The 110,164-nt window shown below is 61.9% G+C and carries 103 protein-coding genes, 2 tRNA genes and 1 pseudogene (1 of these 106 running past the window's edge); 56 read left to right on the top strand and 50 right to left on the bottom strand.

Annotated features, from left to right (window positions below; translation table 11 throughout):
• The 5 genes from OKC41_RS03670 to proX form a co-directional block, all read left to right on the top strand.
• Positions 1 to 8: the 3' portion of a threonine/serine exporter family protein gene (locus tag OKC41_RS03670; protein ID WP_010675437.1), read on the top strand. The gene continues 460 nt to the left of window position 1, outside the view; 8 of the gene's 468 nt are visible here — the last part of the coding sequence; its start codon lies off the left edge, out of view; the stop codon is at positions 6 to 8.
• Positions 9 to 31: 23 nt separating this feature from the next.
• Complete coding sequence (folA, locus tag OKC41_RS03675) at positions 32 to 523, top strand: type 3 dihydrofolate reductase (protein ID WP_201894384.1); 492 nt, start codon at positions 32 to 34, stop codon at positions 521 to 523.
• Between the two features lie 473 nt (positions 524 to 996).
• Complete coding sequence (gene proV / locus OKC41_RS03680) at positions 997 to 2,193, top strand: glycine betaine/L-proline ABC transporter ATP-binding protein ProV (RefSeq protein ID WP_041212476.1); 1,197 nt, start codon at positions 997 to 999, stop codon at positions 2,191 to 2,193.
• On the top strand, positions 2,190 to 3,338 hold the full coding sequence (gene proW, locus OKC41_RS03685; protein ID WP_201894383.1) for a glycine betaine/L-proline ABC transporter permease ProW: 1,149 nt from the start codon (positions 2,190 to 2,192) through the stop codon (positions 3,336 to 3,338). The genes proV and proW overlap by 4 nt, the downstream gene beginning before the upstream one ends.
• Positions 3,335 to 4,336 (top strand): glycine betaine/L-proline ABC transporter substrate-binding protein ProX, encoded by a 1,002-nt coding sequence (proX, locus tag OKC41_RS03690; protein ID WP_201894382.1) that lies wholly within the window; start codon positions 3,335 to 3,337, stop codon positions 4,334 to 4,336. Before proW ends, proX begins: the two co-directional genes overlap by 4 nt.
• A gap of 95 nt (positions 4,337 to 4,431) precedes the next feature.
• On the opposite strand, the gene OKC41_RS03695 is transcribed toward proX, so the two are convergent.
• Genes OKC41_RS03695 through OKC41_RS03705 form a run of 3 tightly spaced genes read right to left on the bottom strand, consistent with a single transcriptional unit; the run spans position 4,432 to position 8,727 of the window.
• The gene (locus OKC41_RS03695; protein WP_045525747.1) at positions 4,432 to 5,238 is read right to left on the bottom strand and encodes a phosphoadenylyl-sulfate reductase; all 807 of its coding nucleotides are present in this window, start codon (positions 5,236 to 5,238) and stop codon (positions 4,432 to 4,434) included.
• Positions 5,228 to 6,940, bottom strand: a complete 1,713-nt coding sequence (gene cysI / locus OKC41_RS03700; protein WP_048207036.1) for an assimilatory sulfite reductase (NADPH) hemoprotein subunit — start codon at positions 6,938 to 6,940, stop codon at positions 5,228 to 5,230. Before cysI ends, OKC41_RS03695 begins: the two co-directional genes overlap by 11 nt.
• A complete protein-coding gene (locus tag OKC41_RS03705; RefSeq protein ID WP_201894414.1) occupies positions 6,940 to 8,727 on the bottom strand; it encodes an assimilatory sulfite reductase (NADPH) flavoprotein subunit in 1,788 nt (595 codons plus the stop codon). Before OKC41_RS03705 ends, cysI begins: the two co-directional genes overlap by 1 nt.
• Before the next feature lie 198 nt (positions 8,728 to 8,925).
• Here OKC41_RS03705 and OKC41_RS03710 point away from each other — a divergent pair, with 198 nt between their 5' ends.
• A complete protein-coding gene (locus tag OKC41_RS03710) occupies positions 8,926 to 9,723 on the top strand; it encodes a PhzF family phenazine biosynthesis protein (protein WP_201894381.1) in 798 nt (265 codons plus the stop codon).
• Between the two features lie 141 nt (positions 9,724 to 9,864).
• Here the strand turns inward: OKC41_RS03710 and lysS are convergent, their stop codons facing one another.
• Positions 9,865 to 11,343 carry a lysine--tRNA ligase gene (lysS, locus tag OKC41_RS03715; RefSeq protein WP_223937765.1) on the bottom strand — a complete coding sequence of 493 codons (1,479 nt, stop codon included), beginning with the start codon at positions 11,341 to 11,343 and terminating at the stop codon, positions 9,865 to 9,867.
• Positions 11,344 to 11,420: 77 nt separating this feature from the next.
• Positions 11,421 to 12,519, bottom strand: a protein-coding gene (gene prfB / locus OKC41_RS03720) for a peptide chain release factor 2 (protein ID WP_102948437.1) whose coding sequence is annotated in 2 segments (ribosomal slippage) — positions 11,421 to 12,443 and positions 12,445 to 12,519 — 1,098 coding nt in all. Because the reading frame shifts where the segments join, the coding sequence is not laid out codon by codon here.
• Positions 12,520 to 12,771: 252 nt separating this feature from the next.
• Here prfB and OKC41_RS03725 point away from each other — a divergent pair.
• Positions 12,772 to 14,643: a methyl-accepting chemotaxis protein gene (locus OKC41_RS03725; protein WP_257707381.1), complete on the top strand. Its 1,872-nt coding sequence runs from the start codon at positions 12,772 to 12,774 to the stop codon at positions 14,641 to 14,643.
• A gap of 178 nt (positions 14,644 to 14,821) precedes the next feature.
• Here OKC41_RS03725 and gltS read toward each other — a convergent pair whose 3' ends face one another.
• Positions 14,822 to 16,021: a sodium/glutamate symporter gene (gene gltS, locus OKC41_RS03730; protein ID WP_042881169.1), complete on the bottom strand. Its 1,200-nt coding sequence runs from the start codon at positions 16,019 to 16,021 to the stop codon at positions 14,822 to 14,824.
• Between the two features lie 490 nt (positions 16,022 to 16,511).
• Here gltS and ansA point away from each other — a divergent pair, with 490 nt between their 5' ends.
• Positions 16,512 to 17,519 (top strand): asparaginase, encoded by a 1,008-nt coding sequence (ansA, locus tag OKC41_RS03735; protein WP_010675424.1) that lies wholly within the window; start codon positions 16,512 to 16,514, stop codon positions 17,517 to 17,519.
• 224 nt (positions 17,520 to 17,743) lie between these two features.
• On the opposite strand, the gene OKC41_RS03740 is transcribed toward ansA, so the two are convergent.
• Positions 17,744 to 18,037, bottom strand: a complete 294-nt coding sequence (locus OKC41_RS03740; RefSeq protein WP_201894379.1) for a YeaC family protein — start codon at positions 18,035 to 18,037, stop codon at positions 17,744 to 17,746.
• An 83-nt stretch (positions 18,038 to 18,120) separates the two neighbouring features.
• Positions 18,121 to 19,554 carry a glyceraldehyde-3-phosphate dehydrogenase gene (locus OKC41_RS03745; protein WP_104452419.1) on the bottom strand — a complete coding sequence of 478 codons (1,434 nt, stop codon included), beginning with the start codon at positions 19,552 to 19,554 and terminating at the stop codon, positions 18,121 to 18,123.
• A gap of 211 nt (positions 19,555 to 19,765) precedes the next feature.
• Here OKC41_RS03745 and OKC41_RS03750 point away from each other — a divergent pair, with 211 nt between their 5' ends.
• Positions 19,766 to 20,569, top strand: coding sequence for a DUF2989 domain-containing protein (locus OKC41_RS03750; RefSeq protein ID WP_201894378.1), 804 nt, complete (start codon positions 19,766 to 19,768; stop codon positions 20,567 to 20,569).
• Positions 20,566 to 21,123, top strand: coding sequence for an NUDIX domain-containing protein (locus tag OKC41_RS03755; protein WP_045525756.1), 558 nt, complete (start codon positions 20,566 to 20,568; stop codon positions 21,121 to 21,123). The genes OKC41_RS03750 and OKC41_RS03755 overlap by 4 nt, the downstream gene beginning before the upstream one ends.
• A gap of 62 nt (positions 21,124 to 21,185) precedes the next feature.
• Here the strand turns inward: OKC41_RS03755 and sppA are convergent, their stop codons facing one another.
• Positions 21,186 to 23,030, bottom strand: a complete 1,845-nt coding sequence (sppA, locus tag OKC41_RS03760; protein WP_201894376.1) for a signal peptide peptidase SppA — start codon at positions 23,028 to 23,030, stop codon at positions 21,186 to 21,188.
• A gap of 320 nt (positions 23,031 to 23,350) precedes the next feature.
• Here sppA and OKC41_RS03765 point away from each other — a divergent pair, with 320 nt between their 5' ends.
• The 3 genes from OKC41_RS03765 (at position 23,351) to OKC41_RS03775 (ending at position 27,652) form a co-directional block, all read left to right on the top strand.
• On the top strand, positions 23,351 to 25,378 hold the full coding sequence (locus OKC41_RS03765) for an NADPH-dependent 2,4-dienoyl-CoA reductase (protein WP_201894375.1): 2,028 nt from the start codon (positions 23,351 to 23,353) through the stop codon (positions 25,376 to 25,378).
• A gap of 107 nt (positions 25,379 to 25,485) precedes the next feature.
• Complete coding sequence (locus OKC41_RS03770; protein WP_010675416.1) at positions 25,486 to 26,034, top strand: NAD(P)H nitroreductase; 549 nt, start codon at positions 25,486 to 25,488, stop codon at positions 26,032 to 26,034.
• Between the two features lie 589 nt (positions 26,035 to 26,623).
• A complete protein-coding gene (locus OKC41_RS03775; protein WP_268843102.1) occupies positions 26,624 to 27,652 on the top strand; it encodes a methyl-accepting chemotaxis protein in 1,029 nt (342 codons plus the stop codon).
• A 20-nt stretch (positions 27,653 to 27,672) separates the two neighbouring features.
• On the opposite strand, the gene OKC41_RS03780 is transcribed toward OKC41_RS03775, so the two are convergent.
• The 3 genes from OKC41_RS03780 to OKC41_RS03790 all read right to left on the bottom strand — a co-directional run bounded on the left by OKC41_RS03780 (position 27,673) and on the right by OKC41_RS03790 (position 31,071).
• Positions 27,673 to 28,221, bottom strand: coding sequence for a sugar O-acetyltransferase (locus tag OKC41_RS03780; protein ID WP_041215687.1), 549 nt, complete (start codon positions 28,219 to 28,221; stop codon positions 27,673 to 27,675).
• A 423-nt stretch (positions 28,222 to 28,644) separates the two neighbouring features.
• Positions 28,645 to 29,523 carry a 50S ribosomal protein L11 methyltransferase gene (gene prmA / locus OKC41_RS03785; protein WP_010675412.1) on the bottom strand — a complete coding sequence of 293 codons (879 nt, stop codon included), beginning with the start codon at positions 29,521 to 29,523 and terminating at the stop codon, positions 28,645 to 28,647.
• Positions 29,524 to 30,054: 531 nt separating this feature from the next.
• Positions 30,055 to 31,071 carry a zinc-binding alcohol dehydrogenase family protein gene (locus OKC41_RS03790; RefSeq protein ID WP_128343010.1) on the bottom strand — a complete coding sequence of 339 codons (1,017 nt, stop codon included), beginning with the start codon at positions 31,069 to 31,071 and terminating at the stop codon, positions 30,055 to 30,057.
• Between the two features lie 100 nt (positions 31,072 to 31,171).
• On the opposite strand from OKC41_RS03790, the gene OKC41_RS03795 reads away from it, so the two are divergent.
• Positions 31,172 to 32,044 carry a LysR family transcriptional regulator gene (locus OKC41_RS03795; RefSeq protein ID WP_042014452.1) on the top strand — a complete coding sequence of 291 codons (873 nt, stop codon included), beginning with the start codon at positions 31,172 to 31,174 and terminating at the stop codon, positions 32,042 to 32,044.
• On the opposite strand, the gene OKC41_RS03800 is transcribed toward OKC41_RS03795, so the two are convergent.
• The 11 genes from OKC41_RS03800 to OKC41_RS03850 all read right to left on the bottom strand — a co-directional run bounded on the left by OKC41_RS03800 (position 32,045) and on the right by OKC41_RS03850 (position 43,681).
• A complete protein-coding gene (locus OKC41_RS03800; RefSeq protein WP_201894373.1) occupies positions 32,045 to 33,469 on the bottom strand; it encodes a PTS transporter subunit EIIC in 1,425 nt (474 codons plus the stop codon).
• Between the two features lie 87 nt (positions 33,470 to 33,556).
• Positions 33,557 to 35,014, bottom strand: a complete 1,458-nt coding sequence (panF, locus tag OKC41_RS03805) for a sodium/pantothenate symporter (protein WP_042014456.1) — start codon at positions 35,012 to 35,014, stop codon at positions 33,557 to 33,559.
• On the bottom strand, positions 35,004 to 35,252 hold the full coding sequence (locus OKC41_RS03810) for a YhdT family protein (RefSeq protein ID WP_039040309.1): 249 nt from the start codon (positions 35,250 to 35,252) through the stop codon (positions 35,004 to 35,006). The genes panF and OKC41_RS03810 overlap by 11 nt, the downstream gene beginning before the upstream one ends.
• Before the next feature lie 344 nt (positions 35,253 to 35,596).
• The gene (accC, locus tag OKC41_RS03815) at positions 35,597 to 36,937 is read right to left on the bottom strand and encodes an acetyl-CoA carboxylase biotin carboxylase subunit (protein WP_039040308.1); all 1,341 of its coding nucleotides are present in this window, start codon (positions 36,935 to 36,937) and stop codon (positions 35,597 to 35,599) included.
• A 15-nt stretch (positions 36,938 to 36,952) separates the two neighbouring features.
• Positions 36,953 to 37,414: an acetyl-CoA carboxylase biotin carboxyl carrier protein gene (gene accB / locus OKC41_RS03820; RefSeq protein ID WP_041212494.1), complete on the bottom strand. Its 462-nt coding sequence runs from the start codon at positions 37,412 to 37,414 to the stop codon at positions 36,953 to 36,955.
• 36 nt (positions 37,415 to 37,450) lie between these two features.
• The gene (gene aroQ / locus OKC41_RS03825; protein ID WP_039040307.1) at positions 37,451 to 37,900 is read right to left on the bottom strand and encodes a type II 3-dehydroquinate dehydratase; all 450 of its coding nucleotides are present in this window, start codon (positions 37,898 to 37,900) and stop codon (positions 37,451 to 37,453) included.
• 283 nt (positions 37,901 to 38,183) lie between these two features.
• Positions 38,184 to 40,130, bottom strand: a complete 1,947-nt coding sequence (acs, locus tag OKC41_RS03830; protein ID WP_201894372.1) for an acetate--CoA ligase — start codon at positions 40,128 to 40,130, stop codon at positions 38,184 to 38,186.
• Between the two features lie 175 nt (positions 40,131 to 40,305).
• A complete protein-coding gene (locus tag OKC41_RS03835) occupies positions 40,306 to 42,093 on the bottom strand; it encodes an EAL domain-containing protein (protein ID WP_201894371.1) in 1,788 nt (595 codons plus the stop codon).
• A 106-nt stretch (positions 42,094 to 42,199) separates the two neighbouring features.
• A complete protein-coding gene (locus OKC41_RS03840) occupies positions 42,200 to 42,568 on the bottom strand; it encodes a hypothetical protein (RefSeq protein WP_045525778.1) in 369 nt (122 codons plus the stop codon).
• A gap of 7 nt (positions 42,569 to 42,575) precedes the next feature.
• Positions 42,576 to 43,244 (bottom strand): molecular chaperone TorD, encoded by a 669-nt coding sequence (torD, locus tag OKC41_RS03845; protein ID WP_039040303.1) that lies wholly within the window; start codon positions 43,242 to 43,244, stop codon positions 42,576 to 42,578.
• A 149-nt stretch (positions 43,245 to 43,393) separates the two neighbouring features.
• Positions 43,394 to 43,681 carry a hypothetical protein gene (locus tag OKC41_RS03850; RefSeq protein WP_010675399.1) on the bottom strand — a complete coding sequence of 96 codons (288 nt, stop codon included), beginning with the start codon at positions 43,679 to 43,681 and terminating at the stop codon, positions 43,394 to 43,396.
• Between the two features lie 341 nt (positions 43,682 to 44,022).
• Between OKC41_RS03850 and glyA the strand changes: the two genes are divergently transcribed.
• The 14 genes from glyA (at position 44,023) to OKC41_RS03920 (ending at position 58,261) form a co-directional block, all read left to right on the top strand.
• On the top strand, positions 44,023 to 45,276 hold the full coding sequence (gene glyA / locus OKC41_RS03855) for a serine hydroxymethyltransferase (protein ID WP_010675397.1): 1,254 nt from the start codon (positions 44,023 to 44,025) through the stop codon (positions 45,274 to 45,276).
• A gap of 87 nt (positions 45,277 to 45,363) precedes the next feature.
• Positions 45,364 to 45,798, top strand: coding sequence for a hypothetical protein (locus OKC41_RS03860; protein ID WP_180344902.1), 435 nt, complete (start codon positions 45,364 to 45,366; stop codon positions 45,796 to 45,798).
• A 134-nt stretch (positions 45,799 to 45,932) separates the two neighbouring features.
• Positions 45,933 to 46,382 (top strand): transcriptional regulator NrdR, encoded by a 450-nt coding sequence (nrdR, locus tag OKC41_RS03865; RefSeq protein WP_010675395.1) that lies wholly within the window; start codon positions 45,933 to 45,935, stop codon positions 46,380 to 46,382.
• Between the two features lie 277 nt (positions 46,383 to 46,659).
• On the top strand, positions 46,660 to 47,769 hold the full coding sequence (gene ribD, locus OKC41_RS03870) for a bifunctional diaminohydroxyphosphoribosylaminopyrimidine deaminase/5-amino-6-(5-phosphoribosylamino)uracil reductase RibD (RefSeq protein WP_201894370.1): 1,110 nt from the start codon (positions 46,660 to 46,662) through the stop codon (positions 47,767 to 47,769).
• A gap of 55 nt (positions 47,770 to 47,824) precedes the next feature.
• The gene (locus OKC41_RS03875) at positions 47,825 to 48,478 is read left to right on the top strand and encodes a riboflavin synthase (protein ID WP_039040359.1); all 654 of its coding nucleotides are present in this window, start codon (positions 47,825 to 47,827) and stop codon (positions 48,476 to 48,478) included.
• A 137-nt stretch (positions 48,479 to 48,615) separates the two neighbouring features.
• Positions 48,616 to 49,725 carry a bifunctional 3,4-dihydroxy-2-butanone-4-phosphate synthase/GTP cyclohydrolase II gene (gene ribBA, locus OKC41_RS03880; protein WP_039040299.1) on the top strand — a complete coding sequence of 370 codons (1,110 nt, stop codon included), beginning with the start codon at positions 48,616 to 48,618 and terminating at the stop codon, positions 49,723 to 49,725.
• A 133-nt stretch (positions 49,726 to 49,858) separates the two neighbouring features.
• The gene (gene ribE, locus OKC41_RS03885; protein WP_010675391.1) at positions 49,859 to 50,329 is read left to right on the top strand and encodes a 6,7-dimethyl-8-ribityllumazine synthase; all 471 of its coding nucleotides are present in this window, start codon (positions 49,859 to 49,861) and stop codon (positions 50,327 to 50,329) included.
• A 14-nt stretch (positions 50,330 to 50,343) separates the two neighbouring features.
• Positions 50,344 to 50,757: a transcription antitermination factor NusB gene (gene nusB / locus OKC41_RS03890; protein WP_010675390.1), complete on the top strand. Its 414-nt coding sequence runs from the start codon at positions 50,344 to 50,346 to the stop codon at positions 50,755 to 50,757.
• Positions 50,758 to 50,814: 57 nt separating this feature from the next.
• Positions 50,815 to 51,774, top strand: coding sequence for a thiamine-phosphate kinase (gene thiL, locus OKC41_RS03895; RefSeq protein WP_039040298.1), 960 nt, complete (start codon positions 50,815 to 50,817; stop codon positions 51,772 to 51,774).
• Complete coding sequence (locus OKC41_RS03900; protein WP_270671757.1) at positions 51,771 to 52,259, top strand: phosphatidylglycerophosphatase A; 489 nt, start codon at positions 51,771 to 51,773, stop codon at positions 52,257 to 52,259. The genes thiL and OKC41_RS03900 overlap by 4 nt, the downstream gene beginning before the upstream one ends.
• 646 nt (positions 52,260 to 52,905) lie before the next feature.
• Entirely contained in the window at positions 52,906 to 54,630 is a 1,725-nt protein-coding gene (locus OKC41_RS03905; RefSeq protein ID WP_010675387.1) for an ABC transporter ATP-binding protein, read from the top strand.
• Positions 54,631 to 54,688: 58 nt separating this feature from the next.
• Positions 54,689 to 56,245 carry an ABC transporter substrate-binding protein gene (locus OKC41_RS03910; protein WP_010675386.1) on the top strand — a complete coding sequence of 519 codons (1,557 nt, stop codon included), beginning with the start codon at positions 54,689 to 54,691 and terminating at the stop codon, positions 56,243 to 56,245.
• A gap of 96 nt (positions 56,246 to 56,341) precedes the next feature.
• The gene (locus OKC41_RS03915; protein WP_039040297.1) at positions 56,342 to 57,316 is read left to right on the top strand and encodes an ABC transporter permease; all 975 of its coding nucleotides are present in this window, start codon (positions 56,342 to 56,344) and stop codon (positions 57,314 to 57,316) included.
• Positions 57,317 to 57,319: 3 nt separating this feature from the next.
• Positions 57,320 to 58,261 carry an ABC transporter permease gene (locus OKC41_RS03920; RefSeq protein WP_029314771.1) on the top strand — a complete coding sequence of 314 codons (942 nt, stop codon included), beginning with the start codon at positions 57,320 to 57,322 and terminating at the stop codon, positions 58,259 to 58,261.
• 221 nt (positions 58,262 to 58,482) lie between these two features.
• Here OKC41_RS03920 and dxs read toward each other — a convergent pair whose 3' ends face one another.
• Genes dxs through xseB form a run of 3 tightly spaced genes read right to left on the bottom strand, consistent with a single transcriptional unit; the run spans position 58,483 to position 61,512 of the window.
• The gene (gene dxs / locus OKC41_RS03925; protein ID WP_042014466.1) at positions 58,483 to 60,348 is read right to left on the bottom strand and encodes a 1-deoxy-D-xylulose-5-phosphate synthase; all 1,866 of its coding nucleotides are present in this window, start codon (positions 60,346 to 60,348) and stop codon (positions 58,483 to 58,485) included.
• A gap of 21 nt (positions 60,349 to 60,369) precedes the next feature.
• Entirely contained in the window at positions 60,370 to 61,260 is an 891-nt protein-coding gene (gene ispA, locus OKC41_RS03930) for a (2E,6E)-farnesyl diphosphate synthase (protein ID WP_041215676.1), read from the bottom strand.
• The gene (gene xseB, locus OKC41_RS03935) at positions 61,261 to 61,512 is read right to left on the bottom strand and encodes an exodeoxyribonuclease VII small subunit (protein ID WP_010675381.1); all 252 of its coding nucleotides are present in this window, start codon (positions 61,510 to 61,512) and stop codon (positions 61,261 to 61,263) included.
• 234 nt (positions 61,513 to 61,746) lie between these two features.
• On the opposite strand from xseB, the gene pomA reads away from it, so the two are divergent.
• From pomA to greA, 3 genes are all read left to right on the top strand, one after another.
• Positions 61,747 to 62,505 carry a flagellar motor protein PomA gene (gene pomA / locus OKC41_RS03940; RefSeq protein ID WP_029314770.1) on the top strand — a complete coding sequence of 253 codons (759 nt, stop codon included), beginning with the start codon at positions 61,747 to 61,749 and terminating at the stop codon, positions 62,503 to 62,505.
• A gap of 10 nt (positions 62,506 to 62,515) precedes the next feature.
• The gene (locus OKC41_RS03945) at positions 62,516 to 63,409 is read left to right on the top strand and encodes a flagellar motor protein MotB (protein ID WP_042878323.1); all 894 of its coding nucleotides are present in this window, start codon (positions 62,516 to 62,518) and stop codon (positions 63,407 to 63,409) included.
• 145 nt (positions 63,410 to 63,554) lie between these two features.
• Positions 63,555 to 64,031, top strand: coding sequence for a transcription elongation factor GreA (gene greA, locus OKC41_RS03950; RefSeq protein WP_010675378.1), 477 nt, complete (start codon positions 63,555 to 63,557; stop codon positions 64,029 to 64,031).
• 47 nt (positions 64,032 to 64,078) lie between these two features.
• Here greA and OKC41_RS03955 read toward each other — a convergent pair whose 3' ends face one another.
• Positions 64,079 to 64,672, bottom strand: a complete 594-nt coding sequence (locus tag OKC41_RS03955; protein WP_201894369.1) for a PilZ domain-containing protein — start codon at positions 64,670 to 64,672, stop codon at positions 64,079 to 64,081.
• 105 nt (positions 64,673 to 64,777) lie between these two features.
• On the bottom strand, positions 64,778 to 65,074 hold the full coding sequence (gene yhbY / locus OKC41_RS03960) for a ribosome assembly RNA-binding protein YhbY (protein ID WP_041215674.1): 297 nt from the start codon (positions 65,072 to 65,074) through the stop codon (positions 64,778 to 64,780).
• Positions 65,075 to 65,171: 97 nt separating this feature from the next.
• Between yhbY and rlmE the strand changes: the two genes are divergently transcribed.
• From rlmE to OKC41_RS04040, 16 genes are all read left to right on the top strand, one after another.
• Positions 65,172 to 65,801 carry a 23S rRNA (uridine(2552)-2'-O)-methyltransferase RlmE gene (rlmE, locus tag OKC41_RS03965; RefSeq protein ID WP_010675375.1) on the top strand — a complete coding sequence of 210 codons (630 nt, stop codon included), beginning with the start codon at positions 65,172 to 65,174 and terminating at the stop codon, positions 65,799 to 65,801.
• A 45-nt stretch (positions 65,802 to 65,846) separates the two neighbouring features.
• Positions 65,847 to 67,799 (top strand): ATP-dependent zinc metalloprotease FtsH, encoded by a 1,953-nt coding sequence (gene ftsH / locus OKC41_RS03970; RefSeq protein WP_042014472.1) that lies wholly within the window; start codon positions 65,847 to 65,849, stop codon positions 67,797 to 67,799.
• 84 nt (positions 67,800 to 67,883) lie between these two features.
• Positions 67,884 to 68,729 carry a dihydropteroate synthase gene (gene folP / locus OKC41_RS03975; protein WP_201894368.1) on the top strand — a complete coding sequence of 282 codons (846 nt, stop codon included), beginning with the start codon at positions 67,884 to 67,886 and terminating at the stop codon, positions 68,727 to 68,729.
• 18 nt (positions 68,730 to 68,747) lie between these two features.
• Positions 68,748 to 70,082, top strand: a complete 1,335-nt coding sequence (gene glmM / locus OKC41_RS03980; protein ID WP_042014473.1) for a phosphoglucosamine mutase — start codon at positions 68,748 to 68,750, stop codon at positions 70,080 to 70,082.
• Positions 70,083 to 70,213: 131 nt separating this feature from the next.
• On the top strand, positions 70,214 to 70,978 hold the full coding sequence (tpiA, locus tag OKC41_RS03985) for a triose-phosphate isomerase (protein WP_104452435.1): 765 nt from the start codon (positions 70,214 to 70,216) through the stop codon (positions 70,976 to 70,978).
• The gene (secG, locus tag OKC41_RS03990; RefSeq protein WP_010633113.1) at positions 70,979 to 71,305 is read left to right on the top strand and encodes a preprotein translocase subunit SecG; all 327 of its coding nucleotides are present in this window, start codon (positions 70,979 to 70,981) and stop codon (positions 71,303 to 71,305) included.
• Positions 71,306 to 71,312: 7 nt separating this feature from the next.
• A tRNA-Leu gene (locus OKC41_RS03995) sits at positions 71,313 to 71,397 on the top strand.
• 91 nt (positions 71,398 to 71,488) lie between these two features.
• A tRNA-Met gene (locus OKC41_RS04000) sits at positions 71,489 to 71,565 on the top strand.
• Between the two features lie 166 nt (positions 71,566 to 71,731).
• Complete coding sequence (gene rimP, locus OKC41_RS04005) at positions 71,732 to 72,190, top strand: ribosome maturation factor RimP (RefSeq protein WP_010675370.1); 459 nt, start codon at positions 71,732 to 71,734, stop codon at positions 72,188 to 72,190.
• A 14-nt stretch (positions 72,191 to 72,204) separates the two neighbouring features.
• On the top strand, positions 72,205 to 73,707 hold the full coding sequence (nusA, locus tag OKC41_RS04010; RefSeq protein WP_039040286.1) for a transcription termination factor NusA: 1,503 nt from the start codon (positions 72,205 to 72,207) through the stop codon (positions 73,705 to 73,707).
• 20 nt (positions 73,708 to 73,727) lie between these two features.
• The gene (gene infB, locus OKC41_RS04015; RefSeq protein WP_043153231.1) at positions 73,728 to 76,430 is read left to right on the top strand and encodes a translation initiation factor IF-2; all 2,703 of its coding nucleotides are present in this window, start codon (positions 73,728 to 73,730) and stop codon (positions 76,428 to 76,430) included.
• 55 nt (positions 76,431 to 76,485) lie between these two features.
• Positions 76,486 to 76,920 (top strand): 30S ribosome-binding factor RbfA, encoded by a 435-nt coding sequence (gene rbfA / locus OKC41_RS04020; protein WP_010675366.1) that lies wholly within the window; start codon positions 76,486 to 76,488, stop codon positions 76,918 to 76,920.
• Position 76,921: 1 nt separating this feature from the next.
• Positions 76,922 to 77,872 carry a tRNA pseudouridine(55) synthase TruB gene (gene truB / locus OKC41_RS04025; protein WP_010675365.1) on the top strand — a complete coding sequence of 317 codons (951 nt, stop codon included), beginning with the start codon at positions 76,922 to 76,924 and terminating at the stop codon, positions 77,870 to 77,872.
• A gap of 135 nt (positions 77,873 to 78,007) precedes the next feature.
• The gene (gene rpsO, locus OKC41_RS04030; protein WP_010675364.1) at positions 78,008 to 78,277 is read left to right on the top strand and encodes a 30S ribosomal protein S15; all 270 of its coding nucleotides are present in this window, start codon (positions 78,008 to 78,010) and stop codon (positions 78,275 to 78,277) included.
• Between the two features lie 180 nt (positions 78,278 to 78,457).
• Positions 78,458 to 80,596 (top strand): polyribonucleotide nucleotidyltransferase, encoded by a 2,139-nt coding sequence (gene pnp, locus OKC41_RS04035; protein WP_029314766.1) that lies wholly within the window; start codon positions 78,458 to 78,460, stop codon positions 80,594 to 80,596.
• A 142-nt stretch (positions 80,597 to 80,738) separates the two neighbouring features.
• Positions 80,739 to 81,950, top strand: a complete 1,212-nt coding sequence (locus tag OKC41_RS04040; RefSeq protein WP_201894367.1) for an MFS transporter — start codon at positions 80,739 to 80,741, stop codon at positions 81,948 to 81,950.
• A 3-nt stretch (positions 81,951 to 81,953) separates the two neighbouring features.
• On the opposite strand, the gene OKC41_RS04045 is transcribed toward OKC41_RS04040, so the two are convergent.
• The gene (locus OKC41_RS04045) at positions 81,954 to 82,307 is read right to left on the bottom strand and encodes a DsrE/DsrF/TusD sulfur relay family protein (RefSeq protein ID WP_010675361.1); all 354 of its coding nucleotides are present in this window, start codon (positions 82,305 to 82,307) and stop codon (positions 81,954 to 81,956) included.
• 160 nt (positions 82,308 to 82,467) lie between these two features.
• On the opposite strand from OKC41_RS04045, the gene OKC41_RS04050 reads away from it, so the two are divergent.
• Positions 82,468 to 82,860 (top strand): DUF1090 domain-containing protein, encoded by a 393-nt coding sequence (locus OKC41_RS04050; protein WP_039041125.1) that lies wholly within the window; start codon positions 82,468 to 82,470, stop codon positions 82,858 to 82,860.
• A gap of 204 nt (positions 82,861 to 83,064) precedes the next feature.
• Here the strand turns inward: OKC41_RS04050 and OKC41_RS04055 are convergent, their stop codons facing one another.
• Both OKC41_RS04055 and yegQ read right to left on the bottom strand, forming a co-directional pair.
• Positions 83,065 to 83,313 carry a YfhL family 4Fe-4S dicluster ferredoxin gene (locus OKC41_RS04055; protein WP_010675358.1) on the bottom strand — a complete coding sequence of 83 codons (249 nt, stop codon included), beginning with the start codon at positions 83,311 to 83,313 and terminating at the stop codon, positions 83,065 to 83,067.
• 1 nt (position 83,314) lies between these two features.
• Positions 83,315 to 84,679 carry a tRNA 5-hydroxyuridine modification protein YegQ gene (yegQ, locus tag OKC41_RS04060; protein WP_010675357.1) on the bottom strand — a complete coding sequence of 455 codons (1,365 nt, stop codon included), beginning with the start codon at positions 84,677 to 84,679 and terminating at the stop codon, positions 83,315 to 83,317.
• A 443-nt stretch (positions 84,680 to 85,122) separates the two neighbouring features.
• Between yegQ and OKC41_RS04065 the strand changes: the two genes are divergently transcribed.
• The gene (locus OKC41_RS04065) at positions 85,123 to 86,049 is read left to right on the top strand and encodes a L,D-transpeptidase family protein (RefSeq protein WP_041212511.1); all 927 of its coding nucleotides are present in this window, start codon (positions 85,123 to 85,125) and stop codon (positions 86,047 to 86,049) included.
• Positions 86,050 to 86,120: 71 nt separating this feature from the next.
• On the opposite strand, the gene OKC41_RS04070 is transcribed toward OKC41_RS04065, so the two are convergent.
• The 4 genes from OKC41_RS04070 to fldB all read right to left on the bottom strand — a co-directional run bounded on the left by OKC41_RS04070 (position 86,121) and on the right by fldB (position 90,300).
• Positions 86,121 to 86,498 (bottom strand): VOC family protein, encoded by a 378-nt coding sequence (locus OKC41_RS04070; RefSeq protein ID WP_010673739.1) that lies wholly within the window; start codon positions 86,496 to 86,498, stop codon positions 86,121 to 86,123.
• A gap of 141 nt (positions 86,499 to 86,639) precedes the next feature.
• Positions 86,640 to 87,980 (bottom strand): TldD/PmbA family protein, encoded by a 1,341-nt coding sequence (locus OKC41_RS04075; RefSeq protein ID WP_201894366.1) that lies wholly within the window; start codon positions 87,978 to 87,980, stop codon positions 86,640 to 86,642.
• Between the two features lie 106 nt (positions 87,981 to 88,086).
• A complete protein-coding gene (locus tag OKC41_RS04080; protein ID WP_201894365.1) occupies positions 88,087 to 89,487 on the bottom strand; it encodes a TldD/PmbA family protein in 1,401 nt (466 codons plus the stop codon).
• A 294-nt stretch (positions 89,488 to 89,781) separates the two neighbouring features.
• Positions 89,782 to 90,300, bottom strand: coding sequence for a flavodoxin FldB (gene fldB / locus OKC41_RS04085; RefSeq protein WP_041212516.1), 519 nt, complete (start codon positions 90,298 to 90,300; stop codon positions 89,782 to 89,784).
• 183 nt (positions 90,301 to 90,483) lie between these two features.
• Between fldB and xerD the strand changes: the two genes are divergently transcribed.
• Positions 90,484 to 91,383 (top strand): site-specific tyrosine recombinase XerD, encoded by a 900-nt coding sequence (gene xerD, locus OKC41_RS04090; protein WP_042014490.1) that lies wholly within the window; start codon positions 90,484 to 90,486, stop codon positions 91,381 to 91,383.
• A 74-nt stretch (positions 91,384 to 91,457) separates the two neighbouring features.
• On the opposite strand, the gene mscL is transcribed toward xerD, so the two are convergent.
• Positions 91,458 to 91,868 (bottom strand): large-conductance mechanosensitive channel protein MscL, encoded by a 411-nt coding sequence (gene mscL, locus OKC41_RS04095; RefSeq protein WP_010673746.1) that lies wholly within the window; start codon positions 91,866 to 91,868, stop codon positions 91,458 to 91,460.
• Between the two features lie 259 nt (positions 91,869 to 92,127).
• On the opposite strand from mscL, the gene OKC41_RS04100 reads away from it, so the two are divergent.
• The 6 genes from OKC41_RS04100 to nqrE all read left to right on the top strand — a co-directional run bounded on the left by OKC41_RS04100 (position 92,128) and on the right by nqrE (position 97,793).
• On the top strand, positions 92,128 to 92,832 hold the full coding sequence (locus OKC41_RS04100; protein WP_039041117.1) for a disulfide isomerase DsbC N-terminal domain-containing protein: 705 nt from the start codon (positions 92,128 to 92,130) through the stop codon (positions 92,830 to 92,832).
• Positions 92,798 to 94,528: a single-stranded-DNA-specific exonuclease RecJ gene (gene recJ, locus OKC41_RS04105; RefSeq protein WP_201894364.1), complete on the top strand. Its 1,731-nt coding sequence runs from the start codon at positions 92,798 to 92,800 to the stop codon at positions 94,526 to 94,528. Before OKC41_RS04100 ends, recJ begins: the two co-directional genes overlap by 35 nt.
• A gap of 149 nt (positions 94,529 to 94,677) precedes the next feature.
• Positions 94,678 to 95,859, top strand: a complete 1,182-nt coding sequence (locus OKC41_RS04110; RefSeq protein WP_201894363.1) for a MerR family transcriptional regulator — start codon at positions 94,678 to 94,680, stop codon at positions 95,857 to 95,859.
• 39 nt (positions 95,860 to 95,898) lie between these two features.
• Positions 95,899 to 96,402, top strand: a complete 504-nt coding sequence (locus tag OKC41_RS04115) for a GNAT family N-acetyltransferase (protein WP_041215662.1) — start codon at positions 95,899 to 95,901, stop codon at positions 96,400 to 96,402.
• 306 nt (positions 96,403 to 96,708) lie between these two features.
• Positions 96,709 to 97,002 carry a hypothetical protein gene (locus OKC41_RS04120; RefSeq protein WP_010673751.1) on the top strand — a complete coding sequence of 98 codons (294 nt, stop codon included), beginning with the start codon at positions 96,709 to 96,711 and terminating at the stop codon, positions 97,000 to 97,002.
• A 191-nt stretch (positions 97,003 to 97,193) separates the two neighbouring features.
• Positions 97,194 to 97,793: an NADH:ubiquinone reductase (Na(+)-transporting) subunit E gene (nqrE, locus tag OKC41_RS04125; protein ID WP_010673752.1), complete on the top strand. Its 600-nt coding sequence runs from the start codon at positions 97,194 to 97,196 to the stop codon at positions 97,791 to 97,793.
• 33 nt (positions 97,794 to 97,826) lie between these two features.
• On the opposite strand, the gene OKC41_RS04130 is transcribed toward nqrE, so the two are convergent.
• The 14 genes and pseudogenes from OKC41_RS04130 to OKC41_RS04195 all read right to left on the bottom strand — a co-directional run.
• Positions 97,827 to 98,315 (bottom strand): GNAT family N-acetyltransferase, encoded by a 489-nt coding sequence (locus tag OKC41_RS04130; protein ID WP_010673753.1) that lies wholly within the window; start codon positions 98,313 to 98,315, stop codon positions 97,827 to 97,829.
• 145 nt (positions 98,316 to 98,460) lie between these two features.
• Entirely contained in the window at positions 98,461 to 99,426 is a 966-nt protein-coding gene (gene lipA / locus OKC41_RS04135; RefSeq protein ID WP_109111910.1) for a lipoyl synthase, read from the bottom strand.
• Positions 99,427 to 99,511: 85 nt separating this feature from the next.
• Positions 99,512 to 100,204: a lipoyl(octanoyl) transferase LipB gene (gene lipB, locus OKC41_RS04140; RefSeq protein ID WP_010673755.1), complete on the bottom strand. Its 693-nt coding sequence runs from the start codon at positions 100,202 to 100,204 to the stop codon at positions 99,512 to 99,514.
• Positions 100,205 to 100,297: 93 nt separating this feature from the next.
• On the bottom strand, positions 100,298 to 100,561 hold the full coding sequence (ybeD, locus tag OKC41_RS04145) for a DUF493 family protein YbeD (RefSeq protein WP_010673756.1): 264 nt from the start codon (positions 100,559 to 100,561) through the stop codon (positions 100,298 to 100,300).
• 279 nt (positions 100,562 to 100,840) lie between these two features.
• Positions 100,841 to 102,070: a D-alanyl-D-alanine carboxypeptidase family protein gene (locus OKC41_RS04150; RefSeq protein WP_039041110.1), complete on the bottom strand. Its 1,230-nt coding sequence runs from the start codon at positions 102,068 to 102,070 to the stop codon at positions 100,841 to 100,843.
• Positions 102,071 to 102,235: 165 nt separating this feature from the next.
• Entirely contained in the window at positions 102,236 to 103,165 is a 930-nt protein-coding gene (locus tag OKC41_RS04155; protein ID WP_201894362.1) for a septal ring lytic transglycosylase RlpA family protein, read from the bottom strand.
• On the bottom strand, positions 103,107 to 104,105 hold the full coding sequence (mltB, locus tag OKC41_RS04160; RefSeq protein ID WP_201894361.1) for a lytic murein transglycosylase B: 999 nt from the start codon (positions 104,103 to 104,105) through the stop codon (positions 103,107 to 103,109). The genes OKC41_RS04155 and mltB overlap by 59 nt, the downstream gene beginning before the upstream one ends.
• Entirely contained in the window at positions 104,105 to 105,208 is a 1,104-nt protein-coding gene (gene rodA, locus OKC41_RS04165; protein WP_039041107.1) for a rod shape-determining protein RodA, read from the bottom strand. The genes mltB and rodA overlap by 1 nt, the downstream gene beginning before the upstream one ends.
• On the bottom strand, positions 105,205 to 107,118 hold the full coding sequence (mrdA, locus tag OKC41_RS04170; protein ID WP_010673761.1) for a penicillin-binding protein 2: 1,914 nt from the start codon (positions 107,116 to 107,118) through the stop codon (positions 105,205 to 105,207). The genes rodA and mrdA overlap by 4 nt, the downstream gene beginning before the upstream one ends.
• A 64-nt stretch (positions 107,119 to 107,182) precedes the next feature.
• Entirely contained in the window at positions 107,183 to 107,650 is a 468-nt protein-coding gene (rlmH, locus tag OKC41_RS04175) for a 23S rRNA (pseudouridine(1915)-N(3))-methyltransferase RlmH (protein WP_005298242.1), read from the bottom strand.
• 21 nt (positions 107,651 to 107,671) lie between these two features.
• On the bottom strand, positions 107,672 to 108,013 hold the full coding sequence (gene rsfS / locus OKC41_RS04180; RefSeq protein ID WP_010673762.1) for a ribosome silencing factor: 342 nt from the start codon (positions 108,011 to 108,013) through the stop codon (positions 107,672 to 107,674).
• A gap of 212 nt (positions 108,014 to 108,225) precedes the next feature.
• The gene (gene nadD, locus OKC41_RS04185) at positions 108,226 to 108,879 is read right to left on the bottom strand and encodes a nicotinate-nucleotide adenylyltransferase (RefSeq protein ID WP_270671758.1); all 654 of its coding nucleotides are present in this window, start codon (positions 108,877 to 108,879) and stop codon (positions 108,226 to 108,228) included.
• Entirely contained in the window at positions 108,873 to 109,907 is a 1,035-nt protein-coding gene (gene holA, locus OKC41_RS04190; RefSeq protein ID WP_039041105.1) for a DNA polymerase III subunit delta, read from the bottom strand. The genes nadD and holA overlap by 7 nt, the downstream gene beginning before the upstream one ends.
• Before the next feature lie 47 nt (positions 109,908 to 109,954).
• A pseudogene (locus OKC41_RS04195) lies at positions 109,955 to 110,050 on the bottom strand (DNA polymerase III subunit delta); the annotation flags it as partial.
• Positions 110,051 to 110,164 lie beyond the last annotated feature (114 nt).

Consider the following 110,164-nt stretch of genomic DNA (forward strand, 5'->3'; position numbering starts at 1 on the left):
TTATCTGACGACGGTGCGAGAGGTTGACCCCATGATGATTTCCATGATTGCCGCCATGGCCCAGGACAGGGTGATCGGCCTGGACAACCAGATGCCCTGGCATCTGCCGGCGGATCTGGCCCACTTCAAGCGGGTCACCCTGGGCAAGCCGGTGTTGATGGGGCGCAAGACCTTTGAATCCATCGGGCGACCGCTGCCCGGGCGCCGCAATCTGGTGATCAGCCGCAACCCCGACTACCGGGCCGACGGCGTGGAGGTCATCGACTCGGTGGAGGCCGCACTGGCGCTGCTGGCGGGCAGCGACGTGGCCGAGCTGATGGTGATCGGGGGCGGTCATCTCTACGGCCAGCTGCTGCCACGGGCCGACAGGCTCTATCTGACCCGCATCGATCTGGCGGTGGAGGGGGATACCCGTTTCCCGGCCTTCGACGAGGGCGACTGGTCCTGCATCGAGCGCGAGTTACATCAGCCTGACGAGAAGAACCTCCACCCCTACTGTTTCGAGACCTGGCAGCGGCGCTGAGCCCTCTGATGCCATGAAGAGCCCCTTGCGACAGCCGGGGGCTTTTTTGTGCCCTGTTGCCGAAAAGAGAAGAGCGCTGAACCGACATGGCTGAAGATGCCTGAAGCAATATCCAGAATGCGTGACATTAAAATGATTAGTTATGTAATAAATAGGCCATTCATCGCTCCGATGGGCGCAGTCGTCCCCACCCTCTCTTTTCGCCTGCTGCTAACGCCTTTTAATCATTAATGAAATGTGCTGAAAGTGCATCGCTACTGTGGCGACCCTGTCTGTTATAGGCGTTTTTATCGTGATTTAATGGATTTTTATGAATAAAAATAACCAATAAAAATCAATGACTTAAATTTAACCCTTCCAGGATGGCTTCAATTGGTTCTTTTGCTTGGGCATGAAATTGCTTAGTGTTAAAAGCAATTGGCTCACGTTCGACGGTTTGCCAGGCAAGGCGTCGGCCAAGAAAAAAGGACAATATGACAGTCAAACTCGAGGTCAAATCCCTCTACAAAATCTTCGGCGATCAGCCGGATAAAGCGTTCAAATTGCTGGCGAAAGGGCATGATCGCGCCAGCATCCTGAAAAAGACCGGACAGACCCTGGGGGTTCAGGATGTCAATCTGGCCATCAACGAAGGGGAGATCTTCGTGGTGATGGGCCTCTCCGGTTCGGGCAAGTCCACCCTGGTGCGTCTCTTCAACCGGCTGATCGAGCCGACCCGCGGCCAGGTGCTGATCGATGGCGAGGACATCGCCGCCATCTCGGAGCGCGAGCTGCGCCAGGTGCGCCGCAAGAAGATCAGCATGGTATTCCAGTCCTTCGCCCTGATGCCGCACCTGAGTGTGCTGGAAAATACCGCCTTCGGGCTGGAGCTGGCCGGTGTACCGCTGGCGGAGCGCCAGCAGAGCGCCCGTCAGGCGCTCCATCAGGTGGGGTTGGGGCAGTGGATAGAGGCTTATCCGGATGCCCTCTCCGGCGGCATGAAGCAGCGGGTCGGGCTGGCCCGGGCCCTTGCCAATGACCCCGACATCCTGCTGATGGACGAAGCTTTCTCCGCGCTGGATCCCCTGATCCGCACCGAAATGCAGGATGAGCTGCTCAAGCTGCAGGCCAGCCAGCAGCGCACCATCGTCTTCATCTCCCACGATCTGGACGAGGCGATGCGCATCGGCGATCGCATCGCCATCATGCAGGATGGCCAGCTGGTGCAAGTGGGCACCCCGGACGAGATCCTGAACCAGCCCGCCAACGACTATGTGCGCGCCTTCTTTCGCGGTGTGGATCTGGCCCATGTGTTCAGCGCCCGCGACGTGGCCAGCCGCAAGCAGGTGCCCCTCATCAAGAAACACACCACCGACGGGCCGGGCAACGCCCTGCGCCAGCTCAAGGAGCTTGAGCGGGAGTTCGGCTACGTGGTGGATCGCAGCCGGCGCTTCCTCGGGGTCGTCTCGGTGGAGTCGCTCGGTCAGGCGGTAAGGGCCAAAGGCAGCCTGGAGCAGGCGTTGCTGGCGGACATCCAGCCCATCCTGGCGGACACCGCCCTCAATGAACTGATCAGCCAGGTGGCGGCAGCCCCCTGTCAGGTGCCCGTGGTCGAGGAGGATGGCACTTACCTCGGCCTCATCTCCAAGGCCAATCTGCTCAACACCCTGGACAGGAGTACCCCGGCATGAAGCTGATGAATCCCCATTTCTTGCTGAGCGGGCTGCTGGCCCTGGTGCTGCTGGCGAGCCCTTCCCTGCGGGCCGATGAGGTGGCGGCAGACCCCTGGAGCGCACCTGCGTCCACCGAGGTGTCCGATCCCTGGGGCAGTACCGACACCCAGAACACCGACTGGCAGAACCAGATCGAAGCCGCCGACACCACAACCGCCATCGACTGGCTGGATCCTTTCCAGCAGGCGCTGGTGCCGCTGGATACCTGGGTGGAAGGGGGCATCGGCTGGCTGGTGGAGAACCTGCGGCCGCTGTTCCAGCTGATCCGCGCACCGGTGGAGCTGACCCTGAACGCCATGACCCATCTGCTGCAGACGGTGCCCTCCACCCTGATGATGGGGCTACTGGCCCTGCTTGCCTGGCAACTGGTGAACGGCCGCATGGCGCTCGGCACGCTCGTATCTCTTGTGGGGATCGGGCTCATCGGGGCCTGGTCCGATGCCATGGTGACCCTGTCCCTGGTGCTGACCTCGCTGTTCTTCTGCGTGTTGCTGGGGTTGCCCACCGGCATCCTGCTGGCCCGCAGCGAGCGGCTCTCCACCTGGACCCGGCCGCTGCTGGATGCCATGCAGACCACCCCGGCGTTCGTCTACCTCATCCCCATCGTGATGCTGTTTGGCATCGGCAACGTGCCCGGGGTGGTGGTGACCGTCATCTTCGCCCTGCCGCCCATGATCCGGCTCACCATGCTGGGTATTCGCCAGGTGCCCACGGATCTGGTGGAGGCGGCCCACTCGTTCGGTGCCAGCCCCTCCCAGTTGCTGTTCAAGGTACAGCTGCCGCTCGCCATGCCCACCATCATGGCCGGGGTCAACCAGACCCTGATGCTGGCGCTCTCCATGGTGGTGATCGCCTCCATGATCGCGGTGGGGGGCCTCGGCCAGATGGTGCTGCGCGGCATCGGCCGGCTCGACATGGGGCTCGCCTCCATCGGCGGCCTCGGCATCGTGCTGCTGGCCATCGTGCTCGACCGCCTCACCCAGGCGATGGGGCAACCGGATCGCACCCGTACCGGCCGCTGGTATCAGCACGGCCCCGCCGCCCTGCTGCTGCGTCTGACCGGTCGTGACAAGAAAATCGATTACAAAGGAGTAAATGCATGAGACAGATCACCAAAGGATTGACCCTGGGCACATTGCTGCTGAGTGCCCAACTGCTGAGCCCGCTCGCCATGGCCAGCGCAGAGTTGCCGGGGGAGGGGGTTCGCGTTCAGCCCTTGCAGAGCTCCTTGCCGGAAGAGGCCTTCCAGAGCCTGCTGGTGAGCAAGCTGATGGCGCGTCTGGGTTACGATGTCCAGCCCGCCCAGGAGGTGGACTACAACGTGGCTTATGCCTCGGTGGCCCAGGGAGACGGCACCTTCCTCGCGTTCAACTGGGTGCCGCTGCAGGACAACAAGTACGAGCAGGCGGGGGGCGACAAGGTGTTCTTCCGTGAGGGCACCTATGTGGCCGGTGCCGCCCAGGGGTACCTCATCGACAAGAAGACCGCGACCCAATACGGCATCACCAACCTGGGCCAGCTCAAGGATCCCGAGGTGGCGGCGCTGTTTGACGGGGATGGCGACGGCAAGGCCGACCTCATCGGTTGCAACCCCGGCTGGGGCTGCGAGGGAGCGATCAACCATCACCTCGACGCCTTTGGTCTGACCCCCACGGTGGCCCACAAGCAGGGCAACTACGCGGCGCTGATCGCCGATACCCTGGCTCGCTACCAGGCCGGCAAGCCGGTGCTCTATTACACCTGGACCCCCTACTGGCTCAGCAGCGAACTGGTGCCGGGCAAGGATGTGGTGTGGCTGGAAGTCCCCGCCGACGCCCCGGATGCGGCCAAGACCCGCTTGCCGAACGGCAAGAACTACGGCTTTGCGGTGAACACCATGCACATCGTTGCCAACAAGCGGTTTGCCGAGGCCAATCCGGCCGCCGCCAAGCTCTTCTCCATCGTCAAGCTGCCGCTCAATGACATCAACGTGCAGAACGGCCTGATGAACAAGGGGCAGAACAAGCCGGCGGACGTGGAACGTCATGCCGACGCCTGGCTCAAGGGCCACGAGGCACTGGTGAACGACTGGCTGAATCAGGCGCGCGCCGCCGCCATGTAATGAGGGGTACGTCGCCCTTCTGCGCAAAGAAAAACGCCCGGTAGTTGCCGGGCGTTTTTTTGTGGGCGAGCGCAGCACATGGCCGGGCCGGGGGATCAGATGCCGGAGCCGTCGCTCTCGCCACCTTCCTCATGCAGGCCGCACTCGCGCTTGAGGCCGAAGAAGCGGGTCTGCTCCTCGCTCATGCCGGGCTCCCACTTGGCGGTGGTGTGCACGTCGCCGACCGAGAGGTAGCCCTGCTCCCACAGCGGGTGGTAGGGGAGGTCGAACTCCTTGAAGTAGTAGAAGACGTCCTTGTTGCTCCAGTCGATCACCGGCAGGAACTTGAAGCGACCGCGCTGGATGGCCAGCACCGGCAGCTTGCCCCGGCTGCCAGACTGCTCACGGCGCAGGCCCGAGAACCAGGTGCGGGCACCCAGCTCGTTCAGGGCGCGGTCCATGGGCTCCACCTTGTTGAGCTGGTTGTAACGGGTGATCCCCTCCACCCCCTGCTCCCACAGGAGGCCGAAGCGGGCCTCCTGCCAGGCCGGGCTGAGTTCGGCCCGGTAGATCTTGAGGTTGAGCGCGAGACGCTCGGTCAGCTCGTCGATGAAACGGTAGGTCTCGGGGAAGAGATAACCGGTGTCGGTCAGCACCACGGGCACGTCGGCCCGCTCGCGGCTCACCAGGTGCAGCATGAGCGCCGCCTGGATGCCGAAACTCGACGACAGCACATGCTCTCCCGGCAGGTTGGCCAGGGCCCAGCGCACCCGCTCGGGGGCGCTCATGGCGTCCAGCGCCCGGTTGAGGGGGGCCAGCGCCTCGACCTGCTCCTCCCGGCCCAGGGCCAGGAGGGCGTCGAGGTCGAGCCGGCCGTCGGCGGTGCGCGCCAGCCGGGCTGTATCAGTCTGTTCAGGCTGCATAGAAGTCCCTCGCGGAGTCGATAACCGGGGCGATGATCCCGGCGCGAATGACAAAATCGCCGAAGCACTCGTCCGGGTTGCGATCCTTGGCCCAGCGGCCGATCAGGGCGTCCAGTTCGGCCAGGATCTGCGGCTCGGTGATGTTCTCCAGGTGCAGGCGCGGGATGCGGGTCCCCTCGAGGTTGCCCCCCAGGTGCAGGTTGTAGCGACCCGGCGCCTTGCCCACCAGACCCACTTCCGCCAGCATGGCGCGGCCGCAGCCGTTGGGGCAGCCGGTGACCCGGAAGATGATGGCGTCATCCGCCAGGCCGTGCTTGGCCAGCAGCCCCTCGATGTCGGTGACGAAGGCAGGCAGCATGCGCTCGGCCTCGGCCATTGCCAGGGGGCAGGTGGGCAGGGCCACACAGGCCATGGACTGCTTGCGCTGCTCGCTCACGCCGTCATCCAGCAGACCGTACTGGCGCGCCAGCGCTTCGATGCGTGCCTTCTCGCCGGCAGGCACGCCTGCGATGATGAGGTTCTGGTTGGCGGTGAGGCGGAAGTCCCCCTGATGCACCTTGGCGATCTCCAGCATGCCGGTCTTGAGGGGCTTGCCCGGGAAGTCCAGCAGGCGGCCGTTCTCGATAAACAGGGTCAGGTGGTGCTTGCCGTCGATCCCCTCCACCCAGCCGAAGCGATCGCCACGACTGGTGAATTCATAGGGGTGAACCGGCCCGAACTGGATGCCGGCGCGGTTCTCCACCTCGGCCTTGAAGGCCTCGACCCCCACCCGTTCAAGGGTGTACTTGGTCTTGGCGTTCTTGCGGTTGACCCGGTTGCCCCAGTCGCGCTGGGTGCTGACCACGGCGGCCGCCACCTCCAGCACGTGGGAGAGCGGAATGAAGCCAAAGTCGCTCGCCTTGCGCGGGTAGGTGGTGGTGTCGCCGTGGGTCATGGCCAGACCGCCCCCCACCAGCACGTTGAAGCCCACCAGCTTGCCGTGATCGGCAATGGCCACGAAGTTGAGATCGTTGGCGTGGATGTCCACATCGTTGTGGGGCGGGATGACCACGGTCGTTTTGAATTTGCGCGGCAGGTAGTTGGAGCCCAGGATCGGCTCCTCGTCACCCCCCAGCTTCTCGCCATCCAGCCAGATCTCCACGTAGGCGCGGGTCTTGGGCAGCAGGTGCTCGGAGATCTTCTTGGCCCACTCGTAGGCCTCCTGGTGCAACTCGGACTCCACCGGGTTGCTGGTGCAGAGTACGTTGCGGTTCACGTCCCCCGCGGTGGCGATGGAGTCGATACCTGTGCTGTTGAGGGTCTGGTGCATCAGCTTGATGTCGCGCTTCAGTACCCCGTGGAACTGGAAGGTCTGGCGGGTGGTCAGGCGGATGCTGCCGTACATGCTGTGTTCTTCGGCGAACTTGTCGATCACCTGCCACTGGGCCGGGGTGATGATGCCGCCGGGCAGGCGGGCGCGCAGCATGACGTTGTGCAGGGGCTCCAGCTTCTGGGCGGCGCGCTCCGGGCGGATGTCGCGGTCATCCTGCTGATACATGCCGTGGAAGCGGATCAGCTGGAAGTTGTCGCCGTTGAAGCCGCCGGTGAGCGGGTCCTGCAGATCTTCGGCGATGGTGCCGCGCAGGAAGTTGCTCTCGCGCTTGAGGCGTTCGTTGTCAGCCAGCGGCCCTTCGACCGGTCCCGGAATAAGTTGTTTGCTCATCAATAGACATCCCTTTGATAACGTTTGGCACGACGCAATTCGCTCAGATACTCTTCTGCTTCCTCACGGCTCTTGTGGCCGTGTTCCGCAATCACTTCCAGCAGGGCTTCCTGCACATCCTTCGCCATGTGGTTGGCGTCGCCACACACATAGAAGTGAGCGCCTGCTTCCAGCCACTGGTAGAGCTCAAGCCCTGCCTCGCGCAGGCGGTCCTGCACATAAATCTTGTTGGCCTGATCCCGGCTGAAGGCCAGGGAGATCCTGGACAGCAGTCCCGATTTCACATAACGCTGCCACTCCACCTGATAGAGGAAGTCCTGAGTGAAGTGGGGGTTGCCGAAGAAGAGCCAGTTCTTGCCCTCTGCCCCCTGTGCTTCCCGCTCCTGCAGGAAGGCGCGGAACGGGGCAATGCCGGTGCCCGGCCCCACCATGATGACGGGGGTGTCGGGATTGGCGGGCAGGCGGAAGTTGTCGTTGTGCTCCACGAACACCCGGACCTCGGCATCTTCCGGCAGACGGTCCGCCAGATAGGAGGAGGCGCCGCCGCTTCGCACTGTGCCATCTTCTTGGAGGTAGCGCACCACGCCGACGGTCAGGTGCACCTCTTCTTCCACCTCGCTCTGGGCGGAGGCGATGGAGTAGAGGCGGGGGGTGAGGGGGCGCAGCAGTGCGATCAGTTGATCGGCACTCAAGGAAGCCGGGAAGCGTTTCAGTACGTCCACCACCTGGGCGCTGGCCACCAGGGCGTTGACCTGGGCCTTGTCACCGGCCAGATCTTTGAGCGCCGCGTTGTCCGTGATCTCGGCGAGGCCAGTGATCAGGCCCCCGTGCAACCGGGTCAGCTCGTAGTGACGGGTCAGCGCCTCGCGCAGGCTGCCATGGGGGGTGGCCTCCTCACCGGTCAGACCGGTCAGGGCCAGCACTTCCCCCACGAGATCGGCGTCGTTGTCGAACCAGATGCCGAGCGCATCCCCCGGTTGATAGGTGATGCCGGACTCTTCCAGGTTGATCTCGATGTGACGGATGTCCTTGGTGGAGTCGCGGCCGGTGATCTTCTGGTTCACCGAGAGTCTGGCCGGGAAGGGGTTCTCCTTGTTGTACTGGCTGTGGCCGACGGCGGCCTGCACCGAGCCCGCCACGCTGGCGGTCGCGGCGCCGGCAGAGAGGGTGGCGGCGACCGCCGCAACGGCCTGCTCGCCCCAGGCCTTGGCGGCATCCTGATAATCCACATCGAGGCTAGCTAGCTCATGGATGCGCTCGGCCCCCGCTTTGGCGAGGAAACCATCGAAATCCTTGCCGGTCTGGCAGAAGAACTCATAGGAGCTGTCACCCAGCCCCAGCACGGCAAACTTGAGCCCTTCCAGCTTGCCGACCTTGCCCTTTTTGAGCTGCTCGAACAGATCGACGGCGCTCTCGGGGGGCTCCCCCTCCCCGTAAGTGCTCACTACCACCAGCAGGTGGCTCTCTTTCTTGAGCTGCTTGGGTTTGTAGTCCGCCATGGAGGTGAGGGTCACCGGCAGGCCGCGGGCCTCGGCCTGGGCCTTGATGGCGCTGGCCACGCCCTTGGCATTCCCGGTCTGGGAGCCGTAGAGAATGGTCAGGCTGCCGCCGGGAGCCGCGGCTTCTGCGCCTGCGCTCGCCACGGGCTGGACGCCCGCCTGGGAGAGGCCGTAGAGATAACCGCTGACCCAGGCCAGTTGCTGGGTATTGAGGGTGGTGAGAACTTGGTTGAGCTGGCGCTGCTGTTCGTCAGAGAGCGGGCTCAGGATGGGGGCTGTCAATGGCATCACACATGTCTTCCATGGTCTGATTTTTGGTCAGGGTAAGGGGTGTAATGAATAACAACAAAGAATAAAAATATCTTCTTTATGCGATTTATGAATTTATAAAGCCAAAATCCATCTCAGCCCCGGTGCGCCCGTGATATAAAAATGGCCTTGCCGAGCCCCCTGTCCCGGTGATCTCTCATGCCCCAAGGAGCAACCATGTCCCGTCTCTATCATGTCAACGCCTTCAGCCATCACCCCTTCGGAGGCAACCCCGCCGTGGTGGTGCTGGGGGAAGCGCGGCCCGACGCCGAGCTGCAGGCCATGGCAGCGGAGTTCAACCTCTCTGAGAGCGCCTTTCTGACCCAACTGGGAGAGGGGCATTACGGATTGCGCTGGTTCACCCCGCAAGTGGAGGTGGACTTGTGCGGCCATGGCACCCTGGCGGCGGCCCATGTGCTGTGGCAGACGGGGGAGGTGGCCGAAGCTCAGCCCATCCGCTTCGCGACCCGCAGCGGCGAGTTGGTTGCCCGGCGGGAAGGGGAGTGGATCTGGCTCGATTTTCCGCGCATTGCCCTGGCGCCGCTCATTCTGGATCCGGCCTATGGGGCTGCGGTCGGTTGCCGGCCGCTGCAAACCCTGGCGGCCGGGGCCAAGTTCCTGCTTGAGCTCGCCAGCGAGGAAGAGGTCCGCGCGCTCACCCCCGATTTTCACGCCCTGCGGGCGCTGCCGGGCCGGGGGATCATGGTGACGGCGCCATCGAGCCGGAAGGAGGACGACTTCGTCTCCCGCTACTTCGCCCCCTGGGTAGGAGTGGACGAGGATCCGGTGACCGGCTCCAACCACTGCGCCCTGGTGCCCTTCTGGGCCGAGCGGCTCGGCAAACGGCAATTGCGGGCCCGCCAGGTCTCGGCCCGAGGCGGGGATCTCAGGCTGGAATTGCAGGAGGAGCGGGTGCTGATGGCGGGCCGGGCACTGACCCTGTGGCAGGGGGAGTGGCTGCTGCCACCGGCCTGATAAGCGGCAAGTTGGTGGCGTATGGTGGCGTATTGAAGGTTCGCACCGGTTGTGTCCGTCATAAAAAAACGCCCCGCAATTGCGGGGCGTTTTGATTGCCATGGACGGCAGCGTTTTGCTGCGGCCCTGTTTCTGCGGCGCTTACTTTTGTGGACGCAAGGCCGGGAACAGGATGACGTCGCGGATGGTGTGGCTGTTGGTGAACAGCATCACCAGACGGTCGATACCGATACCTTGGCCGGCGGTCGGCGGCAGACCGTGTTCCAGCGCGGTGACGAAGTCGGCGTCGTAGAACATGGCTTCGTCGTCCCCTGCGGCTTTCTGGTCAACCTGGGCCTGGAAGCGCTCGGCCTGATCTTCCGCATCGTTCAGCTCGGAGAAGCCGTTGGCCAGCTCGCGGCCGCCGATGAAGAACTCGAAGCGGTCGGTGACGTCCGGGTTCTGGTCGTTGCGACGGGCCAGCGGGGAGACGGCGGCCGGGTACTCGGTGATGAAGGTCGGTTGCAGCAGCATGTGTTCCACGGTCTCTTCGAAGATCGCGGTGATCACGTGGCCCAGCTCCCAGCTCTTCATCAGCTCGATCTTCAGACCCTTGGCGACGGCGGTGGCCTTCTCCAGGGTGGCCAGATCGTCACGGGTCACACCCGGGTTGTACTTCAGGATAGAGTCGACCATGGAGAGGCGCTGGAACGGCTGACCGAAATCGATGGTCAGGCCCTCTTCGCCCTCTTTGGCGTAACGGATCTTGGTGTCGCCCAGGATGTCCTGTGCCAGGGTGCGCAGCATCTCTTCGGTGAGATCCATCAGATCGATGTAATCGGCGTAGGCCATATAGAACTCGAGCATGGTGAACTCGGGGTTATGGCGAACGGAGATACCTTCGTTGCGGAAGTTGCGGTTGATCTCGTAGACACGCTCGAAACCACCGACCACCAGACGCTTCAGATAGAGTTCCGGAGCGATACGCAGGTACATGTCGATGTCCAGCGCATTGTGGTGGGTGATGAAGGGACGTGCGGAGGCGCCACCCGGGATGACTTGCATCATGGGGGTTTCCACTTCCATGAAGCGCTTGTCATTCAGGAACTTGCGAATGCCGGCCACCACCTTGGTGCGGGTCACGAAGGTCTTGCGGGACTCTTCGTTGGCGATCAGGTCCAGGTAACGCTGGCGGCAGCGGGCTTCCTGGTCGGTCAGACCCTTGTGCTTCTCGGGCAGCGGGCGCAGGGCCTTGGTCAGCAGGCGGATGGTGGAGACGTGTACGGAGAGCTCACCGGCGTTGGTGCGGAACAGGGTGCCCTCGACACCGACGATGTCACCCAGATCCCACTTCTTGAACTGCTCGTTGTAGAAGCCTTCCGGCAGGTCGTCACGGGTCACGTAGATCTGGATCTTGCCAGCCATGTCCTGCAGGGTCGCGAAAGACGCCTTGCCCATGATCCGGCGGGTCATGATGCGACCGGCAATCTTCACCTGTTTACCCAGGGCGACCAGCTCGTCATTGCTCTTGTCGCCGAATTCGGCGTGCAGATCGCCGGAGAGGCTGTCACGACGGAAATCGTTTGGGAAGGGGTTGCCCTGGGCGCGCAAGGCGGCCAGCTTGGAGCGACGCTCAAGCATCTCGTTGTTCAGTTCGAGAGTCTGGTCGACTTCCGGGGTGGTGGTTTGTTCAGACATGGTGATTCCTGCTGCTCTGTTTACAGGCCTGATTTCAGGCTGGCTTCGATAAACTTGTCCAAGTCGCCGTCGAGTACCGATTGGGTATTGCGGGTTTCGACGCCGGTGCGCAGATCCTTGATACGGGAATCATCCAGTACGTAGGAGCGGATCTGGCTGCCCCAGCCGATGTCGGACTTGGTCTCTTCGAGGGCTTGCTTCTCAGCGTTCTGCTTTTGAATTTCCAGCTCGTAGAGCTTGGCCTTCAACTGCTTCATACACTGATCTTTGTTCTTGTGCTGGGAACGGTCGTTCTGGCACTGCACCACCACGCCGGTCGGCACGTGGGTGATACGCACCGCGGACTCGGTCCGGTTGACGTGCTGACCACCGGCACCGGAGGCGCGGTAGACGTCGATGCGAAGATCAGCCGGGTTGATCTCGATCTCGATGTCATCATCGATCTCGGGGTAGACGAACACGGAGCAGAACGAGGTGTGGCGACGGCCACCGGAATCGAACGGCGACTTGCGTACCAGGCGGTGCACGCCGGTCTCGGTGCGCAGCCAGCCGAAGGCATACTCGCCGGTGAACTTGATGGTGGCGGACTTGATGCCGGCCACGTCGCCCTCGGAGCATTCGATGAGCTCGGGCTTGTAGCCGTGGGCATCACCCCAGCGCAGGTACATGCGCAGCACCATGTTGGCCCAGTCCTGGGCCTCGGTGCCGCCGGAACCGGACTGGATGTCGATGTAGCAGTCGGAACCGTCGTGCTGACCGGAGAACATGCGACGGAACTCGAGATCCACCAGCTTGGCCTCCAGCTCGTCCGCTTCGACCACGGCTTCGTTGAAGGTCTCTTCGTCTTCGCCTTCGACGGCCAGGCTGACCAGCATCTCGACGTCATCGACGCCCTGGGTCAGGGTATCGATGGTGCTGACGACGTTCTCCAGGGAGACGCGCTCCTTGCCCAGCGCCTGTGCGCGCTCGGGTTCGTTCCAGACATCCGGCTGTTCCAGCTCGGCATTGACCTCTTCTAGACGCTCTTTCTTGGCGTCATAGTCAAAGGTACCCCCTAAGCAGCTCGGTCCTCTCAGACAGCTCCTTAAGCTTGTTTAATACAGGATTGACTTCAAACATCGTGAAAACTCTCGGGGTCGATGTGATTTAAAAACGGGATATTCTAGCCAATTGCAGAAGGAATAAACAGGGTTGGCTGGCCCCGCTCTTTTTCCTGCTCCAATTTTCCGCAGCATTTTTAAAATTTCCGCGTAAAATATCGTCACTCACGCCATTCTCCGCTTCAGTTTTGCGCAGATTGGCCGCTAACAACACACAGTGCCACGCACTCCCGATTGATCCTGTTCCCGACCCCCACAAGAAGAAAACACGATGAAAAACCTATCACTCAAGCAGAAGATACTGTTGTCTGTGGTCATCGCCTTGTCACTGGTGATCCTGCTGCTCTCCTGGCAGAGCTACACCAGCCAGAAGTCCATGCTGCTGCAAGGCAGTCAGGAACAGGTGCAGCGCCTTGGCAGCCAGCAGGCCGCCAGCGTCAGCGACTGGCTTGCCGCCCGTCGTGACGTCATCCAGGCCCTTGGCAACAAGGCCGGTGCCGAGCCCCTCAACGCCCTGCAACAGGCCCAGGTGTCCGGCCGTTTCCAGCTCACCTATTTCGGTGAGGGCAGCGGCAAGATGAACGACTCCGACCCCTCCATCAACCGCGACGGTTACGATCCCCGCTCCCGTGGCTGGTATCAGGAAGCCATGGCCAAGGGCGGTATGATCGTCACCAAACCCTACCTCGACGTGGCCTACAACATCCTGGTGGTGACCCTGGCCCAGCCTGCCCAGGGCGGCGTGGTGGGGGGGGATCTCTCCATCGCCTCTCTGGTGGATGACATCACCAAGATGAAGCTGCCAGCGGACGGCTTCGCCATCCTGATGCACAAGGATGGCACCGTCATCGCCTACAAGGATGCGGCCAAGGCGATGAAGCCAGCCAGCGAGATCGACAACGATCTGACCAATGCCCTGATCGAGCAGAGCAAGGTGAGCAACAGCCTGGTGCCTGCTTTCTTCGACAACGAGGGGCGTGACAAGCTGCTGTGGGCGACGGACATTCCGGACACCGACTGGGAGCTGGTGCTGGTACTGGACAAGAGCACCCTGGAGGCGCCGCTCTCCTCCCTGCTGATGACCCAGCTCGGCCTGGCCCTGCTGGTGCTGGTGGGCAGCATTCTCGCCATCTCCTGGCTGGTCAGCCTGCTGCTCGGTCCCCTCACCAAGGTGTCCCAGGCCCTGGCCCGCATCGCCGACGGTAACGGCGATCTGACCCAGCGCATCAAGATCGACGCCAATGACGAAGTGGGCCAGCTCGCCGGCAGCTTCAACCGCTTCGTGGGCAGCCAGCATCAGCTCATCGCCAACATCCGTCAGCTTGCCAACGAGCTGAACGCCGATGCAGAACGCAGTCTGGTGACCAACCAGGCCGCGGTGGAAGAGCTGCAACGCCAGCAACAGGAGGTGACCATGGTCGCCACCGCCGTTACCGAGATGGCGAGTGCCACCATGGAGATCGCGGGCAACGCCGAGAACACCGCTGCCGCCGCCCAGCAATCCGCCCAGAGCAGTGAACAGGGCAAGATCCTGGTAAACCAGACTCGCCAATCCATCAACAACCTGGCCGAGGAAGTGGGGCAGGCGACCGGCGTCATCGGCGAGCTGAGCCGTCACGCTCAGGCCATCTCCGGCATCCTCTCCACCATCCAGGGCATCGCCGAGCAGACCAACCTGCTGGCGCTGAACGCGGCCATCGAAGCGGCCCGTGCCGGCGAACAGGGTCGCGGTTTCGCCGTGGTGGCGGACGAGGTGCGGGTGTTGTCGCGCCGTACCCAGGATTCCACTCAGGAGATCCAGTCCACCATCGAAACCCTGCAACAGACCACGGCCCGCGCGGTGAGCCTGATGCAGACCAGCCAGGGGCTGGCGGACAACAGCGTGAAGGATGCCGACGCTGCCGCTGCGGCCCTGGAGGAGATCACCCAGGCCGTCAGCCTCATCTCCGACATGGCGGGCCAGATCGCCACCGCCGCCGAGGAGCAGACCCAGGTGACCGGTGAAATCACCCAGAACACCACCGCCATCAAGGATGTGAGCGACGAGATCACCGCTTCCGCCATGCGCGACCTGGATCAGGCGCACAACCTCAAGGGGCGTGCCACCAACCTGAACCAGCAGGTGTCGACCTTTATTTTGTAAGGAAGGTCAGGCCGCAGTCCTACCTACCGTGGCGTCAGTAAAAAGCCCCGCACCTTGGTGCGGGGCTTTTTGTTGCCTGTCGTCGGCCCGTTGGTGGGGGTCGGGGCAGCGTCCAGGGACCAGCAAGCAAAGAGCCCACCGCAAGGTGGGCTCTGTCATACGGGGCCTGCGTCCGGGATCACAGGAAGGGCAGGGCCAGGAACAGCTTGATCACCACGGCGTTGATGATGTCGATGAAGAAGGCTCCGACCATGGGCACCACCAGGAAAGCCAGGTGGGAGGGGCCGAAGCGCTGGGTAATGGCCTGCATGTTGGCAATGGCCGTGGGGGTGGCGCCGAGGCCGAAGCCGCAGTGGCCCGCCGCCAGCACGGCTGCATCATAGTTGCGCCCCATGACCCGGAAGGTGACGAAGATGGCGTAGAGCGCCATGGCCACCGTCTGCACGGCCAGCAGGATGAAGATGGGCAGGGCCAGGCTTGCTAGCTCCCACAACCTGAGGCTCATCAGCGCCATGGCGAGGAAGAGCGACAGACTGACGTTGCCGAGCAGGGAGACCTCGCGGTCGCTTACTTCGTGCCAGTTGAGCAGGGTGAGCAGGTTGCGCAGCAGCACGCCGACGAACAGCACGCAGACGAAGATCGGCAACTCGAAGACGCCGCCCTTGAGGTAGAGGGCCAGCATTTCGCCCCCTTTCAGGCTGATGGCGATGAGTGCCAGGGTCTCGATCAGGCTGAAGGTGGTGAGCGGGCGCTCCATGTCCGGCATCTCGAAGCCCTGGGGGGCGCCGTCACGGTTGTGCTCCTCACCGGGCACCTGCACCTTCTTCACCAGATAACGGGCCACCGGGCCGCCGATGAGGCCCCCCAGCACCAGGCCGAAGGTGGCACAGGCAATCGCCAGCTCGGCGGCGGATTGCACGCCGTATTTCTCGGTGAAGATGGAGCCCCAGGCCGCCCCGGTGCCGTGGCCGCCGGAGAGGGTGATGGAGCCGGCCAGCAGCCCCATGTGGGGATCCAGCCCCAGCAGGGTGGCCAGACCCACCCCCAGGGTGTTCTGCACCAGCAGCAGGCCGGTGACCACCAGCAGGAAGGTGGCCACCGCCTTGCCGCCGCGCTTGAGGCTGCCCAGATCGGCGGAGAGGCCGATGGAGGCGAAGAAGGTCAGCATCAGGGCCGTCTGCAGGCTGGTATCAAATTGCAGTTCGATCTGCAGGGTGGAACGCAGCACCAGCAGCACCAGGGCAACCACCAGGCCACCGGCCACGGGTTTGGGGATGTTGAAAGTGCGCAGGGGTCCTATCTTGTTGACCAGCAGGCGGCCAAGCAGCAGCACCAGGGTCGCGGCGACCAGGGTGGCGTAGGCATCAAGTTGTAGCATTCAGTGCTCCCATGTTGATCGGCTGTGTCTTTGGCGAGAAAGACTCACGGATCCAGCCGGGATGAAACAGAGTGGCGAACGCGCCAGTGACAGAGGGGCCGCAGCCCCGTCCCTCTGCATAAGAGGGGGTCGACACGAGCCCGTGTTCGTCGGGCGTCCAGATGAGATTTGTGAAAAATCCGCCGGATACTAGCAAAAAACACCAAGTACATCCACATGTGTCACATTAATGATTAAAACATGGTGTTAACATGGCATTTAAAACTGCCTCGCCGAGTGCGCTCCGGATCGCAACAATGCTGCTGCGGCTGTCATTTGCAGCGGCACTCTTTATAATTCGCCCGGTTCCGCCCCCACGGGAGGACACAGACCCTCAAGAGGTCTGCTGATGACCGATATTGAGCCCGCCCGCACCATCTGAAGGACGGGGGGCTGTATCGGTTGAGCCCTGTTTGATTTGCCGGTTTCCAGTCCAGAGAGAGGAGAGGGTGTGAAGAAGTCCATCTACATTGCCTACACAGGCGGCACCATAGGGATGCAGCGTTCCGACCACGGTTATGTACCGATGGCGGGCTTCATGGAGGACTGTCTGGCACGGATGCCCGAGTTCCATCGACCGGAAATGCCCGATTACCATATTCACGAATATGCCCCCCTCATCGACTCTTCCGACATGACGCCAGCAGACTGGCAGCGCATCGCCGAGGATATCAAGGGCAACTACGACAAGTACGACGGTTTCGTCATTCTGCACGGCACCGACACCATGTCGTTCACCGCGTCTGCGCTCTCCTTCATGCTCGAAGATCTGCACAAGCCGGTCATCATCACCGGCTCCCAGATCCCCCTGGCCGAGCTGCGCTCGGACGGTCAGCAGAACCTGCTCAACGCCCTCTATATCGCGGCCAACTACCCGATCCACGAGGTGACGCTCTTCTTCAACAACCAGCTCTATCGCGGCAACCGCAGCAAGAAGGTGCATGCCGACGGCTTCCACGCCTTCGACTCGCCCAACTACCCGCCCCTGCTCAATGCCGGTATCGCCATCTCCCTGGAGGCAGGTGAGCTGGGCGTGCCGTGCGATCGCCCCCTGGTGCTGCACGACATCACCCCCCAGCCCATCGGGGTGGTGACCCTCTACCCGGGGATCTCGGCTGAGGTGATAGCGAACATCCTGCAACAGCCGGTGCGTGCGCTGATCCTGCTCTCCTTCGGGGTGGGCAATGCGCCCCAGAACCCGGCCATGCTGGCGCTGCTCTCCGAGGCATCTGCCCGGGGCGTCATCATCGTCAACCTGAGCCAGTGCCTGCACGGCAAGGTCAACATGGGGGGCTATGCCACCGGCAACGCCCTCTCCCGTGCGGGAGTCATCTCGGGCTTTGACATGACCGCCGAGGCGGCGCTCACCAAGCTGCACTTCCTGCTGAGCCAGGATCTGCCGGCGCCCCGCATCCGCGAGCTGATGCAGCAGTCCCTGCGGGGTGAACTGACCCCCTGACTTTCCCTCCCACCCTAACCCTCTCCCAGCGGGAGAGGGGATAGATCGAGGTGGCGAGGTTTGCCATGAAGATCGCCGGCAGGTGGCCCGCTGACTGCTCGCAGGTGCGTGCCAGCTCCCTTCTCCCCTGGTGGGAGAAGGGCCGGGGATGAGGGGGATATGTCAGGAAAAAGAGAGGGGAGCCATATTGGCTCCCCTCTTTCGTTGTGGCGGGTGGCTCAGACTCAGTGGTTGAGATCGACCCGCACTATCTCTTCCTCGTCGCGATACTGACGCTTGAGCTCGCTCTTGCTCTTCATCACGATTTCGCCGTCACGGCCGATGTTCATGTGCTCGGGGTTCTCAAGGTGCATCGCTTGCCAGGCCATCACGGCCTGCAGGGAAGTGGCCTTCTGCTCCTCGGTCAGGGGCTTGCCATCCGGCCATTTGCCGAGCTCGACCGCAGTCTTGAGCCGCTCGTACACCTCTGCGGGCATCTGCCTGATCGCTTGTAGAAACTCACCTTGTTGAAACGACATCCGGCCTCTCCTTGAAAATTGAGCCATGAACACGGGTTCAGGCGGGCAGATCCTGTCGGACTATACCGGTAGATCCTGGCGGACTATACCGGTAGATCCTGGCGAACTACGCCAGCCATCTGCTCCATCACCCGGACTACCTGACAACTGTACCCGAACTCGTTGTCATACCACACGTAGAGCACGCAGTGATCCCCCTCGGCGATGGTGGCCTGGGAGTCGACGATGCCCGCAAAACGGGAGCCCACCATGTCGGAGGAGACCAGCTCGGTGCTGGCACTGAAGTCGATCTGGCGATGCAGGGCCGAGCTCAGTGCCATCTGCTGCAGATAGGCGTTGAGGCTCTCCCGATCGGTGGTCTGTTCCAGCGACAGGTTGATGATGGCCAGGGACACGTTGGGTGTGGGCACCCGGATGGCGTTGCCGGTCAACTTGCCCTTTAGCTCCGGCAGCGCCTTGGCCACCGCCTTGGCGGCGCCGGTGCTGGTCATCACCATGTTGAGGGCTGCGCTGCGACCGCGGCGCTCGCCCTTGTGATAGTTGTCGATGAGGTTCTGATCGTTGGTGTAGGAGTGGACCGTCTCCACGTGGCCGTGGCGGATGCCGTACTTGTCCTGCATCACCTTGAGCACCGGGGTGATGGCGTTGGTGGTGCAAGAGGCGGCGGAGACTATCTTGTCATCCGGGCCTATCACCTCGTGGTTGACCCCGAACACCACGTTCTTCATCTCCCCCTTGCCGGGGGCGGTCAGCAGTACCCGGGCGGCGCCGCGGGCCTTGAGGTGCTCGGACAGGCCCGCCTCGTCACGCCAGACGCCGGTGTTGTCAACGATCAGCGCATTGTCGATGCCGTAGGCGGTGTAGTCGATGTCGGCCGGGCTGTTGGCGTAGATCACCTGGATGAAGGTGCCATTGGCGATGATGGCGCTGCGTTCCACATCCACCTCGATGGAGCCGTTGAAGGGGCCGTGCACCGAATCGCGGCGCAGCAGGCTGGCACGCTTCTCCAGATCCCCGTCGCGACCGCCGCGCACCACGATGGCGCGCAGGCGCAGGGAGTTGGCGGCGCCGGTGCGCTCGATGAGCAGACGGGCCAGCAGGCGGCCGATGCGGCCGAAGCCGTAGAGCACCACGTCGGTCGGGGCGGGCACAGCACTGCGGTTCAGGGCCGGTGCCAGCTTGGCGCGCAGATAGTCCTCGATGCCGGCTTCATCCTGGTGATCCTGCCAGTAGCCCACGGCCAGTTTGCCGAGATCGACTTCGGCGGCGGTCGGGTTCAGGGCCAGGATGGCTTGCAGCAGGGGAAAGCTCTGTTGGATAGGGAGGGGGGCTCCCTGGTGGCGGCGAACGACCCGGTGGGCCTTGAGGATATCGATGGTGGAGGCGTTTTGCAGCGGGCGTCCGTAGAGGGTGATCTCTATCCCTTGCTGTCGGTAGAGGCGACCTATCAAGGGTTGCATGGCTTCGGCGAGCTCCTGGCTCTCCTGCCACGCCTGCAAGTAGTGCTCGTGGGTCATTAACCAGATCCTTTTATTTCACGTTGTTGAAGCAAGTTGCCTGGGCAAATTGAAATTCGTCGAAGGCAGATCAGTGTAGGGCTGATGGTTTCGTTATATTATTCTGCAATCGCGGCCTTATACGGCGCGCGCATTGTAATGGATATGTAGCCTGTTTGCTAGTTGGCGGTGGCCGGTGCGGGTTGCGATTGTTATCAACCAGATGTGAACCATGACCCTATTCTCACAGCGTCCGTTACTGCTTTCCCTCGCTTGTTGCCTGACGTTGACGGCCTGCGACGACGACAGGATCCACAACATCTGCTCCCAATATCCCGCCCTGTGCGCGGACCTGGTGGACGACGGCTGGTGTCGCTATGAGCGCAGCGACGTCATTCGCGGTCGTTACTATCTCCAGGAAGAGGGGACGGACAGGCGCAAGTACGATCTGATGCGCGGCCTGGAGCGTTATCTGCAGTGCGCCGAGCACTCCACCAACATCGAGTACAAGCGGGCCAGGGAGCAGAAGAGCCCCAGAGTGGAAGGGATGCTGGCCGCCAGCCGTCAACTGGAACAGCTGGATGGGCAAACCCGGAACTCCCGGGATCCCTACCTGCTGCTCTGGCACTGGACCAACAACACCAGTCCCGAGGCCCGCGCCAGCTTCCTCGCGCAGGAGGGGACGCCGAGCCTCGAGGAGCCCGAGCTGCAACTGGCGCTCGGCGGCATTTATGCCAAGAGCGAGCCCGAGAAGGCCATCAGGCTGATGCACCATGCGCTCTCCCTCTATCGGGAGGGGGACAAGGTCAACAGCCGGATCCTCACCGCCCTCAGCACCCTCTACATGGGGCAGAAGCGATTTGATCAGGCCTATCTGTGGGGCAAGGTGAGCGAGTCATTCCAGGAGAGCCCCGAGGTCTCCGCCACCCGGCTCGGCATTTACCATGCCATCGGCAAGGAGGAGCAGGAGACGCTGGACGACCAGGCGGCCACCATCGTCGATGCACTCAGGCAGGGGAGCTACCGCACACCATGAATCCGACCCTGTCAGAAGCCCGGGAGTGGGCCCATCCCTTCGATATCCGTCTCGTGCACGGCCAGATCCGCGGCGAGGACAGGGTGCTTGAACGGGCCACGGTGAGGGCCGTGGTGATGCGTGGTGATCGACTGCTGCTGGTGCACTCCAGCGTCAACGGGGATCTCATGTTCCCCGGTGGCGGCATCGAGCACGGGGAGGCGCACGATGCGGCCCTGGCCCGGGAGCTGCGGGAAGAGTGTGGCGCCGAGCTGGTGGCCGTGGGTCCCCTGCTGGGAGAGACCCGGGAGTATCGTGCCGCGCGCGAGCCGGATTACGATGCCTACTGCATCCGATCGTCCTATTACCTCTGCCGGGTCGGGGAGGACTGGAGTGCGCCGCGCCCCCAGCCCTACGAGATCCGCCTCGGCTTCACGCCGGGCTGGTTCCCCCTGGCCGAGGCACTGCAGACCAACAAGACCCAGCTGGCGGGTCCCTGTCCCCAGTGGACGGCGCGAGAGACCCGGGTGCTGGCAGAGTTGCACCGCTGGCAAGCGTCCGGCTTGCTGACCTGACAAGGCCGCTTGCCCCATAAAAAAACCGCCTGTCGGCGGTTTTTTTATGGCTGTCCCCGGCGTCAGGGGAGACAGACCGGGCAGAAGGCGTAGGTGCCCTGGGGATCGTTGAAGCGGGTCAGCGGGTCCAGAGTGCGGTTCATCTCCAGCAGCGCCTTGCCAAGCCCGGCGGGCAGCCAGCTTTGCAGGTGCGGGGCCAGCGCCTGGGCGCTGCGGTCAAACAGCTCGCGCAGGAACTTGTCCCTGGCAGACTCTTCCGGTGCGATGGGGGTGACCTGCCAGCTCTTGAGGTTGGCGAGATCGGCGGCCGCCTTGAGGGCGTCATCCAGATTGCCAAACTCGTCCACCAGCCCCAGTGCCTTGGCATCCTGCCCGGTCCAGACCCGGCCTTCGGCGGCTTTTTCCGCCTCTTCTGGGCTAAGGCCCCGGCCCTTGCCCACCAGGCCGACAAAGCGCTGATAGGTGTCTTCCACGCTCAGTTGAATGGCTTCACCCACGTGATCCGGCAGGGCACGGGTCAGCCCGACCCCCACGAAGTCGGTGGTGCCGACGCCGTCGGTGTGTACTCCGTACTGGGAGAGCGCCTTGTCGATGGTGGCGAACATGCCGAACACCCCGATGGAGCCGGTGAGGGTGGTGGGGGAGGCGAAGATCTTGTCCGCATCGGCGGAGATCCAGTAGCCACCGGAGGCGGCGTAGCTGCCCATGGAGATGACCACCGGCTTGCCCGCCTGTTTCAGGGCCAGCAATTCGGCGCGGATCTGCTCGGCGGCAAAGGCGCTGCCGCCGGGGCTGTCCACTCGCAGTACCACGGCTTTCACCTGATCGTCACGGCGGGCCTCGGCCAGCAGATCGGCAAGGCTGTCGCCGCCGATGGTGCCGGCAGGCTGGACGCCATCCATGATGGCGCCGCTGGCAGTGATGAGGCCTACCTCATCCTTGCCGCTCTGGGGGTACTGTTCCGGGATGGCGGCCAGATACTCTTTCAGGCCCACGCCCTTCCAGCCGTGGTCATCGGCCTCGCCCACTTCCTTGATCACCGCCTGGGTCATTTCGTCGCGGGTGGCGAGTTGATCCACCAGACCGTTGTCGAGGGCGTAGCTGGCCGCATTGCCACCGGCCTTGCGCAGCAGTTCGAGGAAGTGATCCTTGTTCGGTGCCACGGCATCCGGTTCGATCTCCCGCTGCTCCGCCACGTCGGCCACATAGGATTGCCACAGCTGATCCAGCCAGCGCTGGTTCGCCTCCTTGCTCTCGGGGGACATCTCGTCCCGGGTGTAGGGCTCGACGAAGGACTTGTAGGTGCCGACCTTGAAGACGTGCGGGGTGATATTGAGCTTCTCCAGTGCCGACTTGAAGTAGGTCTGGTAGACACCCAGCCCCTCGATCAGCACGGCACCACTCTGGTTGAGCAGCACGTGGTCGGCGTGGGCGGCGAGCAGATAGGCCCCCTGGCTGTAGTAGTCCGCCATGGCGATGACCGGCTTGCCGCTCTCCTTGAAGGCGTCGATGGCGGCCGTCACTTCCTGCAGTTTGGAGAGGCTGGCCCCTTGCAGACCCTGGGGCTTGATCACCAGCGCCTTGATGCGATCGTCATTCCCCGCACTCTTGATGGCCCACAGCAGATCGGAGAGGACGATTTCGCTTGGCTGCTCGTCCCCCTTGTCCATCTGCCTGAGCAGTTGCACCGTGGGATCGGTCTGGGTGCGCTGTTCTACCAGCACACCGGAGAGATTGAGGGTGAGCGCCCCCTCGATGGGGGTGCTTGGGGTCTCGCTCTGGCTGACGCTGAAGACAATGACCAGCACGACGAGAAGAAACAGCAGGTTGACCAGCATCAAGCGGGTAAAGTTGAGCAGGCGCCAGAGGCTGCGAAAGAGCCATCCCAGACCTTTGAAAATAGACATAGCTGCGTTGTCGCCCTGTTAATGGGTTGAGAGCAGCCATTATTAACCAGTTGCGCAGCCAATTGCCATTTCCCCTTGAGTCGACTGCCCCCCGCCACTTCGGAACACGGCTGTTCGCTGAAAAAATGTCCAAACATTTGTTTGAAAAAGAGTTTTCGATTCTTTACTCTAGCTCCAGTTTGATAACAAAAAATTAACTGAAAGGCCCGATGAGCCGGCCCCACCTCCACCTACCCCTTCTTTTTACTGCCCGTCACCCGAGGCAGCCAGGAAGGCTGGAGCATGACCCCGTGCACATCGACCTCGACAAGGAGTGCATCATGAGCCGTTATCCCACGCTGCTGACCCCCCTCGATCTGGGTTTTACCCAGTTGCGCAACCGCGTACTGATGGGGTCCATGCACACCGGCCTCGAGGAGGAAAAGGGGGGCTTTGACAAGCTGGCCGCCTTCTATGGTGAGCGGGCCCGTGGCGGGGTCGGTCTCATCGTGACCGGCGGTATCGCCCCCAATTTGCGGGGGCGGCTGGTGCCCCACGGCTCCCAGCTGAGCTTTCCCTGGCAGGTAGCCAAACATCGCAAGGTGACCGAGGCAGTGCACCAGGAAGGGGGCAAGATAGCGCTGCAGATCCTTCATGCGGGCCGCTACGCCTACCATCCGTTCAGCCTGGCGCCGAGCGCCCTCAAGGCTCCCATCTCCCCGTTCAAGCCGCGGGCCATGAGCGAGCGGCAGATCCGCGGCACCATTCGCGACTTCGCCGCCACTGCGGCGCTGGCCAAGGCGGCCGGTTATGACGGGGTCGAGGTGATGGGCTCGGAAGGCTATCTCATCAACCAGTTCATCTGCGAACGCACCAACAAGCGCACCGATGGCTGGGGCGGCAGCAGCGAAAACCGCATGCGCTTCCCGGTGGAGATTGTCCGCGCCATCCGTGAGCGGGTGGGCACGGATTTCATCATCATCTTCCGCCTCTCCATGCTGGACCTGGTGGAGCAGGGCTCCTCCCTTGAGGAAGTGATCGCACTTGGCCGGGCACTGGAGCAGGTGGGGGTGACCCTCATCAACACCGGTATCGGCTGGCACGAGGCGCGCATTCCCACCATCGCCACCAGCGTGCCGCGCGGTGCCTTCAGCTGGGTGACCGCCGAGCTGAAAAAGCACCTCAAGGTGCCCCTCATCACCACCAACCGCATCAACACCCCCGAGGTGGCGGAGCGCATCCTGGCGGGGGGGGAGGCGGACATGGTCTCCATGGCGCGCCCCTTCCTGGCGGACCCCGAATTCGTCATCAAAGCGGCTGAAGACAGGGCGGACGAGATCAACACCTGCATCGCCTGCAACCAGGCCTGCCTCGACCACGTGTTCAAACAAAAGCGTGCCTCCTGCCTGGTCAACCCCCGCGCCTGTTTCGAGACCGAGTTGACGTTTGGCCGGGTGCCCCAGCCCAAGAAGCTGGCGGTGGTGGGGGCGGGTCCTGCCGGGCTGGCGTTTGCCTGCTACGCCGCCGAGCGGGGCCATCAGGTGAGCCTGTTCGATCAGGCGAGCGAAATCGGCGGCCAGTTCAACTTTGCCAAGCAGATCCCGGGCAAGGAGGAGTTTCACGAAACCCTGCGCTACTTCGCCAAACGGCTTGAGAAGTGCGGCGTCGAGCTCTATCTGGGCCAGCGTCAGAGTGCCGAGAGCCTGCTGGGCGGCGGTTTTGACGAGGTGATCCTCGCCACCGGCATCCGCCCGCGCACTCCCAACATTCCGGGTATCGAGCACCCCAAGGTGTTGAGCTACCTCGATGTCTTGCGTGATCACAAGCCGGTGGGCGAGAAGGTGGCGGTGATCGGCGCCGGTGGTATCGGCTTTGACGTGGCCGAATACCTGGTGGAGAAGAGAGGATCGCCGGATGCCGCAAGCCATCGCGATCACTGGCTCAAGGAGTGGGGCATCGACAAGCAACTGGGTGAGCGCGGCGGCCTGACTACCCCCGAAATCGATGCCCCCGAGCGCCAGATCTGGTTGCTCCAGCGCAAGGAGAGCAAGGTGGGCGACGGCCTTGGCAAGACCACCGGCTGGATCCATCGCACCGTGCTCAAGAATCGTAAGGTGCAGATGCTCTCCGGCGTCCAGTACCTGCGTATCGACGATGCCGGGCTTCACATCCAGGTGGGCGACCAGCAGCAGTGCCTGCCGGTGGATCAGGTGATCATCTGTGCCGGACAGGAGCCCCTCAAGGAGTTGCAGGCCGGTCTGCAGGCTGCTGGCAAGCCGGTGCACATCATCGGCGGTGCCGACGTGGCCGCCGAGCTGGATGCCAAACGCGCCATCCGTCAAGGGGCGGAGCTGGCTGCCGTCATCTAGCCTCCCGGCCCTTTCGTATCCTGACAAACCCCTGAACCTCAGGGGTTTTCTTCATCTGGTGCTGTGCTAAGGTAGCGCCATCATCGCCTTTGACAAGGAACTGCCCCATGGATGCCCTCCATCTGTTACTCAATCGCCACTCCTGTGGTCGTCTGGCCGAGCCTGCCCCGAGTGGCGAAGTGCTCGACAATATCCTCAAGGCCGGGCTGCGGGCGCCGGATCACGGCACTCTGACCCCCTGGCAGTTCATCCTGTTTGAAGGGGAGGGGCGTGAGCGTCTGGGGACATTGCTGGCCGATGCCGCCCATGCCCGTGGCGAGGATGCGGACAGTGTCGAGAAGTGCCGCGCCGCGCCACTGCGTGCTCCCCTGGTGATCGCGGTGGCGACCCGTTATCAGGCGCACCCCAAGGTACCGAAACTGGAGCAGGAGCTCTCTGCCGGTTGCGCCCTGATGGCGATGCAGATGGCGGCCCAGGCCCAGGGCTTCAACGGCATCTGGCGTTCCGGCTGGTTCATCTTCGACGAGCAGATCCATGGTGCACTGGGGCTGGCACCGGAGGATCAACTGGTGGGCTTCCTCTACCTTGGCACCCCCATGCTGGAGGCCCGCAAGCTGCGCGAGTTGCCCATCCAGGACTTCGTGCGCAGCTTCTGAAGCACAGAACGCCAAAAGCCCTGATTATTCAGGGCTTTTTTGTTTTCTGACAAAGTCGTCAGGCTGTACTGATAAATGCGCACTTGCCAAGAGGGTAGAAGGGGGTTGGCCGGACATTTTTTGAATTGTGAGAGATTCTTCTCACTCCTGGTTTATTACGCTATGTAAAACGTTTGCGCCACGTTATTATCCCACTGCCAGTTTAGAAGGTGACCCCTTCTAATTTTCTGCGATGAGAGTCGCAATTCCGTAGCACCTTTTTAGAGCCCAACGTCTTGATGACATTGGGCTTCATTTTTTGTAGGGCTGGCACGTCAGCGTTCTTTCTCCTCTGCCTCTTCTCTACCTCACCCGGCCTCTTTTCGGCGATCTTTTGCACAGTCATTGATGTGGCCTCGATTGGAATCAGGATCAGGGTCAAATATCCTGCATTTGCAGGTGAAATCCGGCCCGGGATCCGCCAGCATCGGCAGAGACAAGAGAGCCAGAGGCTTCCCTTTGACGTCGACTGCCCGCACCTTTGCCATCCGGAGGCCATATGTGGTTCAACCGCAAGCTTGAAAAAGAGAATCAACAGCTCAGGGAGACGATGCTTCTCAAAGAGCAGCAGCACCAGAGCGAACTGGCCGAATTGCGCGCCACCATCGGTGAATACGAGCACATGCAGCGCACCAGCCGGGAGCGTGGCGATCTCTTCAATCAAGTGATCTCCTGCCAGAACCAGGGAGGTGAGATGCTGCAGAGCGTGCGGGAAGCACTGGCCGGCAGTGCCGAACACCTGATGGCGGAAAAGGGAGCGCTCTGCGAGCTGGATCAGCTCTTTGCCCAGACCCGGGGCGCCATCACCCGTCTCTCCGAGCGCGCCCATGCCATCACGGATGAGGCGGCTCGCAGCCTCGCAGCCGTCCATCAGCTCGATGCCAGCACATCCGCCATCAACCAGTTCGTGACCGCCATCCAGGGCATTTCGGATCAGACCAACCTGCTGGCACTCAATGCGGCCATCGAGGCGGCCAGGGCCGGTGAAGCTGGTCGAGGATTCGCCGTGGTCGCCGATGAGGTGCGTCAGCTGGCGAGCAAGGCTCATGAAGCCAGCAGCCAGATCGAGGTGCTGGTCAGGCAGATAGTGGCCCAGGCGCAGGAGATCAAGTCCATCATCGATGACAACCAGGCCAGTGCCGCCGAGGTGGCGACCTCCTCCTCCCAGATCGATGTGGTGGTGACCCAGGTGCTGGCACAATCAGGCCGGATGCAGCAGGTGATCCACAGTGCGGCCTCCACCTCCTTCCTCAATACCACCAAGCTGGATCACGCCGTCTGGAAAAGCACCATCTATCGGCTCATCGATCAGCAGCATTTTCACGAGCCGGTGAGCGACCACGCTCAGTGCAGGCTGGGTAAATGGTATTTCGAGGGGCAGGGCGCCGAGCTCTTCGCCCACAAGCCGGGCTTTCGTGAACTGGACGGGCCCCACAAGCGGGTCCACGAGAGCGGCAAGGCCGCCCTGCACGCGCGCGAGCAGGGGGATATCAAAAGCATGGTCGAGCAGCTCAAGACCATGGAAAACGCCAGCATGCAGGTGGTGCACTGCATCGACCGCTTGCTGGAAAGCGCCTGAGCGAGCCTCGGGCCTTCCGCTCAACCTTTCACTGGCAGCAGCCGTGCCGGGTTGCCTGCCACCCTGGCACCGGCCGGTACATCTCTGGTCACGACCGAGCCCGCACCCACGACGGCTTCCCGCCCTATGGTGACGCCGGGCAGCAGAATGGCGCCGCCGCCTATCCAGACCCTGTCTTCGATGGTGACCGGCAGCGCCGTCTCAACCCCCTGAATGCGCTCATCGGCGTCCAGCGCATGGGCGGCGGTGTAGATCTGCACGTTCGGCCCTATCATCACCTCGGCGCCGATGCGAATGGGGGCATTGTCCAGCAGGGTGGCCCCCATGTTGATGTAGCTGCCCTTGCCAAGGTAGATGTGGCGGCCATAGGTGCAGTAGAGGGGTGGGCAGATGAAGGCGCCCTGGGCCAACTCGCCGACGATCTGCTGCAGCAGCGCCAGTTGTTCATCCTCCTCGTCGCTGCGATTGAAGCGGCGGTACAGGCGAGCCGTCTCCCGGCGTAACAGATCCAGCTCTGGTGCCATGCAGTTGTAGGGCTGGCTGGCGATCATCTTCTCGTATTCGGTCATGACTGGGCCTCGATGGGGTGGAGGAAGAGAGGATAAGCCATCGGGGAGCAGAGAAGCGTGAGGCTCTCCCCAGAGTGGGCAGAAGGAGAACGGCGTCCGGAAACGACAAGGGCACCCTGCTGGGGTGCCCTTGTCGTTCAACGACCTAAGTGTTGCCGCTGTGGCCTGTCAGCCGAGTGTGCGGCTGATGGGTTGGCAACTGCCGTGGCTTGTTGTTTATCAGCCGAGTTTACGGCCGATGGGTTGGCAGCCACCGTGGCTTGTTGCTTATCAGCCGAGTGTGCGGCCGATGGGTTGGCAACTGCCGTGGCTTGTTGCTTATCAGCCGAGTTTACGGCCGATGGGTTGGCAGCCACCGTGGCTTGTTGTTTATCAGCCGAGTGTGCGGCTGATGGGTTGGCAACTGCCGTGGCTTGTTGTTTATCAGCCGAGTTTGCGACCGGAGAGGCGGCACCACTCCTCTTTCACGGCGGTCGGGTCCATCTCGAACCACTGGCCATAGATGGTCTCCAGCTCCGGCGCCTGGCTTTCCAGCACGCCGGAGAGGGCCATCAGGCTGCCCGCCTTGCCGTGACCGGCGATAAGCGGCGCCAGCTCCCGCAGCGGGCCGGCCAGAATGTTGGCGACCACCACGTCCGCTTCGACGTCTTGCGGCTGATCCGCCGGCAGGTAGAGTTCGATCTGGTCGGCAACGCCATTTCGCTCGGCGTTGTCACGGCTGGCCTGGATGGCCTGAGGATCGATATCGATGCCGATGACCCGGGCAGCCCCCAGTTTCAGGGCGGCGATGCCGAGGATGCCGGAGCCGCAACCAAAGTCGACCACGGTTTTGCCGGCCAGATCCAGCCCGTCCAGCCACTGCAGGCAGAGTGCCGTGGTGGGGTGGGTACCGGTGCCGAAGGCCAGGCCCGGGTCCAGCATGACGTTGACCGCATCGGGGTTCGGCACGTCGCGCCAGCTCGGGCAGATCCAGAGCCGCTCGCCGAACTGCATGGGGTGGAAGTGATCCATCCACTCGCGCACCCAGTCCTTGTCTTCCAGCTGCTCCACCTTGTAGCCCACGTCTTCACCGAAGATCTGCTGGAAGAAGGCGATGGTGGGAGCCGGATCGGTTTCGGCGTCGAACAGCCCCATCACTTCGGTCTCGCCCCAGAGCGGGGTTTCACCGGGCATGGGCTCATAGACGGGCACATCCTTGGCATCCATAAAGGTCACCGCCTGGGCCCCACGCCCCAGCAGCATGTTGCTCACCTTGTCTGCGGTCTTGGCAGTGGCGTTGATTCGAATTTGTATCCAGGGCATGGCGTCGGCTCTTCATAAATGTGAAACCGCGGGATTCTATCATCATGGGCCCGTGCTGTCGTGGTTTGACCATGGCCTCATGGGGAAGGGAGGTAACTCTGCCAAGTTGGCACGGTTAATGTATTCCTTCATGGGTGACGGGAAGCAACTTGTTCCCGCTGAATGCTTTGCTCTATGAAGTTCCGTCATCTTTTTTCAGCCACCTTCGGGTGGCTTTTTTTATGCCGGTGCGCTGAAAAGCGGTTAATTGGGAGGGAAAAGCAGAGATTGGCACGCTATCTGCAAAGTTACAGATGTCCTGCATAAGGATATGTGTGTGATTGTTACCCCAACGTTCAGGTTTTTAGGGCCATCCCGACGGGATGGCCTCTTTTTTATGGTTTTTTCGGGGGAGATGCCCCGTCAGGGACAAAGGTCACCTGCGGGGCTGTGCACTCTTGGGGCTTGTCACTGGTGATTTCACCCCATGATGGTGCATTTATTTACCTACAAGGGAATAGTCAGGACGACGATACCCGCTCTGGCGGCACCTCAGCGATGGAAGCCGCTCATGTCGATCACCAGCTTGCCCACCATGCGACCCGCTTCCAGCTCGGCATGAGCCCGGGCCAGGGTGAGGGGCGTCAGTTCGGGCACCACCTTGCTGAGGGTGGTCTTGAGCACCCCTTCATCGATCAGGGCCGCGACCCGGCCGAGCAGGTTGTGCTGCTCTATCATGTCCGGGGTCTGGAACAGGGAGCGGGTAAACATGAACTCCTGGCTGAAGGTGACGCTCTTGGGTTTGAGCAGACCCAGATCCCAGGGGTCACTGGACTCGGCGATGGTGCAGATGTGGCCAAACGGACGGATGAGGCTGGCCATGGTGTTCCAGTGCTGCTCGGTGGCGTTGGTGCAGAAGATGGCATCCACCTCGTTGATGCCGAGCGCCTTGAGCTCCGCCTGCAGATGGTGATGGCTCACCACCTGGTGGGCCCCCATGTCCAGGCACCACTCCCGTGTTTCGGGGCGCGATGCGGTGGCGATCACCTCCATGCCGGTGAGCTGGCGGGCGAGCTGGATGGCGATGGAACCGACTCCGCCGGCGCCCCCGATAATCAGCAGTCGCCCGGTGCTTTCGCGGGTGAGGCTCATGCGCTCGAACAGGGTTTCCCAGGCGGTGATGGCGGTGAGCGGCAGGGCGGCGGCTTCCAGATCGGTCAGGGTGACCGGGGCGATGGCGGCGATGCGCTCGTCCACCAGTTGCAGGGCACTGTTGCTGCCCGGGCGGCTGATGTCGCCGGCATACCAGACCCTGTCACCGGCCTTGAACAGGGTGACGTCGCTACCGACGGCGATCACCTCGCCCACGGCGTCCCAGCCCAGTACGCGGGGGCTGCTTTCGACCTTGTCCTTGGGGGCGCGTACCTTGGTGTCGACCGGATTGATGGAGGTGGCGTTGACCCGTACCAGCAGATCCCGCGGGCCCGGTGTCGGATCGGGCAGATCGCTCTCGATGAAGCAGTGGGGGTGGTTGCTTGGCAGATAGTGAGTCAGGGCGATGGCTTTCATGGCTTCTCCTTTCAAATAGCAGTGTTCGGGATTGCCACTCACTCTAGTCTGGATGATTATCAAGATTAAGATGGGTAATTGGTAAAGACTGTTTGAATATATGAACAATGTCGAACTGGAGTTGATGGGGCTGTTCGCCACCGTGGTGGAGCAGGGGAGCTTCACCGGGGCGGCCGAGGTGCTCGGCATGCCCAAGTCCTCGGTGAGCCAGAAGATCTCGCGCCTCGAATCCCGGCTCGGGGTGAGGTTGCTGCAACGCACCACCCGCAGGCTCAGCCTGACGCCCCAGGGGGAGGTCTATGTGGCCCATTGTCAGGAGCTGCTGGCACTGGCGCGCAGCGCCAATCTGGCGATGGCGCGGTTGCGCGCGGCTCCTGGAGGGCGGGTGCGGATCACTGCTCCCGAAGCCACGGGGACCTTGCTGCTTGGCCGGATACTGGCCGAGTTTCGCGCCCTCTATCCCGAGGTGGTGCTGGAGCTGACCCTGTGCGATGAACAGCTGGATCTGGTGGGGGAAGGTTACGATCTGGCGCTGCGGGCGGCGCCGCTGAAAGATTCCAGCCTCATCTGCCGGCGCATCGGCCAGGTGGCGCGCCATCTGGTGGCATCTCCCGGTTACCTGGCGGCCAACGGGACGCCGCTCCAACTCTCGGAGCTGGCCGGACACGCCTGCCTGGTACATGGCTCTTTGCCGGTGTGGCCATTGCAGGAGGGGGGCTGGCGCCCTCGCGGGGCCTGCCAGAGCAACAGCCTGCTGGCGCTGCGGGAGCTGGCACTCCATGACGGGGGGATTGCCCTGCTGCCGGCCCATGTTTGCGGCGACGATCTGGCTGCGGGGCGACTGCTCAAGGTGCTGCCGGATCTCCTGGTTCCGGTGAACCCCTTCTATCTCATCTACCCGAGCCGGGAACACCTGGCCCCCGCCCTTCGCAGCCTGATGGACTTCGTGGCCGAGCGTCTTCCCTTTGCCTGATCACTGGTGCTGGCCAAGGGGAGCCTGGGCCGGTTCGAGACCGAGCGGGACCGACTGGCGTTCCGCCAGCATGCGGATCTGCCCTTCGATGAGGCCGGCATGGGGGCCGAGCACCAGCACCAGCTGATGTTCGTTGAGCACGACCCAGGAGAGGCAGCCCAGTCTGGCCAGGCAGGATTGATCCACCAGGGCCATGTCGCGAACCCGCAGGCTGAGGCGGGTCAGGCAGACGCTCATGGCCTGCAGGTTGTCCATGCCCCCCAGCATCTTGAGGTACTGGATAGCCAGCATCTGGGGATCGGTGGGGGCCACGGTCGCGAGCCGGGAGAGATCCTCGGCGATGGGCTTGCCCGGCAGACTGAGGGGAGCGTGTTCCAGCAGCCGGTAGAAGAGCAGGGCATAGACGACGAAGAAGAGGATGCCCAGGGGGATGAGCCAGAAGCTGTGCAGACCGGCGTGGTAGCTCAGGACCAGGTCCAGCAATCCGGCAGAAAAGTAGCTGCCCACCTGGATGTCGAGCCCGCTGCAGATGGCCAGCGACAGCCCGGTCAGCAGGGCATGGGCCAGAAACAGCCAGGGAGCGGTAAAGGCAAACAGGAACTCGATGGGCTCCGTGATGCCCACCAGTGCCGAGGTGAGCGCCAGGGTGAGCAGCAGCCCTCCCTGGGGCAGTTGCTGCATCCGCTGGCGATGGATCCAGATGGCAAAACAGGCACCGGGCAGGCCGAACATGATGACCGGATAGAGCCCGGCCACATAGCCTTCATGCAGTGGCTGGGCGGTCGAGAGGGCTTGCAGGTTGCTCTCCCCGAGCCCGATGAGGCTGCCCAGCACCTGGTGCAGGCCGAGGGGGATCAGCAGGCGGTTCAGCACGCCGTAGCAGAAGGCGCCAAATGGCGTGGTGAGCAGATCGGAGGCGAGCAGGGTGAGCCCCTGTTCCAGCAGCGGCCAGAGGATGGAGAGGGGGAGCACCAGCAGCAGGCAGGCCAGCGCCGAGAGCAACATGCCCGGCAGATCTTCCTGCAGGGGGCGCAACCAGCCCGGCAGCCGCAGAGTGCGGGCCCGGGAGCAGACCATGGCGGTGACGAGCCCGGCCAGCAGGCCGCAGATCATGTCCGCATGCAGCCCGGGCACCAGGGTGCCCAGCGCCGAGCTCAGCAGCAGGAAGTTGACCGCACCGGCGAGCGCCTGGGCTCCTTGCCCCTGGCGACTCAACCCGAAGGCGATGGCCACCGCATAGATGAGCGGCATCTGGCTGAAGAGGGCGCGACCGGCGAGGGAGAGCACGGCGAGATCCAGCACGTCCGGTTGGCCGAGCCGGTGGAGCAGGGCGGCCAGGGGCAGGATGGAGACGGGCAGCAACAGGGCATAGCCGAGGCGCTGCAGGGACTGGGTCAGGATCTTTCTGGCGTTCTGGACTGGCATGGGGGCACGGTATTTGTGACGTGGCGCACATTTTACCCGTGAGCCCCCATTTGGGAATAGGCGAGCCTTCCTTTATTGATCCTTTTCTTAATTTTGATCAAACAATCGACGGACACGCTGATCCGGGGCAGGAGTGAGCAGGCTGACCAGGACAAAGGCCGCCAGGCCAAGGGCCAGGCTCGGGACGATGGCGTGCAGACCGGCCACCTTGATCCCCCACTGGCTCAAGGTGCCGTAACAGAGGATGCCGCAGACCATGCTGGCCAGGGCTCCCGGGCCGTTGGCCCTGGACCAGTAGAGACCGAGCACCAGGGGCCAGAGGAAGACCGCCTGCAGGCCGCCGAAGGCGAGCAGGTTGAGCCAGATGATCATCTCGGGGGGCTGGAGCGCCGCCAGCAGCACCAGGGTACCCAGGATCAGGGTGCAGAGCAGGGAGAGGCGCGGCACCCGGACCTCCAGCTTCTCCTGCCTGGGGTTGAGGTAATTGAGGTAGAGATCTTTCACCAGGGTGGCGGAGGCCTGGATCAGCTGGGAGTCGATGGTGGACATGATGGCCGCCATGGGGGCGGCCAGGAAGACCCCCGCCAGCCAGGGGGGGAGCACCTCCATCATCAGGGAGGGCATGATCTTGTCCGGGCTGTCCATGCCGGGCAGGATGGCGCGGCCCAGTGCCCCGGCCAGGTGCATGCCGAACATCAGCAGGGCGCAGACGATGGTGCCGATGAGGATGCCCCGGTGCAGCGCCTTGCTGTCCCGGTAGCCAAAGCAGCGCAGCGCCGAGTGGGGCAAGCCCACCACCCCGATGCAGACCAGCACCCAGAAGCTCAGCATGAAGGGCTGGGTCAGCATGTCGCCGGCCCCCTGGGGGCTCACCAGCTTGGGATCTATCTCCTTGAGCTGGTGGACAAGATTCGGCAACCCGTCACCGGCGATGAGGATGCCCGCCAGCAGGGCGCCAGTGCCGATGAGCATGACGATGCCCTGCAGGGCATCCGTCATCACCACGGCGCGAAAGCCGCCGATCACCGTGTAGAGCAGCACGCAACTGGCAAACAGGAAGAGCCCCTGCTGATAGCTGAGGCCGGTCGCCGTTTCCAGCAGGCGGGCGCCGCCGATGAACTGCACCACCATGGTGGCGATGAAGGCGAGGATGATGGTGACCGAGCCCAGCACGACCACCGCCCTGCTCTGGTAGCGGGCCCAGAGCATGTCGTTGATGGTCACCGCGTTGACCCGGCGGGCGATGATGGCGAACTTCTTGCCAAGCACCCCCAGCGTGAGCCAGACGGTGGGCAGCTGGATCATCGCCAGCAATACCCAGCCGAGGCCGACCTTGTAGGCGGCACCCGGCCCGCCGATGAAGGACGATGCAGAGGTATAAGTGGCCACCAGGGTCATGGCGAGCACCAGCCCCCCCATGCTGCGGTTGCCGATGAAGTACTCCTGCATGAAGTTGCCGCCGGTCCGGTGGCGACTGGCCCAGAAACCGACCCCCAGTACCAGCACCAGGTAGATGCAGAGCGGCAGCATCAGCTCAAGATTCATGGGGTGGTACCTCGCTATCCAGGGGAATATCGACGAACAGGCGATCCACCATGAGGGCGCAGAGGCCGATGAACAGCAGGGGCATCAGGATGCAACTGAGCAGGAACCAGAGGGGCAGGTCCCACAGCTCGAGATCCTCGGGGATGAAATAAGCCGAGCCATACCAGGCGACAAAGTAGAGCAGGGTCAGCAGCAGGCAGAAGGCTGCTTCCCGACGGGCGAGTGCGAAACGGTTCACTGTGGCCTCCGACGAGTGAGCGGGGCGCAAGAATAACAAAAAAGGGCCATGTCGCCATGGCCCTTTTTTACGTTGGCGATCCGGGTGGATCGCGCAATATCCCGATGAAAGGGGTCTTTGCAGACCCGACTTCTTGTGCAGGTGGTGGCTGCTCGTGTTGCCACCGTGCTCAATGGGCCGGGCCTCAAGCCATTACAGACCCGGCTTCTTGTGCAGGTGGTGGCTGTTCTGTGCTGCCACCGTGCTCAATGGGTCGGGCCTCAAGCCATTACAGACCCAACTTTTTGTGCAGGTAGTGGCTGCTCTGTGCTGCCACCGTGCTCAATGGGTCGGGTCTCAAGCCATTACAGACCCAACTTCTTGTGCAGGTAGTGGATGTTAGTGCCACCGTGCTGGAAGTTTTCGTCCTTCATGATCTCTTTTTGCAGGGCGATGTTGGTCTTGATCCCTTCCACCACCAGCTCGTCGAGGGAGTGGCGCATGCGGGCGATGGCCACGTCGCGGTTCTCCCCGTAGCAGATCAGCTTGCCGATCATGGAGTCGTAGTAGGGGGGGACTTTGTAACCCGCATAGATGTGGGATTCCCAGCGCACGCCCAGGCCGCCCGGCGCGTGGAAGCGCTGGATGAGACCGGGAGAGGGCAGGAAGGTGGCCGGATCTTCGGCATTGATCCGGCACTCGATGGCGTGGCCACGGATGCGGATGTCCTGCTGGGTGATCGACAGGGGCTGACCGGCGGCAATGCGCAGCTGCTCCTTGATGAGGTCGACGCCGGTGACCATCTCGGTGACCGGATGCTCCACCTGGATACGGGTGTTCATCTCGATGAAATAGAACTCGCCGTTCTCGTACAGGAACTCGAAGGTACCCGCACCGCGGTAGCCGATCTCGAGGCAGGCGCGCACACAGCGCTCACCGATGAACTTGCGCATCTCCTCGGTGATGCCGGGGGCCGGCGCCTCTTCCACGACCTTCTGGTGACGGCGCTGCATGGAGCAGTCCCGCTCACCCAGATAGAGGGCGGTACCCTGACCGTCAGCCAGCACCTGGATCTCGATGTGGCGCGGGTTCTCCAGGTACTTCTCCATGTAGACCATGTCGTTCTTGAAGAACTGGCCCGCTTCGGATTTGGTCAGCGCGATGGCGGAGGCCAGTTCGGCCTCGTTGCGCACCACGCGCATGCCGCGACCACCACCGCCACCGGCGGCCTTGATGATCACCGGATACCCGATCCGCTTGGCGATGGCGGCGTTGCGCTTGGCATCGTTGTCCACCGGGCCGTCGGAGCCGGGTACGCAGGGCACGCCCGCCTTCTTCATCGCCTCGATGGCGGAGACCTTGTCACCCATCAGGCGAATGGTCTCGGCGCGCGGGCCGATGAAGATGAAGCCGGATTTCTCGACCACTTCGGCGAAGTCGGCATTCTCGGAGAGGAAGCCGTAGCCCGGGTGGATGGCGACGGCACCGGTCACCTCGGCGGCGGCGATGATGGCCGGCACATTGAGGTAGGACTCACCGCTGGCAGGCTTGCCGATGCAGATGGTTTCGTCCGCCAGGAGCACATGCTTGAGCTCCCGATCGGCAGTGGAGTGAACGGCCACTGTCTTGATCCCGAGCTCTTTGCAGGCGCGCAGGATCCGCAGGGCAATTTCACCGCGGTTGGCGATGACTACTTTGTCCAACATGGGTGGCATTTTCCCTTATTCGATGATGAACAGCGGCTCGTCAAACTCGACGGCCTGACCATTTTCAACCAGGATCGCTTTGATCACGCCGGCCTTGTCAGACTCGATTTGGTTCATCATTTTCATGGCTTCGACGATGCACAGGGTGTCGCCGACATTGACGTGCTGACCGACTTCCACGAACGGCTTGGCTTCCGGGCTGGAGGAGCGGTAGAAGGAGCCCACCATGGGGGAGCGCATCAGATGACCGCTCGGGGCGGTATCGGCAGCAGGGGCAGCGGCTGCTGCCGGAGCAGCGGCAACTGGTGCTGCAACCTGAGCTGCGGCCTGGGGCATGATCATCTGCGGGGCAACGCTAACCTGGCCGGAGAAATTACGGCTGATGCGAACGGACTCTTCCCCTTCGGAGATTTCCAGCTCGGCGATGCCGGACTCTTCAACCAGTTCAATCAGCTTCTTGATTTTGCGGATATCCATTAGCATTCTCTTTCTTCTTTATCTGATCAGTGATTATCAAGCCGCGCGCAACTGATGCACGGCCGCGGTTAAAGCGAATTGGTAACCATCGGCACCCAACCCGCAGATCACCCCCTTGGCGACATCAGACAGATAGGAGTGATGACGGAAGGGCTCCCTGGCATGAACGTTTGACAGGTGAACCTCGATAAAGGGGATGGCCACACCCAGCAGGGCATCGCGCAGGGCAACGCTGGTATGGGTGAAGGCGGCGGGATTGATGATGATGAAATCCACCTGGCCCATGGCCTGATGGATGCGGCCGATCAGCTCGTGCTCGGCGTTGGATTGCAGATGTTCCAGGGTGACACCGAGTTCGCTGGCGCTGCGCGTCAGATCGGCGACGATCTCATCGAGCGTCTTGCTGCCGTAGATTCCCGGTTCCCGCTTGCCCAGCAGATTCAGATTGGGGCCGTTAAGCAGGAGGATTCGGTGATGTTGCGACATATTGAGTACATCCTCGATGATTATGCTGCTATCTATCAGCTATCTTTGGACTACCAAAAATCTAGCCAATTTTTGCACAAATCGGTGTGCCCTGACACACAGATTTCGCAATTATATTGATTTCGTGAAAATTAGCAGCATTTTACTGGTCTAATCTCTACATCTGGCTATTTATTGGCCTAGTTTGCCCGCAAGCCCTGCCTGCCACCGAACTCTGCCCTGTCCGGATCCCGAAGACAACAAAGCCGGCACGTGGCCGGCTCTGTTGACGTGGGGAAGAGACTCACGCCGCTTCCGACTTCTCGCGGATCAGCTTGTCCACGACCCCCGGATCCGCCAGGGTGGAGATATCCCCCAGGCTGTCGGTTTCGCCGGTGGCGATCTTGCGCAATATGCGCCGCATGATCTTGCCGGAACGGGTCTTAGGCAGCCCTTCTGCCCAGTGGATCACGTCCGGGGTCGCGATGGCGCCAATCTCCTTGCGCACCCACTCCTTCACTTCCTTGTGCAGCTCGCGGCTCGGCTCTTCCCCGGCGATCAGGGTGACATAGGCGTAGATGCCCTGTCCCTTGATCTCGTGGGGAACGCCCACCACCGCCGCTTCGGCGATCTTCGGATGGGCCACCAGAGCGGACTCGATTTCGGCGGTGCCCATGCGGTGGCCGGAGACGTTGAGTACATCATCCACCCGGCCGGTGATCCAGTAGTAGCCGTCCTCGTCGCGACGGGCACCGTCGCCAGTGAAGTAGCGACCCGGGAAGGTGGAGAAGTAGGTCTGCTCGAAGCGCTCGTGATCGCCGAACACGGTACGCATCTGGCCGGGCCAGGAGTCGGTGATCACCAGGTTGCCCTCGGTGGCGCCCTCCAGCGGCTCACCCAGGTTGTCCACCAGAGCAGGCTGTACTCCGAAGAAGGGACGGGTGGCCGAGCCGGGCTTGAGCGCGGTGACGCCGGGCAGCGGAGTGATGAGGATGCCGCCGGTTTCGGTCTGCCACCAGGTGTCGACGATGGGGCAGCGCTCGTCGCCGATGGTGCGGTAGTACCACTCCCAGGCTTCCGGGTTGATGGGTTCACCCACCGACCCCATGATGCGCAGGCTGGTGCGGGAAGTGCCTTCGACAGCCTCCTTGCCCTTGGCCATCAGTGCGCGAATGGCGGTGGGGGCGGTATAGAGGATGGTGACCTGGTGTTTGTCCACCACCTGACTCATGCGGTTGGTGGCCGGGTAGTTGGGCACCCCTTCGAACATGACGGTGGTGGCGCCGTTGGCCAGCGGCCCGTAGACCAGATAGGAGTGACCGGTGACCCAACCCACGTCGGCGGTACACCAGTAGATGTCCTCTTCGTGGTAGTCGAACACGTATTTGAAGGTGAGGGCGGCATAGACCAGATAGCCGCCCGTGGTGTGCAGCACACCCTTGGGTTTGCCGGTGGAGCCGGAGGTGTAGAGCACGAACAGGGGATCTTCGGCGCCCATGGCTTCGGGCGGACAATCCGGGCTGGCGGCGTTGACCGCATCATGCCACCAGATGTCTCTGTGCTCGTGCCAGGCCACGTTGCCACCGGTGCGCTTGAGGACGATCACCTTGCTGACCTTGGTATCCGGGTGGGTAAGGGCCTCATCCACGTTCTTCTTGAGGGGGATGGGGCGACCGCCTCGCAACCCCTCATCGGCGGTGATGACGATGGAGGCGCCGGAGTCGATGATGCGGCCCGAGAGCGCCTCCGGCGAGAAGCCGCCGAAGACGATGCTGTGCACGGCCCCGATGCGGGTACAGGCCAGCATGGCGATGGCCGCCTCCGGCACCATGGGCATATAAAGGCAGACCATGTGGCCACGATTGACTCCCTGGGCTTTGAGCACGTTGGCAAACTTGCACACTTCGGCGTGCAGTTCGCGATAGGTGATCTTGCGATCTTCGGCCGGGTTGTCCCCTTCCCAGATGATGGCGACCTTGTCGCCGCGCTCGCTCAGATGGCGATCCAGGCAGTTGGCCGAGACGTTGAGCAGACCATCCTCATACCACTTGATGGAGACGTGGCCCGGATCGTAGGAGGTGTTCTTGACGCGGGTGTAGGGGGTCATCCAGTCGAGGATCTTGCCCTGCTCCCCCCAGAAGGCGTCCGGATCCTGCACCGACGCCTGATACATGGCTTCATAACCTTCCTTGTCCAGCAGGGCGCCGTTGCCGATGTGGGCCTTGACCGGGTAGACCTTGCTCTCGCTCATCTCTCACTCCTGTGAATACATTTTCTTAATGATTGAGTAACAACTTATACCTTTGGTTCCCGAGGGCAATTAGACTTTTGGATAGCGACGAAGATAGCAGGCGAGAGGACACGTTGAGAGCAAAGAAGGGAGCCATGGGCTCCCTTCTTTGCGTGCGTGGTGGCGCGGCCAAGGCTCAATGGCGGACGGGGAGCAGGGAAGGCAGCTGGGGTTCTGGCAGGGGATGGCTGAACAGGTAGCCCTGTCCCTCTTCGCAACGCAGGGATTGCAGGAACTGGCGCTGGGGCTGGGTTTCTATCCCTTCCGCCGTGACGGCCATGCCGAGGGAGCTGGCCAGCTGGACTATGGTACGGCACAGCTCGCGGCTGTGCTTGTCGTCGGGCAACGCCTGGACGAAGGCCCTGTCTATCTTGATGCGATCGATGGGCAGGCTCCTGAGCAGGCTCAGGGAGGAGAAACCGGTGCCGAAGTCGTCGATGGCGATCTGCACCCCCAGCGCCTTGAGGCGGGTGAAGAGCCGCAGACTGTGATCCACGCTCTGGATGATGCTCTCGGTCACCTCGATCTCCAGCCGTTTGGCAGGAAAACCGGTCTCGGCCAGAATGGCTGTCACCCGCTCCACGTAGTCGTGGGAGCGCATCTCCCTGACCGACACATTGACCGAGAGCCTGGGCACGGCGAGCCCTTCAGCCAGCCACTGCTGCCCTTGCCGGCAGGCGGTGCGCATCACCCATTCGCCCAGTGGTTCGATGAGACCGCACTCCTCTGCCACCGGAATGAAACGGTCCGGGGATATCATGCCAAGGCTGGGATGCTGCCAGCGGATCAGGGCCTCCAGGCCGCTGAGATGACCATCCGCCAGATCCGTCATGGGTTGGTAGAGCAGGCGAAACTCTTGCTGCTCAATGGCCTTGAGCAGTCCCTGCTCCAGCAGCATCCGCTCCCTGGTCTGTGCCGTCATGTCGGGGGAGTGGAACAGATAGCCGTTGCGGCCACGGCGCTTGGCTTCATGCATGGCGTTGTCCGCCGCGCTGATAAGGCTGTCCGGGGTCTGGCCATGCTCCGGATAGAGGGAGACGCCGATGCTGGCGGAGAGCCTCACCCGCTCCTGGCCGATGTCGGCGGGATCGTGCAGCCTGCGTTGCAACCCCTCGATGAGACCCAGCAGATCCTGGGTGTCTCTGATGGCGGGCAGCAACACCAGAAATTCGTCTGCCCCCAGCCGGATGGCGATGTCTCCAGGGCGCAGGCAGTGGCGAATGCGGTCTGCCGACAGCTTGAGCAGCAGATCGCCGGCACTGTGCCCCAGGTTGTCGTTGATGAGCTTGAAGCCGTCGAGATCGATGAACAGCAGCGCCAGGACGTGGCGGTTCACCCTGGCCGTCTCTATCTCCAGAGTGAGGCGCTCTTGCAGCAGATGGCGATTGCCGAGATCGGTGAGAGGATCGTAATAGGAGAGGTGCTGCAAGCGGGCTTCGGCCTGATAGAGACGCAGTGCATGAAGGTGGGCCATCTCCTGGAGGCCGGGGGACGCGGGTGCGTCGAGGTGGGTGCTTGTCTGTACGGACTCCCTCATCACGAGGAAGATGCCGCTGAAGGTGCCCTCCTCATCCAGCACGGAGCTGACGCTCACTTGCCAGCGTGCGGGGGAGGCCGCGCGGGAGAGACCGACTGTCTCCACCTCAAATGTGCATCGGGGGGGACCTTGTCGCAGTTGCTGAAACAGCGGGAGCAGCTGGGGAGTCTGGGCAGGGACAATGTCGAACAGCATCTTGCCCGGGTGCTCTGCCCGCGCGAGGCCGGTCAGTTCGGCAAAGCGTCCGTTGACGTCGCGACACCTGAATTCGTGATCGAAGACCCCAATCCCGACGGGCGCCTGGGCGAACAGCTGTTGCAACTCGTAGGGAGAGAGCGGGCCTGACAAATGCCGTGTCGGAACCGATTCGGGCAGCACTTTTTCCATGGAGGCTCCTGAATTGATTGCTTTGTCATTTGGACGACTGTGTCAGTATGGCAGGAAGTGTCAGGAGAGAAAGAAAGTGTGAGAAGGGTGTGAAATCAACGAGCTGTCAGCCTTTCTGGCGGCCAAACGCCTGGATCCCGCGAACAAATACCAGCCAGCCCACCAGATGAAACGGCAACGCCATGGCGTAGAGCACCAGCCAGTGGCTCTCGGTGCCGCTGCTGTTGATGAAATCTGTCCAGGCGGCGAGCAGGGCCAGCATGCCCGCTATCTGGAAGCGGCGACGCAGCACCACTTCCACCCCGAGATTGGCGAGGTAGAGGGTCAGCAGGATGCCGGCAAAGCCGGTGAGCTGGGCGGTGCCGTAGAGCGCGCGGTCCGGGTTGAACAGCAGCGTCACGAGGGGAGTGAGACCCTGATCCAGCGGGATCAGGGCCAGCAGCCAGCATGCGATAAGAAGCAGGGCTGTCTTCATGCCGGGCTCAGTCGGCGGACGGTGCCGGTTTGACCAGGGAGAGGTAGTTGGCGTCCATCTTGAGGAACACCCCCAGCAGGCGGGCACTGGCACCGTAGAAGCCAAACGTGTCGGCGGCCCGGCAGGCCTGCTCGAAGCGCTCGAACCAGCCCAGCAGGTGGCCGTGCAGCAGGGACTCCTGCTCGCCAAGCCACGCCTCGCGCTGGTCGGCGGTGGTCGACTCGGCGGCGCGGATGATGAGGCTGCCCATCAGATCCAGCTCGATGGCCAGATGATCGGCAGGCTCATTGTATTTGTCGCTGACGTTGATGCCGAGGCGATCGAGGCGTGCCTGCATCTCGGTCATGGGGGCCTGCATCAGCTGCTTGCCTTCGCCCCGGTAGAGGGATTCGTAGGGCAGGGCACCCTGCCCGGGAGCGCTCAGGAACAGGCCGGCGAAGTCGGCGGCCAGGGCCGTCTGGCGCTCGGGGCGCACCAGCAGGCGGGCGATGGCGTCGTTGAGCTCGGCCACGGCTTCGCGCATGGGGTCGAGAGTAGAGAGGCTCTTCAAGAAGCTGCGCACGTCATAGGTGTCGTATTCAGCGATCTGTGCATCACTGAGTTCGGCAGCAAACAGGGTGGAAAACCACCAATAAAGCTCGGCCCGGCGTTCGCTGGTCGCCATGAATTCCTGCATTTTTCCTCCGTGGATGACAATCGGGAGCCTTGATGGCCCCCGATTCTAACGACTTTAAAAATAAAGGAAACTCATGGGGCCTTTTGGCCGGATAGCGCCAGGAGAGGTGTCGCATTCGCGGGATCACCGTGGGCGACGAGGAGGCCGACCTACTCCTCGACGCGATAGAGCACCTGCTTGCAACGGGGGCAGATGTGCTGGCGGCGGTAATCCATCTGGTGCACCAGGCCGACCTCCCGCTGCTGATGATGACCGCAATGGATGCAGAAAATGAGATCCCCGTCGGCGGCGCCGGGATGGGCCGCCAGGTACTGCTCCCGGGTGGGAAGTGTCTCCCAGTTGGCGGTGCAGGCACCCTTGCGGCTGGCGGTGTAGTAGACCCAGTAGAAGAGAGCGAAGACCGCGACAATCACGAACAGCATCAGATGATCCATCATGGCGTTTCCCCTTGTGTTCCGGGATGGCAGGGAGCGACACCCGCTCGTGCAGATGTCCCATGGCCTAAAGATGTTATCTGTTAGTAAATGCTATATCCATGATCTGGCTCTGGTTTTCATCGCCTTGCCCGGGAAGCGGGGACGATGGCTGGAGCCGGATTGCGGGTGTGGGGAGGCCGGGGGGATGAGCGAAGCCAGGGGGCGGGATTCGAAATTTGCGACGTATTTTACATTTTATAAACATTTTTTTGGGTGGTTGGACTGTCTCTTTGATCCAGCTCACGTTACAATGCGCGGGCCCACTTCACCTATCGCGCAAACGATTTTCAGGAGATAAACGGATGTTGAAACGTGACATGACCATCGCCGGCTATGATCCAGAGCTGTGGCAGGCCATCACAGACGAGACCCGTCGTCAGGAAGAGCACATCGAGCTGATTGCGTCCGAGAACTACACCAGCCCCCGCGTCATGGAAGCTCAGGGCTCCCAGTTGACCAACAAGTACGCCGAAGGCTACCCGGCCAAGCGTTACTACGGCGGTTGCGAGTATGTGGATGTGGTTGAAACCCTGGCCATCGAGCGCGCCAAAGAGCTGTTCGGTGCCACCTACGCCAACGTGCAGCCACACTCCGGCTCCCAGGCCAACAGCGCCGTCTACATGGCCCTGCTGCAACCGGGTGACACCGTGCTCGGCATGAACCTGGCCCACGGCGGTCACTTGACCCACGGCTCCCCCGTCAACTTCTCCGGCAAGCTGTACAACATCATCCCCTACGGCATCGACGAGTCCGGCAAGATCGACTACGACGAGATGGAGCGCCTGGCCGTTGAGCACAAGCCGAAGATGATGATCGGCGGCTTCTCCGCCTACTCCGGCATCGTCGACTGGGCCCGCATGCGCGAAATCGCCGACAAGATCGGTGCTTACCTGTTCGTGGACATGGCCCACGTAGCCGGTCTGATTGCCGCTGGCGTCTACCCGAACCCGGTGCCCCACGCTCACGTGGTCACCTCCACCACCCACAAGACCCTGGCCGGTCCGCGCGGTGGTCTGATCCTCTCCGCCGCGGACGACGAAGATCTGTACAAGAAGCTGAACTCCGCCGTCTTCCCGGGTGGTCAGGGCGGCCCGCTGATGCACGTCATCGCCGGCAAGGCCGTGGCCTTCAAGGAAGCGCTGGAGCCCGAGTTCAAGACCTACCAGGCCCAGGTCGTGAAGAACGCCAAGGCCATGGCGGCGACCTTTATCGAGCGCGGCTACAAGATCGTCTCCGGCGGCACCGACAACCATCTGATGCTGGTTGACCTGATCGGTCGCGAGCTGACCGGCAAAGATGCCGACGCAGCCCTCGGCAAGGCCAACATCACCGTCAACAAGAACTCCGTACCGAACGACCCGCGTTCCCCGTTCGTGACCTCCGGCGTGCGTATCGGCACCCCGGCCATCACCCGCCGCGGCTTCAAGGAAGCCGAGTCCATCCAGTTGGCCAACTGGATCTGCGACGTGCTGGACAGCCACGACAACGAAGAAGTGCTGGCGACCGTGCGCGAGAAGGTGCTGGACATCTGCCGCCGCTTCCCGGTCTACGCATAATCAGCCTGACCTTCAGGTTGAAGACCAATGCCACCCTCGGGTGGCATTGTTTTTTGCAGCGCCTGGCAAGATGAGACAGAGGTGACCATGTGCGATGACATGGAAGAGGACGCGCTGGAGGCGTCACTGCGGCAGACGGTTCGCGCCCAGTACCACTTTCGCGCCAGCGAACAGGGGCTGCTGGCCTGGGATGTGCGCCGCTTGATCCGGCTGAGCCGCAACCTGCCGGTGCAGGCGGTGGCACTCGGCGAGATTGCCGAGCTTGACCGCGACCACTGGTACGGCCATGGCGACGCCACGCCCACGGTGCGCAGCGTGGTGGCGCACTGCCAGCTCATGATGGCGGCGGATCTCGCCTATCCCATCCTGCTCGACAGCGCCGGTCGGGTGATGGATGGCATGCACCGGGTAGGCAAGGCGCTGATGCTGGGCCACAGCCATGTGGCTGCTCGCCGGTTCGCGGCGGATCCTGCCCCCGATTACCAGGATTGCGACCCCGAGGCGTTGCCCTATGACGACTGAGTCCTGTCCGAAGGTCTGGCTGGTTGTCCCTTGTTTTCATGGGCTTTTACCGGTTCTGGATGGCCGTGTTACACTGGCCGGCCTAGCGCCAGCCCCCGGGGCCCGCGCCCATTTTCATCCACGCCGGAGGTCAGATGCATTGCCCTTTCTGTAGTGCCGTTGATACCAAGGTGATCGATTCCCGTCTGGTGGCCGAGGGCCATCAGGTGCGCCGCCGTCGCGAATGCCTGCTCTGTCACGAGCGTTTTACCACCTTCGAAATGGCCGAACTGGTCATGCCCCGCGTCATCAAGTCCAACGGCTCCCGCGAGCCCTTCAACGAAGACAAACTGCGGGCCGGCATTCTGCGGGCGCTGGAGAAGCGGCCGGTGAGCATGGAGGCCATCGAGAAGGCAGTCAACCACATCAAGTCCCGCCTGCGGGCCACCGGCGAGCGGGAGGTGGCCTCCCAATTGGTGGGCAATCTGGTGATGGATGAGCTCAAGAGCCTGGACAAGGTGGCCTACATCCGCTTTGCCTCCGTCTACCGCAGCTTTGAAGACATTCGCGAATTCGGGGAAGAGATCGCCAAGCTGGAGAAGTAACGCCGGCCTGTCGCTCCCTATGTGAATAAGAGAGGGGCTGCCGTTGCGGCAGCGCCAGTTGTTACACCAGTGAGACATCTAGATAGCGCATCGTTGCACTGGTGAAAAAGTATGAGGGCGTGCGGCCGCATCCTGCGATGTGTGTGCCCGTCGCCATGGCGTCAGATGCCATGGCCGATCTGCCCGAGAAGGCGTGCGGCAAGCGCGTACACCCTATTTTCTTGTCCCATCGGATGGCCGTGCCACGGGGGACAGGTTGCTGGACACAGGAGCCCGGATGTTTAGTCAAGACGATTACCAATGGATGAGCCGGGCCCTCGAACTGGCCCGGCGCGGCCGTTACACCACGGCTCCCAACCCCTGCGTCGGCGCCGTGCTGGTGAAGGCCGGCGTGGTGGTGGGGGAGGGCTGGCACAAGCGGGCCGGTGAGCCCCATGCCGAGGTCTATGCTCTGCACGCGGCAGGGGAAGAGGCCCGCGGTGCCACCGCCTATGTGACCCTGGAGCCCTGCTCCCATCATGGTCGCACGCCCCCCTGCGCAGAGGCGCTCATCAAGGCCGGGGTGACCCGGGTGGTCGCCGCCATGGTGGATCCCAATCCCCAGGTGGGCGGGCGTGGCCTGCGGATGCTCTCCGAGGCGGGGATCAAGACCGATTTCGGCCTGCTGGCCGCAGAAGCCGAGGCCCTCAACCCCGGTTTCTTCAAGCGGATGCGCACCGCGTTTCCGCTGGTGACGGTCAAGCTGGGGGCGAGCCTGGATGGTCGCACCGCCATGGCGAGCGGTGAGAGCCAGTGGATCACCTCTTCGGAGGCGCGCCGGGACGTGCAGCGGCTGCGGGCACGTCACGATGCGGTGCTCTCCAGCGCCGAAACCGTGCTGGCGGATGGCGCCTCCCTCACCGTGCGCTGGGACGAGCTGCCCCCCTCGGTCAAGGCGGTCTATCCCAAAGAGACCCTGCGCCAGCCGCTGCGGGTCATCGTGGATTCGCAAAACCGGCTCACCCCGGATCTGCCCCTGTTCCAGAGCGAGAGCCCGGTACTGCTGGCCCGCCACAAGGCATCCGGTGAGTGGCCCGCCTGGGTGCAGCAGCTGGAGGTGCCGCTGCTGGATGGCAAGCTGGATCTGGTCAGCCTCTTCATGCTGCTGGCCAAACAGAACGTCAACTCGGTACTGGTGGAGGCGGGGCCACGGCTGTGCGGTGCCCTGCTGGAGAAGGGGCTGGTGGACGAGCTGGTGCTCTATCAGGCGCCCAAACTGATGGGGGATGAGGGACGTGGCCTGTTCCATCTGCCGGGGCTGACCCGGCTGTTCCAGGCCCCCAAACTCAACCTCAAGGATGTGCGCATGCTTGGCCAGGATATTCGCATCACTGCGAAAATAGCCTGATTTTTCAATGTTCACGGGGGCATCCGTCGCCCCCGTCATCAGCAAGGTGATCTGCATGTTTACCGGAATTATCGAAGCGGTGGGAACCCTGGCCGAGCTGCGTCGCCAGGGGGAGGACATGGCCCTCACCGTGCACGCACCGACCCTGGACTTCAGTGACGTCAAGCTGGGCGACTCCATCGCCACCAACGGCGTCTGCCTCACCGTGGTGGCGCTCGGGGATCACAGCTATACCGCCGACGTCTCCCTGGAAACCCTCTCCCGCACCGGTTTTTCTGCCGCCAAGGTGGGGGATCCGGTCAACCTCGAGAAGGCGTTGATGCCCACTTCCCGCCTCGGCGGCCACCTGGTCTCCGGCCACGTGGACGGCATCGGCGAGGTGAAGAGCAAATCGTCCAGCGGCCGCGCCATCGAATACTGGATCAAGGCGCCGGGGGAGCTCTCCCGCTACATCGCCGAGAAGGGCTCCATTGCAGTGGATGGCATCAGCCTCACCGTCAATGCGGTTCAGGGGGATCTCTTCCGGCTGACCATCGTGCCCCACACCGCCCAGGAGACCACCATCGCCCGCTGGAAACCCGGCTACCGGGTCAACCTCGAGGTGGACCAGATAGCCCGCTATCTGGAGCGGCTGATGACGGGCAAGCGCGAGGAGAGCAGTGCCTCTACCCTGACCCTGGAAAAGCTGGCCCAGTCCGGATTCTTGTGAGCCGTTTTGACGGGAAAACGCGGTTCTGTGATCCCGCGCGGATTGAAACGGGGCCGCGTGCCCCCATCTAGAGCACAATACGCAGTATCAAGTCGAGCCGACTGGCTCAATCCCCAAGCATGTTGATGGAGTAGCCCATGGCGCTGAGCACGACCCAGGAAATCATTGCCGATATCAAGGCTGGCAAGATGGTGATCCTGATGGATGACGAAGACAGGGAGAACGAAGGGGACCTGATCATGGCCGCCTCCTGTGTCCGCCCGGAAGACATCAACTTCATGGCGCGCTACGGTCGTGGCCTCATCTGCCTGACCCTGACCCGGGATCGCTGCAAGCAGCTGGCGCTGCCGCTGATGGTTGATCGCAACAATGCCCAGTTCTCCACCGCCTTCACTGTCTCCATCGAGGCGGCGGAGGGGGTGACCACCGGCATCTCCGCCGCCGACCGCGCCGTCACCGTGCAGGCTGCGGTGGCGCCCCATGCCAAGGCCGCCGATCTGGTGCAGCCCGGCCACATCTTCCCGCTGATGGCGCAGGATGGCGGTGTGCTGACCCGCGCCGGCCACACCGAAGCGGGCTGCGATCTGGCCCGGCTGGCCGGCTTCGAGCCAGCCTCCGTCATCGTCGAGATCCTCAACGAAGACGGCACCATGGCCCGGCGCCCGGATCTCGAGATCTTCGCCGAGCAGCACGGCATCAAGCTCGGCACCATTGCCGACCTTATCGAATACCGCAACCAGCACGAGACCACGGTAGAGAAGGTGGCCGAGTGCAAGTTGCCCACCGAATACGGCGAGTTCGACCTCGTCACCTTCCGCGACACCATCGACAACCAGGTGCACTTCGCCCTGAAGAAAGGGGACGTGAAGGCCGACCAGCCGACCCTGGTACGGGTGCACCTGCACGACGTGCTGAGCGATCTGCTGCTCACCGACCGCCACAGCGCCCGCAGCTGGCCGCTGCCCAAATCCATGGCCCGCATCGCCGACGAGGGCGGGGTGCTGGTGATCCTGGGGGCGGAAGCCCATGGCGCCGAGCTGCTGGCCAGGGTCAAGGGTTTTGAAGCCGCCGACAAGGGGCTGGCGCCGGAAGGGGCCAAGTGGCAGGGCACCTCGCGCCGGGTCGGCGTCGGTTCCCAGATCCTCAAGGCGCTGGGGGTCGGCAAGATGCGCCTGTTGAGCTCTCCCAAGAAGTACCATGCCCTCGGTGGCTTTGGTCTGGAAGTGGTGGAGTACGTCGGCGAGTAAGCGCTGCGTACGGTTGAATTCATCACCATGGCCGCCCGTTGCGGCCATGGTTTTTTGTCGCGGCTCTGTTGTGCTAGAATGCGTGCACTTTTGAGCCCGGCCCCTAATTGATTGCACAGAGACAGGATTTCCAATGAAGATTATCGAAGGAAATATCGCCGCTCCCGAGGCGCGTGTTGCTATTGTCGTTGCCCGTTTCAACAGCTTCATCAATGACAGCCTGGTGAACGGCGCGCTGGACGTGCTGAAGCGTCAAGGTCAGGTCCAGGAGAGCAATCTGACCCTGGTGCGCGTACCGGGGGCCGTCGAAATTCCCCTGGCGGCCAAGAAGCTGGCCAAGAGCGGTCAATACGACGCCATCGTCGCACTCGGCACCGTCATCCGCGGCGGTACCTACCACTTCGAACTGGTAGCGAGCGAGAACGGCAAGGGTCTGGCCCAGGTAATGATGGAATACGACATTCCCGTTGCCTTCGGCGTGCTGACCACCGAAAACATTGAACAAGCCATCGAACGCGCCGGTACCAAGGCGGGTAACAAGGGTGCAGAGGCTGCACTGAGCGCGCTCGAAATGATCAACGTCCTGAAACAACTGGACGTGTAACGAGGAGAAATGCATTGAAACCGTCCGAGCGCCGTAAGGCCCGCCATTGTGCCACTCAGGCCATCTACCAGTGGCAGATGACCCAGGCCAACGTGGGCGACATCGAAGAGCAGTTCAAGATCGATCAGGACACCAAGGGTGTGGACCTGAACTATTTCCGCGATCTGCTGTTCGGGGTTGCGGTCCACTGCAACGAGCTGGACAAGGTGTTCGCGCCTTTCCTCTCCCGTCCGCTGGAAGAAGTGGACATGGTGGACAAGGCGATCCTGCGTCTGGCGACCTACGAGCTGACCCGTCGTGAAGATGTGCCGCCGCGCGTGGTGATCAACGAAGCGATCGAGCTGGCCAAAGCTTTCGCCGCCGATGACAGCCACAAGTTTGTCAACGGCGTCCTGGACAAGGTGATCAAGACGCTGCCCAAGCGCTGATCCTGCTGTCCGTCAGCAATTAAGAGAGGAGCCAGCTTATTGCTGGCTTTTTACTGTATGGGTGAATTTGAGCTGATTGAGAAGTACTTCAAGGTCCCCCACGCCCGCAAGGACGTGGTGATGGGCCCTGGAGATGACTGTGCCCTGCTGACCCTGCCCCCCGACGCCCAGTTGGCGGTGAGCACGGACACCCTGGTGAGCGGCGTGCACTTCTTCCCCGACATGGATCCGGTGGATCTCGGCTACAAGGCGCTGGCGGTCAATCTCTCCGATCTGGCCGCCATGGGGGCCGAGCCGCGCTGGGTCTCCCTGGCCCTGACCCTGCCCGCCATCAACGAGCGCTGGGTCGCCGGTTTCGCCGAAGGGTTCCTCGAGCTCGCCGAGTACTACAACGTGGCGCTGGTGGGGGGAGACATGACCCGCGGGCCCCTCTCCATCACCGTCTCGGTGAAAGGATCGGTCCCGGCAGGTCGCGCCCTGATGCGCAGCGGCGCCAAGGCCGGTGACGGGGTCTACGTGACCGGTACCCTGGGAGATGCCGCCCTGGCGCTCTCCCACCTGCTGGGCAAGCGCACCCTCAACGAGAACCAGCTGGCGGCCGTGCTGCCACGCCTCGACCATCCTCATCCCCGCATCCTGGCCGGTCAGGCCCTGCGCGGGCTGGCCAGCAGCGCCCTGGATCTCTCCGACGGCCTGGCCTCCGATCTCGGCCACATCCTCAAGGCGTCCGGCGTGCGGGCCCAGATCGATCTCAACCTGCTGCCCCTCTCCCCCGTGTTGCAGGATGCGGTGCCGGCCATGGATGCCTGGCAACTGGCCCTGGCCGGGGGCGACGACTACGAGCTCTGCTTCACCGTGCCCCAGGAGCATCACGGTGCCCTGGACACGGCACTGGCCAATTGTGGCGTGAAGTTCACCCGCATCGGTCGCATCCTGGCCGGGGAGCCTGGCATCGACTACCTGCAGGACGAACAACCCGTCGAACTGCACCTCAAGGGCTGGGATCACTTCGCATGATGTCTTTCAAGATAAAGCCCGAACTGACGCGGCTGAACCTTAAAAACCCGCTCCACTTTCTGGCGGTGGGGTTTGGCTCCGGCCTCTCCCCCAAGGCGCCGGGCACCATGGGGACCCTGGCAGCCATCCCGCTCTATCTCTTGGTGAGCGGGCTGCCGACCTCTTGGTTCATCACCCTGCTGGTGGTGGGTTTCGTGGCGGGCATCCGCATCTGCCAGAGCGCCACCGACGCCATCGGGATGCCGGATCACGGGGCTATCGTCTGGGACGAGGTCATCGGATTCGGGGTCACCATGATTGCGGCCCCGGCTGGCTGGGAGTGGGTGCTGGCGGGCTTCGTGCTGTTTCGCCTGTTCGACGTGCTCAAGCCCTGGCCCATCTCCTGGTTCGATCGCCGCATTCACGGCGGGCTTGGCATCATGCTGGACGATCTCATCGCCGGCCTGTTCGCCCTGGCCTGCATGCAACTGCTTGCCCACTGGTGAGGGGAGGCGGCTCCCGAACGCCCTCTCGCTGTTTTTTCACTCCTCTCCTCTTGCAAAGAGGTCGGACACACCGCACACGCAGGCCCTGAGGGGCCTGCGTTTTTTTGTATGCAATCCCTCCCGGCTTGCCGTGCCGGCGGGCCTGTGGCCCAGGTTGATCCTTCTGCATTGTCCCTATTTAGCTCTGCCTATTTTTCCTTACTCCGGATATGCTGCCGTCAAAAAATCATTTCACATAAATATTCACTACTCATTCGAGGCTGGTCAGCATAATGCTGATAGTGAATAAGATGGTTTGTTGCTATTTTGTTGAAACATAATTGGTTGATGGTCTCGCATTGCCAGCGTAATCTCTGGTAATGTGACTTTTATCGACATTTTAACCCCAGGGTGCCGGCATTCTCTGGGCAAAGTATTGCGAAATTGTATAACTGGATCATTTACACCCGCGGGCAAACCGACTAACTTACTCGCGGGTTATTCCAAAAAAATGCAAAAAACCCGCCCGGATCGCTGGTTTGGCTGCCTCATGGATTGAGCGTTAATTACACAACAACGGCTCTCGAGCAGTACCAAGGCACAACCAGCATCTGCGGCTGATTTACGGACGAATTATTTGGGACGGATGTCCCCCGCAGAGGTAACCATGTCCTTGCTTGAAGTCAAAAACTTGCGGATCGAGTACCCCTCCCGCTACGGGGTGCTTGCCGCGGTCAAGGATCTCTCTTTTTCTGTTGAAAAGGGCGAGATCGTCGGCGTCGTCGGTGAGTCCGGCGCTGGCAAATCCACTATCGGCAACGCCGTCATCGATCTGTTGAGCCCGCCCGGTCGCATCGCCCGTGGTGACATCTACCTCAACGGCGAGCTCATCTCCGGGAAGAGCCAGAACGAGATGCGGGCCATTCGCGGCTCGCGCATCGGTTTCATCTTCCAGGATCCCATGACCTCCCTCAACCCGCTGTTCACCGTGGAGCAGCAGCTGGTGGAGACCATCCTCGCCAACACCGACCTGTCCCGCGAGGCGGCCTTTGCCAAGGCCCTCGAGCTGATGGGGGCGGTGGGGATCCCGAACCCGGACGTGCGCATCAAGCAGTATCCTCACCAGTTCTCCGGTGGCATGCGCCAGCGGGTGGTGATCGCCATCGCCCTCTCCGGGGATCCCGAGCTCATCATCGCCGATGAGCCGACCACGGCGCTGGACGTCTCCATCCAGGATCAGATCCTCCAGCTCATCCGCAACCTGTGCAAAGAGCGCCAGGTAGGCTGCATGCTGGTGACCCATGACATGGGGGTGGTCTCCAACGTCACCGACAAGGTGGCGGTGATGTACCGCGGCGATCTGGTGGAGTTCGGCACCACGGAACAGGTACTGGGCCGCCCCAATCACCCCTATACCCGCAGCCTCATCTCGGCGGTTCCCCGCTCGGATGTGAAGCTGGTGCGCTTCCCCCTGGTCTCCTATATCGAGGATGCCGGTGCGGCGGATACCAGCATCGATCTCAAAACCCACTGGCTCGGCCAGAGTCAGGACGAGCGCACCTATGAAGGCGCGCTGCTGCGGGTGGAGAACGTGGATCTGAAGTTCGTCACCAAGGATTCCATCTTCCCGAGCCGCCGCCAGTACGTGCGGGCCTGCAACAACATCAGCTTCGAGATCTTCGAGGGTGAGACCTTCGGTCTGGTGGGGGAGTCGGGCTCCGGCAAATCCACCATCGCCCGTGCCATCACCGGGCTCTATCCGCCCGATACCGGCAAGATTGTCTTCGAGGGTATCGATCTCACCGCCCTGAAAGGGGAGCACGAGCGTCGCCCCCTGCGCCGCCAGATGCAGATGGTGTTCCAGAACCCGTACTCTTCGATGAACCCGCGCATGAAGGTGCGTGACATCATCGCCGAGCCGATCCGCTTCCACCGCCTCGCCGAGAGCGAGCGGCAGATAGAGCAGATCGTCGGGGACCTGCTGGATCACGTGGGCCTGGGCCGCGGCGCCGGGGTCAAGTATCCCCACGAGTTCTCCGGTGGTCAGCGCCAGCGCATCTCCATTGCCCGCGCCCTGGCGACCCGCCCGCGCTTCCTCATCTGCGACGAGCCCACCTCGGCGCTGGATGTCTCGGTGCAGGCCCAGATCCTCAACCTGCTCAAAGACTTGCAACAGGAGCTTGGGCTCACCATGCTGTTCATCAGTCACGATCTGCCGGTCATCCGCCAGATGTGCGACCGCATCGGTGTGATGCAGCACGGTCATCTGGTGGAAGTGGCCGAGACCGAGAAACTGTTCACCAATGCCGAGCATGAGTACAGCCGCAAGCTGATCTCCCTCATGCCGGAATTCAAGGGAATGTCCCGCGAGGGGCTGGAAATCGCAAGCTAGGAAAGCACCGGTTCGCCGGTTTGTCTGTCAATAAAAAGCCAAAAGCATGGAGAAAGACATGAAGAAAGGATTATCCAAGATCGCCATGGCGCTGTTCGCCGCTGGTCTCGCGTTCAACGTTTCTGCTGCCGACATCAAGGTCGCCGTCGCGTCCGACGCCACCTCGCTGGACCCGCAGGAGCAGCTCTCCGGTCAGACCCTGGAGATGTCTCACCTGGTGTTCGACCCCCTGATGCGTTACACCCAGGATCTGCAGTTCGAGCCGCGTCTGGCCGAGAAGTATGAGCGCATCGACGACAAGACCGTCCGTTTCCACCTGCGCAAGGGTGTGAAGTTCCACTCCGGCAACGACTTCACCGCCGATGACGTGGTATGGACCGTCAACCGTCTGAAGGCCTCCCCGGACTTCAAGGCGATCTTCGACCCCATCGCCGAAGCCAAGAAGGTGGATGATTTCACCGTGGATCTCGTCACCGCCAAGCCGTTCCCGCTGGTGCTGCAGACCGTCACCTACATCTTCCCGATGGACTCCAAGTTCTATAGCGGCAAGACAGAGGCGGGCAAGGACAAGGCCGAGATCGTGAAGAACGGTGACTCCTTCGCCTCTACCAATGTCTCCGGTACCGGTCCGTTCAGCGTCAAGTTCCGCGAGCAGGGCGTGAAGCTGGAATACGTGCGCAACGCCAACTACTGGGACAAGGCCTCCAAGGGCAACGTCGAAAACCTGACCGTGGTACCGATCAAGGAAGACGCCACCCGTGTTGCAGCCCTGCTGGGCGGCGACGTGGACATGATCTACCCGGTTGCCCCGAACGATCTGGAGCGCGTGAAGAACGGCAAGGATTCCCAGCTGGTCACCCTGTCCGGTACCCGTGCCATCATCATCGAGCTGAACCAGAACACCAACCCGGCGCTGAAAGACAAGCGCGTGCGCCAGGCGATCAACTACGCCATCAACCAGGTGGGCATCGTCGACAAGATCAACAAGGGCTTCGGTACCCCGGCCGGCCAGCTGAGCCCGAAAGGCTACGCAGGCTACAACGAGGCGCTCAAGCCCCAGTATGATCTGGCCAAGGCCAAGGAGCTGATGAAGGAAGCCGGTTACGAGAAGGGCTTCAAGATGAGCTTCATCTCCCCGGCTGCCCGCTACGTCAACGACGTCAAGATTGCCCAGGCCGTCTCCGCCATGCTGTCCAAGATCAACATCAAGGTGGATCTGAAGACCATGCCGGTGGCCCAGTACTGGCCGGAGTTTGACAAGTGCGCCGCTGACATGCAGCTGATAGGCTGGCACTCCGACACCGAAGACAGTGCGAACTTCTTCGAGTTCCTGACCTTCACCAAGGATGCCAAGACCGGCATGGGTCAGTACAACTGCGGCGGTTATGCCAACGCGGAAGCTGACAAGATGGTGATGGAAGCCAACACCGAGACCGATCCTGCCAAGCGTGCCGCCATCCTGCAGAAGGTGGAAGCCATGCTGATCGACGACGCCGCCTATGTGCCGCTGCACTGGGAAGACCTGGCCTATGGCGCCAAGAAGAACGTCGACATCAAGCCGGTGGTCAACGTGATGAACTTCCCTTATCTGGGTGACCTGGTGGTCAACAAGTAAGCGAAGCGTTTAAGGAAGGACCCGGCGGGGCACCCATGGTTGCCCCGCCATTAACAGAAGCCTGTGCCAAGACACAGGCCACGTAGAAGGACAAGCATGTTTACATTCCTGCTGAAACGGTTCTATCAGGCCGTGATAGTGATGTTCGTCATCAGCCTGGTCGCCTTCTCCATCCAGGACAACCTGGGGGATCCGCTGCGCGAGCTGGTGGGACAATCCGTCTCCGAGTCCGTGCGCCAGGAGCTGCGCGACAAGATGGGACTCAATGATCCCTTCCTCGTGAAATACAGCCGCTTCTTGAAGAACGCGGTACACGGGGATCTGGGCACTTCCTATTTCTTCAAGCGACCAGCCCTCGAGGTTATCCTCGACAAGCTGGTGGCTACCCTTGAGCTGGTGTTTGCCGCCGCGCTCATCATCGTCGTGGTCTCCATTCCGCTGGGGGTTTATTCGGCGATAAGACCGCGCAGCATCCTCACCAAGGTCATCATGGCGGTGAGCAGCATCGGCATCTCGATCCCGGTCTTCCTGACCGCCATCATGCTGATGTACCTCTTCTCCATCCAGTTGGGCTGGCTGCCGGCCTATGGCCGTGGCGAGACCTACAACCTGCTGGGCTGGGAGTCGGGCTTCTTCACCTGGGACGGTATCCTGCACCTGGTGCTGCCTGCGGTCTCCCTCTCCTCCATCATGCTGCCGCTGTTCATCCGGCTGGTGCGCTCGGAGATGCTGGAGCAGCTCTCCTCCGAGTACGTCAAGTTTGCCCGTGCCAAGGGGCTGGACAACAACAAGGTCTACTACCAGCACGCCCTGAAGAACACCATGCTGCCGGTCATCACGGTGGGCGGTGTGCAGATCGGGACCATGGTGGCCTACACCATCCTGACCGAAAGTGTGTTCCAGTGGCCGGGGACCGGCTTCCTCTTCCTTGAGGCGATCCACCGGGTCGATACGCCGCTGATCACCGCCTACGTCATCTTCGTCGGCCTCATTTTCGTGGTGACCAATACCCTGGTCGACCTGCTCTACGGGTTGATCAACCCGACCGTCAACCTGACCGCCAAGGGGTAACAGATGACTAACGCTGTAACTGCAAGCCCAAGCCGTTGGGCACGCTTCAAAAATTCCGACATCGTCTACTACTTCCTGCGGGACAAGGTAGCCATGTTCAGCTTTGCGGTGTTTGTGGTCTTCGTGCTGGCGGCCCTGCTGGCACCTTGGATCGCACCGCACAACGTCTATGACCAGACCAGCTTCGATCTGATGGATGCGGAGCTGCCCCCCTCCTGGCTGGAAGGGGGCGAGGCCCGCTTCTGGCTCGGGACCGACAACCAGGGACGCGACATCTGGAGCACCATCCTCTATGGCGCCCGCATCTCGCTGACCATTGGTCTGTTCGCGGTGGGGCTGCAGCTGGTGCTCGGTATCGTCATCGGTCTGATGGCCGGTTACTTTGGTGGTCGCATCGACAACCTGCTGATGCGCTTTGCCGATGTGCAGCTGTCGTTCTCCACCATGATGGTGGCGATCATCATCTCCGCCATCTTCCAGGCGACCTTTGGCTCCGAGTTCTACTCGAAGTTCGCCATCCTGATGCTGGTGGTGATCATCGGTATCGCCGAGTGGCCCCAGTATGCCCGGACGGTGCGCGCCTCCGTGCTGGCGGAGAAGAAGAAGGAGTATGTGGAAGCGGCTCAGGTGATGGGGTTCCGCGCCCCGCGCATCATGTTCCGCCACATTCTGCCGAACTGCCTGTCCCCCATCCTGGTCATCTCCACCGTGCAGGTGGCGAACGCCATCATGAGCGAGGCGGCCCTCTCCTTCCTGGGTCTGGGGATGCCGGTTGATCAACCGTCCCTGGGGTCGCTCATCAGCGTGGGTTTCAACTACATCTTCTCTGGCTCCTGGTGGATCACCGCCTTCCCGGGTCTCTGCCTGGTGGTGCTGGTGCTGGTGATCAACCTGCTGGGTGACTGGCTGCGGGATGTGTTCAACCCGAAGATCTACAAGGGCTGATAAACCTCTCCACGAACTGGCTGCGAGGCCGTGATCAAGGTTCATGTGCTGCTCGCTTATGTGGAATCAAGGAGTGCTCATGTATGTCTCGGTTCCTGAGCGGCTTGTAACCTTGTTGACGGCCTTCTCGCGACAGTATCTGAACAGGGTTGGTCTGGCACAGTGAATAACAAAAAAGGGCGCCATCAGGCGCCCTTTTTTGTTGCTTGCGATAACCCTTGTCAGGCCTGCAGCCAGCTCTCGATGCGGGTCTGAATGCCCACGCTGTCCAGCCCCAGCAGGGCGTAGATCTCATCCTGGGTGCCCTGCTCGATGAAGCGGTCCGGCAGGCCGAGGTTGAGCACCGGTTTGCACTGCTTGCAGCCCATCAGCAGCTCGTTCACCGCAGAGCCTGCACCGCCCATGACGGCGTTGTCCTCGAGGGTGACGAACTGATCGTGGGAGGCGGCCAGAGAGAGCACCAGCGCCTCGTCCATGGGTTTGACGAAGCGCATGTCCACCAGGGTGGCATCGAGCGCCTCTGCGGCTGCTCTGGCCTGTTGCAGCAGGGTGCCGAACGCCAGGATGGCGGTCCCCTTGCCCTCACGAACGACACGTCCCTTGCCGAGGGGCAGGGCCTGCATCTCGCTCTCGGCCTGGATACCGGTGCCGCTGCCACGAGGGTAGCGCACCGCCGCTGGCCCGTTGCACAGATAGCCGGTGTAGAGCATCTGACGGCACTCGTTCTCGTCGGACGGGGTCATCACCACCATGTTGGGCACGGTGCGCAGGAAGCTGATGTCGAACGCCCCCTGATGGGTCGGGCCGTCGGCCCCCACCAGACCGGCCCGGTCGATGGCGAACAGCACCGGCAGGTTCTGCAGCGCCACGTCGTGGATCAGCTGGTCATAGGCCCGCTGCAGGAAGCTCGAATAGATGGCGACCACGGGTTTCTGGTCGGCGATGGCGAGACCGGCGGCGAAGGTGACCGCATGTTGCTCGGCGATGGCCACATCGAAGTAGCGATCCGGATATTGCTGGCTGAATTTCACCAGACCGGAGCCTTCGCGCATGGCGGGGGTGATACCGACCACGCGCTCGTCCTTGGCGGCGATATCGCACAGCCACTGACCGAAGATGGCGGAGAAGGTGGGTTTGCCACCGGCGCTCTTGGGCAGGGCACAGTCATCCGGGTTGAATTTGGGGACGGCGTGATAACCGATGGGATCTTTTTCCGCCGGCTCGTAGCCCTTGCCCTTCTTGGTCTTGACGTGCAGCAGCTGGGGACCCTTGAGGTTGCGCATGTTGCGCAGGGTTTCGACCAGGGCATGGATGTCGTGACCGTCGATGGGGCCGATGTAGTTGAAGCCGAACTCCTCGAACAGGGTGCCGGGCACCACCATGCCCTTGAGGTGCTCCTCGGCCCGCTTGGCGAGCTCCTTGACCGGCGGCAGACCCGCCAGCACCTTCTTGCCCCCCTCGCGAATCGTGGTGTAGAGCTTGCCGGACATCAGCCTGGCGAGGTGATTGTTCAGGGCTCCCACGTTCTCGGAGATGGACATCTCGTTGTCGTTGAGCACCACCAGCATGTCCTTGTGGACGTCGCCGGCGTGATTGAGGGCCTCGAAGGCCATGCCGGCGGTGATGGCGCCATCACCGATGACCGCGACCACCTTGCGGCCAAGCCCTTCGCTCTCGGCCGCCACCGCCATGCCGAGCGCCGCTCCGATGGAGGTGCTGGAGTGGCCCACGCTGAGCACGTCGTACTCGCTCTCTTCCCGCCAGGGGAAGGGGTGCAGGCCATCTTTCTGGCGAATGGTGTGAATGCGCTCCCGTCGTCCGGTCAGGATCTTGTGGGGATAGGCCTGGTGGCCTACGTCCCACACCAGCCGATCGAAGGGGGTGTTGTAGACATAGTGCAGGGCGACCGTCAGCTCGACGGTGCCAAGGCCGGAGGCGAAGTGGCCGCTGGAGCGGCTCACCGAGCGCAGCAGATACTCGCGCAGCTCGTTGCACACCACGGGCAGCCGCTCGAAGGGGAGGGATCGCAAATCGACCGGCGTGTCCGCGAGGGCCAGGTTGGGGAAATCGCTAATATCAACGCTCATATTGTTACTGTTATCCAGCGTTTAGTGGGTTCGCTCGATGATGTAATCGGCAAACGCTTCCAGAATGTCGGTATTGTAGGGCAAGGATTGCAGGGCTGTTAAGGCCTTGTCATGCAGTTCGCGAGCCAGCTCACGGGCATTGTCGAGTCCGAGCAGGGCCGGATAGGTACTCTTTTCCAGCGCCAGATCCGAGCCTTGCGGCTTGCCCAGGGTGGCGGTATCGCCCGTGATGTCGAGGATGTCGTCCTGCACCTGGAAGGCGAGTCCGATGGCGGCGGCATAGGTTTGCAGGGCGGTGAGGGTGGCGGGTTCCACGTCAGCCTTGCACAGGGCGCCGAGGGTCACGGCGCACTCGATGAGGGCCCCGGTCTTGTGGCGGTGCACCTGCTCCAGCTCGGCGAGGCTGATCCGGCGCCCTTCGGCGTCCAGATCCAGTGCCTGACCGCCGCACATGCCGAGATAGCCGGACGCGCGGGCCAGGGCACTCAGCATCCGCACCCGGTTGGCCATCAATGTATCGGGCATGGGGTGGTCGGCCAGAATGGAAAACGCCAGGGTCTGCAGGGCATCGCCCGCCAGGATGGCTGTGCCTTCATCGAAGGCCTTGTGTACGGTGGGCTGACCACGACGCAGGTCGTCGTCGTCCATGGCGGGCAAGTCGTCGTGCAGGAGGGAGTATGCGTGAATGCACTCCACGGCGGCGGCGGGGCCATCCAGCAGTTCGCTCTTGACCCCCAGCATCTCGCCGACGGCATAGACCAGGAAGGGGCGCACCCGTTTTCCACCGAGCAGCAGGCCGTATTTCATCGCGTCCCGCAAACGTGGCGCCATGGCGGGCAGGGCGTCAAGCTGTGCCGAGAGGCAATCGTCGATGCGGCGCCGATGCAGGCGGGAGAAATCGTCCAGGGTCACTCACTCCTCTCCTTGTTCTGCTCGAAAGGGGACCGCTTGCTCGCTGCCATCGGCCTGGGTCAGGAGGATCTGGATCTTCTGCTCGGCCTGTTCCAGCTTCTGCTGGCCGGCGCGCACCAGATGGATGCCCTGTTCGAATTGTTTGAGTGCCTCCTCGAGGGGGAGCGAGCCCTGTTCGAGTTGATGCACTATGGTTTCCAGCTCTTCCAGGGTGGCATCAAAACTCAGACGGTCGATTTTTTTACTGGCCATGTCCATCCTCGGGGATTGAAAAAAACGGCTCATCTTAACATCGACCGGCCACAGGGGGGAGGCAGAAAAACGCGGCGTCCTCAAACAATCCTGACCATGGCCGATAAGAACGGGCATGCAACCACGCATTGCCGATCGGCGATTGCGGTGTACCGGGCTTGCTGCCGGGGAAGCAATAGCAGAAAATTCAACGCAATATAATTAGACGGCACGTTCGGCGACAGGAGTAGGGATGTGGATTTAGGGAGTCTGATAGGCTTAGTGCTGGGGTTCGGGGTCGTGGTGTACGGCATGTTGCTGGGCGGCCCCATGAGCATGTATGTGGACATGCCATCGGTCTACATCACCATACTGGGGTCCGTGTTCATCTGCATGATGAAGTTCAACCTCGGTCAGTTTCTGATGGCCTTCAAGGTCGCGGGCAAGGCCTTCATGTACAAGGGGGACAAGCTCGACGATCTCATCACCAAGGCGGTGGAACTGGCGGATGCGGCCCGCAAGGGGGGCTTTCTGGCTCTGGAGGCGGCGGAGATCCCCAATACCTTCATGAAGAAGGGCATCGACATGCTGGTGGACGGCCATGATGCCGACGTGGTGCGTGCGGTGATGGAGAAGGACATCGAACTGACGTCCGAGCGTCACGCCACGGCCATCAAGGTGTTCCGCTCCCTGGGGGATCTCGGTCCGGCCATGGGCATGATCGGTACCCTGGTGGGGTTGGTGGCCATGCTGGCCAACATGAGCGACCCCAAATCCATCGGTCCGGCCATGGCGGTGGCCTTGCTGACGACCCTGTATGGCGCCATCGAGGCCAACATGATTGCCATCCCCATCGCGGACAAGCTGGAACTGCGCAGTGGCGAGGAACAGTTGAGCCGCACCCTGATCCTCGACGCCATCATGGGGATCCAGGATGGACAGAACCCGAGGGTGATCCAGGCCATGTTGCAGAACTACCTGAATCAGTCCAAACGCAACAACGGGACCGAATAGGAGCGCGCAGATGGCAAAGTGCAAGTGCCCGCCTCCCGGATTGCCCGGTTACATGGGAACCTTCGCGGATCTCATGTCCCTGCTGATGTGCTTCTTCGTGCTCTTGCTCTCCTTTGCCGAGATGGATGTGCAGAAGTTCAAGCAGATCGCCGGTTCCATGGAGAAGGCGTTCGGGGTGCAGAACATCCTGGAGGTCAAGGATATTCCCAAGGGAACCTCGGTCATCGCCCAGGAGTTTCGTCCTGGTCGCCCCGAGCCGACGCCTATTGACACCATCATGCAGCAGACCATCGACATGACCCAGACCGAGCTGGATTTCCAGCCAGGGGATGCGGACAAGGCGGGTGGACATGACAAGACCGAAGGTCAGCAGAGCGGCGGCGATACCGCCCAGGAGGCCCAGAAGGCGCAGGAACAGTCCAACACCCTGGCCAAGGCACTGGCGGAGCAGATGCAGGCCCAGATCCAGGATGGGGCCATCGAGATAGAGGCGCTGGGTCAGCAGATCATCATTCGCATTCGCGAGAAAGCGGCGTTCCCGGCGGGATCCGCCTTCCTGCAACCCCAGTTCTGGCCGGTGATCCGCAAGGTGGCTGCGCTGCTCAAGGATGTGCCGGGGGAGATCACCGTCTCCGGCCACACCGACAATGTGGCCACCGAGGACGAGTTGTTCCAGTCCAACTGGGAGCTTTCATCCCAGCGGGCGGTGGCGGTGGCCCACCAGATGATCAAGGTGCCCGGTTTTGACGGCAATCGTCTGGTGGTACAAGGGATGGCGGATTCCCAGCCGCTGGTGCCCAACAACAGCCCGGAGAATCGGCGCATGAACCGACGTGTCGAGATCGCCATCATGCAGGGCAAACCGACGGTGTCGGCTCCGCTTGGCGTCTCGGAATCCAAGTAACGCTGGCCCAAAGCGGGATCCCGCTCGCAGGGGCTGACATGGATTTTGTGGCGGCTTCATATTAAGATGCCCCATCCGAACCGACAGCTGCGGCTCTCTTTTGATTGCCGCAGCTTCTCTTTATAAAGCAACCCAGGTTTCGACTATGAATCATACTCCGATGACTGTTCGCGGCGCTGAAAAGCTGCGTCAAGAGCTCGATTATCTCAAGACCGAGCTGCGTCCCCAGATTATCGAAGCGATTGCTGATGCCCGTGAACATGGCGATCTGAAAGAAAATGCCGAATACCATGCCGCCCGCGAGCAGCAGGGTTTCTGTGAAGGCCGCATTCAGGAAATCGAAGGCAAGCTCTCCAATGCCCAGATTATCGATGTCACCAAGATTGCCAACAATGGCCGCGTCATCTTCGGCGCAACCGTGACCCTGCTCAAAAGTGAAACGGAAGAGGAAGTGGTCTACCGCATCGTGGGAGACGACGAGGCGGACATCAAGCAGAACATGATCTCCGTGAACTCCCCCATTGCCCGCGCCCTGATCGGCAAGGAAGTGGATGACGTTGCCATCGTCAAGACGCCGGGTGGCGATGTGGAGTACGAGATCCTGGAAGTTGCCTATCTCTGATTGAACGTCGGGGAAAGAGACAGGGGAGCCGGGCTCCCCTGTTGTCTTTAGTCACCCTGATATGCCTGGACGAAGGCGTCCTGGTGGCGCTGGAAGAGCCAGTCCCGCAACTGTTCCTGATCCTCCTTGCCCAGTCGGAACTGGACGGCCCAGTCATGGTGATGTTGATTGGCATCCACGTGCCTGATGAGGGTGCCTGTCATGGCCAGGGGAGGGAGACCCTCGATGCGAAGGTATCCGCCAAGTGGATCTCCCTTGGCAGAGGAGTCCGGCAAACCGGCCACGATGAGACCGCCAAGGGAGAGGCTGTATACCTCGTACTCCGCGTCTTCGGTGCAGAGCACGGCCTTTTCGTCGAGTCGCCAGGCGCGCAGATGGGGCGAACCCAGCTCGGTAATGGTCGGCGCGGCGATGCGCAGCTCGGTGTGGCCCTCCTCTGCCTGGGTGCAGTGGAGCGGGAAACGCAATTGGTAGCCGGCGATGCGGGCTTCGAGTGTCAGAGGCTTAGCTCGCTGCAACAGGCTTTGGAGAGGAAGGGGCAGGGTGCCGCGCAGGTATTGGCTGGTGGCAATGTCTTCATCGTTTCCCAGGTCCCGCAGCATGGCCAGTTCTTCATCGGTGAGGAGCTGATGCTTGTCCATAGTGGGTGTCCGCGACTATTCATCGCAGGTTAAGGGCCTGACCACTATTTTGGCAAGCGACTTGGGAAGAAGGGAAATGAAGGAAAGAGCGAATGCTCTTTCCTGTTACTTGCGCGGCAACTGGATCTTGGGCTCTTTGGCCTGACGGTAGATGGTCAGTACATGGCCCATGCTCTGTACCTTGATGGAGCCGGTCTCGCGAACGATGGCATCCATCACCAGCTGTTTCATCTCACGATCTTCAGACGCAACCTTAACCTTGATCAGCTCGTGGTGGTTCAGGGCCAGATCGATCTCGGCCAGCACCCCTTCGGTCAGACCGTGTTGTCCCAGCAGGACGACCGGCTTCAGACTGTGGGCCAGGCCCTTGAGGTACTGTTTCTGTTTATTGTTGAGAATCATGGCAATTTCTTCATAAGTCAGGGTTGAAAGGGGCGTATTCTACCCCCACTTAGCCCTTAATACTAATAACCCTTGTGGTTTTTTAAAGTCGACAATCATGACCCAGAAAAAACGTTCCCCCAGTTCAACCCGCTGGTTAAAAGAACATTTCGACGACCAATACGTCAAGAAAGCCCAGAAGTTGGGACTGCGCTCTCGCGCCGTTTTCAAGATCGATGAGATCCAGGGCAAAGACCGGCTGCTCAAGCCGGGGATGACGGTAGTGGACCTGGGGGCTGCTCCCGGTGGCTGGTCCCAATTTGCCATCGACCAGGTTGGTGACAAGGGGCGCGTCATTGCGTGCGATATTTTGCCGATGGATTCCATTGCCGGTGTCGATTTCCTGCAAGGGGACTTTCGGGAGGAAACTGTACTCGGCGCCTTGCTGGAGCGAGTCGGCCCCGACAAGGTGGATGTCGTCATGTCGGACATGGCACCCAACATGAGCGGCACCCAGCAGGTGGATCAGGCCCGTGCCATGTACCTGGTGGAACTGGCGCTGGACATGTGCAATCAGGTCCTGAGCAGTAATGGCAGTTTTGTAGTCAAGGTGTTCCAGGGGGAGGGGTTTGATGCCTATCTCAATGAAATACGTAGACTTTTCTCTGTCGTCAAGATTCGAAAACCAGACTCGTCCCGTGCCCGTTCACGAGAAGTCTACATTGTGGCTACCGGTTTTAAACTGTAGTACCCTAACCCTCATCGTTAACTGTCAGTCTGCGAGGTCATTGATTTGAGTGACATGGCGAAAAACCTAATCCTGTGGCTGGTCATCGCCGTCGTGCTGATGTCGGTATTCAATAGCTTCAGCCCCAGCGATACCACCAGTCGCCAGCTGGACTATTCCAGCTTCGTGAAAGAAGTGACCCAGGAGCAGATCCGTGAAGTGCGGATGGATGGCAAGGTCATCAATGGCGTCAAGCGCACCGGTGAACGTTTCACCACCATCATTCCTGCGCCGGATCCCCAACTGCTCAACGACATGCTCAACCATAACGTCAAGGTGATGGGTGAGAAGCCGGAAGAACCGTCCCTGATCACGTCCATCTTCATCTCCTGGTTCCCGATGCTGTTGTTGATCGGTGTCTGGGTCTTCTTCATGCGTCAGATGCAGGGCGGTGGTGGCAAGGGTGCCATGTCGTTCGGCAAGAGCAAGGCTCGCCTGATGAGCGAAGATCAGATCAAGACTACCTTCGCCGACGTAGCCGGTTGTGACGAGGCAAAGGAAGAGGTCAAGGAGCTGGTCGACTATCTGCGTGACCCGACCAAATTCCAGAAGCTGGGTGGCAAGATCCCGACCGGCGTCCTGTTGGTAGGTCCTCCCGGTACCGGTAAGACCTTGCTGGCCAAGGCCATTGCAGGCGAGGCCAAGGTGCCGTTCTTTACCATCTCGGGTTCGGATTTCGTGGAAATGTTCGTGGGTGTCGGTGCCTCCCGGGTGCGTGACATGTTCGAACAGGCCAAGAAATCCTCCCCCTGCATCATCTTCATCGATGAGATCGATGCGGTCGGTCGCCAGCGTGGCGCCGGTCTGGGTGGTGGTCACGATGAACGTGAGCAGACCCTGAACCAGATGCTGGTTGAAATGGATGGTTTCGAAGGCAACGAAGGCATCATCGTCATCGCCGCCACCAACCGTCCCGACGTTCTGGATCCTGCGCTGCTGCGTCCGGGTCGTTTCGACCGCCAGGTCGTGGTCGGCTTGCCGGATGTTCGCGGTCGTGAGCAGATCCTGAAAGTGCATATGCGCAAGGTACCGCTGGCGGATGACGTCAATCCGGCGCTGATTGCCCGTGGTACCCCTGGTTTCTCCGGTGCCGATCTGGCCAACCTGGTGAACGAGGCTGCCCTCTTCTCTGCTCGCGAGAGCCGCCGAGTGGTCTCCATGCTGGAGTTCGAAAAGGCGAAGGACAAGATCATGATGGGGGCAGAACGTCGCTCCATGGTGATGAAAGAGTCCGAGAAGGAGATGACGGCCTATCACGAAGCGGGTCACGCCATCATTGGTCGCGTGGTGCCGGATCATGATCCTGTCTACAAGGTCTCCATCATTCCGCGCGGCCGTGCGCTGGGTGTGACCATGTACCTGCCGGAGCAGGACCGCTGGAGCCACTCCAAGCAGCATCTGGAGTCCATGATCTCCAGCCTGTATGGCGGTCGTCTGGCGGAAGAGTTGATCTACGGTGCCGAGAAGGTATCGACCGGTGCATCCAACGACATCGAACGTGCCACCGACATCGCCCGCAAGATGGTCACCCAGTGGGGCATGTCCGAGCGTCTCGGCCCCATGCTTTACGCAGAAGAGGATGGTGAAGTCTTCCTCGGCCGCAGCATGGCCAAGGCCAAGCACATGTCTGACGATACCGCCCGCATCATCGATGCAGAGGTCAAGCAGGTCATCGATCGCAACTACGATCGTGCCAAGCAGATCCTGCTGGACAACATGGATGTGCTGCACACCATGAAAGATGCATTGATGAAGTACGAGACCATCGATGCCAAGCAGATCGATGATCTGATGGCGCGTCGCGAAGTCCGTGCTCCCAGCAACTGGCATGATGAGCATGGTGACACCCCGCAAGGTGGTGCCAGCGTGAACAACGGGCCGGAGGGCAAGGCGCCGGCTGAAGAGGGCAATGCACCTCTGAGTGACATCGACAAGGCGAACGATGTCCCGGCCAAATAAGTTGCCATGATACAAACCCCGGGCTTGCCCGGGGTTTTTCTTTGCACGAAGAGTTTGCCGTTCTTGTTGGAGGTAGTTGAAGCAATGCAGTTAATCAGCAAGGGACGTACCCTTTCTCTCGACCGTCCCCATGTCATGGGCATTCTCAATGTGACGCCGGACTCCTTTTCAGATGGTGGCCGCTTCAAGCAGATCGATCTGGCGTTGGGTCATGTCCGCGACATGGTGGCCGATGGGGCCACCCTTATCGATATTGGTGGCGAGTCGACCCGCCCTGGCGCCCCCGACGTCAGCGAGCAGGAGGAGCTGGACAGGGTCATCCCCGTGGTGGAGCGCATGGTCGCCGAGCTGGATGTGATGATCTCCCTCGATACCTCCAAGGCTATTGTCATGCGGGAGGGTTGTGCTGCAGGTGGTCACCTCATCAATGATGTCCGCGCTCTGCAAGAGCCGGGAGCGCTGGGCGCAGCCGCCGAGGCTGGCGTACCGGTATGCCTCATGCACATGCAGGGGCAGCCCCGTACCATGCAGGTGGAGCCGCACTATGACGATCTGGTGGGGGAGGTGAGAGCCTTCTTTGACGAGCGGATTGCCGCTTGTCTGGGGGCCGGTATCCCGCGTGAGCATCTGGTACTGGATCCAGGCTATGGCTTTGGCAAGACGCTGGCGCACAACTATCAGCTGCTGGCCCAGCAGGCGTCACTGCTCGATTACCAACTTCCGCTCTTGGTGGGCATGTCACGAAAGTCTATGATAGGCAACCTGCTTGACCGCCCGGTAGCCGAGCGGTTGGCTGGTAGTCTGGCCTGTGCCCTGATCGGGTTGCAACATGGCGCCAGGATCATCCGGGTGCACGACGTGCGGGCCACCATGGATGTCTTGCGTACAGGCTGGATGACCATGACGGGACAAGATTTCATATCCAAATAGAAAAACGAGAAACAGACAATGACCAGAAAGTACTTCGGCACCGACGGCGTGCGCGGCAAGGTGGGTGAATACCCGATCACCCCGGATTTCGTCATGAAACTGGGCTGGGCCGCCGGCAAGGTGCTCTCCAAGAAAGGGACCAAGAAGGTGCTGATCGGCAAGGATACCCGTATCTCCGGTTACATGCTGGAGTCGGCACTGGAGGCGGGGCTCTCCGCCGCCGGTCTCAAAGCCATATTAATGGGACCCATGCCCACCCCGGCAGTTGCCTACCTGACTCGCACCTTCCGTGCCGAAGCCGGCATCGTCATCAGTGCATCCCACAACCCCTATTACGACAACGGCATCAAGTTCTTCTCCGCCGACGGCACCAAGCTGCCCGATGATGTCGAGCTGGCCATCGAAGCCGAGCTCGACAACGAACTCAAGTGCGTGGAGTCCGCGGAGCTTGGCAAGGCGCAGCGCATCGATGATGCGGCTGGTCGCTACATCGAATTCTGCAAGAGCACCTTCCCCTCCAATCTGAGCCTGGAAGGGCTGAAAATGGTGGTGGATTGCGGTCATGGTGCCACCTACCACATCGCCCCTTCCGTCTTCCGCGAGCTGGGTGCCGAAGTCATCGCCATCGGCTGCAGCCCGGATGGGCTCAACATCAATGACGGCGTCGGTTCCACCGCACCGGAGGCGCTGGCCGCCAAGGTCCAGGAATGCAAGGCAGATCTCGGCGTCGCCTTCGACGGTGACGGCGACCGTCTGGTGATGGTGGACAGCACTGGTTACATCATCGACGGGGATGAGATCCTCTACATCATCGCCCGGGATGCCCTGCGCCATGGCCGTCTCAAGGGCGGTGTGGTGGGCACCCTGATGGCCAACATGGGGCTGGAGCTGGCGCTTCAGACCCTGGGCATCCCCTTTGCCCGTGCCAAGGTGGGTGACCGCTACGTGCTTGAGATGATGAACGAGAAGGGCTGGCGCATCGGGGGCGAAAACTCCGGTCACATCATCTGCCTGGATCAGACCACCACGGGGGATGGTATCGTCGCCGCCCTGCAGGTGCTGACGGCCATGCGCAGTGCCGAGATGCCGCTGGCCAAATTGCGTTCGGGCATGAGCAAGTTCCCGCAAGTGCTGGTCAATGTGCGCTTCGCCGAAGGCAAGGATCCGCTGACCTCCAGTGCCGTTCAGCAGGAAGTGGCGGCAGTGGAGCTGGAACTGGCCGGCCGTGGCCGGGTGCTGTTGCGCAAATCCGGCACCGAGCCCCTGATCCGGGTCATGGTCGAAGGTGAACACGAACAGCAGGTGCGCGATATGGCAGAGCGCATCGCCAAACAGGTCGAATCGGCGTTTTAATGAACAACCAAGGCGGCTTTTTAGTCGCCTTGGTTGTATCTTGTTCAAACGATTCGAAAATTTGAAAATAGCACTTGTCAGCTGAGCATCCTCTGGATATTATCAGCCCCGCTTTCGCAAGGGAGTTGCCGATGGGACATCGCAAGCCGTTTGTAGCAGCCAACTGGAAGTTACACGGTAGTAGGTCGCAGTTAGAGCAGTTTACGAGTCAGTGCACAGAACGCATTGATGAAGACGTAGATGTGGTCTTGTGTCCATCCCATGTGCATCTCGGTTTCACGGCCGAACTGCTCGGTGAGCAGGGAAGAGTGAAGCTGGGGGCTCAGAACGTGAGTCAGCACAGACAAGGCGCTTATACGGGGGAAATCTCGTGTGAGATGCTGGTCGAGGCAGGTTGCCGATATGTACTTGTTGGCCACTCCGAGCGCAGGCGTCTCTTTGGTGAGACCAGTTTTATAGTCGCAGAGAAGTTTGCGGCAGTCAGAGCAGCAGGTCTGATACCCATACTTTGTCTGGGTGAGTCAGGAGCAGCGAGGCAGGCAAGAAGAACCTTCGAGGTGATTGCCGAGGAACTGGACATCGTCATAGAGAAAAATGGCGCGATGGCTTTCGATAATGCTATCATCGCCTACGAGCCAATCTGGGCTGTAGGTACAGGTAAATGCGCCACACCCGAGCAGGCACAAGAGGTTCATTCCTTTATTCGCAGTCGCTTGGCGGAGGATACTCCGGTAATAGGTGAGAAAGTCAGAATCATCTATGGTGGGAGCGTGACACCGGCCAATGCACAAGATTTGTTTGCGCAGCCCGATATTGATGGCGGTCTGATAGGCAGGGCAAGTCTTGATGGCGAGGCGTTTTTAGGAATAGTTGAAGCGGCAAAGGGTGCAAGTTAAATGTACGAGATTCTTTTGGTCGTTTATCTGCTGGTATCGCTGGCTCTGATTGGTCTGGTGATGATTCAGCAAGGTAAAGGGGCTGATATGGGCGCCTCCTTCGGCGCAGGGGCATCGAATACTGTATTCGGCTCCGGTGGTTCAGGCAGTTTCCTGACCCGCACAACAGCAATTTTGGCTACTCTGTTTTTCTTGATTAGTCTGGTTCTGGGTTCCATGTCCAGCAACAAGGTCAAACAGGGTAGTGAATGGGAAAATCTGCAACAGACTCAACAAGTTGAGCAGAGCAAAGCGCCAGTCAAGAAAGATACTGACGTTCCCGAATAAGAGTTTTGCCGTGGTGGTGGAATTGGTAGACACGCTATCTTGAGGGGGTAGTGCTCTAGGGTGTGCGGGTTCGAGTCCCGCCCACGGCACCAATTAAGCAGTGAACCCGGGTAACCGGGATGTTATAGCCACTGAGTCTTGTCTCACGAGAGCGAAGTGGCTATAATCTCGCACGATTTCGGACGCGGGGTGGAGCAGCATGGTAGCTCGTCGGGCTCATAACCCGAAGGTCGTCGGTTCAAATCCGGCCCCCGCAACCAAATTTCACGCATTTCCTACGCTCAGGAAGGCGGTCGCTGCGAGGCGACAATCAGGGTAAAGCGCCAAGCCCCGATTTGACATCGGGGCTTTTTGTTATGTGCAATTTACTCTGAATCTATTTCTATCTGGGCTATATGCCCTTTTTTCGTTTTTCGGAGGGTGACTTTGGCTACGTTGGAACAACGTTTGACCGATCTGCTCGAGGCTCCGGTCGTTGCCTTGGGTTTTGAACTGTGGGGTATCGAGTTTATCCGTGCGGGTAAGCACTCGACCTTGCGCGTTTTCATCGACTCGGAGCAAGGCGTGACGGTGGAAGACTGTGCCGAGGTGAGCCGCCAGGTCGGCGCCATCATGGATGTCGAAGATCCCATCACCGAGGAGTACTACCTTGAGGTGTCTTCCCCGGGTCTGGATCGTCCACTGTTCAAGGTCGCCCAGTTCGAAAAATACGTTGGCCAGGAGGCGGCGGTAACGCTTCGGATGGCAACAAACAACCGCCGCAAGTTCAAAGGCGTAATCAAAGCCGTGCAGGGGGACATGATCACTCTGACGGTAGATGGTAAGGACGAGGTGTTGGCTTTCACCAATATCCAAAAAGCGAACATAGTGCCGAACTTTGGTTAACGAGGCTATCGGATATGAATAAAGAGATTTTGCTGGTCGTTGACGCTGTGTCCAACGAGAAGGCTGTCCCCCGCGAGAAGATTTTCCAGGCTCTGGAGACTGCGCTGGCGACTGCGACCAAGAAAAAATACGAAGGCGAGATTGAAGTGCGTGTCGAGATCGATCGCAAGACCGGTGACTATGACACCTATCGCCGTTGGGTCGTGGTGGCCGATCAGGCTTCCATGGAGAACCCGTACGGGGAAATCACTCTCGAAGCCGCTCAGATCGAGCAGCCGGATATCCAGATCGGCGACTATGTTGAAGACCAGATTGACTCTGTGACCTTCGACCGTATCACCACCCAGACCGCCAAGCAGGTCATCGTGCAGAAAGTGCGCGAGGCTGAGCGTTCCCAGGTCGTTGACCAGTTCAAGGACAAGGAAGGCACCATCATCAGCGGCGTGGTCAAGAAGAGCAACCGCGACAACGTGATCCTGGATCTGGGCAGCAATGCCGAAGCCGTGATCTTCCGTGACGACATGTTGCCCCGTGAGACCTTCCGTCCCGGCGACCGCATCCGTGGCCTGCTCTACGCCGTGCGTCCGGAAGCCCGTGGTTCCCAGCTGTTCGTCAGCCGCTCCAGCCCGGACTTCCTGAAAGAGCTGTTCCGCATCGAAGTGCCGGAAATCGGCGAAGAGATGATTGAAATCATGGGCGCTGCCCGTGATCCGGGTTCCCGCGCCAAGATCGCGGTCAAGACCAACGATCGTCGTATCGACCCGATCGGTGCCTGTATCGGCATGCGTGGTGCCCGCGTTCAGGCCGTCTCCGCCGAGCTGAGCGGTGAGCGTGCCGACATCGTGCTGTACGATGACAACCCGGCCCAATACGTGATCAACGCCATGGCGCCAGCCGATGTGGCTTCCATCATCGTTGATGAAGACAACCACACCATGGACATCGCCGTGGAAGCCGCCAACCTGGCCCAGGCCATCGGCCGCAACGGTCAGAACGTGCGTCTGGCCTCCCAGCTGACCGGTTGGGAACTGAACGTGATGACCGTCGAGGACATGCGTGCCAAGCACCAGGCCGAGAACGACCGCATCCTGACGCTGTTCACCAGCACCCTCGATATCGACGACGATTTCGCCGGCCTGCTGATGGAAGAGGGCTTCTCCACTCTGGAAGAGATCGCCTTCGTCCCGGTCAACGAGCTGCTGGCCATCGACGGTCTGGATGAAGACATGGTCGAAGAGCTGCGCAAGCGTGCCAAGGATGCCCTGACCACCAAGGCCCTGGCCAAAGAAGAATCCTTTGAAGGCGTCGAGCCTTCCGAAGAACTGCTCAATCTCTCCGGCCTCGGCCGTGAAATGGCCTATGCCCTGGCCGCTCGCGGTGTCGGCACCCTGGAAGATTTGGCAGAGCAAGGTATTGATGACCTTGCCGACATCGAAGAGTTGACCGCCGAGAAGGCTGGTGAGCTCATTATGGCTGCTCGCAATATCTGTTGGTTCGGAGAAGAGCAGTCTGAATAAGGTCAAACGGAGGAAAATGAATGGCAGAAGTATCAGTTAAGCAACTTGCCACTGACATCGACACGCCGGTTGATCGTCTTCTCCAGCAGTTTGTCGATGCCGGCATCGTGAAGAGCAAGGCCGACGACATGGTCAGCGAGTCTGAGAAACAGACTCTGCTGGCACATCTGAAGAAACAGCATGGAGGTGACGAGGTCACCGCACCTGCTCGCATGACCTTGCAGCGCAAGACCAAGAGCACCCTGAGTGTTCAGGGGACTGGTGGCAAGAACAAGGAAGTGCAGGTAGAAGTGCGCAAGTCTCGCACCTATGTAAGACGCTCGGCGCTGGAAGATGAACAGCGCCAGGCGGAAGCCGAGGAAACAGCGCGTTTGGAAGCAGAAGAAAAAGCTCGTCGCGAGGCCGAAGAGAAGGCCCGCCTCGACGCTGAAGAGAAGGCTCGCCGTGAGGCTGAGCAGGCTCGTCGTGAAGCTGAGGAAAAGGCGCGGATCGAGGCACAACAGAAGGCTCGACAGGCTCAACAGCCCGCCAAAGCAGCCGGTAGCACAGCTCAGCAAGAGGCAGAAAAGATGGCCAAGCGCGAAGCAGAAGAACTGAAGCGCCAACAGGAACAGACAGCTTTGCAAAAAGCTGAAGAACTCGCCGCGAAGAAAGCCGAAGAGGCTCGCATCATGGCGGAACAGAATGCGGCCCGCTGGGCTGAAGAAGAAGCGGCTCGCGCCAAAGAGAGCAGCGATTACCATCTGACCACCAACAAGCACGCGCAAGCGGCCGAAGATGAGTTGGATCGTAAGGAAGAGACCAGCCGTCGCACGGCTGCCGCTGCCAAGGCGCCGAAGAAAGTCGGCCGTCGCGAAGACGACCGCAATGACCGCAACTCCCGCGATCCGCGTGCCCGCAAAGGCAAGCGTGGCAAGATGGCCATGCCGAACGCCATGAAACACGGCTTCAACAAGCCGGCTGCCGTGGTCAACCGTGACGTCGTCATCGGCGAGACCATCACAGTGGCGGAGCTCGCCAACAAGATGGCCGTCAAGGGCGTTGAAGTCATCAAGGTGATGATGAAGATGGGTGCCATGGCCACCATCAACCAGGTGATCGACCAGGAGACCGCTCAGCTGGTCGCCGAGGAGATGGGTCACAAGGTAGTGCTGCGCCGTGAGAACGAGCTGGAAGAGGCGGTACTTAGCGATCGTGACGAGACCTCCGAAGCCAAGCCGCGTGCGCCGGTCGTGACCATCATGGGTCACGTCGACCACGGCAAGACCTCGCTGCTGGACTACATCCGTAAAGCCAAGGTCGCGGCGGGCGAAGCCGGTGGCATTACCCAGCACATCGGTGCGTACCACGTCCAGACCGACAGCGGGATGATCACCTTCCTGGATACCCCGGGTCACGCGGCGTTTACCTCCATGCGTGCTCGCGGTGCCAAGGCGACCGACATCGTTGTGCTGGTTGTTGCAGCTGACGACGGCGTGATGCCGCAAACCATCGAAGCTATCCAGCACGCCAAGGCGGCCGGTGTGCCGCTGGTTGTTGCGGTGAACAAGATCGACAAGCCTGAAGCGGATCCGGATCGCGTCAAGACCGAGCTGGCCCGTTACAACGTCATGTCCGAAGACTGGGGTGGCGATTGCCAGTTCGTGCACGTCTCCGCCAAGTCTGGCGAAGGCATCGACGACCTGCTGGAAGCCATCCTGATCCAGGCCGAAGTCCTGGAGCTGAAAGCGGTGGTTGACGGCATGGCCAACGGCGTCGTGATCGAATCCTTCCTGGATAAAGGTCGTGGTCCGGTTGCCACCGTGCTGGTACAGGAAGGTACTCTGCGTCAGGGCGACATCGTGCTGTGTGGTCTTGAGTACGGCCGGGTTCGCGCCATGCGTGACGAACTGGGTCGCGAGATCAAGGAAGCAGGCCCCTCTCTGCCAGTGGAAATTCTGGGTCTGTCCGGCGTTCCCTCTGCCGGTGACGAAGCCACGGTCGTGCGTGACGAGAAGAAAGCCCGTGAAGTGGCGCTCTACCGTCAAGGCAAGTTCCGCGAAGTCAAGCTGGCTCGCCAGCAGAAGGCCAAGCTGGAAAACATGTTCGCCAACATGACCGAGGGCGAAGTGTCCGAAGTGAACGTGGTGATCAAGGCCGATGTACAAGGCTCTGTGGAAGCGATCTGCGATGCGCTGGTCAAACTCTCCACCGACGAAGTGAAGGTGAAGATCGTGGGTTCCGGCGTAGGTGGCATCACCGAAACCGACGCGACCCTGGCCGCGGCTTCCAGCGCCATCCTGGTGGGCTTCAACGTCCGTGCCGACGCTTCTGCGCGCAAGGTCATCGAATCCGAGAGCCTGGATCTGCGTTACTACTCCGTCATCTATGACCTGATCGACGAAGTGAAGCAGGCCATGAGCGGCAAGCTGGCTCCTGAGTATCGTCAGGAGATCATCGGTCTGGCTGAAGTGCGTAGCGTCTTCAAGTCGCCGAAGTTCGGCGCCGTTGCCGGCTGTATGGTTACCGAAGGTGTGGTCAAGCGTTCCAACCGCATTCGCGTTCTGCGTGACAACGTGGTTATCTATGAAGGCGAGCTGGAATCCCTGCGCCGCTTCAAGGATGACGTCAACGAAGTTCGCAACGGCTACGAGTGTGGTATCGCGGTCAAGAACTACAACGACGTGCGCGAAGGCGACCAGATCGAGGTGTACGAGACCGTTGAAATCCAACGGACTCTGTAAGCCGAGCGTTAGACAAAATAGGGGGCCGCGGCCCCCTTTTATCGCAGGATAGAATATGGCCAGAGAATTCAGCCGGACCCGTCGGGTCGGACAGCAGATCCAGCGTGAAATCGCGCTGATCCTGCAGCGCGAGGTGAAAGACCCGCGCATCGGCATGGTGACCGTCTCCGACGTGGAGGTCTCCAAGGACCTCAACTATGCCAAGGTTTATGTCACCTTCTTGCAACTGGAGAATGACGCCGAGCGCATCAAGGAAGGGCTCAAGGGCCTGACCGAGGCTGCCGGTTACATCCGCAGCCTGCTGGGCAGCGCCATGCGTCTGCGGGTGGTGCCCGAGCTGCGTTTCTACTACGACCAGACCCTGGTCGAGGGGATGCGCCTCTCCAACCTGGTGACCAACACTGTGCGTGAAGACAAGCGTCGCATGACTGAAGCCGGTCGTGACGAAGAGCAATCCGCACCGGATGACACGACTGAGGATAACGCCTGAGATGTCTCGTAGACGTCGTTTCAAAGGCCGTGACGTACACGGCATCCTGCTGCTGGACAAACCGACCGGCCTGACTTCCAACGATGTGTTGCAGAAGGTCAAGCGGATCTACAACGCCGCCAAGGCTGGCCATACCGGCGCCCTGGACCCCCTGGCCACCGGCATGTTGCCGATCTGCCTCGGGGAGGCCACCAAGTTCTCCCAGTATCTGCTGGAAGCGGACAAGCGCTATGAGGTGACCGCCAAGCTGGGCGAGCGCACCAACACCAGCGACTCCGACGGCGAGGTGGTCTCCACCCGCCCGGTGAACGTGGCGGTGGGCACCCTGATCGAGGCGCTGGACCAGTTCCGCGGCCCCATCATGCAGGTGCCGTCCATGTACTCCGCCCTCAAGCACAACGGCCGCCCGCTCTACGAATATGCCCGTGAAGGGATCGAGATCGAGCGGGAAGCCCGTCCCATCACCATCTTCGAACTCAAGCTGCTCGGCTTCGAGGGGGACGAGGTGAAGCTGGAAGTGCATTGCAGCAAGGGTACCTATATCCGCTCCCTGGTGGACGATCTGGGGGAGGTGCTGGGCTGTGGCGCTCACGTCACCCAGCTGCGTCGCACCCAGGTAGCGAGCTACCCCTACGAGCGGATGCTGACCCTGGAGCAGCTCGAGTGTATCTTCGAGCAGGCCAAGGCCGAAAGCATTCCGCCACGGGAGCAGCTGGATCCCCTGTTGCTGCCGATGGACACCGCCGTGGCCTCTCTGCCCGAGGTGAACATGCTGGTCGCCGTGGCCGCCTATGTGAACCAGGGTCAGGCCGTGCAGGTGGCAGGTAGCCCCCAAAGCGGCCAGGTCCGCATGACGGTTGGCCCGGAGCGCGAATTCATCGGGGTTGGCGAGATCGATGACGAGGGGCGCGTGGCGCCCAAGCGTCTGGTTCGCTACCACGACGAGGAGTGATCCTCAGGCGGTATCGGTCTGTCACGCGTCTTTCCCGTTGCGAAAAGGGGCGGGGACGATTATGATACCGCCCTCATTTCACGGCTGAATTAGAGATTGGCTGTGAACCTTTAAACACTCTACTGGAGTAATACCATGTCTCTAAATGCTGAGATCAAAGCTCAAATCGTTGCCGACAACGCTCGTGGCGCCAACGACACCGGTTCCCCCGAAGTGCAAGTTGCCCTGCTGACTGCCCAGATCAACCATCTGCAAGGTCACTTCAAGGAGCACGCCAAGGATCACCACGGTCGTCGCGGTCTGCTGCGCATGGTTTCCCAGCGTCGTAAGCTGCTGGACTACCTGAAGCGTAAAGACGTTCAGCGTTACGCTGCTCTGATCGCCAAGCTGGGTCTGCGTCGTTAATCGACCATCAGATTTCGCAAAAAAGGGGAACCGCGAGGTTCCCCTTTTTTATTGCCCGTTTCAAACAGGATGCAGGCCGTTGCCTGCCTCACAGAATTGACGTCCGCGCTTACCTTTTGATGCGAATCAAGTATACTTGCACGCGAATTTAAAGCGCCAAATTGTTAAAAGGAAATTCACGTGAATCCTATTGTAAAGTCATTCCAGTACGGTCAACACACCGTCACACTGGAAACCGGTGTGATGGCCCGTCAAGCCACTGCGGCCGTCATGGTCAGCATGGACGATACCTGTGTCTTCGTGACCGTCGTTGGCAAGAAAGAGGCCGATCACGGCCGTGATTTCTTCCCGCTGACCGTCAACTATCAGGAGCGTACCTATGCTGCTGGTCGTATCCCGGGTGGTTTCTTCCGTCGTGAAGGCCGTCCGAGCGAGGGTGAGACCCTCATCTCCCGTCTGATCGACCGTCCCATCCGTCCGCTGTTCCCGGAAGGCTTCCTCAATGAGGTTCAGGTGGTTGCCACCGTCATGTCCGTGAACCCGGCCGTTTCTCCCGACATCGTTGCCATGATCGGTGCTTCCGCGGCACTGGCCATCTCCGGCATCCCGTTCGGCGGCCCGATCGGTGCAGCCCGTGTGGGTTACATGAACGGCCAGTACGTGCTGAACCCGACCACCACCGAACTGCCCCAGAGCGATCTGGATCTGGTGGTTGCCGGTACTGCCAATGCGGTGCTGATGGTGGAATCCGAAGCGGCCATCCTCTCCGAAGAGGTGATGCTGGGCGCCGTGGTCTACGGTCACGAGCAGATGCAGACCGTGATCAACGCCATCAATGAATTCGCTGCCGACGTCGGTACCAAGCCCTGGGACTGGACCCCGCCTGCCGTCAACGAAGCGCTGAAAGCCAAAGTTGCCGAACTGGCCACCGCTGAACTGGGTGAAGCCTACCGTATCACCGAGAAGGCTGTTCGTTACGAAACCATCGCTGCCATCAAGGGCCGCGTGGTCGAGCAAGTCATCGCATCCGGCGTGGAAGAAGATGCCAAGAAGATCGGCGAAGAGTTCCACAGCCTGGAGAGCCGCATCGTCCGTGGTCGCGTCGTACGTGGTGAGCCGCGTATCGACGGTCGCGATCCGGAAATGATCCGCGCCCTCTCCGTCGGTACCGGCATTCTGCCCCGTGCCCACGGTTCTGCCCTGTTCACCCGTGGTGAAACCCAGGCCATCGTGGTCGCCACTCTGGGTACCGAGCGTGACGCCCAGAACATCGACGAGCTGACCGGCAACCGCGCCGATCGCTTCATGCTGCACTACAACTTCCCGCCCTACTGCGTCGGCGAGACCGGCATGATGGGCAGCCCGAAGCGTCGTGAGATCGGTCACGGCCGTCTGGCCAAGCGCGGCGTTGCTGCCGTGATGCCGAGCGCCGCCGAGTTCCCGTACGTGGTGCGCGTGGTCTCTGAAATCACCGAATCCAACGGTTCCTCCTCCATGGCGTCTGTCTGTGGTTCCTCCCTGGCGCTGATGGATGCCGGTGTGCCGATCAAGGCCTCCGTTGCCGGTATCGCCATGGGTCTGGTGAAGGAAGAAGAAGGTTTCGTCGTGCTGTCCGACATCCTGGGTGACGAAGATCACCTGGGCGACATGGACTTCAAGGTAGCCGGTACCAGCGAAGGTGTGACCGCGCTGCAGATGGACATCAAGATCGAAGGCATCACCAAAGAGATCATGGAGATTGCGCTGAAGCAAGCTCGTGGCGCTCGTCTGCACATCCTGAAAGTGATGGACGAAGCTATCCAGGCTCCCCGTGCTCAGATCTCCGATTTCGCACCGCGCATCCACACCATCAAGATCAATCCTGAGAAGATCAAGGACGTGATCGGCAAGGGTGGTTCCGTGATCCGTGCACTGACCGAAGAGACCGGCACCAACATCGAGCTGGATGATGACGGTACCGTACGCATCTCCGCCGTGGCCAACGAAGCCGCCATGGAAGCGATCCGCCGCATCGAGGCCATCACCGCCGAGATCGAAGTGAACCGCATCTACGAAGGCAAGGTCGTGCGCCTGGCTGACTTCGGCGCCTTCGTCAACATCCTGCCGGGTAAAGACGGTCTGGTGCACATCTCCCAGATCACCGATGCCCGCGTACAGAACGTGGCCGACTTCCTGAAAATCGGTGACGTGGTGAAGGTGAAGGTACTGGAAGTGGACCGTCAGGGCCGTGTGCGTCTCTCCATCAAGGAAGCGAACGCACCGACCGAAGCGGCTGCTGCTCCTGCTGCCGTTGCCGTCGAAGAGCCGGCTGCCGAATAAGGCTGCCGTATGTGAAAGAGCCGACCCTTGGGTCGGCTTTTTTGTGCCTGTCGCCCGGCATGGCGCAGATTGTCTCCTTGTTCCTTTTGGCGCCCCTTGATATAAGGGACGACCCCGCTTCGTTGGCAAAAGGAATTGCAGCATGTCATGGGCCTACCTCAGGCAGTTTCCTTCCCTGGTCTGGATCGTCATCCTGGGCACTTTCATGGTGCGTACCACCTTCTTCATGGTCTGGCCCTTTCTCTCCATCCTGCTCTACCGTGACTACGGACTTTCGGCGACCCTGATAGGCCTGATCCTGGGGGCCACGGCGGCGCTTTCCACTCTCGTCAGCTTCTATGGCGGCTGGCTCTCGGACAAATGGGGGCGGCGCAACATCCTGCTGTTCGGCTGCCTGGTTTCCGCCGCCAGCGTGGCCCTGCTCGGCCTCTCCCACCAGGTGGGCTGGCTGGCACTCGGGGTGATCGGCAGCGGACTCTCCTACGGGCTCATCGACGCACCGGGCAAGGCACTGATGGCCGACAATCTGGCCGAGCCCAAAGCCCGTGAGCTGGCGCTGCACCTGCGTTATTTCCTGCTCAACCTGGGGGCGGCCATCGGTCCTCTGCTCGGCGTCACCTATGGCCTGAGCGCGCGTCAGGAGACCTTCCTGTTGCTCAGTGCCAGCTATCTGCTGCTTGGTATCGTCTTTGTCATCGGGTTCAGGCTGGCAGGTTGCCACACCAGCCAGGCGGCCGGGCCTGGCATGCGTGCTGTGCTGCGGGTGCTCTGGCAGGACAGGGGGTTTCTGCTGCTGATCATGGCCAATCTGCTGCTGATGCTGGTCTACGCCCAGTTCGAGTCGCCCCTCATCCAGTATCTGACCCGCGCGGGGACGCCGGAGGTGGAGCGGCTCATCGGCTGGCTGGTGACGACCAACGCGCTGACCATAGTGATGCTGCAGTTCCCCCTGCTGCACCTGACTGCCCGCTGGTCCACGCGGCGCAAGCTGCAACTCGGGGTGGCGCTCTTTCTCGGCGCCCAGTTGCAGTTTGCGCTGGGGGATACCGCCATCTGGTGGCACTGGATAGTGGCGGTGATCCTCCTGAGCGTCGGGGAGTGCATCCTCTTCCCCTTGCTCAATGTGCTGATCGATCAGATGGCGCCTGGTCATTTGAAGGGGAGCTATTTCGGGGCGGCCTCCATCTCCGGACTCGGGGTGGCCATGGGGGCCTTGCTGGGAGGCTGGGTGCTGGCCCACTGGGGCGGGAGCTGGCTTTACGCTCTGATGGCGCTGCTCTGCCTGCTGATCCTGATGCTCTATGGTCTGAGTACCCGGACCTCGCGCCCTGCGCTGGTCCGGGCTGGGCCCTGACGGCTAGAAGGTCAGCACCTTGTCGGCGGCCAGAGTCCATTGGGCCAACAAGGGGAGGGTGCCTATCTCTATGCCCTCGACAAGGGGTAGCGGGGTGATGCCGCGCGCATCGGTGCAACTCTTGCAAAGCCGGATCCGGGTGCCCTGAGCCAGCAGTATCTCCAGCATCTGGCGCAGGTTGTAGCCCTCGGCCGGAGCCTGCCCGGCCAGAGCAGCAGTGACGGCATCCGACATCAGGAAGAGGTTGAGGTCTACCTTTCCCTCCTCTTTGAGGGCGATGCCGAGGCGCAGGGCATTGAACAGGGACTCGCTGCCATAGGGGGCGCCGTTGGCAATGATGAGAATGTGTTGGGTCATGTGGCTCTCCTGATTGAAAGGGCCATTGTAGCCTCGGCGAAAGCGGCCCGGCATGATGCAGAGCACACTCTGTTGTAGCCCGGCCCCGTGTGTCTTGACCTCACACAGGGAGTCAGGTCTCATGGACGGCCATCCAGTATGACAGAACAAAGAGGTTGTTATGTGGAAGATCGCCGGAATAGGCTTATTGTTGTTGGCCGGACAAGCCTATGGTAGTGAAAACATCGGCTGCAAGGCCAGACAGCAGGCCGTGACGGATCAGCTTGCGTTCGCCAGGGCGCACAACAACCAGGAGCAGGTAGCCGGCCTTGAGCGGGCACTGCGCAACCTGGAGGCCCATTGTACCGATGCCGGGCTCCTTGAGGAGCAGCAACGCAAGGTGGTCAAGCAGAGGGAAGAAGTGGAAGAGCGGCTGGCCGAGTTGCAGAGCGCACGGGTATCGGGCAAGCCGGACAAGATTGCCAAGAAGCAGTCCAAGCTGGAGGAGTCCCAGGCCGAGTTGCTGGAAGCCCAGCGCGAACTCGAGGCGCTGCAAAAACTGGTCAAACCCTGAGGGAAGGGCAGCGCAATAGAAAAAGCCGGGCATGCCCGGCTTTTTCTATTTCTGGATAATGCACCCGCGAGTGTCAGACGCTGACTGCCTGTGCATCCGCACGAATTTCTCCATCAGCTGATCTTCGGTTTCCACCCTATGGACGGGATCCCGGAGGATGCCGTCCATGGGGCGCAGATGCAGATGCAGATGCAGGTGCTACAGCTACTGCCTGTGCATCCGCACGAATTTCTCCATCAACTGATCTTCGGTCTCCACGTGGGCGGGATCCCAGATGATGCAATCGATGGGGCAGACGCTGATGCAGGTCGGCTTCTCATAGTGGCCGACGCATTCGGTGCAGCGATCCGGGTCTATCTCGTAGATCTTGCTCCCCAGGGTGATGGCCTGGTTAGGACACTCCGGATCGCACATGTCACAGTTGATGCACTTGTCGGTGATGAGCAGTGCCATCTCAGGCCGCCGAGTGAGGTTGACGGGTATCCTCGCGCTCGCCGAGGTTGCGCAGCAGGATGCCGTAATTCACGTCGATCTCCTTGGGTACCGGCACGTAGACCACGTGGCCGTTGCCCGGTGCGGTGTCGATGAGCTCGCCCTTGCGGTTCTGCATCTGCTCCAGGTTGAAGCTGAGGTTGCCCTGGGGGGTCATCAGCTCCAGGCTGTTGCCCAGCAGGAACTTGTTCTTCACCTCGACCTCGACCATGTCACCGTTGCGACCGGTGATCTCGCCGACGAACTGCTGGGTGTCGGAGACGGAGTAACCGTAGTCGTAGTTCTGGTATTCGCTGTGGTTGTGACGGCGCAGGAAGCCCTCGGTGTAGCCGCGGTGGGCCAGGTTCTCGAGGGTGCCCATCAGGGTCGGATCGAATGGACGGCCAGCCACCGCATCGTCGATGGCCTTGCGATAGACCTGGGCGGTACGGGCGCAGTAGTAGAAGGACTTGGTACGGCCTTCGATTTTCAGCGAATGAACGCCCATTTTGGTCAGGCGCTCGACGTGCTCGACAGCGCGCAGATCCTTGGAGTTCATGATGTAGGTACCGTGCTCGTCTTCAAACGCAGTCATGAACTCGCCCGGGCGGTTGGACTCCTCCAGCAGCACCAGGGCATCGGTCGGCTTGCCTGCGCCCAGGGTCGGATCCACCTTTTGCACGGCGATGGGCTCCTGGCGGTGGACGATCTGGCCCACGTCATCTTCCTTGCCCTCGTGCACCTTGTACTCCCAGCGGCAGGAGTTGGTGCAGGTACCCTGGTTGGGGTCACGCTTGTTGATGTAGCCGGAGAGCAGGCAGCGGCCGGAGTAGGCCATGCACAGCGCCCCGTGGACGAAGACTTCCAGTTCCATCTCCGGCACCTGCATGCGGATCTCCTCGATCTCGTCGAGAGACAGCTCGCGGGAGAGGATGGCACGGGTCAGGCCCATCTGATGCCAGAACTTCACCGTGGCCCAGTTGACCGCGTTGGCCTGCACCGAGAGGTGGATAGGCATGTCGGGGAAGGCTTCGCGCATCATCATGATGAGACCGGGATCGGACATGATGAGTGCATCCGGCTTCATATCCACCACAGGGCGCATGTCGCGGATGAAGGTCTTGAGCTTGGAGTTGTGGGGCTGAATGTTGGCCACCACATAGAACTGCTTGCCGAGGGCATGGGCCTCGTTGATGCCGAGCTGCAGATTCTCGTGATCGAATTCGTTGTTGCGTACCCGCAGGCTGTAGCGCGGCTGGCCCGCATAGACGGCGTCTGCGCCATAGGCATAGGCGTAGCGCATGTTCTTGAGGGTCCCGGCAGGGGAGAGCAATTCTGGTCTGAACATGTTGGACTCTTTTATCTGATTGCAAATCAGGACGGCGCCACCTGATGGCGTCGTGTGGGTTCATCGGTGGCGCGACCGTCTTCGACGCACGGCCATCCGATGGGGGCACATCGGAGCAGGAGGTGACTCGATACTCCGGATATACGGGGTGCGAGATTGTACTCGTGACCGCCTCGTCATGCAATTTGGGACGACCCTGGCATACCTGCGCCATGTTCATTTTACGCTCAGACTGGGGTTGCTAGAGTGCAAGGGGTGAAAGAGGCCCCTGAGTTGGCGGTGAAATGGATCTTTTCGGCGAAAAAGACCATCTCCAAGTTGAAATTTTGCCCTGCTCGGGAAAGAATGCGCGCTCGGTTGTTGGTCCCCGGTGACGGGCCCACAAGAGACCGATGATGAGCAGGGCAAAGGCCCACAGGAACAGGAAACCATACAGGAATTTTATGAATCCCCTTCGCATTGCCGCTTCGGCTCTTTTATGTACGCTGGCGCTGGTCAGCCAGCAGGCCGCCGCCGTTGAATACCAGCTGCCTGCAGCCAACAGCCGCCTGATCGGTGAGAACCAGGAATACGTGGTGCCCGCAGACAACCGTCCGCTGGAGCAGATCGCCTCCGACTTCCAGCTGGGTCTGACCAACATCATGGAAGCCAACCCGGGCGTCGACCCCTACCTGCCCAAGGCGGGCAGCACGCTGATCATTCCCCATCAGCTGATCCTGCCCAACGCTCCCCGCGAAGGGATCGTCATCAACGTGGCCGAGATGCGTCTCTACTACTACCCGAAGGGCAAGAACGTGGTGCATGTGCTGCCCATCGGCATCGGCCAGCTCGGGGTCAACACCCCGGAGAACTGGATCACCAAGGTTGAGCGCAAGCGTGCCAACCCGACCTGGACCCCGACCGAGAATATCCGTCGCCGCTACGCCGCCCAGGGCAAGACCCTGCCCGCGGTCTGGCCGGCCGGCCCGGACAACCCCATGGGCCTGCACGCGCTCTACATCGGCAACCTGTACGCCATCCACGGCACCAACGCCACCTTCGGCATCGGTCTGCGGGTGAGCAGCGGCTGCGTGCGCCTGCGCGCCGACGACATCAAGTACCTGTTCGATCACGTGCCGGTCGGCACCCGCGTCCAGTTCGTCAACCAGCCGGTCAAGACCACGGTCGAGCCGGATGGCGGTCGCTACATGGAAGTGCACGAGCCGCTGTCGCGCACCGAGGAAGAGTTCAACTCCACTGCCTCCGTGCCGCTGCCCATGACCCCGGCGACCACCCGCTTCATCGCCCACGCTGACAGCGACTCCAACGTGGTCAAGCAGGTGCTGGAACAGCGTACCGGCATCCCGACCCGCCTCAATCCAGAGGCGTAATGGCCGGCAAGTGCAGTTTAACAACAACGGCGACCTGATGGTCGCCGTTATTGTTTCTGCGTATCCGGACGTCAGCTGGCTGGTGGGGCATAGAGGGCCAGCCAGTTGCCTTCGGTATCCTCGATGATGACCCGGGAGCCATGACCACTGCCGATGCTGTGCAGAGGCTCCAGCACCCGCCCGCCGAGCCGGGGGACCAGCAGTTCCGCTTCCTGCAGCCTGTCACCGAGGGAGAGATAGATGAGGGGACCGGCACCGCCGGGCTGGTGATATTTGTCCATGGGGCCGAGACAGGCCGCCGCGTTGCTGCCGTCGTGGCGCAGCATGGCAAAGCGCATGGTCTCTTCCTGGATGGGGGTGACCTGCACATCGAGCAGGGCCGAGTAGAAGTCCATGGCGCGATCCAGATCCCGTGTCGGAATGTCGGCCCAGACCAGGGTGTTGTCCATCGTCGTATTCTCCAGAGTTTCCGGCCAACGCGGTCGGTGGCTCTTTGAGGTTAGAAGTGGCCGTCGGGGGGCGCCATGGATAAAAAAGCGGCGCCTGATGGCGCCGCTTGAAGGGGGAAGAGCCGAGTAAGGCTCCCCCTCTTATTTGCCGGCAATGCTGAGCCCGCCAAAGCGGATCAGCGGGGCATAGAAGTCCTTGCCATCGTCGTGGTGCAGCTGGTTGCCGACCGCTTCCAGCTCCCCGAGCAGACGATAGAAGTTGCCCGCCACCGTGATGCCGCGTACCGGTGCCACGCGCTCGCCATTTCGGCAGAGGAAGCCGGAGGCGCCGAACGAGAAGTCGCCGCTCACCGCATCGGCCCCGGAGTGCAGGCCGTCCAGCTTGACCAGCTCCAGGTACTCACCGCTTTGTACCTCGGCCTCGCCGTGGGGGCCGAGCCCGAACACCAGGTGACGAGGGGCCACGTCCAGGGCACTGCGGGCACTGCGGGCGGCTGCACCGTTGCTTGTCACGCCGAAGTGGCGGGCGGTGGCGCTGTTGTGCAGCAGGGTCTTGAGCTCCCCCTCGCCGATGAGCAGGAGATCCGAAGTGGCGGCCCCTTCGCCGTCAAACGCCTTGATCTTCATGCCCCCCGGCATATAGGCACGACTCTCCAGGGTGAGCCAGCGAGAAGCCACGCTTTGACCCAGCTTGTCGCGCCAGGGGTTGATCCCCTGCTGGGCCCACTTGCCAGACAGGGCGGACTGGAAGCAGCCAAACAGGCTGGCAAAGCAGTGGGTGCTGAAGATGACGCTGTAGCGACCGCTCGGCACCGCCTCACCCATCAGCAGGCCATCGGCCACGGCGTGGATCTGGCGGATGAGAGGCTGGCTCTCCAACTCGTCGAAGCGCCGTGCGTACTGTCCCTGGTAGTGCATGGACTGGCGGCCCTCCCGCTCGATGAGAGCGGAGCTGTGGCAGCCGACGCTGAATTCCTGATGTTCACAGAGGCTACCCTGGCTGTTGGCAAGCCAGAGGCGGCTCTCCCCCTCGAAGAAGCCGTTGTAGGGGGCGCCGGTCACGTCCGGCAGGGCCAGCATGTCGGACTCGAGGCGCAGGGTCAGGGCGATCTTCTCTTCCACCGCCGTGGTGTCGGCCTGATGTATCTCGGCGCAGTCGGTGATGAGCCTGCTCTGCTGCACTGTGATGCGCTGATCCGGGTCCACCTTGGCGAAGCGGCTCGCATCGAGCGCATCCTGCACCATGGCGTCCAGGGCCGACGAGTCGAGGGACTCGGAATAGGCGATGCCGACCCGGCCTTCCTTGATGAGGCGAATGCCGATCTGCTGGCTGCTGGTGACCTTGTATTCACTGAGTTCGCCCTTGTCGGCCTTGAGGGAGAAGGCCTTCTCCTGATTGGCGATGACGTCTGCCTCGGCACCCAGATCGGCGACCTGGTCCAATAGACGGGCAAGCAGTTGGTTCATGTCGAGTTGGCTCATCAGGCGTTCCCCCCAACCAGGATATTGTCAACCTTGAGCGGCGGCTGGCCGACTGAAACGCGAATGAGGCGGGAGATGGAACCGCATAGGGTGTCATGGATGTTCATCAGGCGTTCCCTCCGACCAGAATGCTGTCAACCTTGAGCGGCGGCTGGCCGACCGAGGCGGGAATGGAGCCGGAGACCGAGCCGCACATGCCGGCGGAGAGGGCCAGATCGCGCCCCACCATGGAGATCTCCTTCAATACCTGCGGGCCGGTGCCGATCAGGGTGGCCGACTTGAGGGGCCGGGTGATCCTGCCCCCCTCGATGAGGTAGGCCTCCTGCACGTTGAAGTTGAACTCGCCGGTACCGGGCTGCACAGAGCCACCCCCCATCCGCTTGGCATAGATGCCGTGTTCCACGGTTGCCAGCATGTCGTCGAGGCTGTAGTTGCCCGGTTCGATATAGGTGTTGCGCATGCGGGAGGCGGGGGCGAACTTGTAGGATTCCCGGCGCCCGGAACCGGTGCGGGCGTAGCCGGTGCGAAGGGCCCCCATTCTGTCCACCAGGAAGCCGGTCAGCACGCCGTCCTTGATGAGCTGGGTGTGCTGGGTCGCCATCCCCTCGTCATCGACGTTGATGGAGCCCCAGGCGTTGCCCTGCAAGCCCTCGTCCACCGCGCTGACCGCGGGGTTGGCGATGAGCTGGCCCATCTTGTCGTGGAACACGGATGCCTTCTTGGCCACCGAGGTGGTCTCCAGCAGGTGACCGCACGCCTCGTGGAAGATGACGCCGCCAAAGCCGCTCTCCATGATGACCGGCAGCTTGCCGCTCGGGCAGGGGGCTGCTCCCAGCTTCACCAGTGCCTGACGGGTAGCGGTGAGAGCCAGCTCGCGGGGGTCGATGCTCTCGGCATGCTCCCATCCCTTCATGGCACCGGGGGCTTCATAGCCTACACTCTGCTCGCCCCCGTCCAGGGCGATGGTCTGAGCCATGATGCGGTTGTAGTGGCGGCGATCGCTCACCTGCACCCCTTCGCTGTTGAAGATCTCCACCTCCTGCTCCCAGCCGAGCACGTTGCCCGAGAACTGGCTCACCTTGTCGCTCTCGGCGCGGGCCGCAGCGTCCATGGCATGCAGGTAGGCGATCTTCTGCTCCAGCAGCTTGTCGGCCGACAGCGGCAGAGCGATCGGGTTGCGGTCGGTCAGGCGGGTGAAGTCAAAGGCAGTGGCGGTGACCACGGGGTCACGCCTGTCCTTGGCCGCCAGCAGGGTAACGATGCGCAAGAGCTCGTTGCGATCGGCCAGGTTGGTGTAGCCGTAGAGCACCTTGTGGCCGTAGCACATGCGAACGCCGATACCGAAGTCGAGACCACCGCTGATGTTCTCTATCTGGCTGGAGAGCAGGCTGAGCTGGCTGCGGCGCTTGCGCTCCACAAACAGCTCGGCGAAGTCGGCACCCAGCGCCAGCGCGTGATCGAGCACGTCGCGGGCGATGGCGGGGGCCAACAGGGAGAATGAAGTCATAGAATATCCTTTTCTGGTCTGTCCGTTTGCTTCCGACACCCGGCGTTGTGTTGTTATGGGGTGTCGACCTCATTGTTGCAGACCAGAAGCAAAAAGTCGCTATAGCGTCAGCCGATGATACCAAACGAGAAAATCGGTGCGATTTATGCGCCCGGCAGCCCGAGCGCAGGCTACCGGCAGGGGAGGTTGGCGCCGCTCATGGCGCTCGTTTTATATGAGGTCGACCCACTGCTCGATACGGGGTCGGTCTGGTCGTCCATTGGCTGGCGTCGTCGAACATCCAGGCGGCCAGGATCAGAGCAGTTCGTGGATCTCGCTCAGGATCTGGTCGACCCACTGCTCGATGCGGGACTCGGTCTGGTCGTACTGGTTGGCGTCATCGAGGGCCAGCCCGACGAAGTGACGGCCATCGTCGATGAGCGCCTTGGAGGCGTCAAACTCGTACCCCTCGTTGGGCCAGTAGCCCACCAGCTTGACTCCCTTGGGGACCAGCTGATCGTGCAGCAGGCCGAGGGCATCCTGATACCACTCCCCATAGCCCAGCTGATCGCCCATGCCAAACAGGGCGATGATGCGTCCCTCCAGATGCAGGTCGGCGATGTCTTCCCAGCGGGATTCCCAGTCCTCCTGCAGCTCGCCGAAGTCCCAGGTGGAGATGCCCAGGATCAGGATGTCGTACTCCTGCATGCGGGCGAGGGGCACATCCTTGATGTTGTGGAGATCGACCAGCTCGGGGCCGATGAGGGCGCGGATCTTCTCGGCGGCCATCTCGGTGTAGCAGGTGGTGGAGCCATAAAACAAACCTATCTTCATCGCTCTTCTCTTGATCGCAGTCGGCAAGGGGCGTGACCGGCACAGCGGCGCCCGGGGGAAGGGCGCCAGTCTAGCAGATTGCGACGGGCTCTTCACCGCCTGAGGGGATGTGCAGCCTTGCCTTGCGGCCCGGGTGGGTCGGCACGTTACAATGGCGACCTGTTTCCCTGAGCGCGGCGCACCATGAGCAAAGCAGAATCCCATCCCCTGATCGAGCCGTTTCTCGACGCCCTCTGGCTTGAGCGGGGGCTCTCCGACAACACGGTCAGCTCCTATCGCACCGACCTGGAAAAATTTGCCCTCTGGCTCGATGAGCAAGGCGGTTCCCTGCTGCTGGCGGGGCTGGACGACATCCAGCACTACCTCGCCTGGCGGGTGGACCATCAGTTCGCGGCCAGCAGCACGGCCCGTTTCCTCTCGGCCCTGCGCCGCTTCTACCAGTATCTCAATCGCGAGAAGCTGCGCAGCGACGATCCCACCGTGCTGCTGGAGGGGCCAAAGCTCCCCAAAAAGCTGCCATCGGATCTGAGCGAAGCCGAGGTGGAGGCGCTGCTGCAAGCCCCCCTGGTGGACGACCCGCTGGAGCTGCGGGACAAGGCAATGCTCGAGCTGCTCTACGCCACCGGGCTGCGGGTGTCCGAGCTGGTGGGGCTGACCGCCGAGCATGTCAGCCTGCGCCAGGGGCTGGTGCGGGTGGTGGGCAAGGGCAACAAGGAGCGCCTGGTCCCCATGGGGGAGGAGGCGGTGCACTGGCTGGAGCGCTACTACCGGGAGGGGCGCACCCTGCTGCTGGGTGGCACCAGCTCGGACGTGGTGTTCCCCTCCAAGCGGGCCCGGATGATGACCCGCCAGACCTTCTGGCACCGCATCAAGCTCTATGCCCTGAGAGCCGGCATCAGGGGGGAACTCTCCCCCCACACCCTGCGTCACGCCTTCGCCACCCACCTGCTCAATCACGGCGCCGACTTGCGGGTGGTGCAGATGCTGCTGGGCCACGCGGATCTCTCCACCACCCAGATCTATACCCACGTGGCCAACGAGCGGCTCAAGGCACTGCACGGCCAGCACCACCCCAGAGCCTGATCGCCTCACCTGCCTTGCAACAAAAAACCGCCCGAAGGCGGTTTTTTTTTCAGCACACGACAGGGAGGAAACGGTTATTTCCCCTGCTGGGATTTCAGCAAGTCGCGGATCTCGGTCAGCAGCTCCTGATCCTTGGTGGGGCCGGCCGGGGCAGCGGCTTCCTCTTCCTGCTTCTTCTTCAGGGTGTTGATGGCCTTGAGCCCCATGAAGATGGCGAAGGAAATGATCAGGAAGTCGATACAGGTCTGGATGAACTTGCCGTAGGCGATGACCACGGCAGGGGCATCCCCTTCGGCGGCCTTCAGGGTCACGGCGAGATCGCTGAAATCCACGCCCCCCAGGATCAGCCCGATGGGGGGCATGATCACGTCTCCCACGAAGGAGGAGACAATCTTGCCAAAGGCGGCACCTATGATGATACCGACCGCCATGTCGATCACATTGCCCCTGGATGCAAAGGCCTTGAACTCTTGAATCAGACTCATTTTTCCCCCTAGAAATGGACAACGTGCCACCTGAGCGCACGTCGATTTGAATAATAAAACATCAGCAAAACAGAGGGATGACTAAAGATGTCTCCCGTCGTCCTGATTAGCTTGCGGGGCTCAAGCCCGATTGGCAACCTGTCATCCCGTGATTTTTTCTTGCGGACGTTATTAATCGATCACTAATTAAGGTCTTTGGGAGAGGGAATTGTCTGGGTTACCTTATGAGACCCTTCAATCATGCCAAGTGAATGAGCTGATGCGATATTTACTGCTGGGAATGATGCTGCTGTGCGCTTTTGCGGCCAGCGCGGGGATGGACCCCCATGTGTTGAAACAGACCATAGAGCAGCGCCTCGGTGTGCAGGTCTACCTGGTGGACGAGACCCCCATGCCGGGCCTCTATCTGCTGGGCACGGCCCAGGGACTGCTCTACAGCGATGCCAGGGGAGACTATGTGCTGCAGGGCTCCATGCTGGATCTGGCCCACGACATGAGAAACCTCACCCGGCTCAGCCAGCAGCAGCAACGCAGGCTGGCGCTCTCCCAGATAGGGGAGGCCCGGCTCTGGCTCAAGGCCACCCCTGAACGCCACCGCCTCACCCTGTTTACCGATCTCGCCTGCGGTCCTTGCCGCATCGCGCTGGAGGAGTTGCCCCGCTTGCAGGCGAGGGGCGTGAGCGTGCAACTGCTGCCTGCGCCTGTCGCCGCCTCGGATCAGGCTAGCTGGTGCGATCCCGGGCTGCTGCGCGAACTCAACTTCAGCGATCGTTTGCCTGAGAGCGGCTGTAATGCGATCCTTGCCCATCATATCGGCCTGAGCCAATGGCTCGGGATCAAGGCGTCACCGAGCTGGGTCCTGCCCAATGGCGACCTGGTGCGCGGTTACCAGAGCCCCGAACAACTGCTCAAGATACTGGATCACATCAATGCCCCTGCAAATCCGTCGTCGTCCGCGAGTTGATGATTCCCATCTGCCCGCCACCCTGCACCCGCTGCTTCGCCAGATCTTCGCCAGCCGCGGGGTAGAAGACCCTGCCCTGCTGGAGCGCAGCGCCAGCTCGCTGCTGCCGCCCCAGCGTCTGTTCGGCATGGCGCAGGCGGTGCCGCTGCTGGCCGAGGCGCTGACGGCGCAAAAACGCATTCTCATCGTCGGTGACTTCGACTGCGACGGCGCCACCAGCTCGGCCCTGTGCGTGCTGGCCTTGCGCGCCATGGGGGGGCACCACATCGATTTTCTGGTGCCCAACCGATTCGAGTTCGGTTATGGCCTCACCCCGGAGATCGTCGAGCTGGCGGTGGCCCGCGGCGCCGAGTTCCTGATCACGGTGGACAACGGGATCTCCAGCATCGCCGGGGTGGCGGCGGCCAAGGCGGCAGGCATGCAGGTACTGGTTACCGATCACCATTTGCCGGGTCAGGAGCTGCCTGACGCCGACGCGATAGTGAACCCCAACCAGCATGGCTGCGACTTCCCCTCCAAGTCCCTGGCCGGGGTCGGGGTCGCCTTCTATCTGATGGCGGCCCTCAACACCCATCTGCGCCAGAGCGGCTGGTATGAGCGCCAGGGGCTGCGCGCCCCCAACGTGGCGGATTACCTCGATCTGGTGGCCCTCGGCACCGTGGCCGACGTGGTGGCGCTCGATGGCAACAACCGCATCCTGGTTCATCAGGGTTTGCAGCGGATCCGGGCCGGCCGTTGCCGCCCCGGCATCCAGGCGCTGGTGGATGTGTCGGGCCGCGACGGTCGTCGCCTGTGCGCTGCCGATCTCGGCTTTGCGCTGGGGCCGCGCCTCAACGCGGTGGGCCGGCTCGATGACATGTCCCTCGGGGTCGCCTGCCTGCTGAGCGAGGACATCAACCTGGCGCGCCAGCTCGCTTCCGAAATGGACAGCCTCAACCAGGAGCGCAAGGAGATCGAGCAGGGGATGCAGCAGGAGGCGCTCGCCACTTTGGAGCAGATCCGTTTTCGTGACGGCGAGGTGCCCTCCGGCATCGTGCTGCACCGGAACGAGTGGCATCAGGGGGTGGTGGGGCTGGTGGCCTCCAAGGTGAAGGAGAAGTACTACCGCCCGGTCATCGCCTTTGCCGAGAGCAGCGAGACCGAGCTCAAGGGCTCCGGGCGCTCCATCCCGGGGGTGCACCTGCGCGATGCGCTGGAACTGCTCGATACCCGCCACCCCGGCTTGATGGGCAAGTTTGGCGGCCACGCCATGGCGGCCGGGCTGACCCTGCCCAAGGCCAATATCGAGGCCTTCGGCCGGGCCTTCGAGGCGGTCATCGGCGAGCTGGTGACCCCTGAGCTCTTGACCGGGGTGCTGCTCACCGATGGCGAGCTGCTGCCGGACGAGCTCACCCTCGAGCTGGCGGAGCTGATCCGCGCCTCCGGCCCCTGGGGTCAGGCCTTTCCCGAGCCGCTGTTTGACGGGGAATTCGTGCTGGTGCAGCAGCGGCTGGTGGGGGAGAAGCACCTCAAGATGATGCTGACCACGGATTCCGGCCACGCGGTGGATGCCATCGCCTTTGGCGTCGACTTGCAGCGCTGGCCCGATGCCTCGGTGAAGCGGGTGCGGCTGGTCTACCGGCTCGACGTCAACGAGTGGCGTGGCAACCGCAGCGTGCAGCTGCTGGTGGAGCATCTGGAGGCCGCCGGCCTCTGATCCCGCGAGTCTCTCTTGCTGTCGATGACGGCCACCTCAGGGTGGCCGTTTTTTATGGTGTGAACCCGGATGTTGTCGTTGACCCGTCTATTGCTTCACAGTTTAAGCTTCCCTTCATCGGGTCACGGACCCCTCAGCGAGTGGTTGTCATGAAAATATCCGAATTGGCCCGGCGCTGCGGCCTGGCCCGCTCCACCCTGCTCTATTACGAGAAGCTGGGGGTGATTGCGGGCACGAGGGGCGCCAACGGCTATCGCCACTACGACGATGACGATCTGCAGCGGCTGCGGATGGTACAGGCCCTGCAGGCGGGTGGCCTCAGCCTCAAGCAGTGCCTTGCCTGTCTGGCGGGCGAGCTGGAGCAGGCGACACTGGAAGCCCGGGTCAGGGAGCTGGACGAAGAGCTGGCGCGGATGCAACGCGCCCGGGATCTGCTGGCGGATCTCGCCGGTTTGCGTGCGCACTCCGGTGACGAGTTCAAGGCCTGGCAGCGGCAGCTGCAGCATCAAGCCCCGCAGGCTTACTTTGCCTGGGTGATGAAGCAGGGATTCAGTGAAAAAGAGCGTTACCACCTCCAGTGGCTCAGCAAAGACATGAATGAACATGAGCGCTACATCCGGGATTTCAAGCTGCTGCTGGATGGCATGAGCTATTGGGGGCCGGGCGATAGCCTCTTCACCCAGCAGCAATTTGCCGCGCTGCCCAGCCAGCCTCGCCGGATCCTCGACATGGGCTGTGGGCGCGGCGCCGCCACCCTGGCGCTGGCACAGGTGACGGACGCCCCCATCGTAGCCATCGATCTGGACGAGGAGGCGCTGGCCGCCGTGGCGAGATCGGCCAGTGCGGCGGGGCTGAGTCAGGTCACTACTCTGTGCGCCAACATGGCGGCGCTGCCGGCAGACCTGGCCCCCGCCGATCTCATCTGGGCCGAGGGGAGCGCCTACACCATAGGGGTGGCCAATGCGCTCAAAGCCTGGCGGGCGTACCTTGCCGATCCTAATGCCTGCCTGGTGCTGAGCGACCTGGTGTGGCTGACGGACACGCCCCCAGAGGAGGCGCTGGCGTTCTGGCAGCGGGATTATCCCGCCATGCAGACCCTGGCGGGCCTGCTCAAAACGGTGAAGGAGGCGGGTTATCGCTGCCTGTGGCACACCGAGTTGCCGCAAAGGGCCTGGCACAACTATCTGGATCCCATCGAGCGCAATCTGGCGCGCCACAGTGCCGAGCTAGGGGATAGCCCAGCCTGGCAGGACTTGAGCCGGGAAGTGGCCATCCACCGCCAACACCTGGGCAGCTACGGCTATGTGATCTGCTGCCTGCAGGCAGTCTGATCAGGCCATCCATTGCAAGATAACAAACGGAGAAAACCAATGAACATCATCATTCGGCCCGAAGCAGGCGCCGATCACGACGCCATTGAAGCGCTGACCGTGGCCGCGTTCCTCAATGCCCCCCATACCGATCACAACGAGCAGTTGATCGTGCGTGACCTGCGCCAGGCCGGGGCACTCAGCCTGTCGCTGGTGGCGGAGCTGGCGGGGCAAGTGGTCGGCCACCTCTGCTTCTCGCCGGTCACCATCAGCGATGGCAGCCCGCACTGGTATGGTCTTGGCCCCATTTCGGTCTCCCCTGCGCTGCACGGCAAGGGGCTGGGGTCACGGCTGATGGACGCGGGTCTGGCCGAGCTCAAGGGGATGGGGGCGGCCGGCTGCGTGGTGCTGGGGGATCCCGGCTTCTACGGCCGTTTCGGTTTCGTGCCCGAGCCGGGGTTGACGCTGCCCGGCGTGCCGCCCGAGTACTTCATGGCCCGCTTGTTCGGCGCTGCCATGCCCAGTGGTGAAGTGCGCTACCACCAGGCCTTCCAGCAGGGGTGAGCCCTCACCTTGAGGAAGATGAAAGTCGCTTTCTCAAGGTGGTGCAACCTTGTCGGTTTTAGGGAATGGGGCGGTGTTTAATATCAACCTTTCTGATATCTCATGGTGGAAAATGCAATAAGTGACGGTATTGTGATATATTCCACCTGTAATTTTTCTTGACGGACCGCCCCCTTGTCATCCTCTCGCCGCCCCTCGTCATGGCCGATGGTGCTTGCCATCGCCTGCCTTCTCTGGCTTGCCGCTGCGGCGGCGGCAGGGGTCGTTGCAACGCCGGGAATGGAGACGCAAGGGCAGGAGCGGCCGATGCTGTTCCATGAGCCAGCGAACCCGGGGCTTGCCGACAACGTCAGCCTGCCGCCCGCCTCCCAGTGGCGGCTCGGTTTCGAACAGGGACGGCGACTGGAAGGGGCCGCTCATGCCGAGCTCTACCAGATGCTGCTGGCCTGGTTCCAGCACGAGATCCTCGGCCTGCTCTGCGGCCTGCTGTTTTTCCTGCCTCTCATCTATCTCAGGCAGCGGCCCGACTACTTCGGCGCTCTGCACACACGGCGGCTTCGCTGCCACCACCTGCAATATCGCTTCTGCCAGGGCGACTAGGTTCACCAGCCGGGCGCCCGCCCGTTTGATCCCCGTCATTGAGTACCGCTGACCGGGCTGCTCGGCAGTCTGGCGGCTGCCGTGGTCATTACCGGGTGCTGCGCCAGCTCTCTCTGTAAACGTCATCTTCGCGACTGGCCGTTGGCCGGGCGCGGACATGCTCTTATTGCAACCAAGTGGTGAACTCATTCATGGACTATTACGTCAATCTCTTCATCCAGTCGATCTTTGTGGAAAACCTGGCGCTGGCCTTCTTTCTTGGCATGTGCACCTTCCTGGCCGTTTCCAAGAACATCAACACCGCCTTCGGTTTGGGCATGACGGTGCTGGTGGTCATGGTGATCGCCATCCCCCTCAACAACCTGATCTACCGCCATATCCTGCGTCCCGAGAGTACCTTCCTCGGGGAGTTTGATCTGGGCTTTCTCGATTTCATCGTCTATATCGGGGTGCTGGCGGCGCTGGTGCAGGTGATGGAGATGGTGCTCGACAAACATTTCCCGGCGCTCCATCACGCGCTCGGCATCTATCTGCCGCTGCTGACGGTGCACTGCGCCATCTTCGGCGGGGTGATGTTCATGGCCCAGCGGGATTACGACTTCATCGAATCCGTGGTCTACGGGGCGGGCTCAGGGCTGGGCTGGCTGCTGGCCATCGTCGCCATTGCGGGGTTGCGCCAGAAGATGAAGTATTCGGATGTGCCCGAGGGGCTGCGGGGGATCGGCATTACCTTCATCGTGGCCGGGCTGATGTCCCTCGGCTTCATGTCTTTTTCCGGCATCTCGCTCTGAGCCATGGGCCGGGTGGTGGCCCAATGAAGGTGCTCAATCCAGACGCTTTGCCATGTTGTAGCCCGTGATGGTGAAGCCCAGCGCCTGATAGAGCGCCAGTGCCCTCGGGTTGTCATGGGCCACCCTCAGCTTGATCTGGTGGATGCCTAGGGGGGCGAGCTGCGCCTCCAGGGCGGCCATGGCAGCCTTGCCGAGGCCGCGACCACGATGGGGCGGTGTCACATAGAAGTCGTAGATGAAGGTGGTGCCGGCGGCGCCGTCGATGGCGTGCCAGAGATAGCCCAGAGGCTCGCCCGGTGCGTTCGAGGCTTCAGGTACCATGGCGAGCAGGTGATGACCCGGGGTGGCGACACCCAGTGGCAGGAGCTGCTGCAACGAGGCGTCGGCCTGACGGTGGGCGTCAGGCAGCGCCATCCCGTGGTTGCTGGCAAGATCCTGGGCGTAATCCTCGATGAAGTAGTCGCGATAGGCGGGAAAGTCTGCGTCACGCAGGGGGATCAGGCGAACGGTGAGAGTCGGCATCCGGCACAGCACTCCAGAGAAGGGGAGTGGCCACGTTACGCCAGAACGGCGCCAATCACAAAGGGACAACCGCTGCCTGCGAGGTGACGGCGATAAAAAAAGAGCGCCCAAGGGCGCTCTTTTTTCTGCCAGCAGGAAAAGAGGCTTATTTGACCTCTTCCCCCTTGGCTTGCAGGTCTGCGTGGTAGGAGGAACGCACGAAGGGACCGCAGGCGGCGTGGCTGAAGCCGAGCTCCATGGCCACATCCTTGAGTTCGTCGAACTCTGCGGGCGGCACATAACGCTTCACCGGCAGGTGGTGGCGGCTCGGTTGCAGATACTGGCCCAAGGTCAGCATGTTGACGCCGTGCTCGCGCAGATCCTTGAGTACCTCGACGATCTCCTCGTTGGTCTCGCCAAGGCCCATCATCAGACCGGACTTGGTCGGCACGTGGGGGTGCATCTCCTTGATGCGGCGCAGCAGCTCCAGGGACCACTTGTAGTCGGCACCCGGACGGGCAACCCGGTACATGCGCGGGGCGGTTTCCAGGTTGTGGTTGAAGACGTCAGGCGGGGTCTCGCGGAACACCTCCAGCGCCTGCTCCATCCGGCCACGGAAGTCCGGGGTCAGGATCTCGATGCGGGTCTGGGGGCTGTGCTCGCGGATCTCGCGGATGCAGTCGGCGAAGTGCTGGGCACCGCCGTCCCGCAGATCGTCGCGGTCCACCGAGGTGATCACCACGTACTTGAGGTTCATCTCCTTGATGGTGAGTGCCAGCTTCTTCGGTTCCTCCGGATCCAGCGGCAACGGACGGCCGTGGGCCACGTCGCAGAAGGGGCAGCGGCGGGTACAGATGGCGCCCATGATCATGAAGGTCGCGGTGCCGTGGTTGAAGCACTCCGCCAGGTTGGGGCAGGAAGCCTCTTCACACACAGAGTGCAGCTTGTTTTTGCGCAGGGTGCTCTTGATGTGCTCGATCTTCTGGCTCGACGGCGGCAGCTTGATCCGCATCCACTCCGGCTTGCGCAGCACTTCCTCGTTGGGATCCGGCATGAATTTCACCGGGATCAGGGCCATCTTGTCGCCATCGCGCAGCTTGACGCCCGGCTCCATACGAACGGGTTTGCTCATGATTCACTCTCGGTGTTTGTTATTGTCTGGTTGACGGTCACCAGGGGCCTTGCGGCTCCCTCGTGACCACGGGGCATGGGGTTGCTCATGCCGCCTCTTCGGTATTCGTGATCTCTTGGTAGCCAATCAGGCGGGCCAGCTCCGTCACCAGCAGGGACTGTGCCTCGGCGACGCTCTGCGGGCCGCCCAGGGCGCTGGTCTGGGTCATGGCCATGCCCGCATAGCCGCACGGATTGATGCGCAGGAAGGGAGTCATGTCCATGTTGACGTTGAGGGCCAACCCGTGGAACGAGCACCCCTTGCGAATGCGCAAACCCAGGGACGCCAGCTTGGCTTCCATACCCAGATCGCTCTTCACGTAGACGCCCGGGGCATCGGCCTTGGCGTAGGCCTCGATATTGCTTTTGGCGAGCGTGTTGATGATGGCGGTTTCGAGGCAGGTCACCAGCTCCCGTACAGAGAGCTTGCTGCGGCGCACATCCACCAGCACGTAGAGCACCAGCTGGCCCGGGCCGTGATAGGTCACCTGGCCGCCGCGATCACTCTGCACCACCGGGATGTTGCCCGGGGCGAGCAGGTGTTCGGCCTTGCCGGCCTGACCCTGGGTGTAGACGGGGTCATGCTCCACCACCCAGAACTCGTCCGGGGTGTCGGGGGTGCGATTGTCGGTGAACGCCTTCATGGCGTCCCACACCGGCTGGTAGGGGCGACGGCCCAGCTGTCTGACGAGCAGTTGGCCGGCTGACGGTTGTGGCTCGGCGGGCGTTTCGAGTGACATCTTTCCTCACTGGCGGCGCGGTGTCGGTACGGTCGCCGCTGCGACCGGGCGGCAAATAATCAGTCGCCCCGGTGGCGGGGCGAGAGAGGCAACTTACAGGACGTAACGAACCAGCTCGATCTTGCCAAGGGCGGTATACATGGCCTCGATGTGTTCCTTGCTCTGGGCGGTGACCGTCACCCGTACCGAGTGATAGTTGCCCTTGGAGCTCGGTTGAACGGTCGGGCTGTAGGTGCCGGGAGCATGTTGCTGCAGCACTTCCACCACCATGTCGGGCAGGGCGGGATCGGCCACGCCAAGCACCTTGAACGGGAACTTGCAGGGGAACTCCAGCAGTTCATCAAACTTGGTATTCATCTACTTCACCTTTCTGGGTCGCCGGGAAGCGACGTCATCTTTACGTCTTTGAGGGCCGCCGAAACGGTCCCCTCATCTGCCCCCAGGGGGCAGTTCCCAATCTATATGGGCATGAGCCGCCTCGGGATCAAGACCCGGCGGTGCGGCAAGACGTGGAAATGCTGCTTTTTACCACAAATCGTCAGTCGGCGGAACCTGCAGATTACAGGGTTATTGACTGGACAGACCGCAAAAGACAGCAGCGGCGCCTGTTGGCGCCGCTGCTTGAGGAAGGGTCTGTTACTTGAACCAGCTGGAGACCAGCATCACCAGGTAATCCCACAGGCGGCTCATCAGGCCACCTTCCTGCACCTCTTCCAGGGCAACCAGGGGAACCTGCTTGATCTCCTTGTCCCCTTGCTTGAGGTACACGGTACCGACGCGCTGGCCCTTGGCCAGGGGCGCCTTCAGCTCGCTCTCCAGCTGGAAGTCCGCCTTGAGGTTGTTGCCCTGGCCACGGGTGACCAGCACGGAGACGTCCTTGTCGACGCCCAGCTTCACTTCAGACTTGTCGCCCATCCAGATCTTCTGGGTGACCAGTTCGGTGCCCGCCTTGTAGGGGGTCAGGCTCTGGAAGAAGCGGAAGCCGTAGGTGAGCAGCTTCTTGCTCTCGGCGGCGCGGGAAGCCTCGCTATTGGCCCCCATGACCACGGCGATCAGGCGCATGCCTTCGTTGTTGGTGGCGGAAGAGACCAGGTTGTAGCCGACCTGGCTGACGTGACCTGTCTTGATGCCGTCAACCTGCAGGGATTGGTCCCACAGCAGGCGGTTGCGGTTGTGCTGGGTGATGCCGTTGAACACGAAGGACTTCTGGGAGTAGATCTTGTACTCCTCCGGCTGATCGTGGATCAGAGCCTGACCCAGGCGGGCCATGTCGCGGGCGGTACTGTAGTGGCCCTCTTCATCCAGGCCGTGGGGGTTCTTGAACTGGGAGTCCTTCATGCCGAGCTTGGCGGCCCAGGCGTTCATCAGGCTGGCGAAGGAGTCTGTGCTGCCTGCCAGGTGCTCGGCCATGGCGACGCAGGCGTCGTTGCCGGACTGGATGATGATGCCCTTGTTCAGATCATCGACGGAGACCTGCTTGCCCACCTCGATGAACATCTTGGAGGAGTCGGAGTAGTTCTTGGACCAGGCGTTCTGGCTGATGGTCACCATGTCGGTGCCCTTGATGTTCCCCTTGTGCAGCTCGTCGCCGACGATGTAGGAGGTCATCATCTTGGTCAGGCTGGCGGGGGGCAGACGCTCGTCGGCGTTCTGCTCGGCCAGCACCTGGCCGGAGAAGTAGTCGATCAGGATGTGGGCCTTGGCGGAGATCTCGGGCGCGGCAGGCACCACCATGGGGGCGCTGTTCAAAGTGGGGACCGGCTGGGCACTCGGCAGGGCCGAATCCGGGGTCGGAACAGGCTGGTTGGCCTGAGCGGTGGCGCTTAACAGGGAGGCCAGAATAACGGAGCGGGCAAATTTGGACATCTTGAAATTCCTGGTGCCTGGATGGGATGTACCCAAGTTGAAAAAAAGCGGGCCCCACTATACCAGATGTGCGTGTCGGTCATAGTCCGAGATGCGACCTGGACGGGATTTTATGGGATGGTCCCCGACCTCGCGTCGTATCCCGGCGCGAGGTCGGGGCGGTTATCAGGGCACGATGAAGGCCTGCTCCAACCCGCCCTGGCGGATCTGCTCGAGCAGGGGGGCCTGCTTGTCGCTGGCCACGGGCCCGAGCAGGACGCGGAAGACGGCGCCGTGCGCCACCACCTGGTACGGCACGCCATAGCGCTGGGTCATCACCTTGCCCATGGCCTCAGCTCGCGCCTGCGAGCCGCTGGCGAGCACCTGGATCATCTTGCCCTGGGTCGCACCGGCCTTGGGGGGGGAGGCGGTGGTGGTCGCCGTGGCGGCAGGAGCAGGAGCAGGCGCGGCCTTGGCCGGTGCCGTGGGGGCCGGCGTCTCGTTGACGAAGGAATTGGCTGCTGGCGCCGCAGGCTCCATGGGCGTCATTGGGGTCATGGGCACCATCTCCACCATCTGATCCGGCTGATCGGTGATGAGTTCGAGGCGCACCCGGGCCTCACCCCCTTCCACCATCTCCAGCTGCGCGGCGGCGGCGTGGGAGAGATCGATGAGGCGATCGCTGCCGAAGGGACCGCGATCATTGACGCGAACTATGGTCTCCAGACCGTTGTCCAGATTGGTGACCCGCACGTAGCTTGGCAGGGGCAGGTTGCGGTGGGCGGCGCTGAACAGGGTGCTGTCCTGCACGTCGCCGTTGGCAGTCTTGTTGCCGTCCAGATCCCGGGAGAGCCAGCTGGCAGTGCCTTCCTCGCTGTAGTGCTTGATGTCGCGCCACACCTCAAACTTCTGCTTGCCAATCCAGTAGTCCCGGTTGCCGCTCTCGCTCATGGGTTCGGGGCGGGGAATGGCGCCGGTCGCCTGGGGGATCTCGATGACCTGGGGCTTCTCCTGGGGGACGGGCTCTGGCGGCAGCGGCTGGGGTTCGGGTTGGCTGCTACAGGCGGCCAGCAACAAGGTCAGGCTGAGGGGAAGAAGTTTGTGGCTGTAATGCATAAGCGTCCTGGATTGCTTGACTGAGTTGATGCACCGCCATCGCATAGAGAGGGCTGCGATTGTAGCGGGTGATCACGTAAAAATTGTGGCGCGCGACCCAGTATTCCGGTCCTTCGGCCTGCTCCATCGCCAGCAGTTTTACCGGCGTCTCGGGTGACGGCGGTGTGGCGACTTCAATGCCCGCAGCGGCCAGCTCTGCCCAGCGGTGTCTGAGCTCGGGCTCGGGTGCAAGCAGGGTACCTACTGGCGCCAATCCGATCAAGGCGGGCTCCACCACCGGCTCGCCCCAGCGCCAGTGGTGCAGGGCGAAGTAGTTGGCCACGCTGCCGATGGCATCTGCCGGGTTGGCGAAGAGATCCCGCTTGCCGTCTCCGTCGAAGTCGACCGCGTAGTGGCGGTAGCTGGAGGGCATGAACTGGCCCATGCCCATGGCGCCGGCATAGGAGCCCTTGAGGGTGGTGAGCGGCCACTTCTCTTCCCGGGCAAGCAGCACCAGCTGGGCAAACTCCTTGGCGAAGAAATCCGCCCGTTCGGGGTAGTGGAATCCCAGGGTGTAGAGGCTGTCGAGCACCGGATGGCGGCCCATCTGTCGACCGTAAAAGGTCTCGATGCCGATGATGGCGACGATGAGGGAGGCGGGGACCTGGTAGGTCTGCTCGGCCCGTGCCAGGGTGGCGGCATGGCGCTGCCAGAATCCCACTCCGTCCAGGATGCGCTCCGGGGTGACGAACAGCGGCCTGTAGCGGTGCCAGGGCTTGGCTTCCCAGGGGCGGCGGATGGTGTCCAGCACCTCCTGGCGCAGGCTGGCCTGGGCGGCGGCGGCCTGCAACTCTGCCAGCGGCACCTGCTGCTGCTCGGCCAGCAGGCTGAGCCGGGCCGGCGAGACGGCAGCACCCGCCGTCAGGGTGCACAGAGACAGAGCCAACCAGCCGAGCCGCATCAGGCGAGCAGCCGCCTGTGGGTCTGGATGGACATCAGAACGCCGAAGCCCGCCATCAGGGTTACCATGGAGGTGCCGCCGTAGCTCACCAGTGGCAGGGGAACCCCTACCACTGGCAGGATGCCGCTTACCATGCCCATGTTGACGAACACATAGACGAAGAAGGTCAGGGTCAGGGCGCCCCCCAGCAGGCGTTCGAAGCTGTTCTGGGCCTGCATGGAGATAAACAGGCAGCGGCTGATGATGTAGAGGTAGATGACCAGCAAGAGGGCCACTCCCACCAGACCGAACTCCTCGCTGAAGACGGCGAAGATGAAGTCGGTGTGGCGCTCTGGCAGGAATTCGAGCTGGGACTGGGTGCCTTGCAGCCACCCCTTGCCGAACACGCCGCCGGAGCCGATCGCAATCTTGGACTGGATGATGTGATAGCCGCGACCGAGCGGGTCCTTCTCCGGGTCCAGCAGCATCAGCACCCGCTGGCGCTGGTAGTCGTGCATCAGGAAGAACCAGAGTACCGGCATGAAGGCGCAGATGAGCAAGACCGCGAGCCCGATGAGCCACCAGCTGATCCCCGCCAGGAAGATGACGAAGAAGCCGGAAGCGGCCACCAGGATGGAGGTGCCGAGATCGGGTTGGGCCGCGATCAGCAGGGTGGGCAGCAGCACCATCACCAGGGCGATCATCACATGGCTGAACTTCGGCGGCAGGGAGTGCCGGCTGAGCCAGGCGGCCACCATGATGGGCATGGAGAGTTTCATCACCTCGGAGGGCTGGAACTTCATGAAGCCGAGATCGAGCCAACGCTGGGCCCCCTTGCCGATATGGCCGAACACGTCCACCGCGATGAGTAGCAGCACCACCACCGCAAACAGGGGCACCGACCAGCGGGCATAGAGGGAGGGCGGCAGCTGGGCTATGCCGATCATCAGACCGAAGGCCAGGGCGCCGCGCACCAGCTGGCGCACGATGGAGTCGAGATCCTGGCCCGAGGCGGAGTAGAGCACCACCATGGAGAGGGCCATCAGGGTCAGCAGGCCGAGCAGCAGCGGCAGGTCGATGTGCAGCTTGTACCAGATGCTCTGCTGGCGGGCAGAATTACTCATTGGGAAACGACCTCACTCGGTTGGGACGGCTTTTCCGGTGCCGGTGGCAACTGGGGTTCCGGCGGGAGCAGATAGGCATCCAGCATGTGGCGGGCGACCGGTGCCGCCATGGCGCTGCCGCCCCCGGCGTTCTCCAGCACCAGGGCGACGACCGCCTTGGGTGCCTCGAAGGGGGCGAAGGCGACGAACAGGGCGTTGTCGCGGTGCTCCACCTTGGTGGTGGCCGCGTTGTAGACCTGGTTCTCCTTGAGGCCCACCACCTGGGCGGTGCCGGACTTGCCCGCCGCCTTGTAGGGGGTATTGGCGAAGGCGCGGCGCCCCGTCCCTTCGTGGCCGTTGATGACGCGCCACATGCCGTCCTTGGCCACCTGCCAGTAGGTATCGCTCTTGGCTGCGATGGCCACGTTCGGGTTGATGGGGGCGTTGACCACGCCATCGGAGGAGGCGGTGCTCTTGAGGAGGTGCGGCGTCACGTCGTGACCGTTCTGGGTCAGGATGCTGATGGCCTTGGCGAGCTGGATCGGGGTGGCGCTCCAGTAGCCCTGGCCGATGCCGATGGAGATGGTGTCCCCCTGGTACCAGGGTTGACGCCAGCGGGCCATCTTCCAGTCCCGGGAGGGCATGACGCCCCGGGTCTCTTCATAGAGGTCCACGCCGCTGTACTGGCCGAAGCCGAACTTGGTCATGTAGCTGTTGATCTTGTCGATGCCGACCCGGTAGGCGAGATCGTAGAAATAAGTGTCCGCAGACACTTCGATGGCGCGATAGACGTCGAGCCAGCCGTGGCCCCAGCGGCGCCAGTCCCGGAACTTCTTGGTGGTGCCCGGGATGGAGAAGCTGGGCCCGCCGAAGTAGCGGTAATTGGGGGTGATCGCCCCCTCGTTGAGCCCCATCACCGCCATCATGGGCTTGACGGTGGAGGCGGGGGCATAGATGCCCTGGGTGGTGCGGTTGACCAGCGGCCGGGCGGGATCGTTGAGCAGCGCCGAGTAGTTGGCGCTGGAGATGCCGGTCACGAACAGGTTGGGGTCGTAGCTCGGGCTCGACTCCATGGCCAGGATGGCACCGGTGTTGGGTTCCATCATCACGATGGCGCCCCGGCGGCCGGCCAGCAGCTCCTGGGCCTTCAACTGCAGGCGGATGTCGATGTTGAGGTAGATGTCCTTGCCGGGCTCGGGGGGCTGGAATTTCAGGGTGCGCACCACCCGGCCGCGGTTGTTCACCTCGACCTCCTGATAACCCGCCACGCCGTGCAGCTGATCCTCGTAGTACTTCTCCACCCCTTGTTTGCCGATGTCCTTGGTGGCGGCATAGTTGGCGAGCTTCTCCTCCTTCTCGAGGCGCTCCACGTCACGGGTGTTGATCTTGGCCACGTAGCCCAGGGCATGGGTCAGGGTGTCGCCGAACGGGTAGTAGCGCTTGAGGTAGGCCTCGATGCTGGCCCCCGGGTAGTTGTGCTGGTTGACCGAGAAGAGGGCGACCTGGTATTCGGTCAGCTTCTCGAACAGGGGCACGGGCTTGAAGCGGCGCTGACGTTTGACCTCGGCCAGGAACTTCTCCTTGGTCCCCTCCGGCAGGGCCAGCAGGGTGATGAGGTCGTCCGCGGTCTTCTCCAGGTTCTCGGTCTCTTCGGGCACGATCTCCAGGCTGTAGACCGGGCGGTTTTCCGCCAGCAGGACACCGTTGGCGTCGTAGATGAGGCCACGGGGCGGCGCCACCGGCACCACACGGATGCGGTTGTCGTTGGAGCGGGTCTGATAGGTTTCGTAAGACTCTACCTGCAGGTAGTAGAGGTTAGCCAGCAGCACCAGCATGAGGGTGACCATGCCGATGTAGGCGACCAGGGTGCGCCGGAAGAACAGACGTCCCTCGGCACTGTGATCGCGCATTTCAATGCGATTCTTCAGCATGCCGTTACCTTGTGGCTGACGTGCGGGTGAGAGAGGAGAAATGCATGCTCAGGGTCGGCATGGGTCACTCTCTGTGATAAGGGTGATTGGTGGTGATGCTCCAGGCGCGATAGAGGCTCTCGGCCACCAGTACCCGCACCAAGGGATGGGGCAGGGTCAGGGGCGAGAGCGACCAGCTCTGCTCCGCGGCAGCCTTGCACTCGGGGGAGAGCCCCTCCGGGCCACCCACCAGCAGCGCCACATCCCGGCCATCCAGCTTCCAGGCTTCCAGTTGCACGGCGAGCTGCTCCGTGGTCCAGGGCTTGCCCGGAATGTCCAGGGTCACGATACGGGAGCGGCCGGCGGCGGCCAGCATGGCTTCCCCTTCCTTTTGCAGGATGCGGGGAATGTCGGCATTCTTGCCGCGCTTGCCTGCGCCGATCTCGACCAGCTCGAACGGCATGTCTTTGGGGAAGCGGCGACGGTACTCTTCGAAGCCATGCTCTACCCAGGCAGGCATCTTGGTGCCCACGGCAATCAACTGGATCTTCATCTTTGGTTACGCTGTCGCCCTTTATTGCGAATTGACCTGGGCGGCGCCGCTCCAGAGTTTTTCCAGCTGGTAGAAGTCGCGGTACTCATCCTGCATCACGTGGACGATGACCGACCCCATGTCCACCAGCACCCACTCACCGGTGAGTTCCCCTTCCACGCTCAGCAGGTCGAGCCCCGCATGACGGGCCTCGCTGGCGAGGTTGTGGGCGATGGCACTGACGTGACGATTGGAGTTGCCGGAGCAGATGATCATGGTGTCCGTGATGCTGGATTTGCCGCGCACATCGAGGGTGATGATGTCGCGGCCTTTCATGTCATCGATCTTGTCGACGATAAAGGCGAGCAATTCTTGGCCTTGCAATGTCTTCTCCTATCTTCCGGCGCCAGAGGGCGGCGGATTATATCATGGTCACTCCCGTTTCCCAGCCTGGCAAAGGGAGTGTCGCCGGGGGAGCCGTCCCGTGGGGGAGGGGCCCCTTGACGATCACTATAGTGTGCAACCCGGCCTGGCAATAGTCAGGGCCGGGCCCGGTGCGCCCGGACGTGTCGGCTGACCCGCCTGCGTGACGCCGTTTACTGCGTTGCCGATGAGCGGTAGAGCCCGTGGCGCCGGATATAGTCGGCGACCGGGTTGGGCAGCAGGTATTTGGGATCCTGGCCTGCCGCGAGCAGGGCACGCAGGCGTGTGGCCGACAGCTCGACGGGCAGGTTGTCACAAAGCCAGACATGACCGTGGCGCTGGCGATGGAGAGCCCGAATGTCCCGGGTCTGGTGGCGGGCCAGCAGCGCGGCCACCTGGACGGGATAATCCGGTTGCCAGCCTGGGCGGCAGCTCACCACCAGGTGGGCGTAATCGAGCAGCTCCTGCCAGCGGTGCCAGCTCGGCAGGCCGAGCAGGGAATCCATCCCCATCAAAAAGCAGAGCGGGGTGTCCGGCAGCTCGCTCCTCAACTCGACAAGGGTGTCGATGGTCCAGGAGGGGGTGTCGCGCCTGAGCTCCCGCTCATCCACCACGAATCCCGGGTTGTCCGCCGCAGCGAGCCGGACCATGGCGAGTCGCTGCTCGCTGGAGCAGAGCGGATTGGCCCGGTGGGGTGGGATATGGTTCGGGAGCAGGCGCACCTCGGCCAGACCCAGGGCGTCCCGTGCCTCGATGGCGGGCCTCAGGTGGCCGATGTGAATGGGATCGAAGGTGCCGCCGAGGATCCCGATGGGCGGTGTCAGCATGATTCCGTCTCCAGCAGGGGGAGCGGGGTACCGTCACGAAAGCCGAGGGCGATGGTTTGCAGCATCAGCCAGGCCTGTTCGGTGTCGAAATGGCGCTGGGCATGGTCCAGCTGGGCCATCAGTTGCCAGAGTTGCCGGATCTTGGGGAAGGGAAGCCGGGTCAGCGCCTGCTGGATGAGCTGCTGGCGGCTCTGCCAGATGCGCAAGCGGCTGAAATGTTCCACCAGGGGCTGTCCGGCGCGGGCGGCCAGCGCCAGCTCGGTGAGCTGCTCCAGTTCGCGGCACAGGGTCCAGGCCAGCATGCCGGGTTCGGTGCCCTCGGCGCGCAGGGCCAGCAGGATGCGCTGGGCCCGGTTCACCTTTCCTTCCAGCAGGGTATCGACGAGTTGGAAGGGGGTGAAGTGGGCGTGGCGGATGATGGTCTCCTGCAGATAGGCGACGCTGATGGGCTGGGGCGGGGAGAGCAGGGTCAGCTTCTCGATCTCCTGGCTCGCGGCCAGCAGGTTGCCCTCGTAGGCGTGGCACATGAAGTTGACCGCATCCGGCAGCGCCTTGAGGCCGAAGCGCTGAAAGCGGGCGCTCATCCAGCGCGGGAAGAAGCGGGGTTCGGGGTGGTTGACCGGCACATAGGTGCCGCTCTGGCTCAGCTTGTCGAACCAGGCCGCCTTCATCTGGGTCTGGTTGAGGCGGGGGCCCGAGAGCACCAGCAGCAGGTCGGGGTGGAGCTGCTTGCCAATGTCGCTGATGCGGGCGGCGAGATCCTTGTCGATCTTGGCGGGCAGCTCCAGCTCGATGATCTGGCGGGCCGAGAACAGGCTCATGGCCTGGCAGGCATCGTAGACCTGGTTCCAGTCCAGCCCCTGTTCCACCACGAAGCTGTGGCGCTCATCGAAGCCCTGTTTGCGTGCCACCTGACGCACGGCGTCGACAGCTTCCAGTTTGAGCAGGGGCTCGTCCCCAAAAATGAGATAGCAGGGCTTGAGCCCAGCCTTGAGATGATCCGCGAGTTGTTCAGGGTAAATCCGCATCAGAACCTGGCCTGGTTGAGGGGGAAGGATTCACGGTCGATGGCTTGCTCATTCTTGAACAGGGGATCGTCCCCAAAAATGAGATAGCAGGGCTTGAGCCCTGCCTTGAGATGGTCCGCGAGTTGTTCAGGGTAAATCCGCATCAGAACCTGGCCTGGTTGGGGGGGAAGGATGCACGGTCGATGGCTTGCTCATTCTTGAACAGGGGATCGTCCCCAAAAATGAGATAGCAGGGCTTGAGCCCTGCCTTGAGATGA

This window comes from Aeromonas sp. QDB17, from assembly GCF_027705305.1.
Lineage (GTDB): Bacteria > Pseudomonadota > Gammaproteobacteria > Enterobacterales > Aeromonadaceae > Aeromonas > Aeromonas caviae.

Excerpts from the sequence above, each read along its gene's own strand:
- folA (WP_201894384.1), top strand. The coding sequence starts at position 32 with ATGATGATTTCCATGATTGCCGCCATGGCCCAGGACAGGGTGATCGGC.
- proV (WP_041212476.1), top strand. The coding sequence starts at position 997 with ATGACAGTCAAACTCGAGGTCAAATCCCTCTACAAAATCTTCGGCGAT.
- proW (WP_201894383.1), top strand. The coding sequence starts at position 2,190 with ATGAAGCTGATGAATCCCCATTTCTTGCTGAGCGGGCTGCTGGCCCTG.
- proX (WP_201894382.1), top strand. The coding sequence starts at position 3,335 with ATGAGACAGATCACCAAAGGATTGACCCTGGGCACATTGCTGCTGAGT.
- OKC41_RS03695 (WP_045525747.1), bottom strand. The coding sequence starts at position 5,238 with ATGCAGCCTGAACAGACTGATACAGCCCGGCTGGCGCGCACCGCCGAC.
- cysI (WP_048207036.1), bottom strand. The coding sequence starts at position 6,940 with ATGAGCAAACAACTTATTCCGGGACCGGTCGAAGGGCCGCTGGCTGAC.
- OKC41_RS03705 (WP_201894414.1), bottom strand. The coding sequence starts at position 8,727 with ATGCCATTGACAGCCCCCATCCTGAGCCCGCTCTCTGACGAACAGCAG.
- OKC41_RS03710 (WP_201894381.1), top strand. The coding sequence starts at position 8,926 with ATGTCCCGTCTCTATCATGTCAACGCCTTCAGCCATCACCCCTTCGGA.
- lysS (WP_223937765.1), bottom strand. The coding sequence starts at position 11,343 with ATGCTTGAGCGTCGCTCCAAGCTGGCCGCCTTGCGCGCCCAGGGCAAC.
- OKC41_RS03725 (WP_257707381.1), top strand. The coding sequence starts at position 12,772 with ATGAAAAACCTATCACTCAAGCAGAAGATACTGTTGTCTGTGGTCATC.
- gltS (WP_042881169.1), bottom strand. The coding sequence starts at position 16,021 with ATGCTACAACTTGATGCCTACGCCACCCTGGTCGCCGCGACCCTGGTG.
- OKC41_RS03740 (WP_201894379.1), bottom strand. The coding sequence starts at position 18,037 with ATGTCGTTTCAACAAGGTGAGTTTCTACAAGCGATCAGGCAGATGCCC.
- OKC41_RS03745 (WP_104452419.1), bottom strand. The coding sequence starts at position 19,554 with ATGACCCACGAGCACTACTTGCAGGCGTGGCAGGAGAGCCAGGAGCTC.
- OKC41_RS03750 (WP_201894378.1), top strand. The coding sequence starts at position 19,766 with ATGACCCTATTCTCACAGCGTCCGTTACTGCTTTCCCTCGCTTGTTGC.
- OKC41_RS03755 (WP_045525756.1), top strand. The coding sequence starts at position 20,566 with ATGAATCCGACCCTGTCAGAAGCCCGGGAGTGGGCCCATCCCTTCGAT.
- sppA (WP_201894376.1), bottom strand. The coding sequence starts at position 23,030 with ATGTCTATTTTCAAAGGTCTGGGATGGCTCTTTCGCAGCCTCTGGCGC.
- OKC41_RS03765 (WP_201894375.1), top strand. The coding sequence starts at position 23,351 with ATGAGCCGTTATCCCACGCTGCTGACCCCCCTCGATCTGGGTTTTACC.
- OKC41_RS03770 (WP_010675416.1), top strand. The coding sequence starts at position 25,486 with ATGGATGCCCTCCATCTGTTACTCAATCGCCACTCCTGTGGTCGTCTG.
- OKC41_RS03775 (WP_268843102.1), top strand. The coding sequence starts at position 26,624 with ATGCTTCTCAAAGAGCAGCAGCACCAGAGCGAACTGGCCGAATTGCGC.
- OKC41_RS03780 (WP_041215687.1), bottom strand. The coding sequence starts at position 28,221 with ATGACCGAATACGAGAAGATGATCGCCAGCCAGCCCTACAACTGCATG.
- prmA (WP_010675412.1), bottom strand. The coding sequence starts at position 29,523 with ATGCCCTGGATACAAATTCGAATCAACGCCACTGCCAAGACCGCAGAC.
- OKC41_RS03790 (WP_128343010.1), bottom strand. The coding sequence starts at position 31,071 with ATGAAAGCCATCGCCCTGACTCACTATCTGCCAAGCAACCACCCCCAC.
- OKC41_RS03795 (WP_042014452.1), top strand. The coding sequence starts at position 31,172 with ATGAACAATGTCGAACTGGAGTTGATGGGGCTGTTCGCCACCGTGGTG.
- OKC41_RS03800 (WP_201894373.1), bottom strand. The coding sequence starts at position 33,469 with ATGCCAGTCCAGAACGCCAGAAAGATCCTGACCCAGTCCCTGCAGCGC.
- panF (WP_042014456.1), bottom strand. The coding sequence starts at position 35,014 with ATGAATCTTGAGCTGATGCTGCCGCTCTGCATCTACCTGGTGCTGGTA.
- accC (WP_039040308.1), bottom strand. The coding sequence starts at position 36,937 with ATGTTGGACAAAGTAGTCATCGCCAACCGCGGTGAAATTGCCCTGCGG.
- accB (WP_041212494.1), bottom strand. The coding sequence starts at position 37,414 with ATGGATATCCGCAAAATCAAGAAGCTGATTGAACTGGTTGAAGAGTCC.
- aroQ (WP_039040307.1), bottom strand. The coding sequence starts at position 37,900 with ATGTCGCAACATCACCGAATCCTCCTGCTTAACGGCCCCAATCTGAAT.
- acs (WP_201894372.1), bottom strand. The coding sequence starts at position 40,130 with ATGAGCGAGAGCAAGGTCTACCCGGTCAAGGCCCACATCGGCAACGGC.
- OKC41_RS03835 (WP_201894371.1), bottom strand. The coding sequence starts at position 42,093 with ATGGAAAAAGTGCTGCCCGAATCGGTTCCGACACGGCATTTGTCAGGC.
- OKC41_RS03840 (WP_045525778.1), bottom strand. The coding sequence starts at position 42,568 with ATGAAGACAGCCCTGCTTCTTATCGCATGCTGGCTGCTGGCCCTGATC.
- torD (WP_039040303.1), bottom strand. The coding sequence starts at position 43,244 with ATGCAGGAATTCATGGCGACCAGCGAACGCCGGGCCGAGCTTTATTGG.
- OKC41_RS03850 (WP_010675399.1), bottom strand. The coding sequence starts at position 43,681 with ATGATGGATCATCTGATGCTGTTCGTGATTGTCGCGGTCTTCGCTCTC.
- glyA (WP_010675397.1), top strand. The coding sequence starts at position 44,023 with ATGTTGAAACGTGACATGACCATCGCCGGCTATGATCCAGAGCTGTGG.
- OKC41_RS03860 (WP_180344902.1), top strand. The coding sequence starts at position 45,364 with ATGTGCGATGACATGGAAGAGGACGCGCTGGAGGCGTCACTGCGGCAG.
- nrdR (WP_010675395.1), top strand. The coding sequence starts at position 45,933 with ATGCATTGCCCTTTCTGTAGTGCCGTTGATACCAAGGTGATCGATTCC.
- ribD (WP_201894370.1), top strand. The coding sequence starts at position 46,660 with ATGTTTAGTCAAGACGATTACCAATGGATGAGCCGGGCCCTCGAACTG.
- OKC41_RS03875 (WP_039040359.1), top strand. The coding sequence starts at position 47,825 with ATGTTTACCGGAATTATCGAAGCGGTGGGAACCCTGGCCGAGCTGCGT.
- ribBA (WP_039040299.1), top strand. The coding sequence starts at position 48,616 with ATGGCGCTGAGCACGACCCAGGAAATCATTGCCGATATCAAGGCTGGC.
- ribE (WP_010675391.1), top strand. The coding sequence starts at position 49,859 with ATGAAGATTATCGAAGGAAATATCGCCGCTCCCGAGGCGCGTGTTGCT.
- thiL (WP_039040298.1), top strand. The coding sequence starts at position 50,815 with ATGGGTGAATTTGAGCTGATTGAGAAGTACTTCAAGGTCCCCCACGCC.
- OKC41_RS03900 (WP_270671757.1), top strand. The coding sequence starts at position 51,771 with ATGATGTCTTTCAAGATAAAGCCCGAACTGACGCGGCTGAACCTTAAA.
- OKC41_RS03905 (WP_010675387.1), top strand. The coding sequence starts at position 52,906 with ATGTCCTTGCTTGAAGTCAAAAACTTGCGGATCGAGTACCCCTCCCGC.
- OKC41_RS03910 (WP_010675386.1), top strand. The coding sequence starts at position 54,689 with ATGAAGAAAGGATTATCCAAGATCGCCATGGCGCTGTTCGCCGCTGGT.
- OKC41_RS03915 (WP_039040297.1), top strand. The coding sequence starts at position 56,342 with ATGTTTACATTCCTGCTGAAACGGTTCTATCAGGCCGTGATAGTGATG.
- OKC41_RS03920 (WP_029314771.1), top strand. The coding sequence starts at position 57,320 with ATGACTAACGCTGTAACTGCAAGCCCAAGCCGTTGGGCACGCTTCAAA.
- dxs (WP_042014466.1), bottom strand. The coding sequence starts at position 60,348 with ATGAGCGTTGATATTAGCGATTTCCCCAACCTGGCCCTCGCGGACACG.
- xseB (WP_010675381.1), bottom strand. The coding sequence starts at position 61,512 with ATGGCCAGTAAAAAAATCGACCGTCTGAGTTTTGATGCCACCCTGGAA.
- OKC41_RS03945 (WP_042878323.1), top strand. The coding sequence starts at position 62,516 with ATGGCAAAGTGCAAGTGCCCGCCTCCCGGATTGCCCGGTTACATGGGA.
- greA (WP_010675378.1), top strand. The coding sequence starts at position 63,555 with ATGAATCATACTCCGATGACTGTTCGCGGCGCTGAAAAGCTGCGTCAA.
- OKC41_RS03955 (WP_201894369.1), bottom strand. The coding sequence starts at position 64,672 with ATGGACAAGCATCAGCTCCTCACCGATGAAGAACTGGCCATGCTGCGG.
- yhbY (WP_041215674.1), bottom strand. The coding sequence starts at position 65,074 with ATGATTCTCAACAATAAACAGAAACAGTACCTCAAGGGCCTGGCCCAC.
- rlmE (WP_010675375.1), top strand. The coding sequence starts at position 65,172 with ATGACCCAGAAAAAACGTTCCCCCAGTTCAACCCGCTGGTTAAAAGAA.
- folP (WP_201894368.1), top strand. The coding sequence starts at position 67,884 with ATGCAGTTAATCAGCAAGGGACGTACCCTTTCTCTCGACCGTCCCCAT.
- glmM (WP_042014473.1), top strand. The coding sequence starts at position 68,748 with ATGACCAGAAAGTACTTCGGCACCGACGGCGTGCGCGGCAAGGTGGGT.
- tpiA (WP_104452435.1), top strand. The coding sequence starts at position 70,214 with ATGGGACATCGCAAGCCGTTTGTAGCAGCCAACTGGAAGTTACACGGT.
- secG (WP_010633113.1), top strand. The coding sequence starts at position 70,979 with ATGTACGAGATTCTTTTGGTCGTTTATCTGCTGGTATCGCTGGCTCTG.
- nusA (WP_039040286.1), top strand. The coding sequence starts at position 72,205 with ATGAATAAAGAGATTTTGCTGGTCGTTGACGCTGTGTCCAACGAGAAG.
- infB (WP_043153231.1), top strand. The coding sequence starts at position 73,728 with ATGGCAGAAGTATCAGTTAAGCAACTTGCCACTGACATCGACACGCCG.
- rbfA (WP_010675366.1), top strand. The coding sequence starts at position 76,486 with ATGGCCAGAGAATTCAGCCGGACCCGTCGGGTCGGACAGCAGATCCAG.
- truB (WP_010675365.1), top strand. The coding sequence starts at position 76,922 with ATGTCTCGTAGACGTCGTTTCAAAGGCCGTGACGTACACGGCATCCTG.
- rpsO (WP_010675364.1), top strand. The coding sequence starts at position 78,008 with ATGTCTCTAAATGCTGAGATCAAAGCTCAAATCGTTGCCGACAACGCT.
- OKC41_RS04040 (WP_201894367.1), top strand. The coding sequence starts at position 80,739 with ATGTCATGGGCCTACCTCAGGCAGTTTCCTTCCCTGGTCTGGATCGTC.
- OKC41_RS04045 (WP_010675361.1), bottom strand. The coding sequence starts at position 82,307 with ATGACCCAACACATTCTCATCATTGCCAACGGCGCCCCCTATGGCAGC.
- OKC41_RS04050 (WP_039041125.1), top strand. The coding sequence starts at position 82,468 with ATGTGGAAGATCGCCGGAATAGGCTTATTGTTGTTGGCCGGACAAGCC.
- OKC41_RS04055 (WP_010675358.1), bottom strand. The coding sequence starts at position 83,313 with ATGGCACTGCTCATCACCGACAAGTGCATCAACTGTGACATGTGCGAT.
- yegQ (WP_010675357.1), bottom strand. The coding sequence starts at position 84,679 with ATGTTCAGACCAGAATTGCTCTCCCCTGCCGGGACCCTCAAGAACATG.
- OKC41_RS04065 (WP_041212511.1), top strand. The coding sequence starts at position 85,123 with ATGAATCCCCTTCGCATTGCCGCTTCGGCTCTTTTATGTACGCTGGCG.
- OKC41_RS04070 (WP_010673739.1), bottom strand. The coding sequence starts at position 86,498 with ATGGACAACACCCTGGTCTGGGCCGACATTCCGACACGGGATCTGGAT.
- OKC41_RS04075 (WP_201894366.1), bottom strand. The coding sequence starts at position 87,980 with ATGAGCCAACTCGACATGAACCAACTGCTTGCCCGTCTATTGGACCAG.
- OKC41_RS04080 (WP_201894365.1), bottom strand. The coding sequence starts at position 89,487 with ATGACTTCATTCTCCCTGTTGGCCCCCGCCATCGCCCGCGACGTGCTC.
- fldB (WP_041212516.1), bottom strand. The coding sequence starts at position 90,300 with ATGAAGATAGGTTTGTTTTATGGCTCCACCACCTGCTACACCGAGATG.
- xerD (WP_042014490.1), top strand. The coding sequence starts at position 90,484 with ATGAGCAAAGCAGAATCCCATCCCCTGATCGAGCCGTTTCTCGACGCC.
- mscL (WP_010673746.1), bottom strand. The coding sequence starts at position 91,868 with ATGAGTCTGATTCAAGAGTTCAAGGCCTTTGCATCCAGGGGCAATGTG.
- OKC41_RS04100 (WP_039041117.1), top strand. The coding sequence starts at position 92,128 with ATGCGATATTTACTGCTGGGAATGATGCTGCTGTGCGCTTTTGCGGCC.
- recJ (WP_201894364.1), top strand. The coding sequence starts at position 92,798 with ATGCCCCTGCAAATCCGTCGTCGTCCGCGAGTTGATGATTCCCATCTG.
- OKC41_RS04110 (WP_201894363.1), top strand. The coding sequence starts at position 94,678 with ATGAAAATATCCGAATTGGCCCGGCGCTGCGGCCTGGCCCGCTCCACC.
- OKC41_RS04115 (WP_041215662.1), top strand. The coding sequence starts at position 95,899 with ATGAACATCATCATTCGGCCCGAAGCAGGCGCCGATCACGACGCCATT.
- OKC41_RS04120 (WP_010673751.1), top strand. The coding sequence starts at position 96,709 with ATGCTGTTCCATGAGCCAGCGAACCCGGGGCTTGCCGACAACGTCAGC.
- nqrE (WP_010673752.1), top strand. The coding sequence starts at position 97,194 with ATGGACTATTACGTCAATCTCTTCATCCAGTCGATCTTTGTGGAAAAC.
- OKC41_RS04130 (WP_010673753.1), bottom strand. The coding sequence starts at position 98,315 with ATGCCGACTCTCACCGTTCGCCTGATCCCCCTGCGTGACGCAGACTTT.
- lipA (WP_109111910.1), bottom strand. The coding sequence starts at position 99,426 with ATGAGCAAACCCGTTCGTATGGAGCCGGGCGTCAAGCTGCGCGATGGC.
- lipB (WP_010673755.1), bottom strand. The coding sequence starts at position 100,204 with ATGTCACTCGAAACGCCCGCCGAGCCACAACCGTCAGCCGGCCAACTG.
- ybeD (WP_010673756.1), bottom strand. The coding sequence starts at position 100,561 with ATGAATACCAAGTTTGATGAACTGCTGGAGTTCCCCTGCAAGTTCCCG.
- OKC41_RS04150 (WP_039041110.1), bottom strand. The coding sequence starts at position 102,070 with ATGTCCAAATTTGCCCGCTCCGTTATTCTGGCCTCCCTGTTAAGCGCC.
- OKC41_RS04155 (WP_201894362.1), bottom strand. The coding sequence starts at position 103,165 with ATGCATTACAGCCACAAACTTCTTCCCCTCAGCCTGACCTTGTTGCTG.
- mltB (WP_201894361.1), bottom strand. The coding sequence starts at position 104,105 with ATGCGGCTCGGCTGGTTGGCTCTGTCTCTGTGCACCCTGACGGCGGGT.
- rodA (WP_039041107.1), bottom strand. The coding sequence starts at position 105,208 with ATGAGTAATTCTGCCCGCCAGCAGAGCATCTGGTACAAGCTGCACATC.
- mrdA (WP_010673761.1), bottom strand. The coding sequence starts at position 107,118 with ATGCTGAAGAATCGCATTGAAATGCGCGATCACAGTGCCGAGGGACGT.
- rlmH (WP_005298242.1), bottom strand. The coding sequence starts at position 107,650 with ATGAAGATCCAGTTGATTGCCGTGGGCACCAAGATGCCTGCCTGGGTA.
- nadD (WP_270671758.1), bottom strand. The coding sequence starts at position 108,879 with ATGCTGACACCGCCCATCGGGATCCTCGGCGGCACCTTCGATCCCATT.
- holA (WP_039041105.1), bottom strand. The coding sequence starts at position 109,907 with ATGCGGATTTACCCTGAACAACTCGCGGATCATCTCAAGGCTGGGCTC.